The organism is Microbacterium zouquanmingi, from assembly GCF_052266695.1.
In the GTDB taxonomy this organism is placed as follows: domain Bacteria; phylum Actinomycetota; class Actinomycetes; order Actinomycetales; family Microbacteriaceae; genus Microbacterium.
On sequence record NZ_JBQPQZ010000007.1, the window covers coordinates 1 to 82,294 of the forward strand.

84 protein-coding genes and 1 riboswitch are annotated in these 82,294 nt (G+C 65.9%); of the genes, 52 read left to right on the forward strand and 32 right to left on the reverse strand.

Annotation, left to right across the window (positions count from 1 at the left end; all coding sequences use genetic code 11):
• Positions 1-412 precede the first annotated feature (412 nt).
• The 3 genes from ACTU6U_RS14210 (at position 413) to ACTU6U_RS14220 (ending at position 4,730) form a co-directional block, all read left to right on the forward strand.
• On the forward strand, positions 413-535 hold the full coding sequence (locus ACTU6U_RS14210; RefSeq protein WP_443469771.1) for a hypothetical protein: 123 nt from the start codon (positions 413-415) through the stop codon (positions 533-535).
• Positions 536-636: 101 nt separating this feature from the next.
• Positions 637-2,409, forward strand: coding sequence for a DUF262 domain-containing protein (locus ACTU6U_RS14215; RefSeq protein WP_443469772.1), 1,773 nt, complete (start codon positions 637-639; stop codon positions 2,407-2,409).
• Complete coding sequence (locus ACTU6U_RS14220) at positions 2,406-4,730, forward strand: DUF262 domain-containing protein (protein WP_443469773.1); 2,325 nt, start codon at positions 2,406-2,408, stop codon at positions 4,728-4,730. The genes ACTU6U_RS14215 and ACTU6U_RS14220 overlap by 4 nt, the downstream gene beginning before the upstream one ends.
• A 104-nt stretch (positions 4,731-4,834) precedes the next feature.
• Here ACTU6U_RS14220 and ACTU6U_RS14225 read toward each other — a convergent pair whose 3' ends face one another.
• Together ACTU6U_RS14225 and ACTU6U_RS14230 are read right to left on the reverse strand one after the other, a co-directional pair.
• Positions 4,835-6,634, reverse strand: coding sequence for a hypothetical protein (locus tag ACTU6U_RS14225; protein ID WP_443469774.1), 1,800 nt, complete (start codon positions 6,632-6,634; stop codon positions 4,835-4,837).
• Between the two features lie 237 nt (positions 6,635-6,871).
• Positions 6,872-7,342: a TetR family transcriptional regulator C-terminal domain-containing protein gene (locus ACTU6U_RS14230; RefSeq protein WP_443469775.1), complete on the reverse strand. Its 471-nt coding sequence runs from the start codon at positions 7,340-7,342 to the stop codon at positions 6,872-6,874.
• An 88-nt stretch (positions 7,343-7,430) separates the two neighbouring features.
• On the opposite strand from ACTU6U_RS14230, the gene ACTU6U_RS14235 reads away from it, so the two are divergent.
• The 4 genes from ACTU6U_RS14235 to ACTU6U_RS14250 all read left to right on the forward strand — a co-directional run bounded on the left by ACTU6U_RS14235 (position 7,431) and on the right by ACTU6U_RS14250 (position 11,596).
• Positions 7,431-7,808 (forward strand): hypothetical protein, encoded by a 378-nt coding sequence (locus tag ACTU6U_RS14235; RefSeq protein ID WP_443469776.1) that lies wholly within the window; start codon positions 7,431-7,433, stop codon positions 7,806-7,808.
• Between the two features lie 120 nt (positions 7,809-7,928).
• Positions 7,929-9,167: an MFS transporter gene (locus ACTU6U_RS14240; protein WP_443469777.1), complete on the forward strand. Its 1,239-nt coding sequence runs from the start codon at positions 7,929-7,931 to the stop codon at positions 9,165-9,167.
• Positions 9,164-10,183, forward strand: coding sequence for a DUF2804 domain-containing protein (locus tag ACTU6U_RS14245; RefSeq protein ID WP_443469778.1), 1,020 nt, complete (start codon positions 9,164-9,166; stop codon positions 10,181-10,183). The genes ACTU6U_RS14240 and ACTU6U_RS14245 overlap by 4 nt, the downstream gene beginning before the upstream one ends.
• Positions 10,184-10,210: 27 nt before the next feature.
• A complete protein-coding gene (locus ACTU6U_RS14250; protein WP_443469779.1) occupies positions 10,211-11,596 on the forward strand; it encodes an aldehyde dehydrogenase family protein in 1,386 nt (461 codons plus the stop codon).
• 7 nt (positions 11,597-11,603) lie between these two features.
• Here the strand turns inward: ACTU6U_RS14250 and ACTU6U_RS14255 are convergent, their stop codons facing one another.
• The 3 genes from ACTU6U_RS14255 to ACTU6U_RS14265 are packed head-to-tail and all read right to left on the reverse strand — an operon-like array spanning position 11,604 to position 13,511.
• Positions 11,604-12,260, reverse strand: a complete 657-nt coding sequence (locus ACTU6U_RS14255) for a histidine phosphatase family protein (protein ID WP_443469780.1) — start codon at positions 12,258-12,260, stop codon at positions 11,604-11,606.
• 59 nt (positions 12,261-12,319) lie between these two features.
• The gene (gene zapE / locus ACTU6U_RS14260) at positions 12,320-13,267 is read right to left on the reverse strand and encodes a cell division protein ZapE (protein WP_443469781.1); all 948 of its coding nucleotides are present in this window, start codon (positions 13,265-13,267) and stop codon (positions 12,320-12,322) included.
• 16 nt (positions 13,268-13,283) lie between these two features.
• Complete coding sequence (locus tag ACTU6U_RS14265) at positions 13,284-13,511, reverse strand: RNA-binding S4 domain-containing protein (RefSeq protein ID WP_443469782.1); 228 nt, start codon at positions 13,509-13,511, stop codon at positions 13,284-13,286.
• 99 nt (positions 13,512-13,610) lie between these two features.
• Here ACTU6U_RS14265 and ACTU6U_RS14270 point away from each other — a divergent pair, with 99 nt between their 5' ends.
• The 8 genes from ACTU6U_RS14270 to murQ all read left to right on the forward strand — a co-directional run bounded on the left by ACTU6U_RS14270 (position 13,611) and on the right by murQ (position 22,888).
• Entirely contained in the window at positions 13,611-14,801 is a 1,191-nt protein-coding gene (locus ACTU6U_RS14270; RefSeq protein WP_443469783.1) for an exo-beta-N-acetylmuramidase NamZ family protein, read from the forward strand.
• A gap of 27 nt (positions 14,802-14,828) precedes the next feature.
• Positions 14,829-15,524 carry a PIG-L deacetylase family protein gene (locus ACTU6U_RS14275; RefSeq protein WP_443469784.1) on the forward strand — a complete coding sequence of 232 codons (696 nt, stop codon included), beginning with the start codon at positions 14,829-14,831 and terminating at the stop codon, positions 15,522-15,524.
• 48 nt (positions 15,525-15,572) lie between these two features.
• Positions 15,573-16,538 carry a GNAT family N-acetyltransferase gene (locus ACTU6U_RS14280; RefSeq protein ID WP_443469785.1) on the forward strand — a complete coding sequence of 322 codons (966 nt, stop codon included), beginning with the start codon at positions 15,573-15,575 and terminating at the stop codon, positions 16,536-16,538.
• Between the two features lie 32 nt (positions 16,539-16,570).
• Positions 16,571-18,220: an ABC transporter substrate-binding protein gene (locus ACTU6U_RS14285; RefSeq protein ID WP_443469786.1), complete on the forward strand. Its 1,650-nt coding sequence runs from the start codon at positions 16,571-16,573 to the stop codon at positions 18,218-18,220.
• Positions 18,221-18,294: 74 nt separating this feature from the next.
• Positions 18,295-19,272, forward strand: coding sequence for an ABC transporter permease (locus ACTU6U_RS14290; RefSeq protein ID WP_443469787.1), 978 nt, complete (start codon positions 18,295-18,297; stop codon positions 19,270-19,272).
• A 3-nt stretch (positions 19,273-19,275) separates the two neighbouring features.
• Entirely contained in the window at positions 19,276-21,132 is a 1,857-nt protein-coding gene (locus tag ACTU6U_RS14295; protein WP_443469788.1) for a dipeptide/oligopeptide/nickel ABC transporter permease/ATP-binding protein, read from the forward strand.
• Entirely contained in the window at positions 21,129-21,986 is an 858-nt protein-coding gene (locus tag ACTU6U_RS14300; protein WP_443469789.1) for an ABC transporter ATP-binding protein, read from the forward strand. Before ACTU6U_RS14295 ends, ACTU6U_RS14300 begins: the two co-directional genes overlap by 4 nt.
• Positions 21,983-22,888, forward strand: coding sequence for an N-acetylmuramic acid 6-phosphate etherase (murQ, locus tag ACTU6U_RS14305; protein ID WP_443469790.1), 906 nt, complete (start codon positions 21,983-21,985; stop codon positions 22,886-22,888). Before ACTU6U_RS14300 ends, murQ begins: the two co-directional genes overlap by 4 nt.
• Positions 22,889-22,891: 3 nt before the next feature.
• Here the strand turns inward: murQ and ACTU6U_RS14310 are convergent, their stop codons facing one another.
• From ACTU6U_RS14310 to ACTU6U_RS14320, 3 genes are read right to left on the reverse strand one after another with little or no spacing between them, the layout of a single operon-like run.
• The gene (locus tag ACTU6U_RS14310; RefSeq protein WP_443469791.1) at positions 22,892-23,809 is read right to left on the reverse strand and encodes a glycoside hydrolase family 3 N-terminal domain-containing protein; all 918 of its coding nucleotides are present in this window, start codon (positions 23,807-23,809) and stop codon (positions 22,892-22,894) included.
• Complete coding sequence (locus ACTU6U_RS14315) at positions 23,740-24,402, reverse strand: glycoside hydrolase family 3 N-terminal domain-containing protein (protein WP_443469792.1); 663 nt, start codon at positions 24,400-24,402, stop codon at positions 23,740-23,742. Before ACTU6U_RS14315 ends, ACTU6U_RS14310 begins: the two co-directional genes overlap by 70 nt.
• A gap of 17 nt (positions 24,403-24,419) precedes the next feature.
• Positions 24,420-25,562, reverse strand: a complete 1,143-nt coding sequence (locus ACTU6U_RS14320) for a serine hydrolase domain-containing protein (protein WP_443469793.1) — start codon at positions 25,560-25,562, stop codon at positions 24,420-24,422.
• 100 nt (positions 25,563-25,662) lie between these two features.
• Between ACTU6U_RS14320 and ACTU6U_RS14325 the strand changes: the two genes are divergently transcribed.
• Positions 25,663-26,256, forward strand: coding sequence for a GNAT family N-acetyltransferase (locus ACTU6U_RS14325; RefSeq protein ID WP_443469794.1), 594 nt, complete (start codon positions 25,663-25,665; stop codon positions 26,254-26,256).
• A gap of 140 nt (positions 26,257-26,396) precedes the next feature.
• Here ACTU6U_RS14325 and ACTU6U_RS14330 read toward each other — a convergent pair whose 3' ends face one another.
• The 6 genes from ACTU6U_RS14330 to ACTU6U_RS14355 all read right to left on the reverse strand — a co-directional run bounded on the left by ACTU6U_RS14330 (position 26,397) and on the right by ACTU6U_RS14355 (position 31,203).
• The gene (locus tag ACTU6U_RS14330; protein WP_443469795.1) at positions 26,397-26,801 is read right to left on the reverse strand and encodes a hypothetical protein; all 405 of its coding nucleotides are present in this window, start codon (positions 26,799-26,801) and stop codon (positions 26,397-26,399) included.
• A gap of 214 nt (positions 26,802-27,015) precedes the next feature.
• Positions 27,016-27,951, reverse strand: coding sequence for a J domain-containing protein (locus ACTU6U_RS14335; protein ID WP_443469848.1), 936 nt, complete (start codon positions 27,949-27,951; stop codon positions 27,016-27,018).
• Positions 27,951-28,682: a nicotinamide riboside transporter PnuC gene (gene pnuC, locus ACTU6U_RS14340; RefSeq protein WP_443469796.1), complete on the reverse strand. Its 732-nt coding sequence runs from the start codon at positions 28,680-28,682 to the stop codon at positions 27,951-27,953. Before pnuC ends, ACTU6U_RS14335 begins: the two co-directional genes overlap by 1 nt.
• A 7-nt stretch (positions 28,683-28,689) precedes the next feature.
• Positions 28,690-28,818, reverse strand: a riboswitch (FMN riboswitch).
• A 52-nt stretch (positions 28,819-28,870) separates the two neighbouring features.
• Positions 28,871-29,788 carry a DUF808 domain-containing protein gene (locus ACTU6U_RS14345; RefSeq protein ID WP_443469797.1) on the reverse strand — a complete coding sequence of 306 codons (918 nt, stop codon included), beginning with the start codon at positions 29,786-29,788 and terminating at the stop codon, positions 28,871-28,873.
• 44 nt (positions 29,789-29,832) lie between these two features.
• The gene (locus ACTU6U_RS14350) at positions 29,833-30,663 is read right to left on the reverse strand and encodes an SDR family NAD(P)-dependent oxidoreductase (protein ID WP_443469798.1); all 831 of its coding nucleotides are present in this window, start codon (positions 30,661-30,663) and stop codon (positions 29,833-29,835) included.
• A gap of 171 nt (positions 30,664-30,834) precedes the next feature.
• The gene (locus ACTU6U_RS14355) at positions 30,835-31,203 is read right to left on the reverse strand and encodes a cupin domain-containing protein (protein ID WP_443469799.1); all 369 of its coding nucleotides are present in this window, start codon (positions 31,201-31,203) and stop codon (positions 30,835-30,837) included.
• Between the two features lie 86 nt (positions 31,204-31,289).
• Here ACTU6U_RS14355 and msrA point away from each other — a divergent pair, with 86 nt between their 5' ends.
• On the forward strand, positions 31,290-31,823 hold the full coding sequence (gene msrA / locus ACTU6U_RS14360) for a peptide-methionine (S)-S-oxide reductase MsrA (protein WP_443469800.1): 534 nt from the start codon (positions 31,290-31,292) through the stop codon (positions 31,821-31,823).
• Between the two features lie 99 nt (positions 31,824-31,922).
• On the opposite strand, the gene ACTU6U_RS14365 is transcribed toward msrA, so the two are convergent.
• Together ACTU6U_RS14365 and ACTU6U_RS14370 are read right to left on the reverse strand one after the other, a co-directional pair.
• Positions 31,923-32,972: an NAD(P)-dependent alcohol dehydrogenase gene (locus tag ACTU6U_RS14365; RefSeq protein WP_443469801.1), complete on the reverse strand. Its 1,050-nt coding sequence runs from the start codon at positions 32,970-32,972 to the stop codon at positions 31,923-31,925.
• A gap of 36 nt (positions 32,973-33,008) precedes the next feature.
• Positions 33,009-33,803 carry an alpha/beta fold hydrolase gene (locus ACTU6U_RS14370; protein WP_443469802.1) on the reverse strand — a complete coding sequence of 265 codons (795 nt, stop codon included), beginning with the start codon at positions 33,801-33,803 and terminating at the stop codon, positions 33,009-33,011.
• 150 nt (positions 33,804-33,953) lie between these two features.
• Between ACTU6U_RS14370 and ACTU6U_RS14375 the strand changes: the two genes are divergently transcribed.
• Positions 33,954-34,337 carry a hypothetical protein gene (locus tag ACTU6U_RS14375; RefSeq protein WP_443469803.1) on the forward strand — a complete coding sequence of 128 codons (384 nt, stop codon included), beginning with the start codon at positions 33,954-33,956 and terminating at the stop codon, positions 34,335-34,337.
• Between the two features lie 67 nt (positions 34,338-34,404).
• Complete coding sequence (locus tag ACTU6U_RS14380; RefSeq protein ID WP_443469804.1) at positions 34,405-35,877, forward strand: MATE family efflux transporter; 1,473 nt, start codon at positions 34,405-34,407, stop codon at positions 35,875-35,877.
• An 18-nt stretch (positions 35,878-35,895) separates the two neighbouring features.
• On the opposite strand, the gene ACTU6U_RS14385 is transcribed toward ACTU6U_RS14380, so the two are convergent.
• Positions 35,896-36,360, reverse strand: a complete 465-nt coding sequence (locus tag ACTU6U_RS14385; RefSeq protein ID WP_443469805.1) for an Lrp/AsnC family transcriptional regulator — start codon at positions 36,358-36,360, stop codon at positions 35,896-35,898.
• A gap of 113 nt (positions 36,361-36,473) precedes the next feature.
• Here ACTU6U_RS14385 and ACTU6U_RS14390 point away from each other — a divergent pair, with 113 nt between their 5' ends.
• Complete coding sequence (locus ACTU6U_RS14390) at positions 36,474-37,685, forward strand: trans-sulfuration enzyme family protein (protein WP_443469806.1); 1,212 nt, start codon at positions 36,474-36,476, stop codon at positions 37,683-37,685.
• 75 nt (positions 37,686-37,760) lie between these two features.
• Here the strand turns inward: ACTU6U_RS14390 and ACTU6U_RS14395 are convergent, their stop codons facing one another.
• From ACTU6U_RS14395 to ACTU6U_RS14410, 4 genes are read right to left on the reverse strand one after another with little or no spacing between them, the layout of a single operon-like run.
• Complete coding sequence (locus tag ACTU6U_RS14395; protein ID WP_443469807.1) at positions 37,761-39,671, reverse strand: M3 family metallopeptidase; 1,911 nt, start codon at positions 39,669-39,671, stop codon at positions 37,761-37,763.
• Positions 39,637-40,521, reverse strand: a complete 885-nt coding sequence (locus ACTU6U_RS14400; protein WP_443469808.1) for a metal ABC transporter permease — start codon at positions 40,519-40,521, stop codon at positions 39,637-39,639. The genes ACTU6U_RS14395 and ACTU6U_RS14400 overlap by 35 nt, the downstream gene beginning before the upstream one ends.
• Entirely contained in the window at positions 40,518-41,243 is a 726-nt protein-coding gene (locus tag ACTU6U_RS14405) for a metal ABC transporter ATP-binding protein (protein WP_443469809.1), read from the reverse strand. The genes ACTU6U_RS14400 and ACTU6U_RS14405 overlap by 4 nt, the downstream gene beginning before the upstream one ends.
• Entirely contained in the window at positions 41,240-42,118 is an 879-nt protein-coding gene (locus ACTU6U_RS14410) for a metal ABC transporter substrate-binding protein (protein ID WP_443469849.1), read from the reverse strand. The genes ACTU6U_RS14405 and ACTU6U_RS14410 overlap by 4 nt, the downstream gene beginning before the upstream one ends.
• A gap of 235 nt (positions 42,119-42,353) precedes the next feature.
• Here ACTU6U_RS14410 and ACTU6U_RS14415 point away from each other — a divergent pair, with 235 nt between their 5' ends.
• The 3 genes from ACTU6U_RS14415 to ACTU6U_RS14425 all read left to right on the forward strand — a co-directional run bounded on the left by ACTU6U_RS14415 (position 42,354) and on the right by ACTU6U_RS14425 (position 45,206).
• Entirely contained in the window at positions 42,354-43,901 is a 1,548-nt protein-coding gene (locus ACTU6U_RS14415) for a hypothetical protein (RefSeq protein ID WP_443469810.1), read from the forward strand.
• Between the two features lie 85 nt (positions 43,902-43,986).
• Positions 43,987-44,610: a ClpP family protease gene (locus tag ACTU6U_RS14420; RefSeq protein ID WP_443469811.1), complete on the forward strand. Its 624-nt coding sequence runs from the start codon at positions 43,987-43,989 to the stop codon at positions 44,608-44,610.
• Positions 44,607-45,206 (forward strand): ClpP family protease, encoded by a 600-nt coding sequence (locus ACTU6U_RS14425; protein WP_443469812.1) that lies wholly within the window; start codon positions 44,607-44,609, stop codon positions 45,204-45,206. The genes ACTU6U_RS14420 and ACTU6U_RS14425 overlap by 4 nt, the downstream gene beginning before the upstream one ends.
• 96 nt (positions 45,207-45,302) lie before the next feature.
• Here the strand turns inward: ACTU6U_RS14425 and ACTU6U_RS14430 are convergent, their stop codons facing one another.
• Positions 45,303-45,638, reverse strand: coding sequence for a helix-turn-helix domain-containing protein (locus ACTU6U_RS14430; protein WP_443469813.1), 336 nt, complete (start codon positions 45,636-45,638; stop codon positions 45,303-45,305).
• A 62-nt stretch (positions 45,639-45,700) separates the two neighbouring features.
• Positions 45,701-46,672: an acetylxylan esterase gene (locus tag ACTU6U_RS14435; protein WP_443469814.1), complete on the reverse strand. Its 972-nt coding sequence runs from the start codon at positions 46,670-46,672 to the stop codon at positions 45,701-45,703.
• Between the two features lie 223 nt (positions 46,673-46,895).
• On the opposite strand from ACTU6U_RS14435, the gene ACTU6U_RS14440 reads away from it, so the two are divergent.
• Genes ACTU6U_RS14440 through ACTU6U_RS14460 form a run of 5 tightly spaced genes read left to right on the forward strand, consistent with a single transcriptional unit; the run spans position 46,896 to position 50,906 of the window.
• On the forward strand, positions 46,896-48,350 hold the full coding sequence (locus ACTU6U_RS14440) for a coiled-coil domain-containing protein (RefSeq protein ID WP_443469815.1): 1,455 nt from the start codon (positions 46,896-46,898) through the stop codon (positions 48,348-48,350).
• 3 nt (positions 48,351-48,353) lie between these two features.
• Positions 48,354-49,178, forward strand: a complete 825-nt coding sequence (locus ACTU6U_RS14445) for a sulfurtransferase (RefSeq protein WP_443469816.1) — start codon at positions 48,354-48,356, stop codon at positions 49,176-49,178.
• A gap of 36 nt (positions 49,179-49,214) precedes the next feature.
• Positions 49,215-49,883: an acyl-CoA synthetase gene (locus tag ACTU6U_RS14450; protein ID WP_443469817.1), complete on the forward strand. Its 669-nt coding sequence runs from the start codon at positions 49,215-49,217 to the stop codon at positions 49,881-49,883.
• Positions 49,880-50,239, forward strand: coding sequence for a hypothetical protein (locus ACTU6U_RS14455; RefSeq protein WP_443469818.1), 360 nt, complete (start codon positions 49,880-49,882; stop codon positions 50,237-50,239). The genes ACTU6U_RS14450 and ACTU6U_RS14455 overlap by 4 nt, the downstream gene beginning before the upstream one ends.
• Before the next feature lie 34 nt (positions 50,240-50,273).
• The gene (locus ACTU6U_RS14460; RefSeq protein ID WP_443469819.1) at positions 50,274-50,906 is read left to right on the forward strand and encodes a YoaK family protein; all 633 of its coding nucleotides are present in this window, start codon (positions 50,274-50,276) and stop codon (positions 50,904-50,906) included.
• A gap of 3 nt (positions 50,907-50,909) precedes the next feature.
• On the opposite strand, the gene ACTU6U_RS14465 is transcribed toward ACTU6U_RS14460, so the two are convergent.
• Genes ACTU6U_RS14465 through ACTU6U_RS14475 form a run of 3 tightly spaced genes read right to left on the reverse strand, consistent with a single transcriptional unit; the run spans position 50,910 to position 53,605 of the window.
• Positions 50,910-51,665: a patatin-like phospholipase family protein gene (locus ACTU6U_RS14465; RefSeq protein WP_443469820.1), complete on the reverse strand. Its 756-nt coding sequence runs from the start codon at positions 51,663-51,665 to the stop codon at positions 50,910-50,912.
• Positions 51,666-51,707: 42 nt separating this feature from the next.
• Complete coding sequence (purB, locus tag ACTU6U_RS14470) at positions 51,708-53,066, reverse strand: adenylosuccinate lyase (protein ID WP_443469821.1); 1,359 nt, start codon at positions 53,064-53,066, stop codon at positions 51,708-51,710.
• A 47-nt stretch (positions 53,067-53,113) separates the two neighbouring features.
• Positions 53,114-53,605 (reverse strand): low molecular weight protein-tyrosine-phosphatase, encoded by a 492-nt coding sequence (locus tag ACTU6U_RS14475; protein WP_443469850.1) that lies wholly within the window; start codon positions 53,603-53,605, stop codon positions 53,114-53,116.
• 178 nt (positions 53,606-53,783) lie between these two features.
• Between ACTU6U_RS14475 and ACTU6U_RS14480 the strand changes: the two genes are divergently transcribed.
• Both ACTU6U_RS14480 and ACTU6U_RS14485 read left to right on the forward strand, forming a co-directional pair.
• Positions 53,784-54,047, forward strand: a complete 264-nt coding sequence (locus tag ACTU6U_RS14480; RefSeq protein ID WP_443469822.1) for a hypothetical protein — start codon at positions 53,784-53,786, stop codon at positions 54,045-54,047.
• Positions 54,044-55,339 carry a hypothetical protein gene (locus tag ACTU6U_RS14485; protein ID WP_443469823.1) on the forward strand — a complete coding sequence of 432 codons (1,296 nt, stop codon included), beginning with the start codon at positions 54,044-54,046 and terminating at the stop codon, positions 55,337-55,339. The genes ACTU6U_RS14480 and ACTU6U_RS14485 overlap by 4 nt, the downstream gene beginning before the upstream one ends.
• Positions 55,340-55,341: 2 nt before the next feature.
• Here the strand turns inward: ACTU6U_RS14485 and ACTU6U_RS14490 are convergent, their stop codons facing one another.
• The gene (locus ACTU6U_RS14490; RefSeq protein ID WP_417509434.1) at positions 55,342-55,743 is read right to left on the reverse strand and encodes a phage holin family protein; all 402 of its coding nucleotides are present in this window, start codon (positions 55,741-55,743) and stop codon (positions 55,342-55,344) included.
• A gap of 89 nt (positions 55,744-55,832) precedes the next feature.
• Between ACTU6U_RS14490 and ACTU6U_RS14495 the strand changes: the two genes are divergently transcribed.
• The 17 genes from ACTU6U_RS14495 (at position 55,833) to ACTU6U_RS14575 (ending at position 71,480) form a co-directional block, all read left to right on the forward strand.
• Entirely contained in the window at positions 55,833-56,939 is a 1,107-nt protein-coding gene (locus tag ACTU6U_RS14495) for a histidinol-phosphate transaminase (RefSeq protein WP_443469824.1), read from the forward strand.
• Between the two features lie 21 nt (positions 56,940-56,960).
• Positions 56,961-58,088: a thiamine pyrophosphate-dependent dehydrogenase E1 component subunit alpha gene (locus ACTU6U_RS14500; protein ID WP_443469825.1), complete on the forward strand. Its 1,128-nt coding sequence runs from the start codon at positions 56,961-56,963 to the stop codon at positions 58,086-58,088.
• Complete coding sequence (locus ACTU6U_RS14505; RefSeq protein ID WP_443469826.1) at positions 58,043-59,065, forward strand: alpha-ketoacid dehydrogenase subunit beta; 1,023 nt, start codon at positions 58,043-58,045, stop codon at positions 59,063-59,065. Before ACTU6U_RS14500 ends, ACTU6U_RS14505 begins: the two co-directional genes overlap by 46 nt.
• 25 nt (positions 59,066-59,090) lie before the next feature.
• Positions 59,091-60,434, forward strand: coding sequence for a dihydrolipoamide acetyltransferase family protein (locus ACTU6U_RS14510; protein ID WP_443469827.1), 1,344 nt, complete (start codon positions 59,091-59,093; stop codon positions 60,432-60,434).
• An 86-nt stretch (positions 60,435-60,520) separates the two neighbouring features.
• The gene (locus ACTU6U_RS14515; protein WP_443469828.1) at positions 60,521-61,516 is read left to right on the forward strand and encodes a metal ABC transporter solute-binding protein, Zn/Mn family; all 996 of its coding nucleotides are present in this window, start codon (positions 60,521-60,523) and stop codon (positions 61,514-61,516) included.
• Positions 61,513-62,349 carry a metal ABC transporter ATP-binding protein gene (locus ACTU6U_RS14520; protein ID WP_443469829.1) on the forward strand — a complete coding sequence of 279 codons (837 nt, stop codon included), beginning with the start codon at positions 61,513-61,515 and terminating at the stop codon, positions 62,347-62,349. Before ACTU6U_RS14515 ends, ACTU6U_RS14520 begins: the two co-directional genes overlap by 4 nt.
• Complete coding sequence (locus tag ACTU6U_RS14525; protein WP_443469830.1) at positions 62,346-63,212, forward strand: metal ABC transporter permease; 867 nt, start codon at positions 62,346-62,348, stop codon at positions 63,210-63,212. The genes ACTU6U_RS14520 and ACTU6U_RS14525 overlap by 4 nt, the downstream gene beginning before the upstream one ends.
• A gap of 206 nt (positions 63,213-63,418) precedes the next feature.
• Positions 63,419-63,829, forward strand: coding sequence for a Fur family transcriptional regulator (locus ACTU6U_RS14530; RefSeq protein WP_443469831.1), 411 nt, complete (start codon positions 63,419-63,421; stop codon positions 63,827-63,829).
• Complete coding sequence (locus ACTU6U_RS14535; protein ID WP_443469832.1) at positions 63,826-64,881, forward strand: permease; 1,056 nt, start codon at positions 63,826-63,828, stop codon at positions 64,879-64,881. The genes ACTU6U_RS14530 and ACTU6U_RS14535 overlap by 4 nt, the downstream gene beginning before the upstream one ends.
• Positions 64,874-65,638 (forward strand): TIGR03943 family putative permease subunit, encoded by a 765-nt coding sequence (locus ACTU6U_RS14540; protein WP_443469833.1) that lies wholly within the window; start codon positions 64,874-64,876, stop codon positions 65,636-65,638. Before ACTU6U_RS14535 ends, ACTU6U_RS14540 begins: the two co-directional genes overlap by 8 nt.
• A complete protein-coding gene (locus tag ACTU6U_RS14545) occupies positions 65,628-67,235 on the forward strand; it encodes an Ig-like domain-containing domain (protein WP_443469834.1) in 1,608 nt (535 codons plus the stop codon). Before ACTU6U_RS14540 ends, ACTU6U_RS14545 begins: the two co-directional genes overlap by 11 nt.
• 1 nt (position 67,236) lies before the next feature.
• Positions 67,237-67,899: a DNA-3-methyladenine glycosylase gene (locus tag ACTU6U_RS14550; RefSeq protein WP_443469835.1), complete on the forward strand. Its 663-nt coding sequence runs from the start codon at positions 67,237-67,239 to the stop codon at positions 67,897-67,899.
• Positions 67,900-68,033: 134 nt separating this feature from the next.
• On the forward strand, positions 68,034-68,270 hold the full coding sequence (rpmB, locus tag ACTU6U_RS14555) for a 50S ribosomal protein L28 (protein WP_443469836.1): 237 nt from the start codon (positions 68,034-68,036) through the stop codon (positions 68,268-68,270).
• Complete coding sequence (rpmG, locus tag ACTU6U_RS14560) at positions 68,270-68,440, forward strand: 50S ribosomal protein L33 (protein WP_441884558.1); 171 nt, start codon at positions 68,270-68,272, stop codon at positions 68,438-68,440. The genes rpmB and rpmG overlap by 1 nt, the downstream gene beginning before the upstream one ends.
• A 3-nt stretch (positions 68,441-68,443) precedes the next feature.
• Entirely contained in the window at positions 68,444-68,749 is a 306-nt protein-coding gene (rpsN, locus tag ACTU6U_RS14565; protein WP_144793638.1) for a 30S ribosomal protein S14, read from the forward strand.
• 323 nt (positions 68,750-69,072) lie between these two features.
• Positions 69,073-69,360, forward strand: a complete 288-nt coding sequence (locus ACTU6U_RS14570; protein ID WP_417509406.1) for an HU family DNA-binding protein — start codon at positions 69,073-69,075, stop codon at positions 69,358-69,360.
• 95 nt (positions 69,361-69,455) lie between these two features.
• Positions 69,456-71,480 carry a bifunctional copper resistance protein CopD/cytochrome c oxidase assembly protein gene (locus tag ACTU6U_RS14575; protein ID WP_443469837.1) on the forward strand — a complete coding sequence of 675 codons (2,025 nt, stop codon included), beginning with the start codon at positions 69,456-69,458 and terminating at the stop codon, positions 71,478-71,480.
• A 1-nt stretch (position 71,481) separates the two neighbouring features.
• Here ACTU6U_RS14575 and ACTU6U_RS14580 read toward each other — a convergent pair whose 3' ends face one another.
• Positions 71,482-72,537 carry a hypothetical protein gene (locus tag ACTU6U_RS14580; RefSeq protein WP_443469838.1) on the reverse strand — a complete coding sequence of 352 codons (1,056 nt, stop codon included), beginning with the start codon at positions 72,535-72,537 and terminating at the stop codon, positions 71,482-71,484.
• A gap of 81 nt (positions 72,538-72,618) precedes the next feature.
• Between ACTU6U_RS14580 and ACTU6U_RS14585 the strand changes: the two genes are divergently transcribed.
• The gene (locus tag ACTU6U_RS14585; RefSeq protein ID WP_443469839.1) at positions 72,619-74,010 is read left to right on the forward strand and encodes an ATP-dependent DNA helicase; all 1,392 of its coding nucleotides are present in this window, start codon (positions 72,619-72,621) and stop codon (positions 74,008-74,010) included.
• Positions 74,011-74,023: 13 nt separating this feature from the next.
• On the opposite strand, the gene ACTU6U_RS14590 is transcribed toward ACTU6U_RS14585, so the two are convergent.
• Both ACTU6U_RS14590 and ACTU6U_RS14595 read right to left on the reverse strand, forming a co-directional pair.
• On the reverse strand, positions 74,024-74,671 hold the full coding sequence (locus ACTU6U_RS14590) for a biliverdin-producing heme oxygenase (RefSeq protein WP_443469840.1): 648 nt from the start codon (positions 74,669-74,671) through the stop codon (positions 74,024-74,026).
• A gap of 38 nt (positions 74,672-74,709) precedes the next feature.
• On the reverse strand, positions 74,710-75,024 hold the full coding sequence (locus ACTU6U_RS14595; protein WP_443469841.1) for a DUF2470 domain-containing protein: 315 nt from the start codon (positions 75,022-75,024) through the stop codon (positions 74,710-74,712).
• Positions 75,025-75,155: 131 nt separating this feature from the next.
• Here ACTU6U_RS14595 and ACTU6U_RS14600 point away from each other — a divergent pair, with 131 nt between their 5' ends.
• The 3 genes from ACTU6U_RS14600 (at position 75,156) to ACTU6U_RS14610 (ending at position 77,885) form a co-directional block, all read left to right on the forward strand.
• Positions 75,156-76,436, forward strand: a complete 1,281-nt coding sequence (locus ACTU6U_RS14600) for a serine hydrolase domain-containing protein (protein ID WP_443469842.1) — start codon at positions 75,156-75,158, stop codon at positions 76,434-76,436.
• A 30-nt stretch (positions 76,437-76,466) separates the two neighbouring features.
• A complete protein-coding gene (locus ACTU6U_RS14605) occupies positions 76,467-77,258 on the forward strand; it encodes a TspO-related membrane protein (protein ID WP_443469843.1) in 792 nt (263 codons plus the stop codon).
• Between the two features lie 63 nt (positions 77,259-77,321).
• Positions 77,322-77,885 (forward strand): Dps family protein, encoded by a 564-nt coding sequence (locus ACTU6U_RS14610; protein WP_443469844.1) that lies wholly within the window; start codon positions 77,322-77,324, stop codon positions 77,883-77,885.
• Between the two features lie 90 nt (positions 77,886-77,975).
• Here the strand turns inward: ACTU6U_RS14610 and ACTU6U_RS14615 are convergent, their stop codons facing one another.
• The gene (locus tag ACTU6U_RS14615; protein WP_443469845.1) at positions 77,976-79,178 is read right to left on the reverse strand and encodes a 4-hydroxybenzoate 3-monooxygenase; all 1,203 of its coding nucleotides are present in this window, start codon (positions 79,176-79,178) and stop codon (positions 77,976-77,978) included.
• 179 nt (positions 79,179-79,357) lie between these two features.
• Positions 79,358-80,107: an IclR family transcriptional regulator gene (locus ACTU6U_RS14620; protein ID WP_443469846.1), complete on the reverse strand. Its 750-nt coding sequence runs from the start codon at positions 80,105-80,107 to the stop codon at positions 79,358-79,360.
• Positions 80,108-80,210: 103 nt separating this feature from the next.
• On the opposite strand from ACTU6U_RS14620, the gene ACTU6U_RS14625 reads away from it, so the two are divergent.
• Positions 80,211-82,112: an FAD-dependent monooxygenase gene (locus ACTU6U_RS14625; RefSeq protein WP_443469847.1), complete on the forward strand. Its 1,902-nt coding sequence runs from the start codon at positions 80,211-80,213 to the stop codon at positions 82,110-82,112.
• Positions 82,113-82,294: the final 182 nt, after the last annotated feature.

The window sequence follows — 82,294 nt, forward strand, 5'->3', positions numbered from 1 at the left end:
GAAATCCTCACAGCGTTGGAGTCAACTAAACCGTCAGCAGTCCCAGGCGTCGTTCGTGCCGGTTGGATTAGTGTTAGCAGCTCTGAGGTGCGCACTTACTGCCGGACATCTCATTCGGTGTGCAGATGACGGCGTCCACCGGACGCCTGCGAGAAGGGATGCCCGTGGCAGGTTCAGACGACTGATGCGATGCCCTGTACTTCCCGTACGGCCGGCGCAAGTTCGGAGGGGTGCACTGCCGACTGCAGCAGGGGCACGATGGAGATCATTGGTGCGAGGCCGAGGACGAGATGGACGAAGAGCACTGAGCCCAAGCTGGTTGCCGCAAAGTCACCGATCCAGGTGGTCCAGTGGCGACTAAGACGAGCAGCACGACAGCGAGCATAGTTGAATCAACGGATCGGGAGACAAGATGGACAGAGCAGAACTGAAGGCCGAGATCGACGACCTGATGCGCCAATATGACGCCGGTGAGATTGACGGCGAGACCTACTCGAAGAGGATGATGGAGTTGACCGCCTCCGCACAAGAATGATGCTCCCGCCGCAGAGGTTGCAGAGCGACCCCGGCGGTACCCGATCATTGTGACAAACCGCTGGGGGACACCTCGTAGCTCGCTGGCAAAGGAGAAGATGGATGGAAGCGACGCTGGAGCCCAGGCTTGTCATGAAGGGTGAGCCGGGCAAACCTTTTGTCGAAGGCGAGTTCTTCGTCGCGGCCTATCAGCGGGGATATCGATGGGGACGAGATGAGGTGCGGCGACTCCTCGACGACATAAAGGCGAATGCGTCAGCCGCGGAAAAGCGTCGGGAACTCCCGAGCGACTACTTTCTGCAGCCGGTCGTGGTGCTTCGACGCGGCGACGACTGGGAACTCGTCGATGGCCAGCAACGGCTCACGACCCTGTTCCTCATCACTAAATACGTGGCGACGAAGTTCTCAGACGCCGAGGTCGCGTACTCTCTCACCTACGAAACGCGAGACGGCAGTCGGGCGTATCTTGACGACCTTGACCCGTCTCGTCGCGACGAAAACATCGATTTCCACCATATTGCGACGGCGTACGACGCCATCGTCGAGTGGTTCGGCGAGCAAAGCAGCGCAGGGCAGGCAGCTATCGATGTCCATTCCGCGCTCTCCAAGTGGGTGTACGTCGTCTGGTATGAAGCGCCCGCCGGCACGGATCCGAACGATCTTTTCATCCGCTTGAATCGAGATCGCATCCCGCTTACGGACTCTGAGCTCATCAAGGCGTTGGTGCTGTCGAACAGTGGAGCCGAAGGGGGCCAGTCCAGCAGACAGCAGGAGATCGCGGCTCAATGGGACAGCTTTGAGCGCGACCTGCGGAACGAACATTTTTGGGCGTTCCTGACTGGCTCAACAACAAAGCGGTCGACGCACATCGATTTCCTGTTCGAGAGTATGACTCCGAACGCGGGCCTGAAGACGCGACCGCGATATTGGACGTTCGGCAAGGTGCTCGATCGAGTCGCTAAGGCCGGTGTCCCGGTGTTCTGGGACGATGTTGTGGCGCGCCATGGTCTGCTCACCGGCTGGTTCAACGACCGTGAGCTGTACCATCGCGTCGGCTATCTGGTTGCGACGGGCGTCTCTATTTCGGAGCTCATCGAGGCATCACAGGCACAAATGCACAGTGCGTTTCGCGAGTATCTCCAGGTGCGGACGCGAAACCACCTCGGCCTGACAGCCGGCGGTGTCTCGTTGCTCCGTTATGACCACCCGAAGGACGCTGAAAAGTGCACACGAGTCTTGCTGCTCATGAACGTCCAGACCGTTCTCGGGAGCTCTGACCCCGGCAGCAGATTCTCGTTCTTTGCCTATGCCGCTCAGGGGTGGTCATTGGAGCACATTCATGCTCAGAACTCGGACGACCTTAAGACCGAGAAGGAGCGCAGGGATTGGATCGAGGCCCATCTGGCGAAGATCAACCGCACGGACTGGAATGCTGCTGCGCGTAGTCCTGTCGATGTTGTTGTGGCGAAGATGGAGGGCCACCTTTCGATGCCACCAACTCGAACTGACGACACCGGATTTCGAGAGATCCTCGATCGGGTTTTCGCGCTCTTCAGCGTCGAGGGCGCCGACTCGGGTGGCGATGAGATCCATGGGCTGAAGAACCTCGCACTGCTCCAGCGCGACTTCAACAGCAAACTCAACAATGCCGTCTTCGCGCTGAAGCGTGAACGTATCCTCGAGCTCGACGGTCAAGGTGCGTACATCCTGCCCTGCACTCGCAATGTGTTCCTGAAGTACTACACCGCCGACGCGGATCAGCAGCTGTCGCTCTGGGGCCCGCAGGACCAGGACGCCTACTACGACAGGCTCGTCGACATCGTCGGAGACTTCCTGGAACCTGACGTGGCTCCAATAACAGGAGGTGAAGTATGAAGGGCTATCCGACAACATTCCTTGGCCTCTTCGACGTCCCGGTCAGCGATCGCCCTGCAATCCTGAAGGTCGAGATTCCCATCATCCAGCGCGACTTCGCGCAGGGCCGGGAGGACGACGAGACGACTATCATTCGTGAGCGCTTCCTCGACGCTCTCATCCGAGCAGTTACCTTCGATGAAGATATGGGTCTGGACTTCATCTACGGTGATGTCCGGTCGGGCGTTCTCCGCCCCCTGGACGGGCAACAGCGCCTGACGACTCTGTTTCTGCTTCACTGGTATGTCGCTTCGCTTGCGCGAACTCTCGATCCGCAGGCGGCGTGGCTTAAGTTCTCGTACGCCACACGGCCGACGGCGCGAAGCTTCACTGCGGCACTCTCCAGACACCCGTATCCAGGCGGAGCGCAGACTCCGTCCGCCTGGATCACCGACCAGCCGTGGTATGTGTATCCCTGGCGACAGGATCCGACGATCGCCTCGATGCTCGTCATCCTCGACGCCATCCACGAGCGGTTCGACGCTTCGCAGTGCGACTTCGGTGCTGTCTGGCAGCGCCTCGAGACCCGGACCACCGATTCGTCGCCGGGAGCGATCTGGTTCCTGTTCCTTCCCATTACCGATATGGATTATGGGGAGGATCTTTATATCAAGATGAACTCCCGCGGGAAGCCGCTGACATCGTTTGAGGTTTTTAAAGCCGACTTCGAGGCGATCATCAAGGATGCCGATCGGGCACGGCACGGACATCTCGTGGAGAGCATCGACGGGGCGTGGGCGGACATTCTGTGGGAGTACGAGAAGCGGTACGGCGGCGACAAGACCGTCGATGACGAGTTCATGCGGTACCTCGCGTTCATCATTGAAATCTGCGAGTGGCGCGACGGTTCCGTGAACAGAAAATGGCGGGATAAGGACTCCGGCCGGCTCTTGCCGCTGGAGGAGCGCGCACGGCTCGCACTCGCAGACCCCGCGAATGAACACAGCGAACGGAACCGCGAATTCTTCTTCCACGCCTTCGACACCTGGGTCGGCGTGGACCCAGCGTCGGTGTTCCGTGAACTGTTCGCGGTGGGCGCCGACCAAGAGGGGTCGTTGCCACTCTTCTCAGCCTCGAACGATCTGTTCGGAGCTTGCATCACCAGGTACGGAAACGACTTCTCCGCACAGGAAACGCTACTCCTCTTCGCGGTGATTCTCGCTAGACAAGCAGGTGATCTGCTCACTGCGAGCGACGTGAATCGGCGCCTTCGGTCGCTACGTAACATTACGGCGGCCTTTCTCGACCGCGATCGGTACATGTCGGAGTACGTCGCTTCGACCGAAAAGCTGATGCTCCACGGCACCATCGAAGGGCTCGCAGGCTTCCGCGACTACTGGGTCGCGGATGAGGCGCTCAAGTGGGAGCTGATGGATTCTCACCCTGAAACTGCCTCGGCGATCCATGAACTTGAAGACAACTCGCTCGTTAGAGGTCGCATCCAAGCGTTCGACCTGGACCCGGGATCGATCTCGTCACGGGCACGCGCATTCAGCGAGCTAAGCGGGGGGCCGATCCGCGATCTGCTTGGCGCGGCGCTCTTGACCATGGGCGACTATTCCCGTGATGTGAAGTGGGGCGGAACGATTCGGCAGCTAGGCAACTCGCAAAAGGACGACTCCTGGATGGACTTGCTCACTACGGGCAAGCGTGCCGACCTTGCGTTCATTCGCGATCCACTCACCTCCCTTCTCGACGACTACTCGACCAGGCACGGCGCCGAGTCGGCAACATCGAGAGCGGCACTCGAAACGATCCGAGCGGAATGGCTCTCCGAGCGGGAGGAACGGTCGTACTTCGATTGGCGCTACTACCTCTCTCGGTACGAGGGAGCACGCAGTTCAGTCGGCGACGGCTACTTCCACAACGAGTCCTACAACGCCGCGACCGGTGGCTTCACCTATCAGGGCCTCCGCATTCTCTACGGCGGCTCCTACGTCTCCCATTTCAGCGACGCGCTCCTGCGAGCTGCCTGGGTTCACGGCACGCTCGGACCGATCGCGGACGAACCTCGCTGGTTCCGACAGTCCGACCCGGGCTTGACACTCAAAGCATCGGGAATCGAGATCCGCTGTCTGGAAGACGGGTTCCATGTAGACGTGTCGCCGGCGCGTGAGGACGTGTCGATCGTCGCGGAATCAGTGCTCAAACAGTTCAGCACAATCGGTGACGGACGCGTGCTGGTACGGCAGACGTTTGACGGCGTCCGCAACGTCGATTCCGAGGATCGGATCCTGCTCTGTATCAAGCTGGTGACGATGCTTGCTGATGCCGGTGTTTAGCGTTGTATGAGTTCTTGAACGACAAACAGGCGTGAGCGCTGAGCGCTGCGTTCGCCAAGTTTAGGAATGGCGGCGCCAACGAACCAGCCGAGGTCTTGCGTCGGTTAGGGAATCGAAGATTGCTTCGGGGGCGGAAGAAGTTCTCGGAGGTGTGGCAAGTCCGCTTCCGTTAGCACGAGGAGTGGAATGCCAAAGCGATGAGCCAGCTCGACCTTCTTCGCCATCTTCGCCGCGTACGCTGCAGTGCTCATTAAACCGGCTGCCTCGACAAAACGACCATCCGCTAGCCGCCAGTCAGCGCGTGAGCCGAACGGATTGAGTTCGTCGTCATACGGGTAGTGGGGTTCCGGTTCGTGCTGAATGCCATGGGCTGAGAAGTAGTCGTCGATGATGCGCTCGAAGAGGGAGCGACAGGGGTGCCCATCGGCGGCGACGCTGATGTAGCCACGGGACGGCCGCCATCCCTCGCCGAGAACTCGTGCTTGCGCCAACCACTTACCCCAACCGCGTTCGGTCGTGTCGGGAAGGGCATGGCGAAGCAGTATCAGATTCTCGGGGCTTGTCTTTCCTTCGGCTGCCAGGTCTGCGACCATCGAAGCTGAGATGACGCGTCCTGCTAGCCGAACCACCTCCGCGACCGCGGCGGCTGCTCCGGACTCCCTGAGCGGCGAACTCGTAACAGGTGGTGCACCCATGCCGATCCGCAAACATAAGTGACAGACCTTCGCGGTTCCAAGTTGCGCGACGCGGCCCGCCGGAAGCATGCCAGGTTCGAAAGCGCGGCCACAAAGCCAACAGTCGTGTTTCTTTCGGGAAGCTGGAACCAACCAATCTAAGTCTTTGACCTCGCGCACGAGGATCGCGACAGCGGCGCTCAACTGGTCGTCTTCGAGACCGGTCTCTGAGGTGCGCATCCAAGTTGGGTATGTGTCACGGTGGCCAAGAAGCCACACGCCGTGAGCCGCCTCAGGGATGCCGCCAACGGGTAGGGACGCCCACCAATCTGGATACGCATCATGTAGGCGAAGGGCCGTCAGCGAGGGCGCGTGAGGCGCCGACAAGCTGATAGATGCTTGCCAGTGCTCTTCCCATCCATCGGGCAGCGCCACGTCCGTTGCCCAACTCCGGAGCTTATCGAGCTCGTACGAACTCAGTACGCCGTGCTGGCCTTCCCAATGGGTTGTGTTGCGGCGATTAAACGGATCCTTGACTGGGATTCCTAATACCTCGTCGACGGCTGCCGCTATTTCTGCGGGGACGCCAGCCGCCGCCGCCGCCGTGATCGTGCGTCTCTTCGAGCGTGCGGGACTTTCGCCGGGCGAGAAGATATAGGGGCCGTCGAGCGTGTGATCCCATCCCCAAGCACGCTCATCCCATTCGAGCTTGTCTTTGAGTCGTGGCATTTCTTCCGTGCCCGTTGTCGTAACGTCTAGGCCCATCAGCTCTAAGTGTCGGGTGATGCCGGGAAACAGGGCACTGGACACGGCATAGAGCGCCGTCTCATCCAGAAAATACAGCGCGAGCCGCGCGGTTGGCCGAGGACTGGCGAATTCGGCTTCGAACAAGAGAACGTTGCCCCAGGCCCCAATGCCGGACACTTTCATCCGGAGCAGAGGTTCATCGACTATGGCTTCGTGAAGTGGTCTTTGCGGCATGAATCCGGAATCATCGAGAACCTGAATAGCGACGGATCTATCCTCTTCACGGTTGACGAGTACGACACCATGATCAATGAGGAACGTGCCCAACTTGCGTCCGTTGCGTCGGATCACGAGGGAAGGCATCGCGGATTGCGGCGACTTCGCGAGCGTGACTTCATCGCTGGTGCTCTCAGGGGCGTAAGGCGAGGTCCAATCTGGAATGAGACGTTGCAGCTTCTGGCTCCGGGAGTTGGCTGAGGGCACCCGATGAGTATCCCAGGAGGCGTGGACGTTCGCTCGCAAGACCCAGATGTAGGAATCCGCTATCTGGTGTGGAATCTTGCCCCCGAAACCACCGCCAACTACCGTGGAATCCCCAGTAATCTTCGCCACTTCGACCAGGAACCTACAACTAGCTAGTCATCAACCGACAGCGCCACGTCTCACAGAGTGTGCCGAAACTGACGTTGAGTACTGCAGAATCCGTCATGGCTTCACGCATCATTCTGAGTCGTCTGCGACAGGTCGGCGCTCGAAGTCACTTAGCGATCGCATTCGTGTTGGTTCGGTTACGCGTGCGATCGCAAGGTCATCGAGGGTGGCGAGTAGTCCGGCGGCGTCGTCGCGATCTGCGTGCGGTGCGATTGCACGGAGCAGCCCATCAAGTGCCTCTTCCATGGCTGACCATGCTTTTCGATGCGCCGCTGCGATCTCCGCGCTGGTGCTTGCCTTCGATACGAATGCGAGCCAGATGGTTCCCGCATCGCGCTGATCTTCTGTGGCACCCGCGAGCAGGAAGCAGAGCGATTGAATCGCCGTGCGCAGGACCAGTCGATGGCGTCTGGTTGGTTGAGCCCACGCACTTTTCCTCGCGGTCTCCATTTTGGGCTTCGCTCTGCTCATCGACGCTATTGGCGGAGGCGCCGCATATGAACTCGGTATAAGTATCTCCGAGCGAATCGCTTTCGACATTGACCGTTTGGGCTGCACTGGTTGGACTGCTTCTTCTCAGGCCCTCCCTGCAGGGAGAGGACCTTTCTCGAACCGATACGGTATAGCCGTGATCCTCGCGCTCATCCTGACGGTGATTCTCGCCGCGCTCGCCGTGTTCCAGATTGCGCTCGCCGCGGGTGCTCCGTGGGGACGGTTCGCGTGGGGAGGACAACACCGGGTGCTGCCACGGAACCTGCGCATCGGCAGCGTGATCTCGATCATCATCTACGCGTTCATCGCGTTCATCGCCTGGGAGCGCGTCGGCGCGAGCTCACTGTTGCCTGCCGCGTTCACGCAGGTGGCGATGTGGGTCGTCTTCGCGTACTTCGCGCTCGGCATCGTGATGAACGCGATCTCACGCAGCAAGTCAGAGCGTTACACGATGACGCCAGTGGTCACCGTGCTCGCGATCGTCTCGCTGCTGATCGCGATGGGGCTCGGCTGACTCGCCACGACGAGGGTCGTCGCTAGGCATTTTCCACGTGGCAAGTTACAGTGAGATCGCTTCCGTAACCCGAACGCGGCAGCATCACACGTCGGCGACGCTGCCGCGAGAAGGATTTTGATGAGCACCCTGGCCCCCGCGCTCCCGAAGACGACTGATCGTCGACTCCTCACCTGGCTGTTCGTCATGAACGCCGCCCTGCTCACCTGCTATGCGGGGTTCATGGTCATCTTCATCCCCGACCAGGTGCAGCAGATCGACCCGGTGAACAAGGTCGCCAACCTCGCACTGGTCATGACCGCGGCATCCATCGGTGCGATCATCATCCACCCGCTGATCGGCGCCTTCTCCGATCGCACGCGCAGCCGGATGGGCCGCCGCGCACCGTGGATGGTCATCAGCGCCGCGACGGCCGCACTGTGCATGGTTCTGCTGTCCGGCGCGGGCGAACTCTGGACGCTCGGCATCTACTGGGTGCTCGTCATGCTCGCACTCAACTCGGTCGCCACCGCACAGGCCGCCATCGTGCCCGATCGCATCCCGCGGGAGCGCTTCGGCGCAGCATCCGGAATCCTGGCGATGGGCACGTTCGTCGGCATGGGACTCGGCGTCGCTGGCGCCGGGTTCTTCATCAACAGCATTGGGGTCGGATATGCGACCTTCGGCGGCATGATCCTCGTCGTCACCCTGCTGTTCACGATCTTCAACCGCGACTTCTCGTCGAAGAATCTCGAGCGACCGCCATTCAGCTGGAAGGAGTTCTTCGCGAGCTTCTGGGTCAACCCGCGACAGTATCCGGACTTCTGGTGGGCCTTCGCCGGCCGCTTTCTGCTGATCCTGGCCTACCAGAGCGTGCAGTCGTATCTGCTCTACATCCTGCGCGACTACATCGGCGTCTCCGATGCCGAATCCACCGCGCTCAGCATCCCGATGACCGCAGTGATGCTGGTCGGCGCTCTGGCGACGGCGTTCCTCACCGGGAAGATCAGCGACCGGATGCAGCGGCGAAAGGTCTTCATCATCGTGGCCTCCGCGATCATGGCAGCATCCCTTGCGATCCCGCTGTTCTCGCCGACTGTCGCCGGGATGTTCGCCCTCGCCATTACTTTCGGCCTCGGCTACGGCATCTACATGAGCGTCGACTCCGCCCTGATGAACGAGGTGCTCCCGAAGGCCGAGGCCGCGGCGAAGGACCTCGGCATCCTGAACATCGCAACGACCCTCCCTCAGGCCATGACGCCGGTGATCGTCTGGGCGCTGATCGCGATCACCGGCAGCTACACCGCCGTCTTCATCGCCGGCATCGTCTTCGCGCTCGCTGGCGCACTCTCGGTCATCCCGATCCGCAGCGTGCGATGAGCCGCCCCGACGTGCACGACCGTGAGATCACCTCACCGGTACGGCTCACAGATGAGCGTGGCCGGCTGGACGAAGCATCCGTCGGGTGGACGAGAAGCCAGCTGCACGACACCAGTCGCATCGGACGCGGCTGGTACGGCTGGGGACGCAACAAGCGCTGGGAGTACTGGGGCGTCGTCACCCCGACCCACATCTTCGCGCTCACGATCGGCGGACTCGATTACGCGAACGTGCGGCAGGTATGGGTGCTCGACCGCGAGACGCTCACCGAGATCGACGCCTTCGAGATCTCACCGCTGAGCCGCGGGCTGTCGATGACAGCCACCCACGGTACGGGGGTGAACACCTCGCGCGGGCGCACGATCGAGGTGCGTCTGATCGATTCGGATGCCGGGACGAGACTCCTCGCCCGCACGCCGCGCGTGCAGGTCGATGTGCTCGCCCGGACCCTGCCGGGCCACGAGGCGATGGGGATCGCCTCTCCACCCAGTCGGATGCTGGCGGAGTACACCGTCAAGGACGTCGACAGGCCGACCACCGGCACGATCTCGGTCGACGGAGTCATGTACGACGCGACCGGGTTCGCGGTGCTCGATCATGCGCGCTCGCGCACGCCCTACGTCACCGACTGGAACTGGGGCGCTGCCGTGGGTGAGGTGGACGGGCGACGGATCGGCATCAACTTCGGCGGCTCGGGCCCTGACGGGACGCTGCTGAACGGCATCTCGCACACCGGTGTGACGATCGATGGCCGGGTGCACAAAATCCCCATGGCACTGACCTGGGAGTACGACCGCAGCGACTTCATGAAGCCGTGGCGGCTCTCGAACGAGCGCATGGACATCACATTCACGCCGTTCTTCGACCGCCATGCCCGCACAAACTTCATCATCATCTTCAACGAAGCCCACCAGTGCTTCGGCACATTCACCGGTCGAGTGCTGACAGACGAAGGTGAGTGGGTGAGCGTCGACGGCCTCGAAGGATGGGCCGAGGACGTCCGCAACCGGTGGTGACCGAACCGGACCGGTACTGTCATGGGCATGGGCGATCTTGATTACACCGGTCTCGTTGCAGCGCAGCGCTCCTACTACTTGACGGGGGCGACTCGGTCGGTGCAGTGGCGCAAAGCGCAATTGCATGCACTCGCGACGATGGTCACCGAGAACAGTGAAGCCATGTACGACGCGCTCTGGCATGACCTGCGTCGGAATCGCTACGACGCCGACCTCATGGACGTGGCGTACAGCGCGAAAGAGGCCCTGCATGCGCTGCGTCACATCGATGACTGGATGAAACCAGAACGGGTGCCCACCCCCGTGATCATGGAGCCCGGTCACACGGAGGTGCGCCGTGACCCGCTCGGGGTCACCCTGATCATCGGTGCGTGGAACGAGCCGTTCATGCTCACTCTGGCACCGCTGGTAGCCGCGATCGCCGGAGGGAACACCGCGGTCATCAAACCTTCCGAAGTCGCAGTGGCATGCTCGAAGGTCGTCGCGGACATGATTCCCCGGTACCTGGATCCCCAGGCATTCGCGGTGGTCGAAGGTGCTGTTCCCGAGACGACAGCCTTGCTCGAGCAGAACTGGGACCTGATCTTCTTCACGGGGAGTCCTGGCGTGGGCAAGATCATCCACCAGGCGGCTGCCAAGCAACTCACCCCGGTCGTGCTCGAGCTCGGTGGCAAGAACCCGACGGTCGTGCATTCCTCGGCTGATCTTCGTACAGCGGCACGCAGGATCGCCTACATGCGATACATCAATGCCGGTCACATCTGCACGGCGCCCGATCATGTGCTCATCTGGCCGGAGGCGAAGGACGAGTTCCTCGATCACCTCAAGGACGCGATTCGCGAGTTCTACGGAGAGGATCCGCAGGCCAGCCCGGACTTCGGTCGCGTGATCAACGAGCGGACCTTCGATCGGCTCGCCGGATATTTGACGAACGGCACGATCGTCGTAGGCGGGCAGACCGACCGTGCAGACCGATACGTAGCGCCCACGGTGCTCGTCGGCGTGAGCGAGGACGATCCGGTGATGAAGGAGGAGATCTTCGGCCCGATCCTTCCTGTGATCGAAGTCGCCTCTGTCGACGAGGTGATCGACTGGGTGAACAGGCATCCCGAACCGTTGGGGCTGTACGTCTTCAGCAGAGATGAGCAGGTGATCGAGCGCATCCTCGACTCAACCGAGTCGGGGGATGCCGTCGTGAACGACTGTGCACTCCAGCCATTGATCCCCGAGCTTCCGTTCGGCGGCGTAGGCAACTCGGGGATGGGCAAATACCACGGAAGATTCGGGTTCGAGGCGTTCACGAACGCACGCGGCGTCCTGTACCACGCGCCCTTCGTCGATCCCGATATCAAGTACCCGCCGTATGGAGAGCACAAGGGACTTCACGAAATGATCGGGCGCTTGGCGCCGTAGAGCACAGTCACGACTCCGGCGGCTCCAGTGGCAGCTCCGGTCCGTGGTTCCATGCGAGGATCGCAGGCTGCTCGCGGTCGTAGCCGAGTACTGAAACGGATCCCGCACCGAAAGTGATGGATGCTCCGAACCGGGGAGCCTGCCGCAAGAAGACCGCGGCGAGGATCCGCAGATAGTGACCATGCGCTACGAGGGCGACGTCGCCTTCGGCCATCGCGGGGAGTACGCGGGTGAGCACGCGCGAAGCACGGGCCGCGACCTCTTCGACGGTCTCGCCAGGAGTCTCACCGCGGATGACGCCGTGCATGAACGCTGACCAGTTGTAACCGAGCTCCGCACGGATGTCTTTCGTGGTGCGCCCCTCGTACCCGCCGTAGTCCCATTCGACGAGCAGCGGATCGATCTCTGCGTCGAGTGTCGCGAGCTCGGCTGTGCGGCGGGCGCGCTGCAGGGGTGAGCTCAGAACGAGGCGGAAGTCGTACTCGCACACCAGTTCTCCGGCGGCGCGGGCGAGGTCTTCACCGTGTGCGGTGAGCGGAACGTCGGTGAGCCCGGTATGGCGCCCACTGCGCGACCACTCGGTCTCGCCGTGACGGAGCAGAACGAGTTTGCCCTGCGGGTTCTCTGGGGCGGGGCGATCGGGCAGCTGATCGGTGGCATCCACACGGCAACCGTACCGACTCGGGAGGTGCCGGTGGGAGCGGCCGCGCGGCGTGGAGCCGGTCAGCGCCTGAGCAGCTGCAGCCTGCTCGCCATGCGGTAGGCATCCGGACGCGCGGTGGTGCCGGATAGGAACGCGTCGAGATCGAGTGGCGAGACGAATGTCGTCGGAACGTCCGCATCGACCAGCACGTCGACGACGTTGATGAATCGCTGCTGAGCCTGGGCGTCAGCATCGGCGAACGCCGGGACGTCTGCGATGGCCCAGCTGGCGAACGACCGCCCCCAATCCAGGTATTCGATCGTCGACGTCGGGGTCTCACAGAGCTGCGCAAACGAGATCCACAGCTCGTCCGCACGCGCGGCGAGCACCGGAAATTCGCGGTCGCGCACCTGGATGGAGGTGGCCTCGTGCGCCTGGGGACGCACGGCCGACGTCGTCCAGGATCCACTGGCGAAGCCGCGGGAGTGATCGTGCGCGAGCGTGCGGTAGTCGATTGGTCCGTCGAGCTCGAAGGTCTCTGTATTCGCCTTGATCAGCGCGATTCCAGGCTCGAACAGGTGATGCCAGATGGGGTCCGGCAGCAGATCGTCCGGTGCATAGTTCGACGTCATGATCACGGTGAGATCTTGCCGGAACACATGTTCGAGCAGTCTCGTCAGCAGCCGTGCATCACCGGAATCGTGCACGTGGAACTCGTCGAAGAACAGCACCCTGCTGCGGCCGGTGATGTCGTCGAGCGCGTGCGCGACGGCATCCTGCACGTCTCCTTCTCGCCGAAGGCGGCGGTCATGGATGCTGCGGTGCAGCGAATCCAAGAATCCATGAAAGTGCACGCGGGTCTTGCATTTCGTCGGAAGCGCCTCGAAGAACGTATTCGTGACCCACGACTTGCCTCGGCCCGCTGGGCCGTGGATGTAGAGGCCGCGCGCGCTCGATGAGCGCGCCGTCACACGTGAAAGCGCCTCGATCAGCGTGCGCTGGTCGTCGTCAAGGGCGTACTCGGTCACTCGCTGAGACCCAGATTCACGGACGGACGCGAACGGTTCGCCCCTCGACCGTCACGGTGTCGCCGTCGCGCAGCTGGCGGCCGCGTCGCCGGTCGACCTCATCGTTGACCTGCACGTAGCCGTCGATGATCATCTCTTTGGCATCGCCGCCGGAGTCGAGGAGACCCGCGAACTTCAAGAACTGTCCGAGCCGGATGACCTCGCCCCCGATGGAGACGTCCTCGATCGGATCAGAGTTCGACATGTCTGAATGCTAGTCGACCCAGGACGCGAATCGCGCGGGGTTTGTAAAGGATTGACACAAACTCGATCATCTGCGTAACCTGCTTACATTCAGTCGCTGGTGAGTGGGGGGAGTCTCGTGGTCGAGATGGTCAAGTCGAAGCACGTCGATACCGGGTTGGCGCGGTTGGTCGCGCGTCCGGAGCTGATCGCGCCCGTGCCGACCGGAATCTGCACCAACTACACCGGCGTCACCTCCGATCTCCGTCGAGGTGTGGATGCCCTCACCGAAGCCGGTGTCGCCCTCAGCGCGATCTTCACTCCTGAGCACGGGTACTGGGGCGCAGTGCAGGCGGGCGAGAGCGACGGCGACGGCGTCGACGAGACGACCGGCATCCCCGTCATCGACACCTACCTCTGCGACGGCGAGCGCCTCGACGCGCTGCTGCGCGACTCGGGCGTGCAGCAGATCCTCGTCGATTTCCAAGACATCGGTGCGCGGTTCTACACGTACACCTGGACGCTGTTCGACCTGCTCTGCTCGGCTGCGCGCCTCGGCATCCGGATCGTCGTGCTCGACCGTCCCAATCCGCTCGGCGGGCGCGTGCGCACCGGCCCCGGCCTGGATGCCGCCTTCTCGAGCTTCGTCGGGCGTGTCTCGATCCCCGTCCAGCACGGGCTCACCCTCGGCGAGCTCTGCCGCTGGTTCAACGCCGTGCACGTTCCGGAGGCCACCGGCCGCGCCGCCGAATTCGAGGTCGTCGAGCTGGACGGCTGGAGCCGTGAACGGCAGCCTGCGGATGCTTCGTGGGTCATGCCCTCGCCGAACATGCCGACCCTCACCACTGCCACGGTGTTCCCGGCGATCGGACTGCTCGAGGGAACGACACTCTCCGAGGGCCGCGGTACCACCCGCCCGTTCGAACTGTTCGGCGCCAAGTGGACCGATGGGCGCCTCACCAGCGCGCTGAACGAACGGCAGTTGCCGGGAGTGACGTTCCGCGAGGCCGTCTTCCGGCCCACCTTCAGCAAATGGCACGGAGACGTCGTGCACGGATCCCAGCTGCACCTGAAGGACGCTGGTGCTTTCGACCCGATCACGACCGGCATCTCGGTGCTGCAGACCATCGCCGAGCTGTACCCGAGCGAGTCGCTGTGGCGTCAGGCAGAGCCGGGACGTCCGCAGTTCATCGACCTGCTGTGGGGTTCCTCGGCGCTGCGCGAAGGTATCGACTCCGGGGCGGACCAGCAGTCGATCCTCGCCCAGAGCCCCGCGATGCCCGACGTCCCGGCGTCCGCAATTCTCTACTGACCGACCCGCAATCCGAAGGACGAATTCTTGACCCCCCAGACGATCATGGCCGTTGGCGGCCACATCGGCGATATGGATCTCGCCGCCGGCCCCATCCTCGCTCAGAACGTCATCGACGGCGGACGCTCGGTCCTCGTCGCCCTCACGCCGGGCGAGCGCGGTCACCCCCGCATGCCGATGGCAGAGTACCGCGAGCAGAAGATCGCCGAGGCACGCGCGTTCGCCGAGGGCATCGGCGCCGAGGTCATCGTGTTCGACGACATCTCCGACGGCTTCCTCACCGCGGATGATGCCACCGCCGAGCGCCTCGCCGACCTGATCCGCGAGATCAAGCCCTCGATGCTGCTCGCGCACTGGAAGAACAGCATGCACACCGATCACGAGAACGCTTCTGTGCTCGCTGAGCGTGCGCGGTTCCTCGCCGGGCTCCCGGGCTGGAAGGACGAGACCGCACGTCACGGAATCGGTCGCCTACTGTTCACCGATAACTGGGAAGACTCGATGGGGTACGACGCTGACACGTTCGTCGAGATCTCTGAAGAGGCCCACGAGAGGTGGACCGCAGCGATCAGCGGTCAGGCCTTCGCGCGCGGCGAGACCTACGGCTTCCGCTACATCGACTTCTACTCCGCCCAGATGATCAGCCGCGGATGCCTCGCAGGCGTGCCTTACGCGGTCGGGCTGTCGACCGGTCGCACCTGGGGCATGGCTCGGCTCAGCTGAGCCGCCGGCACTGCCAGATCCGCTGAACGAAGTACGGAAGGACTCCTCTTGCACGTCACATACCGCAGCCATCGTCTCGGCGACGCCGACCGCATCGCCGACCTCACCGCCCTCGCGATGCCGCGCGACGCGATCAGCGCCGACTGGTTCACCCACACGATCCTTCTTGACCCCAACTTCGATCCGGACGGCCTGATCGTCGCGACTGGCGATGACGATGAAGTACTCGGCTTCGTTTACGCCGTGCGTGCCGGACGTGGGATCGGCCCGGATCCGGACGGCGGCTGGATCACGATCGGTTGCGTGCACCCGGATGCCCGCCGCCACGGCATCGGCACCGAACTGTTGAACCGCGCCAAGGCATTCCTCTCTGCCAAGGGCGCGAAGTGGGTCAACTACGCCGCGTACCCGCTCGCGTACTTCGTGCCCGGATTGGATGCCGAGGCCTACCCGGATGCTGCGCGACTGTTCGAGCGCAACGGATTCGGTCGCCAGTACACGGCCGCCGCGATGAGCATCGATCTCGCCGACTACGCCATGCCCGATGACGTTCGCGAACTGCGTGCCACCCGTCTCGCCGAGGGCTACCGCTTCGGACCGGCGACCCGCGACGACCTGCCGGAGACCCTGACCTTCGCAGCCCAGCGCCTCGCACCCGACTGGGGCGAGGCCGTGCGCGACTCCGTGCTGCAGCACGGCCGCATCGACCGGGTACTGGTGGCACGGCATCCCGACGGCCAGATGGTCGGATTCGCCACCTACGGCGCCTACCGGGGTCTGCGCGAGCGCTTCGGCCCCTACGGCGTCGACGAATCATGCCGCGGAACAGGTCTCGGAAAGGTGCTCTTGCACGACACCCTCACCCGCATGCGCGCCGAGGGCGCGCAGAGCGCCTGGTTCCTCTGGACCGGTGAGGAATCACCCGCCGGTCACCTGTATCTCCGCTCCGGATTCCATATCACCCGCCGGTTCGACGTGCTCCGCGCCGACCTCGATCAAGACGTCCCTCTGTAATCACACGCAGTACCACGCACTGAAAGGCAGTCATGAAGGTTCCCAAGCTGTTCCGCCTCGCCGCAGTCCTCACTGTCGGCGCCCTGGCGCTGTCCGCATGCTCCAGCGGAGGTGACAACGCCGAAGAAGGCGGTGTCCAGCCGCTCACGATCCACGCGAACACCGCCACCACCTACCAGTCGAACTTCAACCCGTTCTCGCCCACGGCGCTGCAGGGCACGAAGGGCATGCTGTACGAGCCCCTGATGATCGCCACACCCATGAAGACTGGTGAGCTGCAGCCGTGGTTGGCCGAGTCGCTCGAGTTCAACGAAGACGGCACTCAGGCCACTTTCGTCCTTCAGGGCGACGTCACCTGGTCCGACGGCGAGGCATTCACTGCCGACGACGTCGCCTTCACGTTCAACCTCATGCGCGACAACCCCGCCGCGAACGCCGGTGCGTTCGACATCGCCGGCGCTGAGGTGACCGACGAGACGACCGTCGTCATCACGTTCAACGCGTCGATGTTCGCGTTCAAGGAGGCGCTGGCCAACACGATCGTCGTCCCCGAGCACATCTTCAAGGATGTCGACCCCGTCGAATTCACCAACGACGACCCCGTGGCCACCGGCCCCTTCGTGATGGGCAAGTTCGGCCAGCAGCTCTACACGCTCACCTCGAACGAGAGCTACTGGAACGCCGAAAACATCGAGGTCGAAGAGGTGCGGTACCCCGCATCCACCGACCAGACGTTCAACAGCTCGCTTCAGGCCGGCGAGTTCGACTGGTCCGGCGGCTTCGTCGCCAACATCGACAAGATCTACATCGAGAAGGACCCGGAGCACCGCGCCTACTGGTACCCGGGTGACGGCCTGGTGAACCTGCTCGTCAACACGCAGACCGCACCGTTCGACGACATCGCTCTGCGCCAGGCGCTGAGCCTCGCGATCGACCGCGACCAGCTCTCCGAGGTCGCGATGCAGAGCTACACGCCGCCGGCCAACCCGACGGGCCTGCCTCTGCCCGCATACGAGTCGGTGCTGAGCGACGAGTACGCTGACGCCGAGTTCGCGACCGACGCGGATGATGCCAACGCCATCCTCGACGAGGCTGGATACACCATGGGCGCCGACGGCGTTCGTGTCACTCCTGCCGGCGAGAAGATGTCGTATGCGCTGCAGATCCCCTCGAGCTACGTCGACTGGGTCACCATCTCCGGGCTCCTGCAGGAGCAGCTCGCCGAGGTCGGCATCGTGATCGAGCCGCAGGGCGTCTCGTTCGAAGCATGGCTTGAGGCGCGAGGCGCCGGAACCTACCAGATGACGATCGCCTCGGCGGCGATGGGCCTGACGCCCTACACGCTGTTCCGGTCGATGATGAGCTCGGAGTACGAGGTCGCGCCCGGCGAGAAGGCGCTGTCGAACTACAACCGGTACTACGACGCCGAAGCCGACGCGCTGCTCAGTGACTTCGCCTCGACCATCGATCCGGCTGCGCAGCAGAAGGCCCTCGACGGACTCCAGACGATCATGATCGACAAGCTCCCGGTCATCCCGATGCTGCAGTCGCCGAACTGGTTCCAGTACAACACCGTGCGCTGGGAGGGCTTCCCGAACGAGGAGGACCCCTACGCACTGGGTGCACCGTTCCAGTTCCCCGACAACCTCCTGGTCGTCACCAACCTCACACCCGCCAACTGATCCGCTGGTGGGAGCGGGGGCGCCGCAGTGCGCCCCCGCTCCGACCGTGATCCCTGACCGAGAGGTCGTCTCGCGTGAAGTACCTCCTGCGCAAGGTGATGCTGTACATCTTCATCGCCTGGGCCGCGCTCACGATGAACTTCCTGATTCCCCGGCTGATGCCGGGAGATCCCATCTCGCTGCTCGTCGAGAAGCTCAACGGCCGCATCGATCCTGCCGCCATGGGGGCGATCGCCAAGAGCTACGGCATCACCGATGACCCGCTGTACGTGCAGTACTGGAACTACCTCGTCGATCTCTCCCGCGGCGACCTGGGACTCTCGATCGGCTTCTTCCCCGTACCCGTTGCCGACATCGTCTGGGGCGCCATCCCCTGGACGATCGGTCTCGTCGGCATCACCACGGTCATCAGCTTCATCCTCGGAACAGGCCTCGGCGTCGTCCTCGCCTGGCGCCGCGGAAAATGGAGCGACCACGCACTTCCCGCGCTGACCTTCCTCAACGCCGTACCGTACTTCTGGATGGCACTGATCCTCGTGCTCATCTTCTCGGTCAACCTCGGCTGGTTCCCCGTTTCGGGTGCCTACGACCCGATGGCCACACAGGGCTGGAACTGGGAGTTCGTCGGCTCGGTGATCTACCACGGCATCCTGCCTGCGGTCACGATCGTGCTCGCCTCGTTCGCCGGCTGGGTGCTCGGAATGCGCAACATGACCGTCACCGTGCTCGGTGAAGACTATGTGACGATGGCCGAGGCCAAGGGCCTCCCCAAGCGCATGGTCATGCTCAACTACGCCGCCCGCAACGCGATCCTTCCCTCGATCACGGGCTTCGCCCTCTCGCTCGGCGCGGTCGTGGGCGGTTCGATGCTCACCGAGGTGATCTTCAACTACCCCGGCGTCGGATACACGCTCTTCGAGGCGGTCAGCAACCAGGACTTCCCCCTGATGCAGGGACTTTTCCTCATCATCTCCCTGGCGGTGATCGTGGCGAACCTCATCGCCGACATCGTCTACGTGTTCCTCGATCCGCGTACGCGGCAGGAAGGCTGACCCATGAAGATCTCTCAGTTCATGCCGAAGTCCGGCAAGGTCCTCGCGGGCCTCATCATCGTCATCTTCTTCGTGCTGCTCGCCGTGTTCGGGCCGATGCTCACGTCATACTCGCCGCAGACGAGCAGCGCGGATCTGCTGCAGCCGCCATCGGCCGAGCACTGGTTCGGCACCACGCAGACCGGACAGGACGTCTTCGCCCAGTTCGTGTACGGCGCCAGGATCTCGCTCGGCGTCGGCATCTTCGCCGGCATCATCTCGCAGATCGTCTCGGTGATCGTCGGTGTCGTCGGCGGATACTTCCGCGGTATCAGCGACGACCTGCTCTACATCCTCACCGCAGTCTTCCTCGTCGTCCCCGGCATGCCGCTTCTGATCGTGCTGACCGGCTACCTGCCATCCCGCGGCATGATCTCGGTGGCGATCGTCATCGCGATCACGTCATGGGCCGGGTCTGCGCGCGTGCTGCGCGCACAGACCATGTCGCTGCGCCGCCGCGAGTTCATCGAGGCAGCCAGGGCCACCGGCGAATCGCGAACCCGCATCGTTCTCGCGGAGATCATGCCCAACGCCCTTCCGCTGATCGCATCGGGCTTCCTGTTCTCTGTGATCGGTGCGGTGCTCGCTGAAGCAGGCCTGTCGTTCCTCGGTCTCGGGTCGCTCACGACGACGAGCTGGGGGTCGATGCTCTACTTCGCGCAGAGCTCGCAGGCCTTCCTGTTCGGCGCATGGTGGTGGTTCGTGCCTCCCGGACTCGCGATCGCGATCATCGGCGCGGGCCTCGCGCTCATCAACTTCGGAATCGACGAATACTCCAATCCGCGTCTACGCACCGGGAAGAGCCGTGCGAAGGCCGCCCCCGTCACGCGCACGGCATCGCTCAGCACCGTCGGTGCTGCGGCAGCCGCCGGCTCCGAGACGGTGACGGTCGCGACACTGCCGGATGCTACCGATGAGGCGCCCGACCATGTCGACGAGCCGAAACCGGACTTCCCGCCGCAGTTGCGCCCGATCACGGTGCCGGGCGAGCCGATCATCGACGTGCAGAACCTCAAAGTCGATTACCCGACGGCCGAGCAGCTCGTGCACGCGGTCGATGACGTCTCGATCACGCTGCACCGTGGCGAGCTGCTGGGGCTGGCGGGTGAATCCGGCAGCGGCAAGTCGACGCTCACCAACGCGATCACGCGGCTGCTGCGCAGCCCCGCCGAGGTCACGGGTGGTTCGATCACGTACCACCGCAAGATCAAGCCGCGCGGCGGCGAGGCAGAGAAGACCGTGGACGTCGACCTGCTGTCGATCCCGGCCGAAGAGCTGCGTCGCTACCGCTGGGACGAGATCGCGATCGTGTTCCAGAGCGCCATGAACGCTCTGAACGCGGTGACCCGCATCGGCGAGCAGTTCGACGATGTGCTGCGCGTGCACCGGCCGAAGATGAAGCCCGCCGAGCGCAGGGCGCTCGCGCGCACCATGCTCGAGAAGGTCGGCATCGACGGTGACCGCATCACCGCCTACCCGCACGAGCTGTCCGGCGGCATGAAGCAGCGCGTCGCCATCGCGATCGCACTGGTGCTCGAGCCCGACGTCATCATCATGGACGAGCCGACCACAGCGCTCGACCTGCTGATCCAGCGCGAGGTGCTCGAGCAGATCATGGCGCTGCGTGACGAGTTCGGCTTCGCGATCATCTTCACCACGCATGACCTGTCGCTGCTGCTCGAGGTCTCCGACAGCATCGCCATCATGCAGCGCGGGAAGCTCGTGGAGTATGGTCCGGCACTCGAGGTCTACGGTGACCCGCGGCATCCGTACACGAAGAACCTTCTCGCCTCACTCGCCGACTTGGGAGCACTCGTATGACCGACGCATCCGTCCCGGTTTCCGAATCCGATGCCCAGTCGGGCCGCGTCGTCCTCGAGGCGCGCGACCTGGTGAAGGAGTTCCGCACCGACAAGCGCAAGGGGCTGTTCGGGCGCGAGATGTTCCGGGCGGTCGACAACGTCTCGCTCGAGCTGCGCGCAGGACAGGTCACGGCGCTGGTCGGTCAGAGCGGGTCGGGCAAGAGCACAGTGGGACGCCTGCTCGCCCAGCTCATGCCGCTGACCAGCGGGCAGATCCTGCTAGATGGCACTCCCATCTCGGCGAACCGAGGCCGCGCGTTCATCGAGTACACGCACACCGTGCAGATGACGCTGCAGGACCCCTTCGCGTCGCTGAACCCGCTGCACCGCGTCAGCTACACGCTCGGTCGCGCGCTGCGCATCCACGGCGGACGCATGTCGGATGCCGAGGCGGAGGAGCGCAGTCTCGCACTGCTGCGCAAGGTCGAGCTGTCACCGCCAGAACGCTACCTGCACCGCTTCCCGCACGAGCTCTCCGGAGGTGAACGGCAGCGCATCTCGTTCGCCAGGGCGCTCGCCGCGAATCCCAAGGTGCTCCTCGCCGATGAGCCGGTGTCGATGCTCGACGTCAGCATCCGCAAGGAGATGCTCGACCTCATCGACAACCTGCGCATGACCGAGAACCTCGCCGTGCTCTACATCACCCACGATCTGGGTTCCGCGCGCGAGTACTCCGCGGAGACACTCGTGATGTATCACGGCAAGGTCGTCGAGCGCGGCCCGAGCCGCCGGGTGATCGACTCGCCCGAGCACGAGTACACGCGCCGGCTGCTGGCTGCAGCCCCCAACCCCCGCAAGAGACTGGCCAGGTGAGCGTGTTGGATCGACCAGGGCTTCTGGCCACCGAGCAGATCGACGAGCGCTATCGCGACCTGGACACGATGCCGACGCTGGACGCCATGCGGGCGATGAACGAGGCCGAGGCGTCGGTGCCTGCCGCGATCTCGGCCGCGCTGCCCGCGATCGCGGCCGTGGTGGACGCGGTGGCCGAGCGACTCGCCGCGGGAGGACGCTTGCTCTACTTCGGAGCCGGGACGTCGGGGCGACTGGGTGTCGTAGATGCTTCGGAGTGTCCGCCGACGTTCCACTCCGATCCGCAGCAGGTGCAGGGCGTGATCGCCGGCGGCAAGAGTGCCATGTTCCAGGCCGTCGAGGGTGCGGAGGATTCTGTCGAGCTCGGTGCCGCCGCGGTGGCTGAACTCGAGGTAACCGAGCGCGACGTCGTCTTCGGGATCGCCGCGAGCGGACGCACGCCGTTCGTGCTCGGCGCTGTGCGCGCCGGCAGGGCTGTCGGTGCGCTCACGGTGGGGCTCTCGTGCAACACAGGATCATTGCTCGGTGCCGCGGTCGATATGCCGATCGAGGTCGCGGTCGGGCCCGAGGTGCTGTCGGGATCGACGCGATTGAAGGCGGGGTCGGCGACCAAGCAGGTGCTGAACATGGTCTCCACCGGAGCCATGATCCGGATCGGCAAGACGTACGGCAATCTCATGGTCGACCTGTCGGTGAGCAACGCGAAGCTGCGCGATCGTGCGGAGCGCTTGGTCACGGCGGTCACCGGTGCGGACGCGGCGACGGCGGCTGCCACACTGGTCGCGTCAGGACTCAGAGTGCCGGTGGCGTCGGTGATGATCGTGCGCGGAGTCGACCGGGATGCTGCGGAGGCGCTTCTTGCGGATGCCGGCGGCCGCCTCAGCGGGGTGCTGCGGGGCTGACGCTCAACTCCGACCGCGCAGCACGCGGGCTGCGTGCTGCGCCGTTGCGCGCGACGCACCGTAGGTGAGGAGGGCGCGTCGGGCAGCGGGCGCGCCATCGGCGGGCCACCCCGCGTAGATCACGATCGTGTCGGGGCGCACCGCGAGCACGGCGTCGAGGACCGATGCTTCGAACGCGCTGCTCTGCGGCTGATTGACGATGAGTACAGCATCATCCGCTCGCTCGGCGATCACGGCAAGGGCTCGCTCGGCAGCATCCGCCTCGCTCAGACCACCAAGGGAGATGCGATCGGCCGGCATGTGCTCGCGCAATGCGAGCGTGAAGAAGTCCGCGGCGTCGCCGACCGCGATGTTCCGCTTGGTGCGCGCGTCGATCATCACGGCGGCGTCTCCTGGCAGACGCACGTCACCGATCACGATGGCGGCCCGTTCAGCGAGGGGCGCGCCGTCGAAGGGCTCGGGACGAGCGACTGCGGCGGGCTGTCGGCGCCGCCACTCTGCGAGCTCGGCGATGCGTGCGGCTGCCTCCTCGACTCGTGCGACCGGGAGCGCACCGGATTCGAGAGCGTCGTAGACCGCGTGCAACGGCTCGAGGAACTCTCGCTGGTCGGTGTTCATCCCGTTGACCTGCTCATTCGTGGCGGGATTCCCGATGCAGATGAGGTCTGCTCCCGCGGCCAGGGCCGCGACCGCGCCGGGTCCGCTGCCGAGGGTGCCACTGATCGCCGCCATATCGACGGCATCCGTGATGAGCACCCCCTCGAAACCGAGCTCCCGCGCCATCGCGAGCGTAGTGCTGTTGATGGTCGCGACCGCATCACCCAGCGCAGGTACGCGGATGTGCGCGCTCATCATGGTCTTCGCACCCGCCTCGATCGCTGCTGCGAACGGCGGAAGATGGATGCTGCGCAGCTCGTCCACGGAGATGCGGAGGTCGCGACGGCCAGGTGGGAATCCGTGACGGTGTCGCCGTGTCCGGGGAAGTGCTTCGGGCAGGCAGCGACGCCGGCGCTTTGGATGCCGCGCACGTAGGCGGCGGCGTGGCGGGCGACGACCGCGGGGTCTGCGCTGAATGAGCGCACGCCGATCACAGGGTTGCGCGGGTTCGAGTTGACGTCGACGGTCGGCGCGAGGTCGATGTCGATCCCGGCAGCAGCCACGAGTGCTCCGATCCAGGCGGCGGTGCGCTCGGTGGTCTCTACGTCATCGATGCGTCCGAGCACGGCGTTGCCAGGTGCTGACGACCCGGTGGCCGCCTCCAGCCGCGTGACGATGCCGCCTTCTTCGTCGACGCCGATCAGTGCGCGCGGGTTCGCCTGGTGGATGCGCTCAGACAGCTCGACGACAGCGTCGGGGAATGCGGGATCGAGGTTGTGCTCGAAGTAGACAGTGCCGGCGAGCCCGCGATCGAGCGCGCGCAGGAGCCAGTCCGGGGCAGCGGTGCCGTGGAATCCCGGCCACAGCACACTGTGGGCGAGTCGGCTCAGATAGGGGTCGGGGAGGCGGGCAGACATCGGCGATCCTTCTCAGTTCAGTGTCCGTACGCGATCGTGCTGATCGCGTGGCGCAGGTCCGTGGCATCGGCCAGCGAACGATTCGGGTGCACGCGATTCGTGAGCAGGGCCACTACGAGATCGTGCTCGCGATCGACGAGCAGCGAGGTGCCGACGAAGCCGGTATGCCCCCTGGCCCCTGTGCCGGCGTCACTCATCCAGGTGCGCTGTCCGATGCGCAGTCCGAGGCTCTGACCGTAGCCGAGGTTGTGCTCGACGGCTGCCGCGTTCGGTCCGATCAGCCGGGGGAGCTGGTCCTCCCAGAGCAGGGCGGCGAACTCTGGCCTGAGTACGTCGGGCAGACCGGCCAGCAGCGCGGAGCCGAGCGCGGTGAGATCTGCCACCGGGGCGAACAGTCCGGCATTGCCGGCGGCACCGCCGAGTGCGCAGGCGGTCTCGTCGTGCACGACGCCGCGGATCATGCCGCGGCCGAGTTCAGGCTGGAACTCGGTGGGTGCGGTGCGCGCGGCATCCGGGGTGAGGGTTGTGCGCTCCAGACCGAGCGGCGCAAGCACTCGTTCGCGCACGATCTGCGACCACGACGCCCCGGTCGCCGCTTCGGCGGCGGCCATCGACGTGATGTAGCCGAGGCACGAATACACCTTGTCCGTGCCTGGTGCGCGGTCGAGGGGGAGTGAGAGGATGCCGTCGAGGAGCGCGGATCGACCCGGGGTGACCCAGCGGGGGTCATCGGTGCCGAACCCCTGCACCGCGTGCTGGATCGTGAACGGATTCACGGGGGGCAGACCTGCCGTGTGACTGAGCAGGTGTGCGAGGGTGACGTCTGATCTGACGCCATTGCGGAAGCTCGGCAGCCACTCGCCCACGCTCGCGTCGATGTCGACGATGCCCTCGTCGGCGAGGCTGAGCAACGCGATCGACGTGAAGACCTTCGAGACGGACGCGAGGTCGTAGACCGTTTCGGAGGAGACCGGGGTGCGCTGATCGAGCGGGATCGGCGCGCCGGCGTCGTCGTGAGATGCGAGGTCGCCCGCGGTCGCCGTGACGGTCTCGCCGGCGATGGTGACCTGACACACCGCTCCTGGGGTGACGCAGGCCTCGACGGCCTGCGCGAGCGCGGCGCCCAATCGAGACGAGAGGGCGGCATCGGCGCCGGTCATCAACAGGCCTTCCGGTCGGCGGGGAGTGTGATCGGCAGAGCACTGGATTCGCGACAGCACTGGGTCCGAGTCAGAACGGGGTCCATGTCAGTATGGAGCAATGTCGCACATCCGTCGATTCCGTGAAACCGACCGCGCCGACGTCGCGGAGATCTGCCTGAAGACCGGCGACGGCGGCCAGGATGCGACGGGAATGCACGGCAGCGACGAGCTGCTGGCCGACATCTTCGCCCTGCCGTATGTCGATCTCGAACCGGAGACCTGCTTCGTCGTCGACACCGGGGAGCGGGTCTCGGGATACATCGTCTGCGCAGCCGATACGGGCGCCTTCGTGGAGCGCTACCGCAGCGAGTGGTTGCCCGCATTCACACAGAAGTATCAGGATCTGGAGCCGTCGAACATCCTCGAGATGGGCCTCGATCCCGACCGCATGATCATCGAAGAGCTGGGTGACTATCCCGCCCACCTGCACATCGATCTGCTGCCGGAGCTGCAGGGGCAGGGGATGGGCCGCGCACTCATGCGCACGCTGCTCGCCGAGCTGCGCGAGCGCGGCGTGCCTGGCGTTCATCTCGGGGTATCGCCGAGCAATACCAATGCTGTCGCGTTCTACAAGAAGCTCGGCTTCCGGCCGTTGCCGTCGGATGCCGGCGCGGGAAGTCTGCTCGGCATCTGCACCGACGCTGTCGTCTAACGGACCCGCCTCGTCGTCTGACGCAAAAACCCCCGCCCAGGTCGCAATCTGTGCCGCTTACAGCGCGGTAGAGCGGCACAAATTGCGACCTGGACGAGGGGTGGGTGACCCTGGGCGAGGGGTGAGTGCCCGGGCTGGGGTTACGCCGAGGCGCGGAAGTAGTCGTTCGACTGCCGTACCCACAGCAGCACGATGACGACGACCGAGATGATGGCGGCGATGATTCCCAGGGTGGAGACCCCGCCGAGCAGGCTGAGGATGCCCAACACCTCGAGCACGGTGATGACGATCCGTGCCCAGTTGCGGCCAGCCCGCATCTTGCGCAGCACGAGCAGCTCGATCAGGAGGATCACGATCAAAATCACTCCGGTGGCGATCATCACTCCACCGCCGAATGAGGCTCCATCGACCTCGACCGCGCCGCCGGCCAGTGCGATACCGGTGGTGATGAGGACGATTGTCGTGATGAGGTCGAGGATCAGCCCGACGATCAGGATCCAGAAGGCTGCGGTGACCGTTGTCGGCCGGCTTGTGGAGGGGCTCATACTCAGTTCCGTTCTGCGGCGGATGCCGCCATGTAGGTCGGACGTCAGTGTCCGTTGGCCACAGATTAGCGTCGTAACGGCCTCGAGTGCGGTAAATTTAGCCGCTCAGGTCTCAATTTGTGCCGCTTACAGCGCGCCAAAGCGGCATTAATCGCGACCTGGACGTGGGGGTGCGTGGGGGTACGTGGGCGTGGCGGAGGGGTGAGCGCGCGCGTCAGACGAAGCGGATCATCTGCTGCAAGCGCGTGCGCACGTCGAACAGTTCGTTGCCGCCGATGTCGCGGGCGCCGGGCACGCCCTGGCGCAGCACCATGCTGAGCGCGCTGCGACGGATCACGACAACCGGAGTCCCGCGCACCTTGCCGAGCGAGGTCACAGCTTGATCGAGATCGTCGTCGGGCAGCACGATGATCGCGCCACCGAACTTCACCTTCGCAGCCCTGGCGATCACGCGCATCCGGGCCAGCAGAGTCGCCACCGGTGCGCGCCCGGAGACACCGGCGCCGATGATCTCGCCGCGACGGAAGCGTACGACCTCGGCGAAGTCTTCTGACATCACCCCGTAGAGCCCTGAGGGGCTGAGGATCACGTGGTCGAGCTTGTCGGCCGGATCGGTGCTCGTCGCGACGTCGTGCCAGACGGTGAAGCCCATGCCAAGGTCGCTGATGGTGCTGGCCGTGGCCTCTTCAGCGAGAGCATCCGCCAGCAGGTGACGCACCTCGCGGGGCGCAGAGCGCACGAGAGCGGGGTCGTACGGGTCGGGAACCTCGACGCCGTGGCCGGCCCACTCGCGGATCAGTGTGAGATAGCGCTCGCGGCGCCATCCGCCCGGATGCCCGTACGCACGCGCCTTCGGCCGCGTGTCGGTGCGGGGCGCCGGCGCCTGCCATCCGCTCCAGTTCTGTGCGGTCGTGCCGGTGGCGGATGCTGTCGCAAACCCGTGGCCGCGATCGTAAGAAGCGCGCCCTTCCGGCGTGCCGATCAGCTCCCACGCCCGCTGCACCTGGATGAACGCAGCAGCATCTCCACCGGCATCCGGATGTGTCTGGCGCAATCGCAGGCGGAACGCGCGCTTGATCTCTTCGGCCGTGGCGGTCGGATCGACGCCGAGCACTTCGTAGGCGGAGGAGGAGAGCGGGCTGTCGAACATCACTCCCTATTCTCGCCTGCACCGCTCTCTGCCGGGGCGCCGATGCGGGGATCAGGCATGATCGTGTCGATCTGGGGTTTCGCATTCGCCTGCGCGCGCCACCAGACGAAGAAGCCGATCGCGGTGAAGGCGCCGTAGAACACGTACATGAAACCGGTGGCGTAATAGCCGGCGCTGAACAGCAGGGGAACGCCGACGACGTCGACGGCGATCCAGATCAGCCAGAACTCCGTCCACCCCTTGGCCATGCCGTAGGTGGCAAGGAGCGACCCGACGAAGGTCCAGGCATCCGCCCAGACCGGCTCGTACGAACCGAGCACGCGGAACAGGGGAGTGAGCGCGACCGTGCCGATGATGAGGGCGAGAACGAGTCCGATGCGCGCACGGCCGGACGCCCAGCGCGGGGTGACCTGGCCGGTGTCTGATGCTGCCTGTCGCCAGCGGATCCAGCCGTAGATCGCCACGGCGATGAACATCACTTGGCGGCCGGCCTGACCCAGCAGGCTCGGTAGCGAGTGGTCGGGGCTGAGGATGGTGCCGAGGAAGACCGTGAGCAGCAGCAGGTTGCCGACGATGCCGACGGGCCACGCCCAGATCTTTCGACGCATGCCGCCCAGAGCGCTGGCGAGGCCGAAGATGTTGCCGACGACTTCTCGGATGAGGAGCGTCTGCCCGCCCGGCAGCATCCACTGCGAGTTGAAGAGATCGACCAGCCATCGCAGAACGTCCATTGTTCCCCCTGTGCTTCTCCCATCCAGACTGTGACTGTCGGTACCGGAATCTCACCGGTTCAATCGCCGCCCGGAGGGGTTGCGAGTCGCGGACTATCACCGCCGGTTCGGGCTTTCACCGATCCCGGAGCACGTATGTGTTCGAGTGGAAGATTACCTGAGCGCGCTCAGTCCTGTGGTGGGCGGGTCTACGCGGCCACGTTGACGGGCGAATCGCCGCCCTCTTGGAACGACGGCGTTTTGCCCAGCATCCGACCGATCAGCAGCACGACGCCGACGACGATCAACCCGACGATGAGTCCGCAGACGGCCGAGACGAATGTCTCGCCGATCCACGCGACCACACCGCCGGTGGGAGCCAGGAAATCGTGGATGCCGTGCAGCATGTCGCTGAAGAAGTGCAGGCCGACCTCGCCGAGGTTCGCCAGCAGCAGGTGGCCGCCGACCCAGAGCATCGCGACCGTGCCGACCACGCTGATCACGCGGAACACGGCCGGCATCGACCGCACGATCCGCGTGCCGGTGTGGCGCACGCGCCGGGAAGGATTCTTCGCCATCTTCAGCCCGATGTCGTCGATCTTCACCAGCAGCGCCACGGCGCCGTACACGATCACGGTCATCATGAGGGCGATCACCGCGAGGATGGCCAGTGTCATCCAGATGCTCATGCCGGCATCGAGATTCGACAGCGAGATGAGCATGATCTCGGTCGACAGGATCAGGTCGGTGCGGATGGCTCCCCACACGAGCTTGTTCTCGTTGCGCGCGCTACCGCTTTCGTGATCGTGGTGGAAACCGAACCACTCCAACACCTTCTCGGCGCCTTCGAAACACAGGTACGTTCCACCGATGATCAGCAGGAACGGCAGCACCCACGGTGCGAACGCGGTCAGCAGCAGTGCGATCGGGATGATGATCACGAACTTGTTCACGAGCGACCCGAGCGTGATCTTCATGACCACGGGAAGCTCGCGCGCCGGCGTGATTCCCTGCACGTACTGCGGGGTCACCGCGGCATCATCGATCACGACACCAGCCGACTTCGCCGATGCTTTCAGCGCTGCGCTGAGGATGTCATCGACGACAGCGAGCAGACCAACCGACATGCGACCCCCTGAGAGACGTTCAGGAAAGCAAGACTACTGGCACCTCAGCTGCGCCCGGTGAAGTGATCCATCGACGAGTACACCTTGAACACATACCGAGCGAGGAAGTCCCACGTCTTCGTCGGAAGCACGCCGCGCAAGGCCATCGAGAGTTTCACGGTCCACGGGCGCAGCACCATGGGTGTTCCGCGCAGCATCCCGTTCCACGCCGCTGCCGTCGCCTTGCGAGGCGTCATGATCGGCGTCATCAGCGGGCCGCGCGCGCCCTCGAACATGCCGGTGGAGATGTAGCTCGGGCAGAACGTGGTCACCTTGATGTGGTCGTGGCCGTAGCCTTCGAGCTCCAGACGCACCGATTCGCCCCAGCCGATCATCGCCCATTTGGATGCTGCGTACACACTCATGTTCGGATTCGCCAGCGTCCCTGCGGCGGAGGCGATGTTGAGGATGCGCTTGGGTCGGGACGTGTCAGCGATCATGTCGGGCAACACCTCGCGGGTCAGCCACATGGCCGCGAGCGTGTTGATGCGCATGGTCGCCTCGATATCGCGCACCGGGTCGTGCTCCCAGAACGGTGCGCCCCGCACGATGCCGGCGTTGTTAATGATGACGTCGGGCGTGCCGAAGTCCGCACGCACCCGCTCCATGCCGGCGGCGATCTCCTCGCGCTGCGAGACGTCCACGCGATAGCCGCGGACTTCGACCCCTGACTTCGAGAGCTCGGTGGCGACAGCGGTGACGGCATCCTCATCGATGTCCCACAGCGCGACGGCCCGCGCGCGGGCGGCGACAGCGCGGCGCGCGTACAGCTCGCCCATGCCGCGTGCGCCACCGGTGATGAGGACGAGAGCGTCAGTGATCGGGTTCTCAGACATGGATCACACGGTACGCCACGCACACCCGCACACCGGGAATCTTGGCCCTCGCGACGTGCGCAGGGCGCGCGGGCTGCTTTTCGTTGGTGAAACTCGCACAAGAGCGAGGAAATCCATCCCGCGCGGGCGGGCGGGCGGGCGGGGCGGGGCGGGGCGGGGCGGGCGCGCCGGTCACCCGAGCCGAGAGCGGATGCTGAGGCCGGGCTTGCGCTGATGCACAGAGAAGTAGCGCAGGCCGGCGGCTCCGGCGACGAAGCGGCGCTGTGACCTGGCCGGCAGCCACACCATCGTGCCAGGGGAGAGCGCGAGCGGATCCGCAGCGGTCTCGAGCGTCCCCGAGCCTTCGAGAACGACGATCAGCACGTCCAGTTCCGGCCCGATGTGCGCCTGGATCTCGCCGCCAGCCGGCAGCACGATCACGTTCGCGTCGAGCCCCCGCTCGGAAGGCTCCAGGCGCCACGCGGAGCCGGCGGCAGCAGCCGACGCGGCGAACGCGTCACCGACGATGCGGGGCGTGGGGGCGGTGTTCTCGGCATCCATTGGTCGTCTCCGTTCCTGAGCGTTCCTCCAGAATGGCACCCGGTCCTCGATAGTGCGTCAGACTTGAAGAGCGAAAAGGAGTGCACATGACTGACACCGGCACCATCACCCGCACACCCGGCACCGAAACGGCCGTCCTCGCGGGCGGATGCTTCTGGGGAATGGACGATCTCATCCGCCGCCAGCCCGGCGTGCTCGACACTCGAGTCGGCTACACCGGTGGCGAGAACGAGAACGCGACCTACCGCAACCACCCCGGCCACGCCGAGGCCGTGGAGATCGTCTTCGATCCCGCTAAGACGACCTACCGCGACATCCTCGCGTTCTTCTTCCAGATCCATGACCCCTCGACGCTCGACCGGCAGGGCAACGACGTCGGATCCAGCTACCGCTCGGCCATCTTCCCGCTCAGCCCTGAGCAGGAGCAGATCGCCCGCGACACCATCGCCGACGTGGATGCTTCAGGCCTTTGGCCCGGCAAGGCCGTCACGAAGATCGAGCGGGAGGGCCCGTTCTGGGAGGCCGAGCCCGAGCACCAGGACTACCTGCAGCGCATTCCGAACGGCTACACCTGCCACTTCCCGCGTGCCGGCTGGGTGCTTCCGAAGCGCGCGGCCTGACCCGCCAACAGCTCAGGTCGCACCCGCCCACACCTCAGGTCGCAAACTATGCCGCTATGCCTCGCGCAAAGCGGCAGAATTTGCGACCTGGAGCGGGCGTCAGCCCTTGAGCGTGTCGATATCGATCACGAAGCGGTAGCGGACGTCGGATGCCAGTACCCGCGCCCACGCCTCGTTGACCTGGTCGGCCGAGGTGATCTCGACCTCGGGCGCGATGCCGTGCTCAGCGCAGAAGTCGAGCATCTCCTGAGTCTCGGCGATGCCACCGATGTTGGAGCCGGCGAATGAGCGACGACCGCCGATCAGCGTGCCAGCGCTCACGGACATCGGCTCGGCCGGAGCTCCGACGCCTACGAGCGTGCCGTTCAGCGCGAGCAGCTTGAGGTGCGCATCGAGATCGATCGCGGCGGAGACCGAGTTGATGATCAGGTCGAACCTGCCACGCAGCGTGCGGAAGGTCTCTTTGTCCTCGGTCGCGTAGTAGTGGTCGGCGCCGAGCGTGAGCGCGTCGTCGCGCTTCGAGTTCGACCGCGACAGCACGGTGACTTCGGCGCCCATGGCGTGCGCGATCTTCATGGCCATGTGCCCGAGTCCGCCGAGCCCGATCACGGCGACCTTCTTGCCGGGGCCTGCGTTCCAGTGGCGCAGCGGCGAGTACGTGGTGATGCCGGCGCACAGCAGGGGGGCGGCCTTCTCGTAGGGGATCGCCTCCGGCACGCGCAGCACGAAGTGCTCGGTGACGACCACCGAGGTCGCGTATCCGCCCTGCGTGATCGTGCCGTCGACGTCCTTCGCGCCGTAGGTGCCGATGGCGCCGTTCAGGCAGTATTGCTCTTCACCCGCCTCGCAGTTCGCGCACTCGCCGCAGGAGTTCACGAGGCATCCGACCCCGACGCGGTCGCCGACCGTGAACTTGGTGACGTCGGATCCGACTTCGGCGACGGTGCCGACGATCTCGTGACCGACGGTCAGCGGGTACTGCTGCGTGCCCCAATCGCCCTGCACCGTGTGGATGTCGGAGTGGCAGATGCCCGCCCAGCGGATGTCGATCCGCACATCCTTCGCGCTGACATCGCGGCGTTCGATGGTGCCCGTGAAGAGCGGGTCGGTGGCGGACGGCGCGACGATGGCGGGAATCGAAGTGGGCATGGTCAAGATCGTAGACCGGATGCCGCGGACAAGGGGCTACGTGAGAAACTCCAACGCGGCATCCTTAAATGCGCGTGCACCCGGGGCGTTGAAGTGGTGCCGGTCGGGAATCGTGAAGAACGTGCCCTGCGGTGCGGCGTTCGCCAGGGCCCGAGAGCCGTCGATGACAGCATCCTGCGACCCTGTCGCGAACAGGATCGGCTGGGTCGGGGCCTTGGCCGGGTCGGGGCCGATCGTGCGCTGCTCGCGCATGCCCTCTGCCAGCGCGAGCAGCGCGCGAAGGTCGTTGCCGTGGACGCGCTCGGTGAGCGCGATGTAGTTCTGGGTCGTGCGATCACGCACGGGCGTGCCGTCGTCGATGTACGCGCGCACCTGGTCGAGATCGAGACGGGTGAGCGGGATGCCTTCGGGCACGCCGCCGAGCACGGCCCTGCTGATCTTCTGCGGGAGGTCGCGCACGACCTCCCAGCCCACGAACGCGCCGAGTGAGTACCCGATGTAGAACGCTTCCTCGACGAGGTAGACGTCCATGATGTTCTCGACGTCGGCGGCGAGCGTGCTCACGGCATACGCCTCAGGCTCGTGCGGCTTGTCGCTGAGGCCATGGCCGCGCTGATCGATCGCGAGCACACGGTATCCGGCTCTGGTGAGCATTCGGACCCACCCGGTCTGCACCCAGTTATCGCGCGCGCTGGAGGCGAAGCCGTGCACGAGAACGACGACCGGGGCGTCGAGATCGCCCCAGTCGTACGTCGCAAGGCGTGTGCCGTCAGCGGCATAGACGCGCTGCGGTCCCGGCATCTGGGTCAGATCAGAGAGGAGGGCAGCCACCCCTCCATCATGCTCCTCTGCGCGCGGAGGCGCTCAGGTCAGACCCGTTTCAATAACATCATCCTTGCGATGGATGCAGATGTCTGCGGTACTGCGTAGTTTTATAGGTACGGAGGCGACCGGGGGGTCAAAATGTCAACGATCGGTGTCGTGCAAGATCTGACGGGGTTCTTTCTGTCGGTGGGGATGGTCGGTGCAGGAATAGCAGTCCTCTGCGCGCTCATCGCACTCACCGCGCTCGCGCAGGGTGCTGCCGGGGTCACGGGCGGCGCCGTGGCGGTCTGGATCGGCGGAGCACTGTTGAGCCTGACCTCGGGCTTCTCGGGGCAGTGGCTTCCCGCGATCATCGCTGGTGGTTCGCTGGTGGCGGCGCTCGCGCTGGGCGGGGTCGCCCGGGTCGTCTTGCGCTCGTTGCAGATGAGGGTGAAGGCCGTGCCCGTCGAGGCATCCGAGGCGGCCGCTACCGTGACGACCATTGCTCAGCCGGCACGTCAGCTGAGCGTGCGTACAGTGACACCCGAATCGATTCGATAGACTTCTCGCCTGCCGGTTCGCCGACATCCTGACCTCTTCGTCCTTCGTTCCGGAAGTCCTCCCCCGCATGGCCACCTCCCTCACCACGGGCCGCCCCTGGCGTGTCATTCTCGCGTTCTCCGTTCCGCTGCTCATCGGCAACATCGTGCAGCAGCTCTACCAGGTCGTCGATACGATCGTCGTCGGCCGCGAGCTGGGCGTGAACTCACTCGCAGCCGTCGGTGCGACGGGGTCGCTGCTGTTCCTCCTGCTCGGATTCGCCTGGGGTATGACAAGCGGTTTTGCGATTCCGACTGCTCAGGCCTTCGGCGCCAAGGACTATGCGGCCGTGCGACGTTCGGTCGCTACGGGCACGGTGCTGGCCGCTATCGCGAGCATCCTGATCACGATCGCAGGACCGCTGCTGGCTGGTCCCGTTCTCGTGCTCATGCAGACACCGCCGGAACTCCTCGCCGAAGCCACTCTCTTCACCCAGGTGAGCTTCCTCGGTGGCGGGGCGACGATGTTCTTCAACTACCTCGCTGCGATTATCCGTGCCATCGGCGACTCCAAGACGCCGCTGGTATTCCTCACCATCGCGTGTGCGCTGAACGTCGTGCTCGTCATCCTTCTGGTAGGGCCCGTGGGCTGGGGCGTTGCCGGTGCCGCACTGGCGACGGTTGTCGCGCAGGCCGTCTCTGTGCTGCTGTGCCTCGACTACATCAGGCGCCGCATTCCGGTTCTGCACGTTCGGCGCGAGGACTGGAAGATCACCGGCGACGACGTCGCCGACCACCTTCGGCTCGGGCTGCCGATGGGCTTCCAGGCCTCGATCATCGCGATCGGAACCCTGGTCGTGCAGGTGGCCCTGAACGTGCTCGGTGCCGATGCCGTCGCGGCGTACACCGCGGCATCCCGTGTCGACAGCCTCGCCACCGCCCTGCTCGCATCCCTCGGCCTCGCGGTCTCGATGTATGTGGCGCAGAACTTCGGCGGGCGCCGGCCCGACCGCATCCGTGCCGGTGTGAAGCAGGCGACCTGGATGGCCATCATCGCCTCGGTCATCCTCGGTGTCGTGCTCATCGCGTTCGGCACGAACCTCGTGCGACTGTTCGTCGGCGAGGGGGCGGATGAGGTCGTCGAGCTCGCCCACCTCATGCTCATCATCAATGGATCGGCCTACGCGCTGCTGGGAACGCTGTTCGTGCTGCGCGGCGCACTGCAGGGGCTCGGCCAGGCAATGATCCCCACGGTGACGGGAGTCGTCGAGCTCTTCATGCGTGTGGGAGCGGCTGTCGTGCTCGGCGGTCTGCTCGGCTTCGGCGGTGTCGCGCTGAGCAACCCGCTCGCGTGGATCGGTGCCGTCGTGATCCTCATTCCGGCGTATGTGCGCGCGCATCGCGCGTTGGCGAAGATGCCCGTCGATCCGGATGAGCCGACGCTCACCACGCCGATCGCGCTCGTCGGGCCCGACAACAGCTCGCTGACCGTGGATGCTGTGGTCACGCAGCCCATTCCGATCGTGATGCAGAAGCGGTGGAAGAAGCTGCTGCGCCGCTGAGTTGATCAGTCCTCCGGGTCAGCCGAGCACGCCTCGACCGTCGCGGAGCTCGAAGACCAGTTGAGTCTCGGTGCCGCGCACGACCGGATGCACCGTGATGTGCTCGAGGACGATGTCGCGGAGGGCCGCGGCATCCCGCACTGCCACATGCAGGAGGAAGTCATCGACGCCCGCGACGTGGAACACCTGCAGCACCTGCGGTGTCGCGACGAGCGCATCGAAGAGCGCGTTGACCTTGTCGCCGGTGTGGTTCGCAAGGCGTACCTTGATGATCGCCTCGAGCGGGAAGCCCAAAGCCGCGTGGTCGAGCCGGATACGGGAGTCGCGGATGATCCCGCGATCGCGCAGGCTGCGCACGCGGTGCGCGCACGTGGATTCAGCCAGGCCCAGCTGCTGCGCGAGCGCCTTGTTGGTGAGGTCGGCGCGGGTGCTGAGGGCGGCAAGCACTCTCAGGTCGACTTCGTCGAGTGGGGAATTCGCCAATTCGGCCACCTCCAGGGTGCTCGATTCTTGTAGAAAAATGCGAGAAGTTCTGATCAGACGACGGATACTGTCGGATTCTCCTATTCTCGTTGGGATTCCGGCAATGTGGAAGCATGAGTGACCAGTCCTTGCATCCTGACACCGTCGCCGTCCACAGCGGGCGCGGTGACCTGACCGACCTCGGGGTCCACGCCCTGCCGATCGACCTGTCGACGACGAACCCGCTGCCCGACGTCGAGCGCGGCGGTGACTCCTATGAGGCGATGGCGACCGGTGGGCGACCGCCTACGGATGGCAGCATGGTCTACGCCCGACTGTGGAACCCGACGGTCGGCCGTTTCGAAGAAGCTCTCGCCGAGATGGAGCACGCCGAGGCATCCGTTGCGTTCTCCTCCGGAATGGCGGCGATGACCGCCGTGATCCTCGCGATGACATCGGCCACGGGCCAGCGGCACGTGGTCGCCGTCCGTCCGCTGTACGGCGGGACCGACCACCTGCTCGGCTCCGGCCTGCTCGGTACCGAGACGACTTTCTGTCACGCCTCTGAAGTGGGCGTCAGCATCCGCCCCGACACCGGACTCGTCGTCATGGAGACCCCCGCGAACCCGACTCTAGAACTCGTCGATATCGCTGCGGTCATCCGCGCGGCGGGAGACGTGCCGGTTGTCGTCGACAACACGTTCGCGACCCCCATCCTGCAGAACCCGCTCGATCATGGTGCGGCGATGTCACTGCACAGCGCAACGAAGTACCTCGGCGGGCACGGCGACGTGATCGCCGGCGTCGTGGCCTGCAACGAAGAGACCGCCGAGGCGCTGCGCCGGGTGCGTGCGATCACCGGCGGCGTGCTGCATCCGCTCGGCGCCTACCTGCTGCACCGCGGGCTCACGACGTTGCCGGTGCGGATGGCGCGCCAACAGGAGAACGCGCAGGCGCTCGTGCAGTGGCTGATCGATCAGCCAGGCGTCGACGAGGTCTTCTTCCCCGGACTCGACGGCGACCCCGACGGCATTCTGGAGCGGCAGATGCACGGCACGGGTGCGATGATCGCGATCCGGATGCGGGGCGGCTACGCGGCCGCGAGCGCTGTCGCAGGGTCGGTGAAGCTCTTCACACATGCGGTCTCGCTCGGCGGAGTGGACTCGCTCATTCAGCATCCGGCCGCCCTCACGCACCGACCGGTGCCGGCGGATGCCAGGCCGGATGCTGATGTGCTGAGACTCTCGGTCGGTCTGGAGCACGTCGGCGACCTGATCGCTGACCTTGCGCAGGCGTTCGCGACGGTTGTGGACTCCGAAGAGGCGGCTCGCGCGGCTGTTTCCTGACTCGCGCGGCTAAAAACTGCTCGCGCGGCTGAAACTTCTGCAGCGTAAGCAGTTTTGAGCAGCGCGGAGGCCGCATCAGCTCCCGGCGAGCCACTTTCCGAAAGCGTCGAACGAGTACTCCCGCCCGAGGAATGCGGCCACCAGGTCGGCGGCATCCGCTGATCCTCCGCGCGCGAGCACCTCGTCGCGGTACCGGCCCGCGACGTCGGCGGCGAACAGGTCCTCAGGGTTGAATGCGCTGAACATGTCCTTCGCGATCACCAGGCTCCACATGTACGTGTAGTACGCCGAGCTGTAGCCGGTGAGGTGTCCGAACCCGGACTGGAAGTGCGTGTCGGCCAGCGGCGCGATGACCGAGTATTGGCGGGAGAGCTCGGCGATCGCGACATCGTGATTGTCCGGACGCTCCTGGTGCAGCCAGTACGAGACCGCGGAGTAGAAGATCTGCGTTCGCGCCCAGAGGCCGCGATCGGAGTCCGCGGCCTCATGCATGCGAGCGACGAGGTCGGCCGGGATCGGCTCGCCAGCGGCATCCACGGCGAAGGTGCGGAGGATGTCCGCATCCCACGCCCATTCCTCGAGCATCTGCGAGGGGGCCTCGACGAAGTCCCATTCGGTGGCGACGCCCGAGAAGCGCACCCACTTCTGGTCGCCGCCGAGCACATGGTGCAGCAGGTGACCGAACTCGTGGAACAGGGTCTTGACCTGCTCGTGCTCCATCAGCCCGCGCGGGAAGTTGCACACCAGTACGCCCTCGGGCAGCTGCGTGCCGCGCACGCCCCGCACCAGGTCGAACTGCGCGGCGTGCTTGTACTTGCCCTCGCGCGGATGCAGATCGAGATGGATGCGTCCGATGCGCTCCCCGCCCCGCAGCACGTCGTAACTCGTGACATCGTCTGCCCAGGTCGGCGCATCCACCGCGCGGTACTCGAGGCCGAACAGGCGGCCCGTCACCGACAGTAGCCCCTCGCGCACCCGAGAGAAGTCGAAGTACTCGCGCACTGCCTGAGCGTCGACGTCGTACTGCTCGCGGCGGATGAGCTCGCCGTAGTAGTCCGAGTCCGCAGTGGTGATCTCGGTGAACGACGGGTCGTCCTGCTGTGCGCGGGCGAGGAGCGCATCGGCATCGGCCTGCGCACGATCAGCCGAGAGTTCGGCGATGCGATCGATGAACTCGGCGATCGCGCCACCCGTGCCGATCATCTTCACTTCGGCGTCGTAGTCCGGCCAAGAGCTGTATCCGAGCAGGCCAGCCTGCTCTGCGCGCAGGTCGAGCAGTTCGTGCAGCAGTGCGTCGTTGGCAGGCCATCCGCGGGAGTTGTACGCACGGGCGATCTCTTCGCGGGCGGCACGATCATGTGCATACGCGCGGAACGGCCGGAAGTCGGGATAGTCGGTCGTGATCTCGACGAGTCCGTCGTCGCCGGCGGGGTGCGATGCGCGGAAATCGTCGGGCAAGCCGTTGAGACGCTCGGGAGCAATACGGATGCTGCGCACATCGTCGCGGACATGGCGCGAGAACTCCTGCTCGATCACGGTGATCCGGGCTGCGATCTCGGACAGGCGCGCACGAGTGTCATCGTCCTGGTCCACGCCGCCGCGGCGGAAGTCCCGCAGCGTGCGATCGAGCAGGCGGGCGGCGTCGGCGTCGAGTGCGGATGCATCGACGGCAGCGAGCACCGCGTAGAGCTCGCGGTCCTGATCGCGTTCCGTGACGAAGGATGCCGCGTTCTGCATCCGATCTTCAGCGATCTCGCGCACCGCAGCATCGGGGTGGACCTCAGAGAACAGCTCGGTCATGCTCGCGGCGTTCATCACCGCGGTGTCGCCGATGTTCCAGAGCTCGAGGGTCTCGAGCGGGGTGCGTGCAGAGCCGTCCTTCAGCTGCCCGGCGACGTCGCGCGCGGTGCTCAGTGCGGTGTCGGCGCGCTCGGCGACGAACACCGCCCAGTCAGATGCGGGCAGGACGAGAGGTTCGATGGCCATCGATCCAGCGTATGCGCTGCCAGAGCCGCCAGAGCGCGCCCTGGCGCGGCGCGAACAGGTAGACGAGCGCGAACACGCACCCCTGCACGACGACCACGAGTCCGCCGGATGCCGCATCCACCCAGTAGCTGAGATAGATCCCGACCACGCTGCACGCCGCTGACATAACGGGAGCGATCACCAGCATCCGCCCGAACCGGTCGGTCAGCAGATACGCCGTCGCTCCGGGGATGATGAGCATCGCCACCACGAGCACGACGCCGACCACCTGCAGGGCGACGACCGCCGTGAGCGCGAGCACGCCGAGCAGCAGCGCGCCAAGGAACCGCGGTGACAGCCCGATCGCGAAGGCATGCGTCGGATCGAAGGCGTACAGGGTGAGGTCACGCCGCTTGACGACGAGCACGGTGAACGCGACGGCGGCAAGCACACAGATCTGCACGAGGTCGGCATCCGAGACGCCCAGGATGTTGCCGAAGATGATGTGATTCAGATCGGTCTGGCTCGGCGTCACCGAGATCATCACGAGCCCCAGCGCGAACAGGGTCGAGAAGACGATGCCGATCGCGGCATCCTCTTTCACCCTGCTCGTCCCACGGATCAGTCCGATCAGCCCCACCGCGAGGAACCCGAACACCAGCGCCCCGAGCGCGAACGGTGCACCGAACACGTAGGCGAGAACGACGCCGGGCAGCACCGCGTGCGAGACCGCATCGCCCATCAGCGACCACCCCACCAGCACCAGCCAGCACGACAGCAGCGCACACACCACCGCCGCGATCACCGTCGTCACCAGCGCGCGCACCATGAAGTCGTACTGCAGGGGTTCGAGGATCCAGTCGAGAATCATGCTGCCTCCTCCGGAGAATCCAACCCGAACGCCCGAGCGAGATTCGCCGGCTCGAGCGCCTCGGCCACCGACCCGTGGAACAGCGCTCGCCGCAGTAGCAGCACTGCCTCATCCGCAAGAGCAGGCAGCGCATGCAGGTCGTGCGTCGACACCAGCACAGTGCGGCCGGATGCCGCGAGCTCGCGCAGCAGCCGCACGATCGTCGCCTCGCTGCGCTTGTCGACGCCCGCGAACGGCTCGTCCAGCAGCAGAACCTCGGACCCCTGGGCGATGCCCCGAGCGACGAAGGCGCGCTTGCGCTGTCCACCCGAGAGCTGTCCGATCTGCCGATCGGCGAGGTCGGTGAGCTCGACGCGCTCGAGAGCCTCTCTTACGGCATCCCGATCTGCAGGCCGCGCTCGCCGCAGGAATCCCTGTCGTCCGTACCGCCCCATCATCACCACGTCGCGCACCGAGACCGGAAACGCCCAGTCCACGTCTTCGCTCTGCGGCACGTACCCGATGAGGCCGCGCTTCCGGGCGGATGTCGGGTCGCCCCCGTTGATCGAGACGACACCGGATGCTGGCCGCACCAGCCCCAGAATCGTCTTGAACAGCGTCGACTTGCCTGAGCCGTTCATGCCGATGAGTCCGGTGACGCGGCCGGGCTCGACGCGCAGCGACACGTCATCGAGTGCGAGCACCTCGCCGTATCGCACAGTGACACCTGTGACATCGATCATGGCGTCGTCCCGGTAAGTCCGGCGACGATCAGATCGGCATCGTGGCGGATCAAGTCGAGATAGGTCGGCACAGGACCGTCGGCCGTCGAGAGCGAATCGACGTAGAGGACTCCGCCGAACTTCGCACCGGATGCCTCGACCACCTGTTGCATCGCTCGATCCGACACCGTCGACTCGCAGAACACCGCGCGAACCTCGTTGTCCTTCACGAACTCGATGGTCGCGGCGATCTGGCGCGGCGTCGCCTGCTGCTCGGCGTTGACGGGCCAGATATACGCCTCCGCGAGTCCCGCATCTCGAGCCAGGTACGAGAACGCTCCTTCGCACGTGACCAGCGCGCGTTCGTTCGCCGGCAGCTGCGCCAGCGCATCGACCAGGTCGTCCTGCACCCGCTGAAGCTCCTGCTTGTACCCCTCGGCGTTGGCGGTGAAATCCGCGGCGTGGGTGGGGTCGAGGTCGGCGAACGCCTCCGCCATGTTGTCGACATAGCGCTGCACGTTCAGCGGACTCATCCATGCGTGCGGATTGGGCTTGCCGGCGTACGCATCCGCCGTGACGTCGAGAACGTCGATGCCCTCTGAGACGACGACGTGCGGCACGTGCACGGAGTTGACGAACTGCGCGAACCAGGCCTCGAGGTTCAGCCCGTTATCGAGGATCAGCTGGGCGCTGGCCGCCTGACGCACATCACCCGGCGTGGGCTCGTAGCCGTGGATCTCGGCGCCGGGCTTGGTGATCGACTCGACCCGCAGGTGCTCACCGGCGACGTTCTGGGCGATATCGGCCAGCACCGTGAAGGTCGTCAGCACGACGGGACGATCGTCCGGTGCATCGGTCGGTGGACCGGAGCATCCGGACAGCGCGAGAGCGCTCATCGCGAGGAGCGCGAGCACGCGACCATAATTTTTAGGCACACCGAAAACGTACCTTTTAGGCGCACCGAAGACAACCGATGCCCGTCGCTTCCGAAGGCGCGTTTGTGGACGCCCAACAAGAAACCAAGTACCGAGCCTCGTGAAACTTAGTTCCTGGTGGCAAAGCGCGGAGGCTTTCCGCAGCCCACCCATACGATCACCAGTGGCGACGACGCCACAGATCCTTGGAGCCTCAATGACGAGTTCTACGCCTCACGTGCACGGCAATGGCCTGCGCATCACTGTCATCATCCTCGCCGTGCTTCTCGCCGTAATGGTGGCGCTCTTCTTCATGACGACCGGAAAGATCGCCGCCGGTGCGGCCGAACTGTCCGATGGAACCGTGACCGCACATGAGGGATCGAGCGACCTCGCCATCGGTGCGAAGGACCTCTCTGAGGGCGCGGGCAAGCTTGCTGCGGGCACGGAGGGCCTCGCCGATGGCGCATCCAGCGCACACGACGGCTCGAAGAAACTCGCCGCCGGCGCACTCAGTGCCTCGACCGGCGCAGCCACGCTTGCCGCCGGTGCAGACACGCTCGCCGCCGGTGCCGCGAGCGCTCAGGACGGCGCTGGCCGACTCAGCTCTGGCGCTCAGACCGCGCTGACTGGCGCGCAGGACCTGACCGCCGGTGCGCAGAAGCTGGATGCCGGCGCTCAGACCGCCGTCACCGGCGCTCAGACCCTGGCAACCGGTGCGCGCGACGCGGACGCGGGCGCCCAGCAGGTACTCGGCGGCGTGACCAACCTCGCGGCTGGTGTCGCAGGGGCGCACCAGGTCGCCGGTCAGGTACTCACGGGAGCCGACAATCTGAGTGCTGGTCTCTCTGCCGCAGTCACCCCGCAGCTGCACGGACTCGCAGCCGCCGCACCCACGATCTCGGTTGTCGCGGCTGAGGTGCCGCAGAACTCGCAGACCCTCGCTGATGGGCTGGCAGCGCTCGCCGCCGCTCATCCAGAAGACACGCAGCTGCAGCAGCTGGCGACCCTTGCCGCCGGCGTCGATGCGCAGGTCGACGGCATCGCCGGTGCCGCTGCCGCAGCGCCAGCACTCGCGCAGGGCACGATCGACGCCGCAGCAGGCGCTCAGGGCCTCGCAGCCGGAGCAGGCGCACTGGTCTATGGCAACGCCGCTGCCGGATGGCCGGGCACCGTGGCACTGGTCGATGCGAAGCAGGGCGCTCCGGCGCTCGTGCAGGGTGCGACCGCACTCAAGGCCGGCACCTCTCAGCTCTCCACCGGTGCGCAGCAGCTCGCCACGGGGCTGCAGCCGCTGAAGGCCGGCACCTCGGACCTCACGGCGGGCGCGAGCCGCCTCTCGGGTGGTCTTTCGACGCTGTCCGACGGTGCGAGCTCGCTGCGCGAGGGATCCGCACGACTGAACTCCGGTGCCACGGCCCTGAACGACGGCGCAGCCTCGCTCGCCGAGGGCACGGCCACTCTGCAGGCGGGCGCCGCCGACCTCAACAGCGGCATCGGTGCTCTCTCCGAAGGTGCGACGACGATCGCCAGCGGATCCAGCGACCTCGCCGAAGGCGGCGGACGACTCGAGGCCGGCGCCGCCGACCTCGCCGCGGGCAACGGCCAGATCGCCGACGGTTCGGGCACTCTCGCAACCGCGACCGCACAGGCTGCGCCGTCGATGCTGCCCTGGATGCTCGGCGCAGTGCTGATCGGCCTGATCGCCATCGGATTCTGGGTCGGTCACCGGGTCAGCCACCGCCGTACGCTCGCGATCGCGTAGGACTCAGCAGACGAATCCGCTCACGGCAGATCGGCCGTGAGCGGATTCGCGCTCTCTGCCCGCGGATGCCGCACAGGGTGGAGACATGAGCGAAGACACACCCATTCCGCATTTCGGTCCTGAAGCCAGACGAGCACTGTTCCACGAACGCGTGATCGTGCTCGACGGCGGGCTCGACGATGACAACGGCACGCTGCTGATGACGCAACTGCTCACCCTCTCGGCAGAGGATCCGGCATCAGACATCGCGCTGTGGATCCACTCGCCGGGCGGCTCCGTCCCCTCGATGCTCGCAATCCGCGACCTCATGAAGCTGATCCCCAACGACGTCGCCACCCTCGCCCTCGGCATGGCGGCCAGCGCCGGGCAGTTCCTGCTCTCCGGCGGCACCAAGGGCAAGCGGCGGGCCCTCCCGCATGCCCGGGTCCTCATGCACCAGGGCTCAGCGGGGATCGGCGGTTCTGCCGGCGAGCTCGAGACGCAGGCCGACGATCTTCGGCACATGCGCGACACGGTGCTCGGCCTCATCTCCGATGACACCGGGCAGACGACGGAGCGCATCTTCGAAGACTCGCTGCACGATCGCTGGTACACCGCGGCACAAGCACAGAAGTACGGATTCATCGACGAGATCGTCGACGACTTCGCACAGATCTTGCCACCGCGCAGAGCGCGAGTCGGCCTCGGAGCGGAAGGACCCAAGTCATGAGCAGCTACACGATCCCGAACGTCATCGCGCAGCATCCGCGCGGCGAGCGCGTCATGGACGTGTACTCGCACCTGCTCGCAGAACGCGTCATCTACCTCGGGACCGGAATTGATGCCGGTGTGGCGAACGCACTGATCGCGCAACTGCTGCATCTGGATTCAGACAGCCCAGACACCGGCATCCAGTTCTACATCAACAGCGAGGGCGGAGATCCGGGGGCGGCGCTGGCGATCTACGACACGATGCAGCACATTCGCCCTGCCGTCGCGACGACCGTGATCGGTCAGGCAATCGGCCCGGCGGCGCTGCTCGCCGCGGCCGGCGCACCCGGTCAGCGAGCGGCTCTCGAGCACGCGCGCATCGTGCTCCATCAGCCGGCCGGACAGTCGCGCGGAGCGATCCCCGATCTGATCCTCGCCGCCGATGAGGTGGTACGGGTACGTTCGGATCTGGAGTCCACCCTCGCACGCCACACCGGCCGGACCGTCGAAGCGCTGCGCGCGGACACCGATCGGGATCGGGTGTTCACTGCATCCGCAGCGCTCGCTTACGGACTGATCGACACCGTGCTTGGGGAGCGGACGACGAACCAGTAGTCCGCGCAGACACTCGTCAGCACGGATCACACCCGTCAGCGGAAATCCCGGTTCTGGGCTGACATCTGTGATCTGGGCTGACGGGCGTGCAGAGACTTACGCCGCGAGGGCGAGAGCCCCGCGGGCGCTCGACACGACGGCAGCTTCCACCGTCGTGGTCGAGCGCAGCTCCTCGGCCACACTGCTGGTGAGATCGATGAGCGTGGTCTCAAGGGCGCCTGCGATGGCAGCGATCATCTCGCTGGAGGGCTCCTTGAGTCCGCGCTCGACCTCGGAGAGGTACTGCGGCGAGACCCCGGCCTTGGCGGCCGTCTCACCGAGCGTCTCTTCGTGCTCGTGACGCAGGCGACGCAACTGGTCGCCGAGCATCTCGCGCCACAGCGGTTCAGGGCGACGAGGTGCGGGACGGGGGAACGCGAGGATGTCAGCCATGGTTCACGGTAACGCCGAGATCCGAACGTGCGACAGCCGTTCTGCTCAGAGCAGAAACGCGCTCAGCCGGCGAGCTGCTCGGCGAGGAATGCCGCCTGCTTCTCCCAGTGCAGTCCCTGGCCACCCTCGTGCTCGTTGAAGTGGTAATCGACGATCTCGGATGATCCGCCCCAGCGGTTGTGCGCGGCGTACACCGTCGAGGGAGGGCACACCGGGTCGAGCAGGGCGACCGAGAAAAGTGCGGGGGCGGTGGCGCGCCTGGCGAAGTTTACGCCGTCGAAGTACGACAGCGTCTTGAAGACGTCTGTCACGGCTTCGCGGTGCACGGCGAGATACCGCACGATCTCCTGGTACGGATCGCGGCCGGTCATGCCCACCGCGCGCTCGAAGTGGCACAGGAAAGGCACTTCGGGCATCGCGGCGGCAAGGCCGGTCGCGAGTCCTGCCGCTGCGATCGCGATGCCACCGCCCTGGCTCCCGCCGCAGATGGCGACGCGGGCGGCGTCGACGCGGTCGAGAGAGCGGATCGCGTCGATCGCGAGCACAGCATCGGTGAAGACCCGGCGGTAGTAGTAGTCGTGCGGGTCTTCGATTCCGCGTGTCATGTAACCCGGTACTGCGGGCCCCGCGCCGTGCGGATCGGCGGTGGTGCCGCCGGTGCCCCAGACGCTTCCCTGGCCTCGGGTGTCCATGAGGAAGTACGCGTAACCCGAGACGGCCCATCCGAGACGCTCGTGCGGAAGACCCCGCCCGCCCCCGTAGCCGATGTACTCCACGACGGCAGGCAGCGGCTCATCGGAGCCCGCTGGCAGCAGCAGCCACCCGCCGACGGGGTCTCCGCCGAATCCGCTGAAGGTGGCGTCGTAGACCTCGACCGACTGCAGAGGAGAGTCGATGCGCCGCAGCTGGATCGGCTGCGCGAGTGCACGCGACTCCGTGAGGGTCTGCTCCCAGAAGTCATCGAAGTCCGCGGGCTCGGCCACTTCGGGGCGGTACGTGCGCAGCTCATCTACGGGCAGGTCGAAACGCGGCATTGCGGAGTCCTTCGCTTGGGGGTCGCCCGGCAGTTTATCTGTGCATGCGGCTCTGCGTTATCTCGATCGGCGCTTCCCGCGGAGGCAGTGCACTCGTTAGGCTTGTCGGCGAGCTCCGAGTCTCGTTTCTCCTCACAAATCCGCAGCCCCATCTCCTCTTGCTCCGACCTGGCTCGGTATCGCGGAGATCGTGCGAGGCGCACCGTTCCGAAAGGTGGAACCCATGACCGATAACGGCGAGAACCGCACAACCCAGGATGGGGATTTCTTCGATCAGCTCGCGCAAGGACAGTCGCGCGAACAGGACAGCTTCACCGTTGGATTCCGCGGATACGACCGAGGTGAAGTGGACGCTGCGGTCGCAGGCCTTCGCATGCAGGTGCAGCGCGTGGAGAACGAGCTCGCTGATGCTCGCTCTGGCGTGAGTCGCGACGTCGAGTCGGTGCGCGAAGAACTCGATGCCGCACGGGCGGAGAGCGAGCAGCTCGCCGCGGAGCGTGACGCACGAGTCGCTGAGATCGAGAAGCAGCAGGACGAGAAGATCGCCACGGCTCGCGCCGAGGATGAGGAGCGCATCGCCGCACTCGAGGCCGATCTCACTGCCGCCCGTGCGCAGGTCGAGGAGGCCGAGCAGCAGGTCACTGCACTCTCGAACGAACTCGTGGATGCGCCGCGTGACGATGACTCGGCAGGATCCCGACTGCAGTTCGAGGCCGTTCTGCGCGTGGCCGAGGAGCAGGCATCCGTCCTCATCGAGAACGCCGCAGTGCAGGCCGAGCGTCTGCTGCAGGCCGCACGCGAGGAGATCGATGGCCGCCGCACCGAGCTCGCCGCCGAGGTCGACCGCGTCACCACGCAGGCCCAGAACGATGCAGATCAGGTGCGACTGCGCATCGACACCGAATACACCGCGCACGAGGCGCGTCTTGAGCGCGAGGCCGCGCACGCCGCCGAGAAGGTCAACCAGGCCGAGCAGGAAGCTGCAACCGTCCGCACCGAGGCCGAGAAGGGCGCGGCCGCGCTGCGCTCGATGGTCACGCGCGAGACGACGCAGCAGCGAGCGGATGCTGAGCGCGAGGTGCGCGAGATGAACGCGCGCGTCCTCGAGTTCGAAGAGACCCTGACGCGCCGTCAGGATGACGCGCAGCAGGAGTTCCTGCTGCTGCATAACCAGGCGGTTGCGCACGCCGAGCGCATCACGACCGACGCGAACGAGCAGGTCGCGTCGTCGCTCGAGCACTCCAAGCGGATCTCCGCCAAGGCCGACGACTATGAGCGGTTGATGCGCTCGCAGTCGCAGTCGATCGAGGCCGATGCGCAGATGCGCGCACGCGAGACCCTCGACCGGGCGCGCCAGAAGGCGCAGAAGATCGTCAGCACCGTCATCGGTCACACCACCGACGTGGTGCGCGATGCTGAGGACCGCACCCGTCAGCTGCGCTGGCAGCAGCAGCAGCTGAACAGCTTCATGGCCGAGGTGCGCGAGCTGATCCGCCCCGACGGTGTGCTCGGCACGGATGCTGCGGATGACGGCGACACGGATGACGCCGATGACGTGGACGTGCTCGAAGAGGGCGACGAGATCATCGAGTTGGCTCCGGAAGTCGATTCCGACGACGACGATGACGATGACGATGACGATGACGATGACGATGACGACGAGGACGACGAGGACTGAGCCATGACCCACCTGGTGACTGCCACTGAACTGGCTGGCCTGATCACTGCGGAAGCAGTGCGCGTCCTCGACGTGCGGTGGCAGCTGGGCAGGACAGACGGTCAGCAGGAGTATCTGGCAGGTCACATCCCCGGTGCGGTGTTCGTCGATGTGGAGAAGGATCTGTCGCGATCCGGCGCTCCGGCTGAAGGACGGCATCCGCTTCCCTCGACAGAGCAGGTGCAGGAGGCCGCGCGGCGTTGGGGTCTCGATGACGGCGATTCCGTCGTCGTGTACGACGACGGAATCGGAGTTTCCGCTGCCCGAGCCTGGTGGCTGCTGTCGCACGGAGGCGTTGACGTGCGCGTGCTGGATGGCGGCTGGGCTGCCTGGAAGGCGGCAGGTGGCGATGCGGAGAGCGGATCGGCAGAGTACACCCCCGGCATGATCACTCTGACCGATGTCTCAGGCGACAGCCTGACGATCGATGAGGCGGCAGCCTTCCCCGAGCACGGGGTGCTGCTCGACGTTCGCGCACCGGAGAGGTTCCGCGGCGAGGTCGAGCCGATGGATCCGATCGCAGGTCACATCCCGGGTGCGGTGAACCTGCCGACCACCGTGCACATCGGGGAGGACGGCACGCTGCTCGGCGCGGACGAGCTGCGCGCGAACTTCGCGGCAGTCGGCGTCGACGCCGACACACAGGTCGCGACCTATTGCGGTTCGGGGCTCACCGCTGCCCACACTGCACTGGTGCTCGCAGAGGCAGGAATCGACGTGAAGATCTTCCACGGCTCGTGGAGCGCGTGGTCGAATACCCCGGGTCGTCCCATAGCTACGGGCGCGTAGACTGGAGTGATCACCCCGGAAGACCGAGGATCCGTCATGTCTGCCCCTGCTCGCACGTTCTCTGTGCGCCACATCCAGTTGCTGCGCGCGCTGTTCGCTGCGGCATCCGCACTCATGATCACGTTCTCCTCCGATCACTCGGCCGCTGTCGGCTTCGCCGTGTTCGGTGGATTCGTCGCTGCGAGCGGGTTCCTTCTGATCGTCGGAGCCTGGATCGTTGCATCCGCCGGCACTCGCTGGCCGTTCATCCTGCTCGCTGTCATCGACCTGCTCGCGGCAATGGCCAGCAGCGTCCCGACCTGGCGCACCGACGGTGCGTTCTTCATCGTCGTGATCGTCTGGGCTGCGGCATCCGGTCTCGTCGAGCTGATCGCGGGGCTTCGCGGTCGCCGCACAGACCCGACCTCGAAAGACGCCATCACGATCGGCACGCTGGGTCTCGTGCTCGCGGTCGTGCTTGTGTTCATCCCGTCCGACTATGCACTGCAGTATTCGGTCGATGGGGCGGGAGCGCTGACGCTCTCTGGAATCATTCTCGCGGTCGGCATGTTCGGCGGCTACACGGCGATCGTCGCGGTCTTCCTCGCGATCGCCGGCTTCTCGCCGAATCGTCCCTCGTCATCGGGTGCGGCATCTGCGACAGACGGGGTGGCTGATTCCGGCGCATCCGCGAGCGAATCGGTCGAATCGGGAGGCACCGCGTGAGCGAGAAGAAGTCGACACGTCGAGAGCTGTTGCGTCCGCTGCATCTGCTCGGCATTGCGCTGGGAACCGGGATCTTCGCCGCGGTCGTGACGTTCGTCTCGACCGGAGCATTCACGTCGCGAGTCAACAGCGCGATCTCCAACGGCACCTACACCGGTCTCACACCGCTCGTGCTGGGACTCGTCGTCGGCGGGGGCGCATTCATCGTGACGCTGCTCGTCATGTCGATGCTGATCCTCGCGGTCGACCCGCGTGAGTACGAGAAAGAGACGCTCGAGCGTCCAGTGCTGTACGACGAAGAGTCCGGCGACGAGCCCTCGAGCGATGCCGCGAACTCGGGATCATCGTCACCCTGAGCACCCGTATCCGATGACGAGTGAAACTGCGCGTGTGTCGTCAGACGTGCTCCTCGGTGTCTGGCTGCTGGGCCTTGCTGGTTTCGTCGACGCGATCGCCTTCATGGTGCTTCAGGGGAACTTCGTCGCATTCATGTCGGGGAACACAACGGTCATGGGGTATGCGGTAGCTACTGGTCGGTGGAGCCTCGTCGGTGTGTCAGCGGCCTTGCTCATCCTGTTCTTCATCGGCTGCGTGGCCGGGGCATCGATCGTGCGCTGGGGCGGCTCGAGGGGGCATCGCGGCGCGATGATCCTGCTGGCTGCGCTGACCATCGTGGCCGCGATCGTGGCGAACACCGCATCGGCGCATTTCGGAGTGATGCTGATCGCGGTCGTCGGCGGGCTGACGAGTTCGGTCCTGGCTGCGGACACCGATGTGAAGGTCGGGCTGACGTACGTCACTGGAACCTTGGTGAAGGCAGCCCACCAGCTGGTGGCGGGTATCGGAACACCGCATCCGTGGAGCTGGTTGAGTACCGCAGGTTTCTGGTTCGTTCTTGCCGTGGGAGCAGCACTCGGCGGAATCGCCTTCCACGGACTCGGCACCACATCGCTGTGGATTGCCGCCGCGATGGCTGTCGTGGCGTGCGTGCTTCCCCATCGGCGAGCCCCCAAGGGGCAATGAGCGCTAAAGCACCGCAGCATCGAGCGCGACGTTCGCCGCGCGTCGACCCTCGTCGATGAGCCGGCTGACGTCACGCATCGTCCACTGAGCCATCCGCTCCATCTCGGGTTGGATCAGGATCACGTTCGGATCGCGAGCGAGGTCAGCGGTCTGCGTGATCGTGCGCATCATGCGGACGTTCTCCCACTTCGCGTGCAGATGCACGACGATCACACGCTCGGCGCCGAGCTCTTTCGCGGCCGCGTGCGGAACGTTGTCGATCATGCCGCCATCAGCGAGCAGTCGGCCATCTGATCGCACTGGTGGGAGGAGCCCCGGGACGGCGATCGTCGCGCGCAGCGCAGTACTCAGCGGGCCCTTGGTGAGCGTCACGGCGCGACGCGTGCGCAGGTCTGTGGCGACGGCTCCGAAGCGGCGAGGGAGCTCCTCGATCTGCGGGTCGTGGCCGAGGAGTCCGTGGATGGCGTCGGTGGTGATGGTGGTATCCAGCAGTCCCCAGCGCGGCCGCAGGGTCCACTTCGCGATCCTGTTCCAACGGAACCGGCGCGTGATGTCTTCGATAGCCGCGCCGTCCAGACCTGCAGCGTACGCCGATCCGACGAGGGCGCCGGAGCTCGTGCCGGTCACGATGCCCGGACGGATGCCGCGCTCTTCGAGAACTCGGAGCACCCCCGCGTGAGCTGCGCCGAAGGCACCGCCGCCGCTCAGGGTTACGGCAAGGGTCGCGTCATCGCCGTTCGGCTGCGGATCTGTGGGCACGAGGTGACCGTACCACCGACTTGCTGTGGCGCAGCGGCCGCGCTACTTCGCGAGTCGCTCGGCGATACCGGTGTAGGTCGCGGGGGTGAGCGCGAGCAGGCGCTGCTTGGCGGCGTCTCCGATCTCGAGACCTCCGACGAACTCCGCCAGCTCTGCGGCGCCGACGCGGTGACCGCGGGTGAGTTCCTTCAGCAGCGCGTAGGGGTCGCTGATCGTCGAACGGCCGGCGACGACCTCTGCGCGGATGACGGTCTGGATGGCCTCGGCAAGGACCTCCCAGTTGTGGTCGAGGTCATCGAGCAGCACCTCGCGCGCGAGCGAGATCTCGCCGAGGCCGCGGCGCAGGTTGTCCAGCGCGAGCAGCGAGTGCCCGAACGCGACGCCGATGTTGCGCTGCGTGGTCGAGTCGGTGAGGTCGCGCTGCATGCGGCTGGTGACCAGCGTCTGCGACAGCGAGCCGAGCAGGGCCGCCGACAGCTCGAGGTTCGCCTCGGCGTTCTCGAAGCGGATCGGGTTGATCTTGTGCGGCATCGTCGACGACCCGGTCGCACCGGCGACGGGGATCTGCGTGAAGTAACCGATCGAGATGTAAGTCCAGATGTCGGTCGCGAGGTTGTGCAGGATGCCGCCGACGTGACGCACCCGGTCGTAGAGCTCGACCTGCCAGTCGTGCGATTCGATCTGGGTGGTCAGGATGTTGAAGCCCAGACCCAGTCCCTCGACGTACTCGCGGGCGATGGTGGGCCAGTCGGCGTCGGGGTCAGCCGCAAGATGCGCTGACCAGGTGCCGGTCGCGCCGGAGAACTTCGCCAGGTAGTCGGATGCTGCGATCTGGGCGCGTACGCGCTCCAGACGCCACGCGAAGACGGCGAGCTCCTTGCCCATGGTCGAGGGCGTCGCGGGCTGTCCGTGCGTGCGGGAGAGCATGGCGGCATCCGCCTGCTCGACGGCCAACTCGCGGAGCTTGGCGATCACGGCATCCAGGCCGGGGAGCCAGACGTTCTGGACCGCGCGCTTGACGGTCAGCGCGTAAGAGACGGAGTTGACGTCTTCACTCGTGCACGCGAAGTGGGTGAGCTCGGCGATGGAGTCGAGCCCGAGGGCCTGGAGCCGGTCGCGCACGAGGTACTCGACGGCCTTGACGTCGTGGCGGGTGACGGCCTCTTTCTCCGCCAGCCAGTCGATCTCGGCCTGGCCGAAGTCGCGGTAGAGGCCGCGCAGGCGCTCCTTGTCAGCATCCGCCATGGGAGAGGTCTCGAACAGCGAGCGATCGGTGAGAGCGATGAGCCACTCGACCTCGACCTCGACGCGGGCGCGGTTCAGGCCCGCCTCGGAGAGGTAGTCGCCCAGAGGGGCGACTGCGGAGCGGTAACGGCCATCGAGCGGGCTCAGAGGCTGCACGGGGAAAGCGTTCGGGGTAGTCAGGGGAGTCCTCCTGATCGGGCCCCTCAGTTCTGGGGCGACGTGTGCTGCGATGGCGTCGTGCGGGGCTGAGCGCGCACCCCGCGATTGCTGCGCAGCGCGGGTTCGAGCTGACGGAACAGGCCTCGGCTCGCCGTTTCAATCATAGCCAGCACCGAATCGAACGTTGCGGTGTCAGCGTAGTAAGGGTCGGGGACATCGAGGCTTTCGGCTGCGCGATCGTAGGCGAGCAGAAGGGTGACCTTGCCCTCTTGATCTTCGTCGCGCGCCCACTGGCGCAGGATGCGCTCGTGGGTGCGGTCGAGTGCGACGATCAGGTCGTTGTCGGTGAAGGATGCCGCGGTGAACGGTTTCGCGCGGTGGCGGGAGCCGTCGTATCCGCGGCGTTCGAGTGCTTCGATGGTGCGCACGTCCGCACGCTCTCCCACGTGCCACTCGCTCGTGCCGGCGCTGGTCGAGACGATGTGCGACCCGAGGCCCTGATGTTCGGCGAGGTCGCGGAAGACCACCTCGGCCATGGGCGAGCGGCAGATGTTTCCCGTGCATACGAAGAGGACGCGGAAGGGATCCGTCGGGGACACCCCTCCATTGTGCAGGTCGCCGACTCGTTCTGCACAGCGATTGTTCGGCGCGGAGTTCGCACGGTTCGTGGGTTCTCGGTATTCGGGCGGTGCGGGGGCGGATCATCCTTGCCTCATGTTGAATTTCATCGCGGCCGACGCTCTTGCCTCTGATGCCCTGTTCGCCTGTTGTTCGGCACAGCGAGCGCTGCACGATGCGATCGCCGCACACGAAGAGGCGGCGGCGGCGCTCGTCCCACTCATCGCCGACAGTGAATGGCACGCGAAGGGAGTGATGGCGCTGCACGAGCTTCTCATCGACCTCAGAGCCCGAACGGCAGGAGAAGTCGGCGAGCTCGAGAATCGCCTGCATGAGGTCCAGACGCTGCTGGCGTCATGAGCGACGAGATCGAGGTCACGCACGGCGGTGCGATCGCCGTCGATCCCGATGCGCTTCGCGCGGTGGCCGATGCGCTCATCGCGCTCGCGCCGAGATTCGCGGATGCCGCGGCCGCAGCCCGTCGCGCGCACGGATGCCTCTTCTCGGTGCCCGGCGCCTCCGGCGTGCTCGACAGCACGGCGTTGTGGGGGAGTGCCGACCGGGCGGAGGCTCTGCAGGCGGAGTGCCAGACCGCGGGGGAGGGCGCCGCGTTGATGGCCGATGCGTACGAACTCGTCGAGCGCAGGGTCGAGCTAGACGCGCTCGCCATCCAGGGCAAGGCGCCGTCTGATGGTCTCCTGGATCGCATCGCAGAGCTCGAAGCATCTGATCCGCGGGTGAGTGAGATGCGAGTGTGGCTGCTGGCTGGGTGGCAGAAGGGACGCTTCGAGGGCCTCGACGATCAGTATGAGCTGGAGTGGAAGGGCGTCGGCACGAGCCTCGATACGGGAGTGCTGTTCGCCATGTCGACGATGCTGGGCGCGGCAGGCATCGGGCGATTGCTGCCCGGCGCGCGCCTGAGCGGGAATGGCGGACCCATCTCGGTCACGCCCGTGCGGTCTGCATCGCCGATCGGGCCGCCGAACACGATCGCCGAGGGACTCAGACGGCTTCCGGACGCTGGGGGCGCCCAGATCAAAGTCGAGAAATACACCATGCCCGATGGGTCGCGGAAGTTCGTGCTCTACGAGAAGGGAACGCAATCGGGCGGATACGGCGGAGAGAACCCCTTCGACGTGAAGTCGAACATCGAGCTGTACACCGGCCAGGAGTCCGCGTCGTACGCGGCGACGCTCGAGGCGTTGAGAGAGTCGGGCGCCCAGGCCGGCGATGACGTGCATGTCTACGCCCACTCTCAGGGCGCGATGAATTCGGCGTACCTGTCATCGCAGAGCGAGTTCGACGTGACGGTGCAGGTGACTGCGGGCAGCCCTGTGCATCCGAGCGTCAGCGACCATCAGCTGCTGATAGAACTGCGCCATACCGATGACATCGTGAGCAGTCTCGCCGGTGGTGGGGTGCCCGCGGGGACCGGGTCTGCCGACAGCATGGTCGTCACCCGGGTCGGCGATCCGCCACGAGTAATGCATGATCTCTGGGTTCACACGCATTTCGAGGATCAGTACATCGAGACTGCAGAACTGCTCGAAGCATCCGACGACGTGCGCCTGGAAGCATGGCGCGACAAGATGCGAGAGCTGAACGACGCCGTATCGATCGAGTCGACGGAATACGTCGCGAAACGGGAGTGAGGTCAGTCGCGACGCTTGTTCTTCTGCGGGCGCAGGATGCCGCCGAACACGGCGTTGATGATCGCGATGATGATCGCCGCGAGCACGCCCCACCAGAACGATCCGAGCGTCAGGCCCCAGCCGAAGCCCGACGTGATCCAGGCAGTCAGCCACAGCAGGAAGCCGTTGATGATCAAGCCGATCAGGCCGAGAGTGAGGATGTACAGCGGGAACGCGATGATCTTGATGACCGTCCCGATGATCGTGTTCACGAGCGCGAAGATCGCGCCGACCGCGAGCAGGGTCAGCACGAACTGCAGCATCTCGCCGGGAGGGAACGCAGTGATGTCGACCTGCAGTGCAGGGATCAGCGTCACCACCCACAGGGCGAACGCGTTGATGACGACTCGGATGATGAAGCGCATAGTGAATTCAGTCTTGCACGCGATCAGCCGTGCGTCGATGGTGCCCGTGCGTCGATTGCGTCCGGTGGCGCCACTCGTAGACTGAGCCCGTGACCGAGCCGATCCTTCCCCGCATTCGTCCTGAGATCGCCGCCCTCGCGCCGTACCGGCAGGGCAAGCAGGCGGGCCCCGACGCGTTCAAGCTCTCCAGCAACGAGAACCCGTTCGAACCCCTCCCGTCGGTCATCGAGGCGCTCGAGAGCACCACCCCGATCAACCGGTACCCGGATGCATCCGCCACGCGCCTGCGCGAACGCCTCGCCGCCCGCTACGGCGTCGAGCTCGACGAGGTGCACGTCGCCAGCGGCAGCGTCGCCATCCTGTACCAGCTCGTGCAGGCCGCAGCATCCGTCGGCGACGAGATCGTCTACGCCTGGCGCTCGTTCGAGGCGTACCCGGGACTCGTGCTCGTCTCGGGGGCGACAGGGGTGCAGGTGCCGCTCATCGAGTCGGACGACCTCGACCTCACCGGACGCCACGACCTCGATGCCATGGCGGATGCCGTCACCGACCGCACCCGCGCGATCATCGTCTGCACGCCGAACAACCCCACCGGTCCCATCATCACCAGCGCCGAGTTCGCCGCGTTCGTGAAGCGCGTCCCCGCCGACGTACTGATCATTCTCGATGAGGCATACGCCGAGTTCGTCACCGCCGAAGGCGCCGTCGACGGCCTCGGGGAGCGGGTCTTCGAGGAGCATCCGAACGTCGTCGTGCTGCGCACCTTCTCCAAGGCGTACGGGCTCGCCGGCCTCCGCGTCGGCTACGCGATCGGACACTCGAAAGTGCTCGATGCGGCTCGTGCGACCGGCGTCCCGCTTTCGGTGACCTCCGCAGCCGAGATCGGCGCCATCGCGAGCCTCGACGCAGAAACCGAGCTGCTGCAGCGCGTTGCAGTGATCGTCGAGCGGCGCACCACCCTCGTCGCAGCGCTCCGCGCACAGGGATGGGCGGTGCCGGACAGCCAGTCGAACTTCGTGTGGCTGCCCACGGGTGAGCGCACCATCGAGATCGCCGCGGCCTTCCATGCCGCCGACGTCGTCGTGAGGGCGTTCTCCGGCGACGGCATCCGTATATCCGTCGGCGAGCATGAATCCGTGGAGAAGGTCCTACAGGTTGCGCAATCCGTTGTGGCACCCCTCCAGCAAGAGATCTGAGAGAGCGGATAGCGTAGAACGGTGACTTCGTCAGAGACCGAATTCGTCCGCGTCCTGGAGGCGGATGGCACTTACGCGCCCAACGCCGCCGCAGAGCAGTATCTGCCACTGATCGAAGCGATCAGTGACGCGGAACTCGAGCAGTTCTATCGCGACATGGTCGTCATCCGCGCCATCGACAATCAGGCGACCAACCTGCAGCGACAGGGCCAGCTCGCCCTGTGGCCACCAAGCCGCGGACAGGAAGCCGCTCAGGTCGGCTCCGCGCGTGCCGCGCGCGCACAGGACACGATCTTCCCCTCGTACCGGGAGCACGCGGTCACCCGCATCCGCGGCGTCGATCCGCTCGGCATCATCAAGCTCATGCGCGGCGTCTCGCACGGCGGCTGGGATCCCACGGACCCGGCCAACGGCAACACACGCCTCTACACCCTGGTGCTCGGGTCGCAGACCCTGCACGCCACCGGGTACGCGATGGGGCTCGCCTTCGACGGTCGCAGTGGGACCGGCGACCCCGAGCGCGATGAGGCTGTCATCGTCTATTACGGCGACGGCGCCTCCAGCCAGGGCGATGTGCACGAGGCCATGGTGTTCGCCGCCAGCTACCAGACGCCCACCGTGTTCTTCCTGCAGAACAACCAGTGGGCGATCTCGGTCCCTGTCGCGACCCAGACCAGGGCTCCATTCGCGCAGCGTAGCGCCGGCTACGGCATCCCGAGCGTTCGCGTGGACGGCAACGACGTGCTCGCAAGCTACGCCGTCTCGCGCATCGCGCTGGACGAGGCGCGCGCAGGCCGCGGGCCGCGCGCGATCGAGGCCGAGACCTACCGGCTCGGTGCGCACACGACCAGCGACGACCCATCGAAGTACCGCACAGCCGACGAGGAGCAGTCGTGGGAGAAGCGCGATCCGATCACGCGCATGCGCGCCTTCCTCGAGAACAAGGGCGCGTCGGCATCCTTCTTCGATGACGTGGATGCCGAGGGCGCCGCGGCAGCCGACGACCTGCGCGTGCGCACTCTCGAACTCGGCCCGCCGCCGGTGAACACGATCTTCGATCACGTGTACAGCGATCCGCATCCGCTCATGGAGGAGCAGCGCGCATGGCGCGAGCAGTACGAGGCATCGTTCGAAGGGGGAGCTCAGTGACTCTCGAGACCATGCCGCTTGCCAAAGCACTCAACGCCGGCATGCGCGCCGCGATGGAGAACGACCCGAAGGTCCTGCTCATGGGTGAGGACATCGGAAAGCTCGGCGGTGTCTTCCGCATCACCGAGCACCTGCAGCGCGACTTCGGCGAGAAGCGCGTCCTCGACACCCCGCTCGCTGAATCCGGCATCGTCGGAACCGCGATCGGCCTCGCCATGGCGGGATTCCGCCCGGTGTGCGAGATCCAGTTCGACGGCTTCGTCTTCCCCGCCTTCGATCAGATCACCTCGCAGCTCGCGAAGCTCACCAACCGGCACGAGGGCGCGGTGTCGATGCCGATCGTGATCCGGATTCCATACGGCGGACACATCGGCGCCATCGAGCACCACCAGGAGAGCCCAGAGGCGTACTTCGCGCACACTCCGGGTCTGCGCGTGGTCTCGCCGTCGACGCCGAACGACGCGTACTGGATGATTCAAGAGGCCATCGCCTCGAACGACCCGGTCATCTTCCTCGAGCCCAAGAGCAAGTACTGGCAGAAGGGCGAGGTCGACCTCGAGCAGTCGGCCGTGCCGCTGCACACCTCGCGCGTAGTCCGCACGGGAACCGACATCACTCTCGTAGGTCACGGGGCGATGGTGACGACGCTGCTGCAGGCGGCTGCGCTCGCCGAAGGCGAGGGAACCAGCTGCGAAGTCGTCGATGTGCGCTCGCTGTCGCCGGTCGATTACGGCCCCATCCTCGATTCGGCGCGCAAGACCGGTCGCATGGTCTACGCGCAAGAGGCTCCGGCCCACATCAGCGTCGGCAGCGAGATCGCCGCGACCGTGATGGAGCGCGCCTTCTACGCGCTGGAGGCGCCCGTGCTGCGGGTGTCGGGCTACGACGCCCCCTTCCCTCCGGCGAACCTCGAGGGAACGTTCTTGCCGGATGCTGACCGCATTCTCGAAGCCGTCGACCGGTCGATGGCCTACTGAGCCCGCTTTTCCGAAAGGCGTCATCATGAGCACGCAGAACTTCACCCTCCCGGATGTCGGCGAGGGCCTCACCGAGGCTGAGATCGTCACGTGGAAGGTCGCCCCCGGTGACACGGTTGCGATCAATGATGTGATCGTCGAGATCGAGACCGCGAAGTCCCTCGTCGAGCTCCCGTCTCCCTATGCGGGCGTCGTCGGCGAACTGCTCGCGGCCGAAGGCGCCACCGTCGAGGTCGGCATGCCGATCATCAGCTTCGAATCGGATGCCGCCGCCGCTGCTCCTTCGGCCCCCGCGGCGCCGGCGGCAGAGGAAGCAGGCGGCGCGGTGCTCGTCGGCTACGGAACCGGTGCCGGCGCAACATCTCGCCGTACTCGTCCCGCCGTGCGGCCAGTGCGCTCATCGGTCGGCGTGATCGCGAAGCCCCCGATCCGCAAGCTCGCTCGCGACCTCGGCGTCGACCTCTCGACGGTCTCCGCGACCGGCGCTGACGGCGAGGTCACCCGCGATGATGTGATGAAGCACGCATCGCAGGCGAGTGTCTTCCGCAACATCGAGACCCCCGAGTGGGGTGCGGTGCGCGAAGAGATCGTGCCGGCACCGACCAATGCGCCGGGCGGCCTTGCGCGCGGGATCGCGCCCACGCCGCGGCCGACGGGGGCGGATGCTGAGCGCACCGAGTCGATCCCCGTCAAGGGCGTGCGCAAGGTCAGCGCTTCGGCGATGGTTCAGAGCGCCTACTCCGCACCGCACGTGACGGTGTGGAAAGAGGTCGATGCCACCCGCTCGATGGAGCTCGTCAAGCGGCTGAAGTCGTCGCCGGACTACGCCGACATCCGCGTCTCACCGCTTCTGATCGTGGCTCGTGCTGTGATCTGGGCTGTGCGGCGCAACCCGATGGTGAACGCTGCCTGGGTCGAGGCCGAGGATGGCGCCGAGATCGCGGTGCGTCATTACGTGAACCTCGGAATCGCAGCGGCGACTCCGCGCGGGCTGCTCGTTCCGAACATCAAGGACGCGCAGGAGCTGAGCATGAAGGACCTCGCCCGTGCGCTGAACCGGCTCACGCTCACGGCCCGCGATGGCAAGACGCCTCCGGCGGATCAGCAGGGCGGCACGTTCACGATCACCAACATCGGTGTGTTCGGGATGGATGCTGGCACCCCGATCATCAACCCGGGTGAAGCGGGAATCCTCGCGATGGGCACGATCACGCAGAAGCCGTGGGTCGTCGACGGTGAGGTGCGCCCCCGCTATGTCACCACGGTCGCAGGCTCCTTCGACCACCGCGTCGTCGACGGGGATGGCATGAGCCGCTTCATCGCCGACGTCGCTTCGATTCTCGAGGAGCCCGCGCTCCTCGTCGATTGAGCTCGCTCAGCAGGTGAGGGGGCGGATGCAGCGGTGCGCACCCGCCCGTGGTGATAATGATTCTCATTAGCGTGTAATATCGGAGCATGCAGAAATTCAACGCCGCCGCGATCCTTGCCGCATCCGTGCTCGTTCTCGCCGGATGCTCCGGTACGACGAGCGACGACGTTGATGACGGACTCATCCGTGTCACGGCGAGCACGAATGTGTACGGCTCGCTCCTCGAGCAGATCGGCGGCGACCGGGTCGACGTCACCACGATCATCGACTCGGCAGCTCACGACCCGCACTCCTATGAGGCGACCGCGCGCGATCGCCTGGCCGTGCAGGGTGCCGATCTGGTCGCCCGGAACGGCGGCGGGTACGACGCGTTCATCGACACGCTTCTCGACGGATCCGATGCACATGTGTTCACGGCGGTCGAGTTCTCACACGACTACCCCGGCAACGCCGGGCACGACGGCGATGCGGATGAGCACGAAGCGGCCGAAGGGGAAGAAGGCCACGACCACGCCCACGCCGACGAGGGGGATCACGAGGGCCACGACCACATCGAGGGCTTCAACGAGCACGTCTGGTTCGACCCTCACACGATGATCCACGTCGTCGAGGGGCTCGCTGACGAGCTCGGCGAAGTCGACCCCGATGGCGCTGCCGATTTCACCGCCGCGGCCGATGAGATCATCGCCGACCTCGAAGCAGCCGAGGCCGAACTCGAGGCGATCAAGGCCGAGGCGCACGGTGCCGGAGCCTTCATCACCGAACCTCTGCCCGGCTACATCGCAGCATCCGCTGGTCTCAGCGACCTCGCCCCGGAAGGCTTCGCTGCCGCAGTGGAAGAGGGGCGCGACGTCCCGCCCGCCACGATCCTCGAGTCCCTCAAGATCATCGAGAGCGGCGACGTGAAGGTCGTGCTCACCAATGCGCAGACCGGTGGTGGCGAAACCGAGCGCGTCGAGGATGCTGCGAAGACTGCTGGCATCCCGATCGTGGCGTTTACGGAGCTGCTCGAGGAAGGATCGTCGTACTCTGAGTGGATGCACGACGCGATTCAGAGCCTCGCCGACGCGCTCCGTTCGTGAGTGCGGTCGCTCGTCGGGCTCAGGGGGCGGGCTCAGGTCCAGTCCTCGAGATCAGCGGCGCAGCTCTCCGGCGAGACGACCGCGAGCTGTGGTCCGGCCTGGATCTGACGGTCGAGCCCGGCGAGTTCATCGCGGTGCTCGGGCCCTCCGGGTCGGGTAAGACGACGCTGATGCGGGCGATTCTGGGTCTGCAGCCGCTCAGCAACGGCAGCATCCGGGTTGCGGGCCAGCCTGTGCACAGGGGAAATCCACGCATCGGCTACATTCCGCAGCAGCGTCCCCTCCCGCCCGACACGAGCATGCGCGCCCGCGATGTCGTCGCTCTCGGCGTCAGCGGCACACGGTTCGGATTCCCGATTCCGCGCCGTGGCGACCGGGCTAGAGTCGACGCCCTCCTCGACGGCGTGGGTGCATCCCACTTCGCAGAGCGCCCGGTGGGTCTGCTCTCCGGAGGCGAGCAGCAACGGCTGCGGGTCGGACAGGCGCTCGCCGATGAGCCAACGCTCCTGCTGTGCGACGAGCCGTTGTCGAACCTCGACCTCGCCAACCAGGTCGGGATCACCGAGATCATCGACCGACAGCGTAAAGACCGAGACGCCGCAGTGCTCTTCGTCACCCACGACATCAACCCGATCCTCGGCCGAGTCGACCGCATCCTTTACATCGCCGGTGGACGCTTCGTGCTCGGGACGCCCGACGAGGTGCTGCAGAGCCGCGTGCTCACCGACCTGTACGGAACCCCGGTGTTCGTGCTGCGCGCCGGTGACCGGCTGGTCGTCGTCGGCGCTCCGGACACCACGCCGCACCACGACCACGACGAGGACGACGCATGATCGTGCCGCTGCTCGACTGGAGTGACGTCTTCTCGTTCCAGGACTACGGGGCCCTCGTCGCGCTGCTGGCCAACTCGATCATCGCCGGTGCCGTGCTCGGCGTCGTCGGCGGGCTGATCGGCGTCTTCGTCATGCAGCGCGATCTCGCGTTCGCGGTGCACGGGGTCAGCGAACTGGCCTTCGCCGGTGCCGCAGCAGCGCTGCTGTTCGGCGGGAGCGTCGTGGCGGGATCGCTCGGCGGTGCGCTGGTCGCGGCGATCCTCATCGGCATCCTCGGGTCCAAGGCGCGTGACCGCAACTCGATCGTCGGCGTTCTCATGCCGTTCGGCCTCGGTCTCGGCATCCTGTTCCTCTCGCTCTACGACGGCCGAAGCGCGAACCGCTTCAGTCTGCTCACCGGGCAGATCGTGTCGGTCTCCAGCCCCGACCTCGGCTGGCTGATCGGGATCAGCGTGGTCGTGCTGCTGGGGCTGCTGCTGATGTGGAACCCGCTGCGATTCGACTCCCTCGATCCGATCGCGGCGTCGGCGCGCGGCATCCCGACCAGGCTCGTGAGCCTGACGTTCATGGTGCTGCTCGGGCTCATCGTCGCCGTTAGTGTGCACATCATCGGCGCGCTGCTGGTGATGGCGCTGCTGGTGACGCCGGCGGCCGCCGCCATGCGGGTGACCGCAGGCCCACTGGCGGTTCCGCTGCTGGCAGCACTGTTCGGGTTCGTCTCTGCGGTCGGGGGCATCCTGCTCGCACTCGCCGGCACGCTTCCGGTGAGCCCGTACATCACCACGATCTCGTTCCTCATCTACGTCGGATGCTGGATCGCACAGCGCATCCGCGGGCGGGTGCGGCGCAGCGCGCGCGCATAACTCCTGAACTTTCCGCCCTGACCGCGGCGACGGCCGCTGAGAACCGCGAGTTGCCGCGGGCGCTCGCTTCCGGCCGACAAAAAGTTCAGGAGTTATGCACGTGCCCGGTGATGGACTGCTGCGTGCGGCTGCTGCGAGCGGCTGCCCCGTGCGGCGCAGCGCCGCTCCCAGGACCGGCACAACGCTTCCGGCCTAGAATCAAGGGCATGGCTCAGCGGAACACCTGGCAGCGCGAACGCGTGCGCGAAGCGCTCGCCGACGCGCGCGGTTTCGTGAGCGCACAGGGTCTGCACGCTACTCTTCGCGAAGAGAACACCGGCATCGGCCTGGCCACGGTCTACCGAGCACTGTCGGGTCTCGCCGCTGCCGGCGACGCCGACTCGCTGCAGAGCCCCGAGGGCGAGGCGCTCTACCGCGCCTGCACGAGCGAGGGTCACCACCATCACCTGATCTGCCGATCGTGTGGGCTGACCGTCGAGATCGAAGCGAAGGACGTCGAAGCCTGGGCGCAGCGCACCGCGGCCCTGCACGGCTTCACCGACGCAGAGCACGTCGTCGACATCTTCGGGCTGTGCACGCCGTGCGCCAATGAGCGCGCGGCCGAAGGACAGGCGTGAGCAGCCCCACGCCGACGCGGCCGCACCCTTCGACAGGCTCAGGGCGCTCGTCGGACTCAAGGAACGGGCGCGCGCGTTCGCCATGGATCGGCGTCGCGATCGGTGTCGCAGTCATCGCCGCGCTCTTCCTGATCGACTGGCTCGCCCCGACGCTGTTCCAGGACGCACTGCCCGACCGCGCACAGGACGGCCTGACCCTTGCGCTCAGCGTCCTCATCGAGGCGCTGCCGTTCGTCGTGCTTGGCGTGGTGCTCTCGATCGTCGTGCAGGTGTGGCTGCCGCCGGATCTCATCCACCGCTGGCTTCCGAAAGCTGGCTGGGCCAGGCGCGCAGTCCTCTCGCTGCTCGGGATGCTGATCCCGGTCTGCGAGTGCGGAAACGTGCCCTTCGCGCGCGGACTCATGATGCGCGGTCTTGCGCCCGCCGAGGCGATGACTTTTCTCATCGCCGCTCCCATCGTGAACCCGATCGTCATCATCACCACGCATGCCGCGTTCGGCTTCGACGGTGGCATCCTCATCGCTCGCCTCGTCGGCGGATACCTGATCGCCAACCTCATCGGCTGGATCTACAGTCTTCAGTCCAACCCCGGCGCCTCGCTCACCCGCCGGTTCACGCAGACGTGCGAGCGCGTCACGCACGAGCACGGCACGCCGACGCGTCGCAGTCTCACGCAGTTCCTCATCGAGCTCCGCGCGGTCATGCCCGCGCTCGTGATCGGTTCAGCGCTCGCCGGAGCAGTCCAGGTGCTCGTGCCGCGCGACATGCTCCTCGCGATCGGTTCGAACCCCGTGCTGTCGATCGTCGCGATGATCCTGCTGGCGATGACGGTCGCGATCTGCTCCAACGTCGATGCGTTCTTCGCGCTGTCGTTCGCGTCGACGTTCTCGTCAGGCGCGCTGATCGCGTTCCTGCTGGTCGGGCCGCTCGTCGACATCAAGATGCTCGCTCTGCTGCGCACCACGTTCACCGCGCGCACTCTGGTCGGGGTCGTCGCAGTCGTGGTGATGAGCGCCTTCGCGATCGGGATCGGGGTGAACGTCTTTGGCTGATTCCTCGTCGCGCGCACGCGCCCTCGGTACCCGCTGGCTCGGCGTGGGCCTTGCCACTGTTCTCGCCGTCGTCACGATCGGCCTCGCCGCGACGGGCCGGCTCACCCTCTTCATCGCGCCGGAATCGATCTGGTTCGCGTGCGCAGGCGCTGTCGTCGTGCTCCTCGGCGCGATCTGGTCATTCGCGCTGCCGCTCGGAGCAGAGTCGGACCACGACCACGACCACGGGATCGACGAAGACGAGACCCCGCGCCGTCGCACGCTCACCCTCGTCGGCACGGCGTCCGCAGGAGTCGTCGCCACGGCGGTCGTCGTCGGTGCGCTCGTTCTTCCCCCCGCGTCGCTGTCGGTCGATCTCGCGATGTCGCGAGCGGATGCTGGCGGCACCCTCTTCGCCGGCGCAGACACCCCTCAGCTCGGCGTTGCCGACACCACCACTTTCGGGGTGGGCGAGTGGTCGAGCGTCTTCGCGACCGCATCGCGGCCCGAGGCCTACGACGGCGCTCCCGTCACGCTCGTCGGCTTCGTCACCCCCGGCGAATCAGATTCGGTGAACCTCACCCGGATGGTCATCACGCACTGCGTGATCGACGCCCAGCCTGCGGCTGTGCCGGTGACGATCGATGGGGCGGAGTACGGAACCGGACAGTGGATCGAGGTCACCGGCACGGTCAAGGCGGATGCTGACGGCTCGCTGCGCGTGCTACCCGAGTCGGTCGTCGCGATCGATGAGCCCGGGGATCCCTATGAGTACTGAGGACCAGCCCGAGGCGCCCCAGCCCCCGAGGAGCCGCGCCGAAGCCCGCGCCGCGCGCGAGGCCGCAGAGCGCGCTGCTCAGGATGCCCCCGCGATCCCGGTCGCGCCCGAGAGCGACACGCTTCGACTTCCTCCGGTCGCTGAGCCTGTCGAAGCGTCCGTAGACGACCCGCCGACCCTTCGACAGGCTCAGGGGCCGGCTGTGGCTCAGGGGCCGGCTGTGGCTCAGGGGAAGAACCGCCGCTTCCTCTACGCGATCCTCGGTGTCGTCGGAGTGCTGATCCTCGTGACCGGGGTGCTCGGCGCGATCAGTCTGTTCCAGGGTCCGCGCGTCAGCCAGGTGCAGGTCGATGCCGCCGAAGCGATTCAGGTCTCGGGCAGCCGGGTCATCCTCACCGCGAACCAGTCGCTGGGCGAGATCGATGAGTCGCAGGTCACAGTGGATCCAGCCGTGCCGTTCACCGTGGATGCCACCGGGCGCAGCGTCGGCATCCGCTTCACCGTCCCGCTCGATGACTCGACGAAATACACCGTGAAGGTCGCCGATGTGACCAGCAGCGGCGGAGGCCCAGCATCCGATCTTCAGACGTCGTTCACGACGCCGGCGTCTCAGATCTTCCTGCTGAACCGCTCCGAGGACGACGACTCGATCTTCCGCACGGATCTCACCGGTGAGAGGGCAGTGCCGGTCTTCACCCATCCGCGCATCAATGACTACCGGGCGACCGCGAATCAGCTCGTCGTCGCCATCGAGGATGACGACGGCTCACGCATTCTCGTCATGGATCATGAGGGCAAGAACGTCCACGAGCTCACCCTTCCCGGAGATGGATTCGTGAGCACCGTGCAGGTGTCCGACCGGGGCGGCCTGGTCGGTTACACGTATTCCGATCGCACGATCACCGCAGACAGCGGACGCGCGAGTGTGCTCGTGACGCAGCCGATCAGCGGCGAGGGCGAGCCGCAGATCGTCGAGGTCGGCGACGAAGAGGCGAGCATCGCGTCGTGGCAGTTCGTGCCCGATTCCGCAGCAGTGCTATTCATCGATTTTGCCGGCACCCTCTCGCTGGATGACCGCGCCGGCGACGCCGGCGCACAGAACATGGGGATGGCCTCCCAGTTGCTCGGCATTTCGCGCGGCACCTACACCGCCATCATCAGCCGCGCCGACCAGAGCATCATCGAGCTGGATCTCGCCGACGGCACGGAGACTCCGCTTGCGGCATCCGACCCCGACTTCGGCCCCTCGAAGACGATCACCCCGTTCCCCGGCGGCACCCTGCGTCACATTGTCGCGCGCGACGAGAGTGGACTGCCGACCGGTCAGGCGATCATCCGCGTTGGCGACGACGGGATCGCAGAACCCGTGCTCGAGGTCGAGTCCGGCAGTGCGATCCTGCAGGCGTGCCCGTCACCGAGCGGGCAGTACGCCGCGGTGACGGTTGCCCCGAAGCTCGTCGAGAACCCCTACGACAATATGCTCGTGCCCCTTCCGAAGAATCTCGAGACGCACCTGCTCGACCTGCGCACCGGTGAGGAGCTCGTCGCCCTCACCGGATTCGACGTGTCGTGGTGTCAGATCGCCCCGGCCTTCTGAGATGACGCTCCACCGCGCGACCAGGGTGCATCTCGAGCGCCTTCCGCTCGAGATCGCACCGCAGCTGCTCGGCGCTCAGCTGCGCACGACGGTGGACGGCGCACCGGTCTGGCTGCGCATCACCGAGACCGAGGCGTATCACGGGCGGGGGACCGGCGATGTGTCGGACCCCGGATCGCACGCGCGCATGGGACCGACCGCCCGCAATGCCACGATGTGGGGGGAGCCCGGTCGCCTCTACGTCTACCTCAGCCACGGCATCCACTCGTGCGTGAACGTCGTATGCGGTCCGGAAGGGACCGCAGGGGGAGTGCTCCTGCGCGCGGGTGAAGTGATCGAAGGGGCGGATGCCGCGGCATCCCGATCTGGCAGATCAGGACGCGATCTGGCGCGAGGTCCTGGACGGCTCGGTCAGGTGATGGGCCTGCGGCACGCGCTGCACGACGGGATCGATTTCGTCGACGGGACGCTTCTGAACGGTGCCTCCGCACAGCTGTGGTGGAACGATGAGCCTGTCGAGGTCGCATCCGGACCGCGGGTCGGCGTCGCGGGCATCGCGGGGACGGATGCTTTCCCCTGGCGCTTCTGGATCGCCGGCGACCGAACAGTCTCGCCGTTCCGCTGGGGGCGCGGTGCAGCAGACGCGCAGGCCATGCTAAACTGACTCCTTGTCTGTGCACACTCCTGTGCGCAGTTCGTGTGTTGCTTGGTCCTCTCACTTGTTGAAAGGGCTGCGGCGCGCAGACAAGGGATCTTGGGTGAGGCCGTCCGGTCTCACGGTAATGAAGGAGTAATCACATGGCAGCAGTGTGCCAGGTGACAGGAGCTGTTCCCGGCTTCGGTCACAACATCTCGCACTCGCACCGCCGGACGAAGCGTCGCTTCGACCCGAACGTGCAGAAGAAGACGTACTACGTGCCCTCGCTCGGCCGTAAGATCACGCTCAACGTGTCCGCCAAGGGCATCAAGGTGATCGACGCGCGCGGTATCGAGAAGGTTGTCGCAGACCTCAAGGCGAAGGGTGTGAAGCTCTAATGGCTAAGAAGTCTCAGGACGTCCGTCCGATCATCAAGCTCCGTTCGACGGCGGGCACCGGTTACACCTACGTGACCAAGAAGAACCGTCGTAACACCCCCGACCGCATCGTGCTCAAGAAGTACGACCCGGTAGTCCGCAAGCACGTCGAATTCCGAGAGGAGCGTTGATCCATGGCTAAGAAGAGCAAGATCGCTCGTAACGAGCAGCGCAAGGTCATCGTCGAGCGCTACGCCGAGCGTCGCCTCGAGCTGAAGAAGACCCTGGTCGACCCGAACGCTACCGACGAGGCTCGCGAAGCCGCTCGCGTCGGGCTGCAGAAGCTTCCGCGTAACGCATCGCCTGTGCGCGTGCGTTCGCGTGACGCCATCGACGGACGCCCCCGTGGCATGCTGACCAAGTTCGGCATCTCGCGTGTGCGCTTCCGCGACATGGCCCACCGTGGCGAGCTGCCCGGTGTGACCAAGTCGAGCTGGTAAGCATCGCTTAGAAGGGGCGAGGATCTTCGGATCCTCGCCCCTTTTGCGTGCCTGGCATCCGCTCTGCTCGGGGAGGTGGCGCAATTGGTCGCCTCTGGCGCGAAATGGCGCCCCCGGTGACCCCTCCCGGATGCCGGTGCACCCCGCGAATCGTGTGACGAAAGTGGCCAAAGTGACCCGACACGCCTAGAAAAACCCCAAAACCCGCGAAATGACGCGGAAATACGGGTCTCGGTTGGTACATTCAAGGCGGTCACTCGACCAGGAGCACCTGCTCCGACCACAACGACAATGCGACGGGAACCTCGTCGCTGGAGGATGACATGGCTGACAAGTCCATCACCAAGACCGAGCTCGTCGCGAGCATTGCTTCCGCCACCGGCCAGAGCCAGGCCACCGTCTCGGGCGTCCTCGACTCCCTCTTCGCCACGGTTTCGGACGCAGTTGCCAAGGGCAGCAAGGTCTCGATCCCGGGCTGGATCGCTTTCGAGCAGGTCGACACCGCTGCCCGCACCGGCCGCAACCCGCAGACCGGCGCAGAGATCAAGATCCCCGCTGGCAAGCGCGTCAAGGTCACCGCTGGCTCCAAGCTCAAGGCAGCTGTCAAGTAAGTCCGCTTACTTCACGAAGCTTATGAAGGCCGTCCCTGTCGGGGCGGCCTTCATGCGTGGTGCCGCAGCAGTGCCCGCGAGCTTAGGCTTGAAGGGTGAGTTCTCCCGGCCAAGGCACCATTCCCGCATCGTCGTATCGTGCGGCCGGAGTCCTGATCCTGGTCGCGTCCGCCGCGGTCGCCGTGGTCGCAGCGCTCCTGTTCGGCGGAGGCGCTGCGCCCCTGCTGATCGGTGACCCCGGCGACGTCATCCGCTGGAGCCTGCCGATCGCCCGGTTGGTGAACAACCTCAGCGCCGCACTCATGATCGGCCCGATGGTTCTCGCCCTGTTCGCGCTCCGCGCGGGGGAGAAGCCGTTCGAAACGGCAATGGACACCGCATCGCTCGGCGCCGCCCTCTTCACGATCTCTGCCGGCGCCACCGGCTTCCTCACCTTCCTCGCGGCGTTCACCCCTGAACTCAGCCTCGAGCAGCAATTCGGCTCAGATCTGGGGCGCTTCCTCCTCGCCCTCCCTCTCGGTCAGGCTTGGCTGATCACCACGATCATGGGCGCGATCGTCACGATCCTCGCTTTCGCCTGGCGCAGCTGGCTTCCGACGCTGATCACCGCGGTCATCGCACTCGCCGCTCTCCTGCCGATGGCGACGCAGGGTCACTCGGGCGAGCTGTCCGGTCACGTCATCGCGGTGAACTCGATCCTGCTGCACACCGTCGGCGCTGCGGTGTGGCTCGGCGGACTCATGCTCCTGGTCGTGCTGCACCTCACCAAGGGTGTCGATGCCGTTTCCCTCGTGCGCCGATACTCGAGCCTCGCCATCGCCGCCTTCTTCGTCGTCGCCGTCTCGGGCGTCGTCCGGTCCACCGTCGGCCTCGGCAGCTGGGACGCACTCTGGAGCCCCTACGGCCTCATCATCATCGCCAAGGCGGTGCTGCTGTGTGGCATGGGCCTGCTCGGCGCCTGGTATCGCGCCCGCCTCATTCCGCGAATGGACGCGTCGCGCGCGGCCGGCGAGAGCGCTTCGCGCTGGTTCTGGATGCTGGTGCTCTGCGAAGTCGCGCTCATGGGACTCGCATCGGGCGCCGCCGCTGCGCTCGCGCGCACGCCCCCGCCGACGGGCCTGACGGCCGTCGACCGGCAGACTCCAGCAGAGATCCTCACACGCTCGCCGCTTCCTCCCGAGTTCACGATCGACATGTGGTTCACCGGGTGGGACGTCGACATCCTCTGGGCGCTGGCTGCAGTGCTCGGTGCGTTCTTCTACATCGCGGGCGTCTGGCGCCTGCACCGACGCGGGGATCGTTGGCCGATCCAGCGCACCGTGTTCTGGATGCTGGGATTGCTGCTGCTCGTCTGGGTCACGTGCGGACCGATCAACCTGTACCAGGAGTACCTGTTCAGCGTGCACATGCTGGGCCACATGATCCTGTCGATGGCGATCCCGCTGCTGCTGGTCTCCGGTGCGCCGGTGACCCTCGCGCTACGCAGCATCCACAAGCGCGATGACGGCACCCGCGGCGCGCGCGAGTGGATCCTCTGGGCTGTGCAGTCCCCGTTCTCGCGGATCATCACGCACCCCTTCGTCGCGGCCGGCATCTTCATCGTGTCGCTCTGGGCGTTCTACTTCACCGACCTCGTGCGGTGGTCGATGTACGAGCACCTTGGACACGAGTGGATGATCATCCACTTCCTCATCTCGGGCTACCTCTTTGTGCTGAGCCTGGTCGGCATCGACCCGGTACCGTACCGCCTGCCGTACGCGGGACGCCTCATCACGCTCATCGCCGTCATGGCCATGCACGCGTTCTTCGGAATGGCGATCATGATGCAGGAGGGGCTCATGGTCGCGGAATGGTTCGGATCCATGGGCCGCACCTGGGGTCCGACGCCGATGGAGGACCAGTACATCGGCGGAGGAGTGGCCTGGTCTGTGGGTGAGATCCCGACGCTTATCCTCGCGGTCACCGTCGCCATTCAGTGGAGCCGCGACGACACCAAGGTGCAGCGGCGCACCGACCGCAACGCCGATCGCACCGGGGAAGCCGAGCTCGAGGAGTACAACGCGAAGCTCGCAGCCCTCGCCGAAAGAGACCAGCGCCAGGCGGCCCGCGAAGGCCGCTGACTCAGCCGAGCGGTGACCCGACCCTGATCGACGCTGAGCCGTCGGGAAGGATGGCGATCGAGCCATCGACCTGGAACGGCACATCTTCAGAGACGTGCTCGACCGAGCCGTCGAACAGCGAGCGGATGTCGACCTCGATGTGAGCGACGGCGTCGGTCGGCGGGATCCTCCAATGCGCGCCATCGGGCTCGACCGTGACGACGGGCTGAGCGGCGATCGACCACACAGGCGGGTCGACGATGCGGTTGCGCACCTCGAGACCGAAGGGGCAGGCAGTCGGCTGCAGTACCTGCTGAGTCGTGCACTGCGTGAGGTACTCCTCGACGCGCTCTTGGACGACGGCGGTGAACTTCTCGGTGGGTGCGGTCTGCACCTCGACCGGGGTTTGAGTGAGGGGAGAGTCCGCAAGGATGCTCACCCCCGGTGACGTCGCGATGGCGGTGTCGACGGTGATCGAGTAGAGCCCAGGGGTGAACACCAGCAGCGGCAGCGGGTCTCCTGCGACAGTATCCGCACCGGATGCCATGACCTGCCGCCGATCTACGGGGAAGCCGTTCACGGCGAACTGGTCGGCGCCGAGGAGCGTCAGCGAGACGGCGGCAAGGGGCGAGCGGGTGAAGCGCCAGTTGGGAGTGATGCCTTCCCAGCCGTCCTGCTCGACCTGGAAAGTCGTGGACCCCCCGTGAGTTCCGGCGACGTAGGAGGCGGTGACGGAGAAGACGCCATCTTCGGATGCCGTCGCGAAGACGTCGAGGTCGCTCAGCGGAGCGAGCGCGCTCTTGCGCAGCATCGCCTCGGACGCATCGGCATCGATGCCGGCCTTCTCCAGAGTGCTGCGATCGACGGCGACGCCGGGAACAAGTAGAGCATCGGCGGCGCGGCCGCTGGAGAGGAGATCGAGATAGCGGGTGACGAAGGCCGCTGGACCGTAGAACTCCTTGTAGAGGACTGTTCCTCCGGCGCCCATGGCGCCGAGCAGAAGTACTCCGACCAGCGCGAGAGCAGTCAGATCGAACCACAAGCGGCGGCGCACGCGCGTCGTCGAGGGCTGATCCATGGCGCCAGTCTAGAAGTGCGGGCTGTGACAGTGCCGAGTTCGCGCCCATCTGGTGCCGGAGGTCGACGTACGATGAGAGTCGTGTCTTTCCCCGCCCTTTCCGATGAGCAGCAGGAGCTGTTCCGACTCATCGAGGACACCAGGGAGCACGTCTTCATCACGGGGCGCGCGGGAACCGGCAAGTCCACGCTCCTGCAGTACTTCGCGTGGCACACCCAGAAGCAGATCGCGATCTGCGCGCCAACCGGTGTTGCGGCCCTGAACGTCGAGGGCCAGACGATTCATTCACTCTTCCGGCTGCCGATCGGGCTCATCGCCGAGAGCGAGATCGAGCAGAACGATGCCACCCGCCGCATCCTGAATGCGATCGACACTCTCGTCATCGACGAGGTGTCGATGGTCAACGCCGACCTGATGGACGGCATGGACCGCGCGCTGCGCCAGGCCCGCGGCAGGCGCGCCGAACCGTTCGGCGGGGTGCAGGTGGTCATGTTCGGCGACCCATATCAGCTGGCACCGGTGCCGCCGCGGGGCGATGAGCTCCGCTACGTGCAGGACCATTACCGCTCGTTCTGGTTCTTCGACGCGAAGGTGTGGGCCGGAGCGACGATGGGCGAAGCCGACGGTCTGATCGATCTCGGACGTCACGGCGCACCGCTGCACGTGCGCGAGCTGGTGCAGATCCACCGGCAGTCCGATGATGGTTTCAAGTCGATGCTGAACGCCGTCCGCTACGGGCGGGTGACCGCAGAGATCGCCGAGGTGCTCAACACGCAGGGCACGCGCACGCCTCCTGACCCTGAGCCGGGTGAGATCCCCATCATCACGCTCGCGACGCGCAATGACATCGTCAACAACATCAACAAGCGCCACCTCGCAGCCCTCGCGGGCAAGGAGCAGACCGCGCGCGCCGAGATCAACGGCGACTTCGGGCGCGGGGACGGCAACTACCCCGCAGACGCGGAACTGAAGCTCAAGGTCGGCGCGCAGGTGATGTTCCTGCGCAACGACGTGTCGATGACCGGTGAGCCCCCGCGCTGGGTCAACGGCACGATCGGCACGGTCAAGCGCATTCTCGGCGGATCGGTGCGCGTCGAGATCGACGGCGAGGACGTCGATGTCGAGCCCGCTGTGTGGGAAAGGTTCCGCTACTCCTACGACGCGAACACGAAGACGCTCAGTCGCGACGTGATCGCCGAGTTCATGCAGTTCCCGCTGCGGCTGGCGTGGGCGGTCACGATCCACAAGTCGCAGGGCAAGACCTACGATCGCGCGGTCATCGACCTCGGTGGAGGAGCGTTCGCGCCGGGGCAGACCTACGTGGCGCTGTCGCGGCTCACCTCACTCGACGGGCTGTACCTGTCGCGTCCGCTGCGTCCGAGTGACATCCGGGTGGATCAGGACGTGCGACGTTTCATGCGCGACGCGTGGGAGGCTCGGCAGGGCTCGACTCCGCAGGTCGCTGGCAACTGAGTTCGCCTGCGGGTCAGGCGGCGAGCCGGGCGTGGTCGAGATCCTCGAACAGCTCGGTGTTGAAGCGGTAGGCCAGCAGCACCTCATCGATGACGCGCTCGCGCTCTGCGGCATCCCACGGTGCGGCATCCAGCTGCTCGCGGTAGACGTCCTTGAAAGCGTTCGGGTCGGCGATGTCGTCGAACAGGTAGAAGCCGACGCCATTGGTCTCGAATCCGAACCGGCGCTGCATCACGCGGCCGATGAACACACCGCCTGACAGATCGCCCAGGTAGCGCGTGTAGTGGTGCGCGACGAAACCGCCCGCCCACGTCGCGCCGACCTCGTTGATGCGCGCGACGTAGCGCTGCGTCGTCGGAAGACGTGCGATCTCATCGCGCCAGTCCGGCCCGACGAGGAACTCGAGATCGGCCTCGAGGGCGGGAAGGCGGGTGAGCTTGTCGCTGATGAAGACGGACGCGACGGGGTCGCGCCGCATTCGCTCGCCGGCTGACTCGAGCGCTTCGTAGATGAAGTAGTGCTGTGCGACGAGCGAGATGTAGTCCTCGCGGGATGCCTCGCCCTTGAGCAGATCGGCCATGAAACCGGCGTGCTCGCTGCGCGAGTGCGAACCGGACGAGCGCTCACGCAGCGCCGCGGAGAACGAGAGGATTTCCACCATGCGCTCAGTGTAAGGGACACCTTACCTAACCGGAAGGGTCAGGAATGCGGTCGCGGTTCGACCCCGAGCTTCGCGCAGGCAGCGTCGTAGAGAGCGACGACCTCGCGCCGCACGGCGGGGCGCTCGTCGATGGCGCCGCCCGGCCACGGCACGCGCAGTTCCTCCTGGACGTCGCCGCGGGTGATCTGCCAGACGCCGCCGTCTCCGTCGAGGTCTGTCATCACGGCATCCGTGATGGGCAGATCGGATGCCGTGGCGAAAGCGCGGGCGATCAGGAGGTTGTCATCGGAGTGGTCGCCGTTCATATGGCGGAGAATAGCGGCGACCACGTCGCTGTCGAAGATGTGCGGCATGGTCATCACTGTACGTCTGGAGCTGCGCATCTGAGTGAAGTCTGTGTGTCTGCCGCGATCGCCATCAACCGTGCAGTGTTTCAGACGGCGCGCCCTAGACTCGTGGGATAGATCTTCCAGGAGTCCCACCCATGCCCCATCTTTCGTCGCGCCCCTGGCGTGCTGCCGTCGCCGGCGCGGCCGCTCTTGCTCTTGTGCTGACCGGATGCGCGTCGGAGGACTCCTTCACGTACACGGCGCCCGAGCAGGTGGACCAGATGCTCCCCGATGACACGGTCGCGCCGATGCAGGCCGCTGTCGAGAACGCCATGGCCAAGGTCGGCGCGACCGGCGCGATCGTCGGCGTGTGGGTTCCCTGGAGCGGCACCTGGGTCACGGCACTCGGCACGCAGTCGGTCGAGGATCAGACCGCCGTCACCGCGGACATGTCCTTCCGCATCGGCGATGTCACTCGGATCATGACCTGCGAGGTGCTCTACGCGCTCGTCGATGAGGGCACGGTCGAACTCGATGCCCCCGTTCCCGACTACGTGTCGGGGGTGGCGAAGATGAAGGACATCACGCTGCTCGACCTCTGCAACGGCACCAGTGGCGCTGGATCGTCCGAGATGGCAGTGGCGGGGATGTGGCTGAACACACCCGAGCGCGTCTGGGCACCGCTCGAGCTCGCATCCTTCGGCCTCGGACAGGCGCCGACCGCGCCGCACACGAGCTACCGCGACTCCGACGCCGGATACCTTCTTCTCGGGCTCGCTCTGGAGCGCGCTTCGGGGATGACCGCATCCGAGCTGATCGCGAAGTACGTCACCAACCCGCTCGAGCTGACGAGCACTTCGCTTCCGAGCCCGGCGGCGGCAGCGCCCGGCGAGAACCCACTCAGCGGAAATCGGCTGAACGCCATCGAGGGCGGCTTTGACTGCACGGCTCCCGTCGACATCACGACGCTCTCCTCCAGCGTGGGCTACACCGACTCCGGTGTGGTCTCGACGATCGACGACCTCGGCCGGTTCGCCCAGGCCGCAGCACGCCAGGGGCTTCGCGAGGACCCGAAGCCAGACCAGTTCGCGACTCCTCTGCCGGCATCTCCCAACGCAGAATCCTGGTACCAGGCGACCGGCGGCGCATATCTGGTCGGACCCCTGATCGGACAGCACGGCTCGACGCCCGGTTACACCACAGCCGCGTACGCCGACCCGACGACAGGGTTCACTGTCGCCGTCGTGCTGAACAACTCCACCTCCGGATCCAGCGTTGCCGCCTACCTCGCCTGGGAGCTCGCAGCGATCGCCTCCAAGGCGCCCGCTGCCCAGGGACAGACGGCCCCGGAGTTCGGTCTGCCGTTCACTGCCGAGCAGTATCACGAGGGAATCTCGGCCATGGCAGTGTGCGCCACGCCGCCGCCCGCAGAGTGAGCTGACCGAGGCCACGTCTACCCTGGGGGCATGTCCCAGAGCGAGAAGTCTGACCGCGTGCGTCGGAGCCTTGTTGCGCTGACGGTGGTCGGATCCCTTGTTGCAGCGCTGTTCGGATCCGGGCTGTTCGGCGGCTCGGGAATCTCGGATGCTGCCGGCGGAGCCTTCGCCGCGGACGCCACAGTGCTCGCGCCCGCAGGCCTCGCGTTCGCGATCTGGTCCGTGATCTACCTCGGCCTTCTCGCCTATGCGATCTGGCAGTTCATGCCTGGACAGTCGGCGAAGCCGCGTCACCGGGCGATCGGGTACGGCGTCGCGGCATCCGCTGTGCTGAATGCCGCGTGGATCATGTGCGTCATGGCCTGGCGGATCGCGGAGTCCTTCGTGATCATCGCGCTGCTGCTCGGCGTGCTGCTGGTGACCTTTGTGCGCGTGTGTCGACGCCCGCGTCGCGGGACAGTCGCGGAGATCGTGCTCATCGACGGCGTCATCGGGCTCTACCTCGGCTGGGTGACAGTTGCGGCGGCAGCGAATCTCGCGGCCTGGCTCGCCGACATCGGCATTGCTTCGTGGGCGGAGGCGCCGGGGATCCCTGGGACCATCACACTCATCGCGGCCGGCCTCATCGCTGTCTTCACCGCGTGGCGCGGGGGTCGGTGGGCGCCTGCGGGCGCAACCGCCTGGGGGCTCGTCTGGATTGCGGTCGGTCGCTGGGGTGGGGATCCCGCGGCTCCCGTGGTGGCGACAACGGCCATCGTGCTCGCGGCCATCGTGCTCGCGGTCGCCGCGTGGCGGTTCCGACAGCGCGTGTCGCGGCAGTGACGGGTTGTCAAGCCCCTCTCTGTGCGCCATCTGGCTGGATAGCGTTTCGGGCAGGAGGTCATAATGGCAACGACTAAGGCAAGTACGAAGTCAGACTCGAAGAACAAGGGCGCAGCTCGCGGGGGCTCGGGAGAGAAGAGCACGCGGCGCCAGAACGCTGAGAAGGGCTTCGTCGCATCGAAGCAACTCGGAAAGAACCTGCAGGCGGTGCTGGTCGATCTTCTTGAGTTGTCGATGCAGGGCAAGCAGGCGCACTGGAACGTCGTGGGACGCAACTTCCGGGATACGCACTTGCAGCTCGATGAGATCGTCGCCGCCGTCCGGACGTTCAGCGACACCATCGCAGAGCGCATGCGGGCGCTGCACGCCGTTCCGGACGGACGCAGTGACACCGTTGCATCGACGACCACGCTGCCGGAGTATCCGCAGGGTGAGATCACCACGACCGAGACCGTCGACCTGATTACCGTGCGGCTCGAGGCGACCGTCGGGACGATGCGCGACGTGCACGACCCGATCGACGAGGAGGATCCGACAACCGCAGACATCCTCCATGAGATCATCGACACGCTTGAGCAGTTCGCGTGGATGGTCAGTGCAGAGAACCGCACGCCCTCGAAGGGCTGATTCCCCCGCTGTAAAACCGCAAAACCACGCCGAGGCAACGTCGAACTGACGTTGCCTCGGCGTGGTTTTGCGGGTTCGCGAGGTTCGGAGTCAGTCGTGCGGCCACCCGGTGTAGGCCTCGGCGAGGTAGGTGCGTCCGGCTTCTGAATCGACGACCGAGCGCAGTTCACCGAGCTGGCGCCTGCGGTCGAACTCATTGTGCGAGGGCTCCAGGTGCAGCATGCTCGTCATCCACCACGAGAAGTTCTGCGCCTTCCAGATGCGGCGCGATGCGGCATCCGCGTAGCCATCGATCAGGCGGGAGTCGTTCTCGACGAGCAGCGCGTTCAGCGCCTTCGCGAGTATCACGACGTCGGCGACCGCGAGGTTCATCCCCTTCGCTCCGGTGGGCGGCACGGTGTGCGCGGCGTCACCGACGAGCGCTGCGCGACCGTGGCGCAGCTCGCTGGCGACGAAACTGCGGAAGCGCAGCACGTCGCGCTGGAAGATCCGGCCCTCTTTCAGGGTCGTGCCGGGCACGCGTGACTGCAGCGTCTCCCAGATCTCGGCTTCGCTGGGTGCGAGTGGGTCGGCGTCGGGGTCGCACTGGAAGTACATCCGCTGCACCTCGGGGCTGCGCTGGCTGATCAGAGCGAAGCCGTTCTCGGAGTTGCTGTAGATGAGTTCATCCGAGGAGGCCGGTGCTTCGCAGAGGATGCCGAACCACGCGAACGGGTATTCGCGGAAGTATCCGGTGCGCGAGGCGCCGGTGATGGCGGGGCGCACGACAGAGCGTGAGCCGTCGGCGCCCACCACGAAGTCGGCATCGATGACGAGCTCGGCGCCCTCGGCATCCGTCGCGGTCACGCGTGGACTGTCGGTGTCGACGCCCTCGACGCGGGTCGCGGTCACGCCGAAGCGCAGGTCCTGACCGCGGCTCAGGCGCAGGGTGAGCATGTCTTTCAGCACTTCGTGCTGAGGGTAGAGCCAGACGCTGCGGCCGACGAGGTTCGCGAAGTCGATGCGGTGCCCTTCTCCCTCGAACCGAAGCTCGATGCCGTCGTGACGGTCGCCGACCGTGTGCACTCGGCTGTTCGGGTCGATCCGGGTGAGCAGGTCGACCGTGCCCTGCTCGAGGATGCCGGCGCGAATGGTCTGCTCGATCTCTTCGCGCGAACGCTGATCGATGATGACCGACTCGATCCCGGCATCGGCGAGCAGCTGGGAGAGGATGAGGCCGGCGGGGCCTGCGCCGACGATCGCGACCTGGGTGCGGATCGACGAGGTGCGGACGGTGTCGGATGCGGTACTCATTCAGTCTCCTTCGACGGGTGGATGCTGCGCACCAGTGTGCCTCGCTCCGCGCCTCCTGTGTCGATGGATCCCATTGAATGGGCGGAAGTGCCCGTTCAGGTCGCGAATTCTGTCGCTTACGCGGCTCGATAGCGGCACAGATCGCGACCTGAACGGCGCGTGGCAGCGGAGCGCGCGTGTCAGCGGAGCGCGCGCAGGTCACGCTCTGTGTCGCGCGCGGCGCCGCGTAAAGCGTCGAGTGCGGCGGTGGGATCCGCATCGCGGGGCAGCACGACTGAGAGTGCGGCAACGACTTCACCCCTGTCGCGGACCGGAACGGCGACCCCCGTGGAGACCGCTTCGATCGATCCGGGGGCCGCGACGAAGCCGCGCCGGCGGATCGATGCGAGCAGCGCACGGAGAGCCGCGGCATCCGTCACCGTCTCGGTCGAGAGTGCGCGAAGCGGGCCGGAGAGCACCCGCTCGCGAACGGCGGGGTCTGCGAACGCGAGCAGAATAAGACCGGAAGAGGAAGCGTGCAGCGGGAGGCGCCCGGCGATGCGGGTGATGTTGGCGCCGGCATCCGGATGGGAGAGGCGCTCGAGGAAGAGCGCTTCATCGTGTTCGAGCACGGCGAGCTGGGTGTGTTCGCGGACGAGCGTCTGCACGCGCTCCATGTGCGGCATCGCGGCTTGGCGCAGGCGCAGCGCGCTGGATCCGCGCAGCGCGAGCTCCCACAGGCGCATGCCGAGACGGATGCGGCCTTCTTCGTCGCGCTCGAGGATCCCTTCGGCGCTGAGTTCGCCGACGATGCGGTGCGCCGTGGAGCGCGGAAGGCCGGAGCGATCGGCGATCTCGGTCGCGGTCTGCACCGTGCGCTCGGCGCTGAAAGTCTCGAGAACACGCACGATGCGCACGGTCATCGAGTCACCGGAGCGCGAGTTCGCCATGGGGCTAGCTTCGCACGGCGCATCCATGTACAATCGTTGGTACCCCAACTAACCCGACGAGGTCGGACGAATTCCGGGCGCACCGGAGATCGAAGGAGATCAGATGCAGTTCTACCGCGACGGATACCGACCCGGCGATCCTGACGTCCGCCCCGTGGCCCCTGAGGCCGCCTCGCGCAGCGACGTCTTCCCCGAGAAGCTCGACGTTCTCATCGTCGGCACGGGGCCCGCGGGAACGGTTCTGGCCGCGCAGCTCTCTGAGTTCCCCGACATCACCACCCGCATCATCGAGCGTCGCGAAGAGCCGCTGCAGGTCGGTCACGCCGATGGCGTCGCCTGCCGCACGGTCGAGATGTTCCAGGCTTTCGGCCTGGCAGATGCGCTGGTGCGCGAGGCCTACTGGGTCAACGAAGTGCGCTTCTGGGGGCCGTCTGAGGACGACCGCTCCAAGATCACCCGCACTGGGTGGGTCGAGGACACCCCCGCGGGACTCAGCGAGTTCCCGCACGTCATCGTCAACCAGGCGCGGATGCAGCAGTACCTGCTCGAGCACGCCGCGAACTCCCCGTCGCGGCTCGAGGCCGATTACGGCATCGAGTTCGCCGGCTTCGAGATGGATGCCGCATCGGACCACCCGGTCATCGCCACGCTCCGTCGCGCTGACGGCACCGAGTTCACCGTTCGCGCCAAGTACGTCGTCGGCTGCGACGGTGCGCGCAGCAACGTGCGCCGCGCGCTCGGGATCCAGCTCAAGGGTGACGCCGCCAACCACGCCTGGGGTGTCATGGACGTGCTCGCCACCACAGACTTCCCCGACTGGCGCACCAAGAACGTCGTGCAGTCCGCCGGCAAGGGGAGCCTCTTGATGATCCCGCGCGAGGGCGGCAACATGGTGCGCTGCTACGTCGACCTCGGCGAGGTCCAGGCAGGCGACAGCGACATCCGCAAGAAGACCGCCGAAGAGCTGCGCGAGGTCGCCAACGGCATTCTGTACCCGTACTCGATCGACGTGCAGCAGGTGGCCTGGTCGAGCGTGTACGAGGTCGGCCAGCGCGTCGCTGACCGCTTCGATGACCTGGCCTCTGACTCGCCCTCGGATGCCGTGCCGCACCTGTTCGTCGCCGGCGACGCGTGCCACACGCACAGCGCCAAGGCGGGCCAGGGCATGAACGTGTCGATGCAGGACGCCTTCAACCTCGGTTGGAAGCTCGCCGCCGTTCTGCAGGGACGATCGGATGCCACGCTGCTGCGCACCTACTCGGAAGAGCGCCAGAGGATCGCCGCCGACCTTATCGCCTTCGACAAGCACTGGTCGGCCTTCATCGCGCAGCCGGCGCTCGACCCCGCGCACCCCGAGCTCGGCGGCGTCTCGGCCGCAGACATGCAGGACGAGTTCGCCCGCCAGGGTCGCTACACGGCGGGCCTTGCGACGCAGTACACCCCGTCGCTGCTCACTGGGGCATCCGGCTATCAGGGGTTGGCGAGCGGATTCGAGGTCGGCACGCGCTTCCACTCCTCGCCCGTGCGCCGTGTCGCAGACGCGCGCCCGCTGCAGCTCGGCCACTCGCACGTCGCCGACGGTCGCTGGCGCATCTACGCTTTCGGAGACACTTCTGGGGCGGCACTGCGGGAGTTCGCCACGTGGCTGAGCGACGGAGAGAACTCGCCGGTCCGCGAGTTCACCGGAGCGGATGCCGATATCGACAGCGTCATCGACGTGCACGCCATCTTCCGCGGCTCGCACCACGACGTCGATGTCACGGCCCTGCCCGAGCTGCTGCTTCCGAAGTCGGGGCCGCTCGGCCTGCAGGACTGGGAGAAGGTCTGGGCAGCAGACGCTGCGGACGACATCTTCGCCGTTCGCGGCATCGCCGCAGAGGGTGCGGTCATCGTCGTGCGTCCGGATCAGTATGTGTCGCACGTGCTGCCGCTGTCGGCACGCACCGAGCTGCGTGACTTCTTCGCAGGCTTCCTGCTGCCGGTCGGAGTGCCCGTCGCCGTCTGAGCCTGTCGATCCCTGAGCCTGTCGATCCCTGAGCCTGTCGATCCCTGAGCCTGTCGATCCCTGAGCCTGTCGATCCCTGAGCCTGTCGATCCCTGAGCCTGTCGATCCCTGAGCCTGTCGATCCCTGAGCCTGTCGATCCCTGAGCCTGTCGATCCCTGAGCCTGTCGATCCCTGAGCCTGT

Bases quoted from the DNA above. Each gene is read 5' to 3' on its own strand.
- ACTU6U_RS14605 (WP_443469843.1), top strand. From the start codon at position 76,467: ATGTCCCAGAGCGAGAAGTCTGACCGCGTGCGTCGGAGCCTTGTTGCG.
- ACTU6U_RS14405 (WP_443469809.1), bottom strand. From the start codon at position 41,243: ATGATCGATGTCACAGGTGTCACTGTGCGATACGGCGAGGTGCTCGCA.
- ACTU6U_RS14430 (WP_443469813.1), bottom strand. From the start codon at position 45,638: ATGGCTGACATCCTCGCGTTCCCCCGTCCCGCACCTCGTCGCCCTGAA.
- ACTU6U_RS14245 (WP_443469778.1), top strand. From the start codon at position 9,164: ATGAGCCGCCCCGACGTGCACGACCGTGAGATCACCTCACCGGTACGG.
- ACTU6U_RS14390 (WP_443469806.1), top strand. From the start codon at position 36,474: ATGAGTGACCAGTCCTTGCATCCTGACACCGTCGCCGTCCACAGCGGG.
- ACTU6U_RS14215 (WP_443469772.1), top strand. From the start codon at position 637: ATGGAAGCGACGCTGGAGCCCAGGCTTGTCATGAAGGGTGAGCCGGGC.
- ACTU6U_RS14335 (WP_443469848.1), bottom strand. From the start codon at position 27,951: ATGTTCGACAGCCCGCTCTCCTCCTCCGCCTACGAAGTGCTCGGCGTC.
- ACTU6U_RS14440 (WP_443469815.1), top strand. From the start codon at position 46,896: ATGACCGATAACGGCGAGAACCGCACAACCCAGGATGGGGATTTCTTC.
- rpmB (WP_443469836.1), top strand. From the start codon at position 68,034: ATGGCAGCAGTGTGCCAGGTGACAGGAGCTGTTCCCGGCTTCGGTCAC.
- ACTU6U_RS14580 (WP_443469838.1), bottom strand. From the start codon at position 72,537: ATGGATCAGCCCTCGACGACGCGCGTGCGCCGCCGCTTGTGGTTCGAT.
- ACTU6U_RS14330 (WP_443469795.1), bottom strand. From the start codon at position 26,801: ATGAGCCCCTCCACAAGCCGGCCGACAACGGTCACCGCAGCCTTCTGG.
- ACTU6U_RS14545 (WP_443469834.1), top strand. From the start codon at position 65,628: ATGAGTACTGAGGACCAGCCCGAGGCGCCCCAGCCCCCGAGGAGCCGC.
- ACTU6U_RS14435 (WP_443469814.1), bottom strand. From the start codon at position 46,672: ATGCCGCGTTTCGACCTGCCCGTAGATGAGCTGCGCACGTACCGCCCC.
- ACTU6U_RS14220 (WP_443469773.1), top strand. From the start codon at position 2,406: ATGAAGGGCTATCCGACAACATTCCTTGGCCTCTTCGACGTCCCGGTC.
- ACTU6U_RS14450 (WP_443469817.1), top strand. From the start codon at position 49,215: ATGTCTGCCCCTGCTCGCACGTTCTCTGTGCGCCACATCCAGTTGCTG.
- ACTU6U_RS14365 (WP_443469801.1), bottom strand. From the start codon at position 32,972: ATGCCCACTTCGATTCCCGCCATCGTCGCGCCGTCCGCCACCGACCCG.
- ACTU6U_RS14380 (WP_443469804.1), top strand. From the start codon at position 34,405: ATGGCCACCTCCCTCACCACGGGCCGCCCCTGGCGTGTCATTCTCGCG.
- ACTU6U_RS14530 (WP_443469831.1), top strand. From the start codon at position 63,419: ATGGCTCAGCGGAACACCTGGCAGCGCGAACGCGTGCGCGAAGCGCTC.
- ACTU6U_RS14355 (WP_443469799.1), bottom strand. From the start codon at position 31,203: ATGGATGCCGAGAACACCGCCCCCACGCCCCGCATCGTCGGTGACGCG.
- rpsN (WP_144793638.1), top strand. From the start codon at position 68,444: ATGGCTAAGAAGAGCAAGATCGCTCGTAACGAGCAGCGCAAGGTCATC.
- ACTU6U_RS14590 (WP_443469840.1), bottom strand. From the start codon at position 74,671: ATGGTGGAAATCCTCTCGTTCTCCGCGGCGCTGCGTGAGCGCTCGTCC.
- ACTU6U_RS14485 (WP_443469823.1), top strand. From the start codon at position 54,044: ATGAGCGACGAGATCGAGGTCACGCACGGCGGTGCGATCGCCGTCGAT.
- ACTU6U_RS14475 (WP_443469850.1), bottom strand. From the start codon at position 53,605: ATGGCCGAGGTGGTCTTCCGCGACCTCGCCGAACATCAGGGCCTCGGG.
- msrA (WP_443469800.1), top strand. From the start codon at position 31,290: ATGACTGACACCGGCACCATCACCCGCACACCCGGCACCGAAACGGCC.
- ACTU6U_RS14345 (WP_443469797.1), bottom strand. From the start codon at position 29,788: ATGTCGGTTGGTCTGCTCGCTGTCGTCGATGACATCCTCAGCGCAGCG.
- ACTU6U_RS14550 (WP_443469835.1), top strand. From the start codon at position 67,237: ATGACGCTCCACCGCGCGACCAGGGTGCATCTCGAGCGCCTTCCGCTC.
- ACTU6U_RS14610 (WP_443469844.1), top strand. From the start codon at position 77,322: ATGGCAACGACTAAGGCAAGTACGAAGTCAGACTCGAAGAACAAGGGC.
- ACTU6U_RS14600 (WP_443469842.1), top strand. From the start codon at position 75,156: ATGCCCCATCTTTCGTCGCGCCCCTGGCGTGCTGCCGTCGCCGGCGCG.
- ACTU6U_RS14525 (WP_443469830.1), top strand. From the start codon at position 62,346: ATGATCGTGCCGCTGCTCGACTGGAGTGACGTCTTCTCGTTCCAGGAC.
- ACTU6U_RS14210 (WP_443469771.1), top strand. From the start codon at position 413: ATGGACAGAGCAGAACTGAAGGCCGAGATCGACGACCTGATGCGCCAA.
- ACTU6U_RS14615 (WP_443469845.1), bottom strand. From the start codon at position 79,178: ATGAGTACCGCATCCGACACCGTCCGCACCTCGTCGATCCGCACCCAG.
- ACTU6U_RS14350 (WP_443469798.1), bottom strand. From the start codon at position 30,663: ATGTCTGAGAACCCGATCACTGACGCTCTCGTCCTCATCACCGGTGGC.
- ACTU6U_RS14510 (WP_443469827.1), top strand. From the start codon at position 59,091: ATGAGCACGCAGAACTTCACCCTCCCGGATGTCGGCGAGGGCCTCACC.
- ACTU6U_RS14265 (WP_443469782.1), bottom strand. From the start codon at position 13,511: ATGTCGAACTCTGATCCGATCGAGGACGTCTCCATCGGGGGCGAGGTC.
- ACTU6U_RS14420 (WP_443469811.1), top strand. From the start codon at position 43,987: ATGAGCGAAGACACACCCATTCCGCATTTCGGTCCTGAAGCCAGACGA.
- ACTU6U_RS14315 (WP_443469792.1), bottom strand. From the start codon at position 24,402: ATGTCTGCCCGCCTCCCCGACCCCTATCTGAGCCGACTCGCCCACAGT.
- ACTU6U_RS14285 (WP_443469786.1), top strand. From the start codon at position 16,571: ATGAAGGTTCCCAAGCTGTTCCGCCTCGCCGCAGTCCTCACTGTCGGC.
- ACTU6U_RS14595 (WP_443469841.1), bottom strand. From the start codon at position 75,024: ATGCCGCACATCTTCGACAGCGACGTGGTCGCCGCTATTCTCCGCCAT.
- ACTU6U_RS14425 (WP_443469812.1), top strand. From the start codon at position 44,607: ATGAGCAGCTACACGATCCCGAACGTCATCGCGCAGCATCCGCGCGGC.
- ACTU6U_RS14300 (WP_443469789.1), top strand. From the start codon at position 21,129: ATGACCGACGCATCCGTCCCGGTTTCCGAATCCGATGCCCAGTCGGGC.
- ACTU6U_RS14515 (WP_443469828.1), top strand. From the start codon at position 60,521: ATGCAGAAATTCAACGCCGCCGCGATCCTTGCCGCATCCGTGCTCGTT.
- ACTU6U_RS14250 (WP_443469779.1), top strand. From the start codon at position 10,211: ATGGGCGATCTTGATTACACCGGTCTCGTTGCAGCGCAGCGCTCCTAC.
- ACTU6U_RS14400 (WP_443469808.1), bottom strand. From the start codon at position 40,521: ATGATTCTCGACTGGATCCTCGAACCCCTGCAGTACGACTTCATGGTG.
- pnuC (WP_443469796.1), bottom strand. From the start codon at position 28,682: ATGGACGTTCTGCGATGGCTGGTCGATCTCTTCAACTCGCAGTGGATG.
- ACTU6U_RS14570 (WP_417509406.1), top strand. From the start codon at position 69,073: ATGGCTGACAAGTCCATCACCAAGACCGAGCTCGTCGCGAGCATTGCT.
- ACTU6U_RS14395 (WP_443469807.1), bottom strand. From the start codon at position 39,671: ATGGCCATCGAACCTCTCGTCCTGCCCGCATCTGACTGGGCGGTGTTC.
- ACTU6U_RS14415 (WP_443469810.1), top strand. From the start codon at position 42,354: ATGACGAGTTCTACGCCTCACGTGCACGGCAATGGCCTGCGCATCACT.
- ACTU6U_RS14295 (WP_443469788.1), top strand. From the start codon at position 19,276: ATGAAGATCTCTCAGTTCATGCCGAAGTCCGGCAAGGTCCTCGCGGGC.
- ACTU6U_RS14445 (WP_443469816.1), top strand. From the start codon at position 48,354: ATGACCCACCTGGTGACTGCCACTGAACTGGCTGGCCTGATCACTGCG.
- ACTU6U_RS14620 (WP_443469846.1), bottom strand. From the start codon at position 80,107: ATGGCGAACTCGCGCTCCGGTGACTCGATGACCGTGCGCATCGTGCGT.
- ACTU6U_RS14240 (WP_443469777.1), top strand. From the start codon at position 7,929: ATGAGCACCCTGGCCCCCGCGCTCCCGAAGACGACTGATCGTCGACTC.
- ACTU6U_RS14410 (WP_443469849.1), bottom strand. From the start codon at position 42,118: ATGAGCGCTCTCGCGCTGTCCGGATGCTCCGGTCCACCGACCGATGCA.
- ACTU6U_RS14320 (WP_443469793.1), bottom strand. From the start codon at position 25,562: ATGACCGGCGCCGATGCCGCCCTCTCGTCTCGATTGGGCGCCGCGCTC.
- ACTU6U_RS14505 (WP_443469826.1), top strand. From the start codon at position 58,043: ATGGCGCGAGCAGTACGAGGCATCGTTCGAAGGGGGAGCTCAGTGACT.
- ACTU6U_RS14325 (WP_443469794.1), top strand. From the start codon at position 25,663: ATGTCGCACATCCGTCGATTCCGTGAAACCGACCGCGCCGACGTCGCG.
- ACTU6U_RS14480 (WP_443469822.1), top strand. From the start codon at position 53,784: ATGTTGAATTTCATCGCGGCCGACGCTCTTGCCTCTGATGCCCTGTTC.
- ACTU6U_RS14230 (WP_443469775.1), bottom strand. From the start codon at position 7,342: ATGTCGAAAGCGATTCGCTCGGAGATACTTATACCGAGTTCATATGCG.
- rpmG (WP_441884558.1), top strand. From the start codon at position 68,270: ATGGCTAAGAAGTCTCAGGACGTCCGTCCGATCATCAAGCTCCGTTCG.
- ACTU6U_RS14625 (WP_443469847.1), top strand. From the start codon at position 80,211: ATGCAGTTCTACCGCGACGGATACCGACCCGGCGATCCTGACGTCCGC.
- ACTU6U_RS14490 (WP_417509434.1), bottom strand. From the start codon at position 55,743: ATGCGCTTCATCATCCGAGTCGTCATCAACGCGTTCGCCCTGTGGGTG.